The organism is Ramlibacter sp. JJN2-2R, assembly GCF_057747835.1.
In genome coordinates, this window is record NZ_CM173226.1 from 1,709,518 (window position 1) to 1,820,038 (window position 110,521).

Below are 110,521 nucleotides of genomic sequence, written 5' to 3' on the forward strand. Positions count from 1 at the left end.
CCACCCCCGCCCTGGCCAGGCGCTGGCGCACGCGCGCGAGCAGCCGCAGCCACGGGTCCTGGCGGGTGCGCTCCCAGCGCGCCCAGGCCGCGCCCAGCAGGGCCACCGCCACCACCAGGCCGAGCAGCACGACGCTCAGGTCCTGCCAGCTCGGCGAGCGGAAGCCGAGGTTGCGCAGCAGGTCGAGCTGCTTGCTCTGCGTGTAGTTCAGCACCCACTGGTTCCAGCCGTTGTTCACCGCGTCCCAGCCTTGCCGCAGCTGCGCCAGCAGCCCGGGGCTGACGTTGCCCAGCGCGGTGGCGAACGCGCCCTGCGGCGCGCGTAGGCGCGTGAGCGCGCCGGTGCGCGCGGGCGCCACCGCCGACGTGGGGTCCACGCGCACCCAGCCGCGGCCGGCCAGCCACACCTCGGCCCAGGCATGCGCGTCGCTGTGGCGCACCACCCAGTACCCGTCGACCGGGTTGAGCTCGCCGCCCTGGTAGCCGGTGACGATGCGCGCCGGGATGTCCATGCCGCGCATCAGCACCACGAACGCCGAGGCGATGTGCTCGCAGAACCCCTGCTTGCGGTCGAACCAGAACTCGTCGGCCGTGTGCTCGCCGTACAGGCCGGGGTCGAGCGTGTAGACGTAGCCGCCGGTGCGCAGGCGATCGAGCGCGGCCTGCACCAGCGCCGGCTTGTCGGCCGCGCCGCCCGGCGCGCTGCGCATCATCTCGGTGGCCAGCTGCAGCGTGCGCGGGTTGTAGCCGGGCGGCAGCTCGCGGTACTGCGGCGGCACGAACGCCGAGCGGCCCGCCACGCCGGCGCGGTAGTCGACGTGGCTCACCGCCGAGTAGCGCAGCAGGTCGGTGGTGGGCTGGCCGGCGAACCACTGGAGTTCGCCGCCCGTGAAGGCCTGCAGGCCGGGGGCCGTGGGCGGCGCGCTGGCCGCGTCGAGCACCAGCAGCCAGGGCCGGTTGTTCGGCTCCAGCGTCACCGTGTAGCGCACTTCGGGGCCGCGCACCTGCAGGCCGGTGGGCGGCAGCAGGGCCGCGGCCTGCGGGCCGAGCCGCGGCAGCAGCGGGCGCCACTCGCGGCCGTCGAAGGTGGAGAGCACCGGGCCGCGGAAATACAGGTCGTTCGGCAGCGGCACCTGGCCCTCGAACCGCACGCGCATCGCGATGCCTTCCTCCAGCGCCAGCTGCGCCACCGTGCCGACCTGCATGGTCGACGACAGGCCGCTGCGCCCGGTCATGCCGTCGGCCGGGATGCCCCACAGCGGCGCCAGGCGCGGGAACAGCATGAACAGCACGGCCATGATCGGCGCGCCGAGCAGCGCCATCCAGCCCGCGGTGCGCGCCGCCTGCGCCAGCGGCGGCCGGCCCACCGGCATGTGGGCATTGACCAGCGCTGTGAGCAGGCCGAGCAGCCCCACCAGCATCGCGCCCGCGGTCAGCAGCGACTGCGAGAAGAAGAAGTTGGTGAGCATGGTGAAGAAGCCGAGGAAGAACACCACGAAGGCGTCCCGCCGCGCGCGCAGCTCCAGCGTCTTGAGCGCCAGCAGCACCACGATGAGCGTCACGCCCGCGTCGCGGCCGAGCAGGGTGCGGTGCGACAGGAAGGTCGCCACCAGCGTGACCGCGAGCAGGCCGAACAGCCATCGCGCGCCCGGCAGCGGCGCGCCGCGCAGCGCGAGCGCCCCGCGCCACGCCAGGATGGTGGCGGTCAGCGCCGTGCACCACCAGGGCAGGCGCGTGACCTGCGGCAGCACCACCCAGCCGATGACGGCCAGCAGGAACAGCGTGTCGCGCGCATCGCGCGGCAGCGACCGCAGGCGCTCGAGCGGCGTGCGGCCGGCTGCCGGCCGGTCCGGCCCGGAGGCGGTGGCGGCGTTCAGCACAGCGCGAGCGCCTCCAGGCAGCGGCGCTTGTGCGCCTCGCCGGCGTCCGGGGCGATCGACTGGCCCGGCAGCCGCAGGCCGTAATCGAGCCCCAGCCGGTCGGCCTGCAGCACCCAGGCGGTGAGGCGGGCCAGGCGCGCCTCGGCGTCGACCGGCCCGGCCTGCGCGAAGTCCAGCCACAGCTCGCGCCGCTGCGCCTGCTGGGTGTCGCGGCTGACCAGTTCGTCGGCCTTGGCGGCCTTCTTCCAGACCACCAGCTTCATCGGGTCGCCGCGCCGGTAGGCGCGCACGCCGTCGAATTCGCCCGCGTTGTGCACGCGCGCCATGCCGGTCGTGCCCGAGCGGGGCTCGCCTTCGGGCAGCGGCGGCGGCAGGCCCTCGGGCGCGGGGTAGACCAGCACCTGGGCCGCGGGGCGCCACACGGTCCACACGCGGAAGGTGCCCAGCGGGAACCGCGTCTCGGCGGTGAGCGGCGGCACGCGGTGCAGCCCGCGGCGCGGCGGCTGGAAGGCGACCGAGACCGTGGCGCTGCCCTGGCCGGGCACGTCGGTCCAGGCCCAGCGATCGTCCAGCGTCTCGTCCAGCACGGCCAGCCCGATGCCGTAGCGCGTGGCCGCCCGCTCGTTGGTGAGCACGATGCGCAGCGGCGCGTTGCTGCCGGCGAACACCGGCTCGGGCGGCGCCAGCGTCAGCGTCAGGCCGCGCAGGGTGGCGTGGCACACGTGCATGCCGACGACCGCGCTGCCGGCCAGCAGGAACGTGAGCAGGTAGCCCAGGTTGAGCTGGTAGTTGATCGAGGCGACCAGCAGCACCAGCAGCGTGGCAGCCAGCATCAGCCCGGGCCGCGTGGGCAGGATGTAGACGTTGCGCTGCGTGAGCGTGAGCGTGTCCGCCAGCGGCAGCCGGGCCTGCCACCAGGCACGGAAGCGCCCGCGCGCGAAGGCGATCGGGTTCCAGGCGCGGACCGTCGTGGAGCCGGCTTCGCCGGGCCACGGGTGGCGCCCCTGCGAGGGGGAGGCGCCGGAGGCGCTTCGGGGCTGGGCCATTACGGCAGCGGCACGGCCTCCACCATGGCCCGCACCTGCTCGATCGGCCCGCGGCCGGCGTCGGCCACCGGGACCAGCCGGTGGGCGATGGTCTGGGCCAGGATGGCCTGCACGTCGTCGGGCGCCACGTAGTCGCGGCCCGAGAGCAGCGCCTGCGCCTTGGCGGCGCGCACGAGCGCGATGCCCGCGCGCGGCGACAGTCCCTGCAGGAACCAGCGGCCCGAGCGGGTGGCGGCCACCAGGTCCTGTACGTAGTTCAGGAGCGGATCGGCCGTGTGCACCGCCAGCACCTGCCGCTGCAGCGCGTCGAGGTCGGCCGGCGAGAGCATGTTGCCCAGCGAGGCGACCATGTCGCGCCGGTCGGCGCCGGCCAGCAGCTGGCGCTCGGCCGCGCGGTCGGGGTAGCCCAGCGAGATGCGCATCAGGAAGCGGTCGAGCTGCGATTCGGGCAGGGCGAAGGTGCCCAGCTGGTCGTGCGGGTTCTGGGTGGCGATGACGAAGAAGGGCGCGGGCAGCGCGCGCGTCTCGCCCTCGACCGTGACCTGCTTTTCCTCCATCGCCTCCAGCAGCGCGCTCTGCGTCTTCGGGCTGGCGCGGTTGATCTCGTCGGCCAGCAGCACCTGGGCAAAGATGGGGCCGGGGTGGAAGACGAAGGCCTCCTTGCCGCGCTCGTAGATGGACACGCCCGACAGGTCGCTGGGCATCAGGTCGGCCGTGAACTGCACGCGCGAGAAGTGCAGCCCGAACGAGCGGGCCAGCGCGTGGGCCAGGGTGGTCTTGCCCACGCCCGGCACGTCCTCGATCAGCAGGTGGCCCCCGGCGAGCAGGCAGGCCACGCAGTCCCGCACCTGGCCGGGCTTGCCCACGATCACCGTGTTAAGCTGGTCCAGCAACGCCTTGAGTTTCTGTTGGGCTTCCATCAGGGCATGACGTTATCCGAATTTCCGTCCCCCGAACGATGAGTGCGACCAAGACCGGGTATTTCACCCATCCAGCGTGCCGCCGCCACGAGATGGGGCCGGGCCACCCCGAGTGTCCCCAGCGGCTGGATGCGATCGAGGACCGGCTCCTCGTGACCGGCGTCGCCGACGCGCTGGAGCGGCGCGAGGCGCGCGAGGCCAGCACCGAGGAGATCGAGCTGGCCCACGACCGGATGCACGTGGCCGCCATGCGCGGGCTGCGCGAGGAACTCGCCGAGCAGATCGCCGCGGGCGGCTACAAGTACAGCCACATCGACCCCGACACGGCCATGTGCCAGGACAGCTGGGAGGCGGCCGTGCGGGCGGTGGGCGCCGTGCTGGGCGCCACCGACGCCGTCATGGCCGGCGAGCTGGAGAACGCCTTCTGTGCCGTGCGCCCGCCGGGACATCACGCCACGCGCGGCAAGGCGATGGGTTTCTGCATCTTCAACAGCGTGGCCACCGGCGCCCGCTATGCGCTGGACCGCTACGGCCTGCAGCGGGTGGCCGTCGTCGACTTCGACGTGCACCACGGCAACGGCACCGAGGACATCCTGGCCGGCGACGACCGGGTGCTGATGGTGGGGCTGTTCCAGCATCCGTTCTATCCGTACACCGGCACGCCGCCGCTGGCGTCCAACATGGTCAACATCCCGGTGCCCGCCTACACCAAGGGCATGGACATCCGCGAGATGGTCGACGCGGCCTGGCTGCCGCGGCTGGAGGCGTTCCGGCCCGAGATGATCTTCATCAGCGCCGGCTTCGACGCCCACCGCGAGGACGACCTCGGCCAGCTGGGCATGGTCGAGAGCGACTACGCCTGGATCACCGGCAAGCTCAAGGACATCGCGCGGCGGCACGCCAAGGGCCGCATCGTCTCCAGCCTGGAGGGCGGATACAACCTCGACGCGCTCGGGCGCAGCGTCGAGGCCCACCTGCGCGTGCTCGCGGACCTGTGAACGGCGCCCGCCGGAAAGACCTGCCATGACCGACACCACCGCCCCCGTGATCGAGAGCCGCGACGCCCGCGGCGTGGTCACGCTGACGATGAACCGTCCCGCCAGCTTCAATGCGCTGGGCGAGGAGATGCTGGGCGCGCTGCAGGCCGCGCTGGACCGGGTGGCCGACGACGCCACGGCGCGCGCGGTGGTCATCGCCGCCAACGGCAAGGCGTTCTGCCCGGGCCACAACCTGAAGGAAATGATCGCCCGGCCCGAGCTGGCCTACTACCAGCAGCTGTTCGCCCAGTGCAGCCGGATGATGCTGGCGATCCAGAAGCTGCCGGTGCCGGTCATCGCCCGCGTGCACGGCATCGCCACCGCGGCAGGCTGCCAGCTGGTGGCCCAGTGCGACCTGGCCGTCGCCTCCACCGAGGCGAGGTTCGCGGTCAGCGGCGTCAACTTCGGCCTCTTCTGCGCCACGCCCAGCGTGCCCCTGCTGCGCAACATCGCGCCCAAGCAGGCGATGGAGATGCTGGTCACGGGCGACTTCATCACCGCGCAGCAAGCGCTCGAGCGCGGCCTGGTGAACCGGGTGGCCGCGCCCGAGCAGCTGGACGCGCAGGTCGAGTCGCTGCTGGCCAGCATCCTGGCCAAGCCGCGCCAGGCGCTGGCGATCGGCAAGGAGCTGTTCTACCGCCAGCGCGAGCTGGGCATCGAGGCGGCCTACCAGCTGGCCAGCCAGACGATGGCGGTGAACATGATGGATGCCTGCGCCCAGGAGGGCGTCACGGCATTCACCGAGAAGCGCAAGCCCCACTGGGCCTGACCGCGCGATGAACGCGATCGACAACCTGGTCCAGGATCTGGGCCATCCGGGGATGCCTGTCGAACTCGGCGTGCTGTTGGGCTGCCTGGCGATGGCCTTCGGCATCTGCTGGGCGATCGGCCGCAAGCACCGCGCCGAGTCCGTCTGGTTCGGCCGCGTCATCGTCGACGGCCTGCTGTTCCCGCTGCTGGCGCTGGCCTTCACCTATGCCTCGCTGCGCGCGGTCCAGCCCTACCAGCACGTGGTGCTGCTGCGGCTGGCGGTGCCGGTGCTGGTCTCGCTGGCGGGCATCCGCTTCATCGCCCGCGTGCTGACGGTCGCCTTCCCGGCGTCGGCCCTGGCGCGCCTGATGGAGCGCCTGTTCTCCTGGATCGCCTGGCTGGCGGCGGTGCTGTGGGTGCTGGGCGTGCTGCCCGCGGTGCGGGCGGACATGGACAACATCGTGTTCGCGTTCGGCAAGTCGCACGTGAGCCTGCTGAACATGGTGGACGGCGCGCTGTCCGCCGGCGTGGTGCTGATGGCGGCGCTGTGGCTGTCGGCGGTGCTGGAAAAGCAGGTGCTGCGCCAGCACGTGCACGACCTGTCGCTGCGCAAGGTGGCGGCCAACGCCATCCGGGCGACGCTGCTGCTCGTGGGCGTGCTGTTCGCGCTGTCGATCGCCGGCGTGGACCTGACGGCGCTGTCGGTGCTGGGCGGCGCGCTGGGCGTGGGCCTGGGCTTCGGCCTGCAGAAGCTGGCGGCCAACTACGTCAGCGGCTTCGTCATCCTGTTCGAGCGCAGCCTGCGCATCGGCGACGTGGTGCGCGTGGACGGCTTCGAGGGCGAGGTGGTGGACATCAAGACCCGCTACACGCTGATCCGCGCGCTCAACGGGCGCGAGTCGATCGTCCCGAACGAGAAGCTGATCACCGAGCGGATCGAGAACCTGTCGCTGGCGGACCCGCGGGTGCTGCTGTCGACCGAGGTGGCCGTGGGCTACGACAGCGACGTCGACCTGGTGCAGAAGGTGCTGGTCGACGCCGCGCTGTCCGCCGCGCGGGTGCTGGCCGATCCGGCGCCCGGCGCCCGGCTGGCCAAGTTCGGCGCCGACGGGCTGGAGTTCAGCCTGTTCTTCTGGATCGCCGATCCCGGCAACGGGCAGTCGAACGTGCGCTCGGAGGTCAACCTGGCCGTGCTGCGCGGCCTGCGCGCCGCGGGCATCGAGATCCCGTTCCCGCAGCGCGTGGTGCGCGTGCTGTCGGCCGCGGCGCCCTGAGCGCGGCCGCGGCCCTCACGCGTTCATCAGCGAGGGCAGCCACAGGCTCAGCTGCGGGAAGGCGATCAGCAGCGCCAGCATCACGATCAGCACCAGCACGAAGGGCCAGCAGCCGCGGAAGATCGTGCCCAGGCCGACGCCGGGCAGCAGCGAGTTGAGCACGAACAGGTTCATGCCCACCGGGGGCGAGATCAGGCCGATCTGCACGATCATCACGATCAGCACGCCGAACCAGACCGGATCGAACCCGAGGCCGGTGACGATGGGGAAGAACAGCGGGATGGTCAGCAGCACCATCGTCAGTTCCTCCATCACCGTGCCCAGCAGCACGTAGATGCCCATCATCGCCACCACGATCATCACGGGAGACAGGCCCAGGTGCGTGATCCAGTCCTTCAGGTCGCCGGGCATGGTCGTGAAGTTCACGAAGTTGGCGAACAGGGTGGCCGCGATCAGCAGCGTGAACAGCATGGCGGTGGTGCGCGCCGATTCGACCAGCACCTCGAACAGGCTGCGCCAGGTCAGGCGCCGGCGCCCCAGCGCGAACAGGAAGGCGCCGGCGGCGCCGAAGCCGGCACCCTCGGTGGCGGTGAAGAAGCCGCCATAGATGCCGCCCAGCACCACCACGACCAGCACCGCCACGCCCCAGATGCCGCGCAGCGCCTGCCAGCGCTCGGGCCAGGTGGCGCGCACCCCGGGCGGCGCGTGCTCGGGGTCGCGCGAGGTCATCACCACGATGGCCAGCATCAGCAGGGCGGCGGTGAGCAGCCCGGGAATGACGCCGGCGGCGAACAGCTTGCCGATCGAGGTCTCGGTGATGATCCCGTAGATCACCATGATGGTGGACGGCGGGATCATGATGCCCAGGGTGCCGCCCGAGGCCATGACGCCGGCGGACAGCGCGTCGCTGTAACCGAGCTTGCGCATCGAGGGATAGGCCACCTTGCTCATGGTGGCGGCCGTCGCGATGGAGGAGCCGCAGATGGCGCCGAAGCCGGCGCACGCGGCCACCGTGGCATGCGCGAGCCCGCCGCGCACGTGGCCGACGAAGGCGTAGGCGGCCTGGAACAGCTCGTGCGCGAGGCCGGCGCGGGCGACGAAGTTGCCCATCAGGATGAACAGCGGGATCACCGACAGCGTGTAGGCGAAGCCGGTCTCGTAGACCACCTGGGCGGTGCTGGCGAGCGCGGGGTCGAAGCCGCGCGTGAGCCAGATGCCGGCGAAGCCCACCAGGCCCATGGCGAAGGCGAGCGGCACGCGGATGAGGGCCAGGCCGAAGATGGCCGCGAATCCGAGCAGGGCTTCGATCACAGCGCCACCCCTTCGCCTTCGGCCCGCTCGACGGGCGCCTGGCCGAGCATGGCCAGGTGCACGATGCCGGTGAGCGCGCACAGCACGCCCATGCCGTAGATGAAGGGCGCCTTCAGGATCTTCAGCTGCGCGGTCGTCTCGCCGTTCTCCAGGAACTGGCCGCCGGTGCGCCACATCAGCCACGACAGCGCCAGCAGCACCGCCGCGCACAGCAGGTGCACCACGGTGGCCTGGGCGCGGCGCAGCCACAGCGGCAGGTAGGGGTCCAGGGAGTCGAACTCGACGTGCTCGCCGCGCCCGGACACCAGGGGCAGGGCGCCGAAGATCACGACCACCATCAGCAGCTCGGTGAGCTCCAGCGAGCCCGGGATCGAGTTGCTGGCGAACTTGCGGCCCAGGACGTCGAAGAAGGTGAGCGCCATGATGGCGAACAGCGCGATGCCGGACAGCAGTCCGCACAGCAGCTCGAGGATCTTTTTCATGGGGGGGAACTTCCGTCAGGCGCCCGGGCGGCCGGGTGCCTCGCAACACGAGGCGGCACCCCGCGGGAGGTGCCGCCTTCCTGCCAGGGGCGATGCGGTTACTTGGACGCCTTGGCGATCTCGGCGCGGAACTCGGCGAGCACCTTGGCCGCGTCCTTCAGTCCCTTGCCCTGGGCGTCCTGCGCCCACTTCTGCTCCAGCGGCTGCGTCCTGGCCTTCACGTCGCCGACGAACTTGGTGTCGGCCTTGGTGATCTGCACGTTGTTGGCCTGCATCAGGGCGTAGGCGCGGCGGTCGGCCTTGTCCCAGTGGCGGCCCAGGATGCGCGCGGCCACCTCGCCGGAGACCGCGTCGACGGCCTTCTTCTCGTCGGCCGTGAGCTTGTCGTACTTGCCCTGGTTCATCATCATGACGAAGCTGGTGTTGTACATGCCGCCGGGGAAGGTGGTGGCGTACTTGATCAGCTTGTCGATCTTGAACGACTCGCTCGACTCGGCCGGCAGCAGCGTGCCGTCCATGACGCCGCTGGACAGCAGCTCGTAGTTGTCGGTGGCGGGCTTGAGCGTGGCGTTCATGCCCAGCGCCTTGGTCACGTCGTTGACGATGCCGCCGCCCACGCGCCACTTCAGGCCCTGCAGGTCCTCCAGCTTCGTCACCGGCTTCTTGGTGTTCATCAGCATGCCGGGGCCGTGCGTGAACAGGGCGATGACGTGCACGCCCTGGTGCTCCTTCATGAACTCGGGATGCCTGCGTGCCACCCGGTCGTAGGCCACCGAGATCGGCTCGGACGAATCGCCCAGGAACGGGAACTCGGCCATCTGCGTCAGCACGAAGCGCCCCGGCGTGTAGCCGTGCACGGTGAACGAGATGTCGGCCAGGCCGTTCTTCACCGCATCGTAGGTGCCGGGCGGGTTGGCCACGGCGCGCGGCAGGATGTTGCACTTCATCTTGCCGGAGGTGTTCTTCTCCAGCAGGTCGCACCATTCCTTCTGCGCCAGCGACAGGGCGTGCGTGGGCTGCAGCCAGCTGGAGGCGGTCAGCACGGTCTGCGCGGAGGCGGGGGCGCAGGCGAGGGCGGCGACGACGGCGGCCCCCGACAGAAGCATGCGTTTCATGGGCGAGGCTCCTTGTTTCTCGGGTGGCGCCACTGTAAGTCGCAGGCTCTTGCGCCACGGTCCAGACTTACCCGCACCGTGGCGTTCGAGCGCGCGCGAACTGTCGCGCCACCGACAAACCCGGGGCCCTGCGACCGGGGGCGCGACCCTATAATCGAAAAAGCGAACGGTCGTTCTTTTTTCTCGAGCCCAACCGGGGATCGCGACTTAGAATTTCCCGTTTACGTCAACGTCAATCTGCGCAAGCACGCAAGGAGCGCCTCGCATGAAGGTCCTGGTCCCCGTCAAACGGGTGGTCGACTACAACGTGAAGGTCCGGGTCAAGTCGGACAACACGGGTGTGGACATCGCCAATGTGAAGATGAGCATGAACCCGTTCGACGAGATCGCCGTGGAAGAGGCGGTCCGCCTGAAGGAAAAGGGCATCGTCACCGAGGTGATCGCCGTCTCCTGCGGCGTGCAGCAGTGCCAGGAGACCCTGCGCACCGCCATGGCGATCGGCGCCGACCGCGCCATCCTCGTGCAGACCGACGAGGAGCTGCAGCCGCTGGCCGTGGCCAAGCTGCTCAAGGCGCTGGTGGACAAGGAGCAGCCCGGCCTGGTGATCCTGGGCAAGCAGGCGATCGACGACGACGCCAACCAGACCGGCCAGATGCTGGCCGCGCTGGCCGACATGCCGCAGGCCACCTTCGCCTCCAAGGTCGAGGTCGCCGACGGCAAGGCCCAGGTCACGCGCGAGGTCGACGGCGGCCTGGAGACGCTGTCGATCACGCTGCCGGCGGTGGTCACCACCGACCTGCGCCTGAACGAGCCGCGCTACGTGACGCTGCCCAACATCATGAAGGCGAAGAAGAAGCAGCTGGACACCGTGACGCCCGCGGACCTGGGCGTGGACGTGGCACCGCGCCTGAAGACGCTGAAGGTGGCCGAGCCCGCCAGGCGTGGCGCCGGCGTGAAGGTGCCCGACGTGGCCACGCTGGTGCAGAAACTCAAGACCGAAGCGAAGGTGATCTGAACATGACGGCTCTTGTCATCGCCGAACACGACAACGCGTCCATCAAGGGCGCCACCCTGAACACCGTCACGGCCGCCGCCGCCTGCGGTGGCGACGTCCACGTGCTGGTGGCCGGCCACAACGCGGCCGGCGCTGCCCAGGCCGCCGCGCAGATCGCGGGCGTGGCCAAGGTGATCCATGCCGACGGCGAGCAGCTCGCCCACGGCCTGGCCGAGAACGTGGCCGCGCAGGTGCTGGCCATCGCGTCGAACTACAGCCACATCCTGTTCCCGGCCACCGCCGGCGGCAAGAACGTCGCGCCGCGCGTGGCGGCCAAGCTGGACGTCGCGCAGGTCAGCGACATCACCAAGGTCGACAGCCCCGACACGTTCGAGCGCCCGATCTATGCCGGCAACGCCATCGCCATCGTGCAGAGCCAGGATGCGGTGAAGGTGATCACGGTGCGCACTACCGGCTTCGACCCCGCCGCGGCCACCGGCGGCAGCGCCGCGGTCGAGACGGTCGCCGCCGCGGCCGACAGCGGCAAGAGCCGCTTCGTCGGCCAGGAGATCGCCAAGAGCGACCGGCCCGAACTGACCGCCGCCAAGGTCATCGTCTCCGGCGGCCGCGCGCTCGGCTCGGCCGAGAAGTTCAACGAGGTGATGACGCCCCTGGCCGACAAGCTGGGCGCCGCCCTGGGCGCCAGCCGCGCCGCGGTCGATGCGGGCTATGCGCCCAACGACTGGCAGGTGGGCCAGACCGGCAAGATCGTCGCGCCGCAGCTGTACATCGCCGCCGGCATCTCGGGCGCCATCCAGCACCTGGCCGGCATGAAGGACTCCAAGGTCATCGTCGCGATCAACAAGGATCCCGAGGCCCCGATCTTCAGCGTGGCCGACTACGGCCTCGAGGCCGACCTGTTCCAGGCCGTGCCCGAGCTGGTCAAGGCCCTGTAAGCCACCCGTTCCACTGTTCCAAGGCGTCGCGTGCGACGCCTTTTTCTCATCCGTTGGAGCCGACCATGAGCTACCGCGCCCCCCTCAAGGACATGCTGTTCGACATCCGCCATCTCGCCGGCATCGACGAGATCGCGAAGATTCCCGGCTTCGAGGAAGCCGGCTACGAGACCGCGCAGGCGGTGCTGCAGGAGTGCGCGAAGTTCAACGAGGAAGTCGTCGCGCCGCTGAACGTGCCCGGCGACCGCAACCCGTCCAGCTGGGACAACGGCAAGGTCACCACCACGCCCGGCTTCTCGCAGGCGTACCGCCAGTACAGCGAGGGCGGCTGGCAGGGCCTGCAGCATCCCACCGACTTCGGCGGCCAGGGCCTGCCCAAGACCATCGGCGCCGCCTGCGGCGAGATGCTCAACTCGGCCAACCTCAGCTTCGCGCTGTGCCCGCTGCTGACCGACGGCGCCATCGAGGCGCTGCTGACGGCCGGCTCCGACGAGCTCAAGGCCACCTACCTGGAAAAGCTGGTGACCGGCGAGTGGACCGGCACCATGAACCTCACCGAGCCGCAGGCCGGCAGCGACCTGGCGCTGGTGCGCACCCGCGCCGAGCCGCAGCCCGACGGCACGTACCGGATCTTCGGCACCAAGATCTTCATCACCTACGGCGAGCACGACATGGCGGACAACATCGTCCACCTGGTGCTGGCGCGCGTGACCGGCGCCCCCGAAGGGGTCAAGGGCATCAGCCTGTTCGTGGTGCCCAAGGTCCTGGTCAACCCGGACGGCAGCCTGGGCGCGCGCAACGACGTGCATTGCGTGAGCATCGAGCACAAGATGGGCATCAAGGCCTCGCCGACCGCGGTGCTGCAGTACGGCGACCACGGCGGCGCGGTGGGCTACCTGGTCGGCCAGGAGAACCGCGGCCTCGAATACATGTTCATCATGATGAACGCGGCCCGCTACGCCGTCGGCGTGCAGGGCATCGCGGTGGCCGAGCGCGCGTACCAGAAGGCGGTGGCCTATGCGCGCGAGCGCGTGCAGTCGCGCCCGGTGGACGGCTCGATCGGCGCCAGCGCGCCCATCATCCACCACCCCGACGTCAAGCGCATGCTGATGACGATGCGCGCCTACGTCGAGGGCTGCCGCGCGATGGCCAGCGTGGCCGCCGCGGCGTACGACGCCGCGCACCACCATCCGGACGCGCAGGTGCGCCAGCAGAACCAGGCCTTCTATGAATTCATGGTGCCGCTGGTCAAGGGCTACAGCACCGAGATGAGCCTGGAAGTGACCTCGCTGGGCGTGCAGGTGCACGGCGGCATGGGCTTCATCGAGGAGACCGGCGCGGCGCAGTACTACCGCGACGCCAAGATCCTGACCATCTACGAGGGCACGACCGCCATCCAGGCCAACGACCTGGTGGGCCGCAAGACCGCGCGCGACGGCGGCCGGACCGCGCGCGCCGTCGCCGCGCAGGTCGAGACGACCGAGGCCGAGCTGGCCCGGCGCGACAGCGTCGCGGCGCGCGCCGTGCTCAAGCGCCTCACGGCCGCCCGCCAGGCATTCCTGGACGTGGTGGACTTCATCGCCGGCCAGGCCAAGGCCAGCCCGAATGCCGTCTTCGCCGGCTCGGTGCCGTACCTCATGCTCGCGGGCAACCTGGTGGCCGGCTGGCAGCTGGCCCGGTCGCTGCTGGTGGCCGAGGAACTGGCCGCCAAGGGCGAGGACCGCGCGTTCATGGAGGCCAAGGTGGCCACCGCGCGCTTCTACGCCGAGCACCTGCTGTCCAAGGCGCCCGGCATGCGCGACGCCATCGTCGAGGGCGCCGACAGCGTGACGGGCCTGCCGCTCGAGGCCTTCTGAGCGCCGCTGTCGCCGTCCCGACAGGGGCGGCCCGCCCGGGCCGCCCAGAATCTGCCCGACCACCTTCCGGAGCCGCCATGTCCAAGCTTCCCGCCGTCCTGCGCAACCTCTCGCTGCCGGTCATCGGCTCGCCGCTGTTCATCATCAGCAACCCCAAGCTCGTGATCGCGCAGTGCAAGGCCGGCATCGTGGGCGCGATGCCCGCGCTCAACGCCCGCCCGGCCTCGCAGCTGGACGAGTGGCTGGCCGAGATCACCGAGGCGCTGGCGGCGCACGACCGGGCGCACCCCGACCGCCCCGCCGCGCCGTTCGCCATCAACCAGATCGTGCACAAGAGCAACGACCGGCTCGAGCACGACATGGAGATGGTGGTGAAGTACCGGGTGCCGATCGTCATCACCTCGCTGGGCGCGCGCACCGACGTCAACGACGCGATCCACTCGTACGGCGGCGTCGTGCTGCACGACATCATCAACAACATGTTCGCGCACAAGGCGATCGACAAGGGCGCCGACGGCCTGATCGCGGTGGCGGCGGGCGCCGGCGGCCACGCGGGCATCAAGAGCCCGTTCGCGCTGATCCAGGAGATCCGTGAGTGGTTCGACGGCCCGCTCGCGCTCTCCGGTTCGATCGCCACCGGCGGCGCCGTGCTCGCCGCGCAGGCGATGGGCGCCGACTTCGCGTACATCGGCTCGGCCTTCATCGCCACCCACGAGGCGCGCGCCTCGGACGCGTACAAGCAGGCGATCGTCGAGGGCACGAGCGACGACATCGTCTACTCGAGCCTGTTCACCGGCGTGCACGGCAACTACCTCAAGCCCTCGATCCGCGCGGCCGGGCTCGATCCGGACAACCTGCCCGAGAGCGACCCGAGCGCGATGAACTTTGCCGGCGGCGAGGGCAGCAAGTCCAAGGCCTGGAAGGACATCTGGGGCTGCGGCCAGGGCATCGGGGCCGTGCACGAGGTCACCAGCGCCGCGGCCATGGTCGAGCGCCTCAGGCGCGAGTACGCGCAGGCCAGGCAGCGCGTCTGCGGCTGAACGCGGCCTTCAGCGCGGCGTGTTCGCCGCGTAGCTGAGCACGCTGGCGCGTCCCCAGAACACGCGGTACATGAAAATCGTGTAGCCGACGATCGCCGGCAGCGTGATCGCCACGCCGACGAAGATCACCACCAGCGACTCGTGGGCGCTGGCGGCCTGCCACACCGTGAGGCGGTCGATGACGATGAAGGGGAACAGGCTGTAGGCCAGCCCCAGGAACGCCATCACGAAGATCAGCACGGTGCTGGCGAAGACGATCCAGCCGTAGCCGGCGGCCACGACCTGCGGCCGCCGGGCCACGTGCCAGGCCGCATAGAACGCGGCCGCGCAGGCCACGGGGATCGGCAGCAGCCCGATCAGCTGCGGCATCGCGAACCAGCGGTCGAACACGGTCTGGCTCACCAGCGGCGTGGCCAGCGAGATGCCGACCAGCGCCAGCCCCATCGGCCAGAGCACCTTGCGCGCCCAGCGCACGGCCTTGGCCTGCAGCTCGTCCCAGGTCTTCATGATCAGCCAGCCCGCGCCCAGCATCGCGTAGGCGGTGGGCAGGGTCAGCGCGATTCCGGCCGCGAAGGCGAGCGACCAGGGGCCGTGGTCGAAGCCGGTGAGGTAGCTGCCCAGCATCCAGCCCTGCGCCATGGCCGCCATCAGCGAGCCGGCGGCGAACAGTGCGTTCCACATGCCCTTGCGCGCCGCGCGGGCCTTGACGCGGAAGTCGAACGACACGCCGCGCAGGATCAGCCCGACCAGCATCACCGCCACCGGCAGGTACAGGTGCGTCAGCACCAGCCCGTGCGCCTTCGGGAAGGCGACCAGCAGCACGCCGATGCCCAGCACCAGCCAGGTCTCGTTGGCGTCCCAGAACGGGCCGATCGAGGAGACCATGACGTCCTTCTCGTCGTCGCTCGCGAACGGCAGCAGGATGCCCACGCCCAGGTCGTAGCCGTCGAGGACGACGTAGGCCAGCAGCGACAGGCCCATCACGCCCATGAAGATGAGGGGCAGCACGGTGGTCCAGGTCAGGTCCATCGCGGGCTTCTCAGGCGGGGCCGCCCACCGGCATCGCGGCCTTGGGGCTTTGCGGGGTGTCGGGCGTGGGCATGGCGGGGTGCGTGCTCATGTACATCAGCACCAGCACGTACGCGGCCAGCAGGAACACGTACACCGCCAGGTAGGCCAGCAGCGTGGACAGCACCATCGCGGGCGGGTGGTCGGCCACCACGTCGGCGCTGCGCAGCAGGCCATAGACGACGAAGGGCTGGCGGCCGATCTCCGTCACCCACCAGCCGGCCAGCGTGGCCACCCAGCCGGAGAACGTCATGCCCGCCAGCACGCGCAACTGCCAGCGCGAGAAGGGCTGCGCGGCGGTGGCGGCGCGGCGCCGCCAGAGGGTGAAGGCCGCCCACCAGGCCACCGCGAGCATCAGCAGGCCCATGCCGACCATGACGCGGAAGCTCCAGAACACCGGCGCGACGGGCGGGTGCGCGTCCGGGAATGCGTCCAGCCCCTTCAGCTCCGCGTCCAGGTCGTGCGCCAGGATCAGGCTGGCCAGCTTGGGCACGGTGATGGCGTAGTCGGTGCGGCCTTCCTTCTCGTTGGGCAGCCCGAACAGCGTGAGCGGGGCGCTCTTCTCGGTGTGCCAGATGCCCTCGATCGCGGCGATCTTGGCCGGCTGGTGGTGCAAGGTGTTGAGCCCGTGCATGTCGCCGGCCAGGATCTGCAGCGGCACCGCGATGGCGGCGACCACGATCGCGGTGCGCATCGCCTTGGCGCTGCCGCCGTTGTCGGCGCGGCGCAGGAACTGCCAGGCCGACAGGCCCGCGACCAGGAACGACGCCGTGATGGTCGAGGCCAGCAGCTTGTGCGCGAGCCGGTAGGGGAAGGAGGGATTGAAGACGATCGCGAGCCAGCTGTCCGCATGCAGCACGCCGTCGACCACGCGAAAGCCGGTGGGCGTCTGCATCCACGAGTTCAGGCTCAGGATCCAGAACGCGGACAGCGTGGTGCCGGCCGCCACCATCAGCGAGGCGACCAGGTGCACGCGCTCGGACACGCGGCCGCGGCCGAACAGCATGATCCCGAGGAACGTCGCCTCCAGGAAGAAGGCGGTGAGCACCTCGTAGGCGAGCAGCGGGCCGGCGATGTTGCCGGCGCGGGTCATGAAGCCGGGCCAGTTGGTGCCGAACTGGAAGCTCATGGTGATGCCCGACACCACCCCCAGCGCGAAGGTGAGGGCGAACACCTTGGTCCAGAGGTAGTAGGCCTCCTCCCAGTGCTGCGCCTCGATGCGGTCGTGCGCCGCGCTGTTGCGCAGGCGGAAGTACACGAGGAACCAGGCCAGCGCGATGTTGATGGTGGGAAAGAGGATGTGGAAGCTGATGTTGGCGGCGAACTGCATCCGCGACAGCACGAAGGTGTCCAGGTGGGCCTGCAGCAGCATGCAGGCATTGTGGTCCCGGACGGGGGAATCGGGGGGGCCGGGGCGCCTCAGCGGATGGCGGCCATCACGTCCCAGTCCGCCTCGGGGCTGTAGCTGCCGTAGAGCATGAAAAACTGGCCGGGCCGCGCGCCGGTCACGTCCAGCGACTCGTCCGCGCCCAGCGCGGTGGTGGGGAAGTCGACCTGGGCGATCGCCGCGGGCGCCGCCACCGGCGCCCCAGCCGCATCGAAGCGCTGGGCCGACACGACCCGCCGGCTCAGGCCGGTGCCCGCGTCCTGGGTCACGGACCAGGTGACCACGAGCCCACCGTCGAGGGTCGAGGCCACGCGGGGCGTGAAGGGCCGGTCGATCGGCCCCGTGGGCACCGCCTGCCGACCGAGCGACACCCCCGCGGCGTCGAACCGCTCCAGCCACAGCGTCGCCAGGAGCGACCCTGTCGGCCCGGTGCCGAAGGACACCCAGGCGAGGGCCAGTTTTCCGTCGGCCAGCGTGGCGAGCGAAGGCGAGCGCATCTCCGCGCCCGACGCGACGGTGATGGCGGGGCGGGCGAGCGCTCCGTCGGGGCCGAACAGGCCCAGCATGAGCCGGCTGCCCGCCGGCGCGCTCACGGCCCAGGCGGCGGCGAACCCCGGCCCGAGCGGCGACGCCACGATGCCCAGGACATGGGTCAGGGCGTCGTCCGGCGATTCGTTCACCGGCAGCGCCGGCGCCACGGGGGCGCCCTGGGCGGTGAACAGTTGCACTTCGCCGAGATCCGTGCCGCGCGGCGCTGCGAGTGCGTCGAACGCGACCACGAGCCGGCCATCGGCCAGGCCGGTGGGGCGGGCGACGAACCGGGACTGGCTGGTCGAGAGGGGTGCGGCCGGCGCGCGGGCGGTGCCATCGGCGTTGAACAGCTGCAGCCAGCCCCGGCGCTCCAGGCCGGCCGCTTCCGTCCATGTCACCGCGAAGCCGCCGTCCGCGAGCGCCGCCACGCCGGGCAGGCTCGCCGATGCGGCGACGACCGCTTCCACGCCGACCGGCCGGGCGTCGGCGCCGAAGCGCTGCAGCCGCACTTCGTTGGCGATGGCGGTGCCCGTCCAGTGCGTCCACGCCACGACGAAGCCGCCGCCGGCCAGGCGCGCGATGCGCGCGCCGTCCTGGCGGCCCGCGAAGGTGCTGTTGACGCGGAAGTCGGCGCGTTCCAGCGGGGCCACGGTGCCGCTGCCCGACGCCGGCGCGCCGCCCCCGGGCGATGTCGGTGAGGTGGGTGAGGTGGGTGACGTGGGCGACGTGGGCGACGTGGGACTGGTGCCGGTGCCGCCACCGCTCGCGACGGCGTCAGCGACGCCGCCATCGCCGCCGCCGCACGCGACCAAGGCCAGTGCGATGGCGACCGCGACCGTGGCGCTGCTGGATCGGGACGGCCGGCAAGGTGTGGTCGTGAGGCTCATGGGACCCTCCGGTGATCGACTGCCGTCCATGGTCGACCCCGGTGGCCGTCCCTGCGATTTCAGGCTGTGTGCGCCGTGTAAGAGACGTGAACTGTTCCCCGGCTGAGCGGCACGAGCGGGATGCCGCTTTACGTCCGGCCGTGGACTGGATAAAAATACAGTGCATGGACAGCCACTACATCCCGGTCGAGGCGATCAAGGGCCGCGGCGCCGCCACGCGCCATCCGCACCGGTTCGAGCGCGATGCGCGCGAAGGCTTCGACGACGGCTGGGAGCCCGACCCGGACGCGCCGGCGCCGCTGGCGCCGCGGACCGAGGTGACCTGGGAGACGCCCCGCTCGGTCATCAGCACCAACGACTCGCCGGACATCTACTTCGACCGCGGCCTGAACCCCTACCGCGGGTGCGAGCACGGCTGCATCTACTGCTATGCGCGGCCGACGCACAGCTACCTGAACCTGTCGCCGGGGCTGGACTTTGAGACCAGGATCATCGCCAAGCGCGACGTGGCCGGCGTGCTGCGGCGCGAGCTGGCGAAGAAGGGGTACGTGCCGGGCATGCTCGCCATCGGCACGGCCACCGACTGCTACCAGCCAGTCGAGCGCGAGCTGCGGCTCACGCGGTCGGTGCTCGAGGTGCTGCGCGACACCGCGCACCCGTTTTCGCTGGTCACCAAGTCGAGCGGCGTCGAGCGCGACCTGGACATCATCGCGCCGATGGCGCGCGACCGGCTGGCGGCCGTGTACGTGACGATCACCACGCTCGACGCGGGCCTCACGCGCCAGCTCGAACCCCGCGCGGCCTCGCCGCAGCGGCGGCTGCGCGTGCTGCGCACGCTGGCCGAAGCGGGCGTGCCCTGCGGCGTGAGCCTGGCGCCGCAGATCCCGTTCCTCACCGACGACCTGGAGCAGGTGCTGGAAGCGGCCTGGGACGCCGGCGCGCGAAGCGCCTTCTACCACGTGCTTCGGCTGCCCTGGGAGGTCAGCCCGCTGTTCCGCCAGTGGCTGGAGCTGCACTATCCGCAGCGCGCCGAGCGCGTCATGGCGCGCATCCACGACATGCGCGGCGGCAAGGACTACGACGCCGACTTCGCCACGCGCATGAAGGGCAGCGGCCCGTGGGCCGAGTTGATCGGGCAGCGTTTCCGCAAGGCGGCGTCGCGCCTGGGCTTCAACCGCGAGCGGTTCGAGTTCGACCTGTCGAAGTTCCGGCCGCCCGCGCTGGACGGCCAGGCCAGCCTGTTCTGAACGTCAGGCGGCCTGCAGCAACGGCAGCAGCATCAGCGCGCCGCCGGCCACGGTGGCGCCCAACGCCATGCCGGCGAGGTTGGCGCGCAGCTGGGTCGGCCCGGCCAGGCGGCGCAGCTGCGCGTTCCACAGCCACAGCATCGGGAGCAGGCCCAGCAGCGCCAGCAGGGTGGGGACCTGCCAGCTGAAGAAGCTGGCCCAGGTGGGAAGCGCCAGGTGCAGGCGTTGGCCTTCCATGGCTGACGCGAGGGTGAGGTCCTGCGTCCAGGCGCCGGCGGCGACCAGGGCGCCGGCCAGCAGCAGCAGGGTGGCCATGCCCTTGAAGGTGCGGCGCCAGCCGAACAGGCTGAGCAGGAAGGCGGCCACCCCGGCCAGCGCGGCGCCGAGCACCACGGTCAGCTGCAGTTGCTCGCGCGCGGCGGCCAGCGCATGCCAGAACCAGGGATTGCACGCGAATCCGATCCACAGGCTGGTCGCCAGCACGGCCCAGCCCGGGTGCATGGCCACCCGCGTCTCGCCCGGCGAGAGGATGGAGTGGTACCCGGTGGATCGGAACAGCCGCAGGGACATCGCTTAATTTTGAGGCAGTCCCGGCCGGCGGCCTAGTGATGTGTGGCGCGGGTGGTACACGGATGGGTCGGCCCCCTGCCAGAACTGACACCTGCGCCGCGCCAGGAAGAAGAAAGGGCGGGAAATCCCGCCCTCTCGTTCATGCGCTGAAGAAGTTCTTCAGCTTGTCCGCCCAGCCTTCCTCGCTGGGCGAGTGCTTGGAGCCGCCTTTCTTCAGCGAGTCGTCCAGCTCGCGCAGCAGCTTGCGCTGGTGCTCGGTGAGCTTGACGGGCGTCTCCACCGCGATGTGGCAGTACAGGTCGCCCGGGTAGCTGGCCCGCACGCCCTTGATGCCCTTGCCGCGCAGGCGGAACTGCTTGCCGGCCTGCGTGCCCTCGGGGATGTCGATGGCCGCCTTGCCCGCGAGCGTGGGCACCTCGATCTCGCCGCCCAGCGCAGCGCGGGTGAACGAGATCGGCACCACGCAGTGCAGGTCGTCGCCGTCGCGCTCGAAGATCGGGTGCTTCTTCAGCCGGATCTCGATGTACAGGTCGCCCGGCGGCCCGCCGTTGGTGCCCGGCTCGCCGTTGCCGGCGCTGCGGATGCGCATGCCGTCGTCGATGCCCGCCGGGATCTTCACTTCCAGCGTCTTCTGCTTCTTGACCTTGCCCTGGCCGTGGCAGGTGGCGCATGGCTCGGGAATGATCTTGCCGCTGCCGCGGCACGTGGGGCAGGTCTGCTGCACCGAGAAGAAGCCCTGGCGCATCTGCACCACGCCCTGGCCGTGGCAGGTGCCGCACTGCTTGGCCTGGGTGCCGGGCTTGGCGCCGCTGCCGTGGCAGGTGTCGCACTGGTCCCAGGTCGGGATGCGGATCTGGGCCTCCTTGCCGGCGGCCGCCTCCTCCAGCGTGACCTCCATCGCGTACGACAGGTCGCTGCCGCGGAACACCTGGCGCCCGCCGCCCGCGCGGCCGCCGCGTCCCTGGCCGCCGAAGATGTCGCCGAAGATGTCGCCGAACGCCTCGGCAAAGCCGCCGAAGCCTTCCGCGCCGGCGCCCATGCCGCCGCGCATGTTCGGGTCCACGCCCGCATGGCCATACTGGTCGTAGGCGGCGCGCTTGTCGGCGTCCGAGAGCATCTCGTACGCCTCCTTGGCCTCCTTGAACTTGGCTTCCGCGTCCTTGGCCGCATCCCCCTGGTTGCGGTCAGGGTGGAACTTCATCGCGAGCTTGCGATAAGCCTTCTTGATCTCTTCCTCGGAGGCGTTCTTCGGCACGCCGAGGACGTCGTAGTAATCGCGTTTGGTGGCCATCGTGTCTCTGGTTGTGCCGGGGAAGCGCCGGTGCTTCTAGCACGATCGCCGCGTCGACCGGACCCGAAGGTCCGTGTCGAACGCGGCGAGCTGAACCGGCGCGAAGCGTCCTGCGATCAGCCCTTCTTCACTTCCTTGACTTCGGCGTCCACGACATTGTCGTCGGCGGCCGCCTTGGGCTCGGCACCGGCCTCGGCGCCGGCCGCGCCGCCGGCGGCCTGCGCGGCCTGGTTCGCCTGCATGTCGGCGTACATCTTCTCGCCCAGCTTCTGGCTGGCGGCCATCAGCGCGTTGGTCTTGTCCTCGATCTGCGACTTGTCCTCGCCCTTCAAGGCTTCCTCGACCTCCTTGATCGCGGCCTCGATCTTGTCCTTCTCGCCGGCCTCGAGCTTGTCGCCGTACTCGGTCAGGCTCTTGCGCACGCTGTGCACCAGCGCCTCGCCCTGGTTGCGGGCCTGCACGATCTCGAGCTTCTTCTTGTCCTCGGCGGCGTTGAGCTCGGCGTCCTTCACCATCTTCTGGATCTCCTCCTCGGACAGGCCCGAGTTGGCCTTGATGGTGATCTTGTTCTCCTTGCCCGTGCCCTTGTCCTTGGCGCTCACGTGCAGGATGCCGTTGGCGTCGATGTCGAAGGTCACCTCGATCTGGGGCAGGCCGCGCGGTGCCGGCGGGATGCCTTCCAGGTTGAACTCGCCCAGCAGCTTGTTGCCGGTGGCCATCTCGCGCTCGCCCTGGAACACCTTGATCGTCACGGCCGGCTGGTTGTCGTCGGCGGTCGAGAAGGTCTGGGCGAACTTGGTCGGGATGGTCGTGTTCTTGGCGATCATCTTGGTCATCACGCCCCCCAGCGTCTCGATGCCCAGCGACAGCGGGGTCACGTCCAGCAGCAGCACGTCCTTGCGGTCGCCGCCCAGCACCTGGCCCTGGATGGCCGCGCCCACGGCGACGGCTTCGTCGGGGTTGACGTCCTTGCGCGGGTCCTTGCCGAAGAACTCGCGGACCTTCTCCTGCACCTTGGGCATGCGGGTCATGCCGCCCACCAGGATCACGTCATGGATGTCGCCCACGCTCACGCCGGCGTCCTTGATGGCCGTGCGGCACGGCGCGATGGTGCGCTCGATCAGGTCCTCGACCAGCGCTTCCAGCTTGGAGCGGGTCAGCTTGATGTTCAGGTGCTTGGGACCGCTGGCATCGGCCGTGATGTACGGCAGGTTGATGTCGGTCTGGGCGCTGTTGGACAGCTCGATCTTGGCCTTCTCGGCGGCTTCCTTCAGGCGCTGCAGCGCGAGCACGTCCTTGGACAGGTCGACGCCTTGCTCCTTCTTGAACTCGCCGATGATGTAGTCGATGATGCGCTGGTCGAAGTCCTCGCCGCCGAGGAACGTGTCGCCGTTGGTGGACAGCACCTCGAACTGCTTCTCGCCGTCGACGTCGGCGATCTCGATGATCGAGATGTCGAACGTGCCGCCGCCCAGGTCGTAGACGGCGATCTTGCGGTCACCCTTTTCCTGCTTGTCCAGGCCGAAGGCCAGCGCGGCCGCGGTCGGCTCGTTGATGATGCGCTTGACTTCCAGGCCGGCGATGCGGCCGGCGTCCTTGGTGGCCTGGCGCTGCGCGTCGTTGAAGTACGCGGGCACCGTGATCACGGCCTCGGTGACCGGCTCGCCCAGGTAGTCCTCGGCGGTCTTCTTCATCTTGCGCAGCACCTCGGCGCTGACCTGCGGGGGCGCCATCTTCTTGCCGCGCACTTCCACCCACGCGTCGCCGTTGTCGGCCTTGGCGATGGTGTAGGGCATCAGGTTGATGTCCTTCTGGACTTCCTTTTCCTCGAACTTGCGGCCGATCAGGCGCTTGACCGCGTAGAGGGTGTTGCGCGGGTTCGTGACCGCCTGGCGCTTGGCCGAGGCGCCCACGAGGATTTCGCCGTCCTCCTGGTAGGCCACGATGGACGGCGTGGTGCGCGCGCCCTCGCTGTTCTCGATGACCTTGGGCGTGTTGCCCTCCATGATGGCCACGCACGAGTTGGTGGTGCCCAGGTCGATGCCGATGATCTTGCCCATTGCTTTCTCTCCTATTTGCTTGGGGCCGCCGGGGCCCTGATTCGTTGCTGCGTAGTTGTGGATAACTCGGGATGTTTCAAGCCGGGGTCACTGCGGCGCGGCCACCGTGACCAGCGCGGGCCGCAGCACGCGTTCGGCGATCAGGTAGCCCTTCTGCAGGACCGTCACCACGGTGTTGGCCTCCTGGCCGGGCGCCGGGACCATCGAGATGGCTTGGTGCTGGTGGGGGTCGAACCGGGCGCCCGTCGCCGGGGCGATCTCCACCACCTTGTTGCGCTCGAGCGCGGACTTGAGCTGCCGCAGCGTGGCTTCGGCGCCCTCGCGGATCTGCTCGGGGGTGGCGTCCTGGATGGCCAGGCCGGCCTCCAGGCTGTCGGCCACCGGCAGCAGGCTCTCGGCGAAGCTCTCGATGGCGAACTTGCGCGCCTTGGACATCTCCTCGTCGGCGCGGCGGCGGGTGTTCTGCACCTCGGCCTGCGCCCGCAGGAAGGTCTCGGTCAGCTCGGCATTCTTGGCGCGCAGCTGCTCCAGCTCGGCCATCGCGGCGGTCAGGTCGGCCTCGTTGGCCGCGGCGGCGGCCTCGCGTTCTTCCGGGCTGGCGTCCGTGGGCCCGGGGGCCCCGTCCAGCGTCGGTTCGATCTTCGTCGTGTCGTCGTTCATGCTTGGATTTGGGTTGGGGAGCGCGAAAAACTGCGGTGCACCTTGGGGCAGCGTAGTGCTTTTCAAGGCGGCAAAAAGGCGTTCCGGCCAAAAAAATGCTGAGCCAGCCCGGACGGGCTACCCGGCCCAGCGCGACAGCGCGCCGGATGGGTTGGGCGGGACCCCGTACAGTGGCGGCTCACGCAACTCCGGAGGTCGCCATGGCCCGCCAGTGGATCAGTTCGGGATCGCGCTTCGAGCAGGAGATCGGCTATTCGCGCGCCGTGGTCGACGGCGACTGGGTGTTCGTCTCCGGCACCACCGGCTACGACTACCAGGCCGGCACGCTGGCGGCCGACGTCGTCGGCCAGTGCGAGCAGGCGATGCGCAACATCCAGGCCGCGCTGCACGAGGCGGGCGCCTTCTGGGCCGACGTCGTGCGCGTCACCTATGTCCTGCCCGACCGGGGCGATTTCGAGAAGTGCTGGCCGACGCTGCGCAGGTACCTGGGCGACGCCCGGCCCGCCGCGATGATGATCCAGGCCGGCCTGCTCGAACCCGCGATGAAGATCGAGATCGAGGTGACCGCGCGCAAGCGCAGCTGAGTGCGACTGTCAGCTTGTCACGGCGGGCTCGGCCCGCCATCGAGCGCGGTGCTGGTCATGGCCGCGGGCCTGGATGCCGGGTCGAGCCCGGCATGACGACTCTCTGAAGCGCCGTCCGGCCCCCAGCCTGTCATTGCGGGCTCGACCCGCAATCCAGTCCGGTGCCAGTCATGCCGCCGGCCATGGCCGCGGGCCTGGATGCCGGGTCAAGCCCGGCATGACGACTCTCGGGGGAAACACGCCCGACCCGTAGCCTGTCATTGCGGGCTCGACCCGCAATCCAGTCCGGTGCCAGTCATGGCCGCGGGCCTGGATGCCGGGTCGAGCCCGGCATGACGACTCTCGGGGAAACACGTCCGGCCCGCAGCCTGTCATTGCGGGCTCGACCCGCCATCCAGTCCCGGTGCTTGCCCACGCCGGAGTCTGCCTTCACGCCCTGCAGGCGCGCAGACGGCAACCGACACGGGCCAGACCGGCCGCCTGCGTCAGTGCGCGTCGAGCAGTTCGACGTCGAACTTCAGCGTCGCGTTGGGCGGGATCACGCCGCCGGCGCCGCGCGCGCCGTAGCCGAGTTCGGGCGGGATGACCAGGGTGCGCTTGCCGCCCACCTTCATGCCGGCCACGCCTTCGTCCCAGCCCTTGATCACCATGCCGGCGCCGAGCGAGAAGGCGAACGGGTCGTTGCGGTCGCGGCTGGAGTCGAACTTCGCGCCCTGCTGGCCGTTGTTGAACAGCCAGCCGGTGTAGTGCACATGCACGTGCTGGCCGGGGCGCGCCTCGGCGCCGGTGCCGGGCGTGGTGTCTTCGTACTGCAGGCCGGAGGGGGTGGTGATCATCGGATTCCTTTGGGTGGGAGCGGCCGCTCAGCCGAGCAGGCCGCGACGTGCGAGGTCGCGCATCAGGGCGCCGGCGCCGTAGGTCCACGGCGCGATGCGGTCGCTGGTGCTGACGCGGTTGGCGAGTGTACCGAGCAGCGGCGTGCGGACCGTAACAAGGTCTCCCACCTCATGCGTGAAGCCCTCGCCCGGACCGCGGCGGTCCTGCGTCGGCGCGAACATGGTGCCCAGGAACAGCACGAAGCCGTCGGGATACTGGTGGTTGGCGCCGCACGACTGCGCCACCAGGTCCAGCGGGTCGCGGCTGATCATCGACAGCGAGCTCGAGCCCCGCATCACGAAGCCGTCGGCCCCGCGCACTTCCATCGCCAGGTCGCAGCGGCGCACGTCGTCGATGCCGAACCGGCCGTCGAACAGGCGGATCAGCGGCCCGATCGCGCAACTGCCGTTGTTGTCCTTGGCCTTGCCGAGCAGCAGCGCGCTGCGGCCCTCGAAGTCGCGCAGGTTGACGTCGTTGCCGAGCGTGGCGCCCTTGACCTGCCCGCGGCTGTCGACCGCCAGCACGATCTCGGGTTCGGGATTGTTCCAGTCGCTCCTGGGATGCAGGCCGATTTCTGCCCCGGTGCCCACGGCGCTCATGGGCTGCGACTTGGTGAACACCTCGGCGTCCGGGCCGATGCCCACTTCGAGGTACTGCGACCACAGGCCCTGCGCGATCAGCACGTCCTTCAGCTTCATCGCCTCGGGCGACCCGGGCCGCACGGCCGACAGGTTCTCGCCGATCACGGCGACCACGGCCTGGCGCACCGCCTCGGCCTTGGACGCATCGCCGCGGGCCTGCTCCTCGATCACGCGCTCGAGCATCGAGGCCACGAAGGTGACGCCCGCGGCCTTGATCGCCTGCAGGTCGCAGGGCGCGAGCAGCCAGGGCAGGTGGGGCGCGCGCACGTCGAACGCGCTGTTGGCGAGCACGGCCGCCGTGTCGGCCAGCCGGGGCGCATCGAACGCGCGCACCGCCGCTGCGGGGTCGGGCAGCTCGAGCAGGTGGCTCATGGTGGGCGCCAGGCGCGACAGGTCGGTCACGGCCTCGGGCGTGACGCGCACGAGGACTGCGCCTTGTCCTTCGATCCAGGCGCGGCCGACCAGCACGGCCTGGTCGGCGTCCTCGGGCAGGGTGGTGGCGGGGGCGAGGGCTTGGTGGAGATCGTTCATGGGGTGGGAGCTTGCTTCTTCTTGCCCTGCGCCGCCACCCAGCGGGCCGCGAACGCGGGCAGGTCTGACAGGCGCTTGAGCAGGTCCGCGCCGGCGGGCGTCACGCAGTAGCCGTCCTGGCCGTGGCCGAGCAGGCCGGCTTCGCGCAATTCCTTGAGGCGGGTGTTGAGGGTGTTGGGCGTGATGCGGCCGACGCTGTCCTGCAGCAGGCGGAAGGTCTGCGGATGCCCATCGCGCAGGGCCCACAGCACGCGCATGGCGTAGCGCGCCTCCAGCAGCGCCATCAGCTGCTGCATCGCGGCGTGGCTGTCCTTGGAACTCATCGTTGTTCTGACTCCTCCTCGCCGGTCCGTCCCTCGTGGCGGGAGGCGCAGTTTACGCAGCGGTCGCTACAAGAACAATAGCGTAGTTCCCCGGGGGCGGACAACGTGCGGGTAGCATCGGGCGCATGTGTTCGAACTACGTGCCGGTGAGCCGGCGCGATCGCCTGCTGACGTTCTTCGGCGTCGAACGCGACCGCGACGACGAGCCGGTGGACACCTGGCCGCTCGGCCTGGCGCCCTTCATCCGGCTGGCGCAGGACGGCTCGGGCTTCGAACGGGTGGTGGACGACGGCATCTTCGGGCTGCTGCCGCATTTCGCCACCGAGATCGGGTTCGGGCGGCGCACCTACAACGCGCGCAGCGAGACCGTGCACCAGCTCCCGAGCTTTCGCGAGGCATGGAGCCGGGGCTGGCGCTGCGTGATCCCGTGCGAGGCGATCTACGAGCCCAACTGGGAAAGCGGCGAGTGCGTGCGCTGGGCGATCTACCAGGAAGGGTTCGTGCCGTTCGGCGTCGCCGGCATCTACCGCCCCTGGCGGCATCCGGACGGGCGTGACGTGTTCAGCTTCGCGATGCTGACCGTCAACGCCGACGACCACCCGCTGATGAAGCGCTTCCACCGGCCCGAGGACGAGAAGCGCATGGTGGTGATCCTCGACCCCGAGGACTACGGCAACTGGCTCACGTGCCGGGTGCAGGAGGCGCCCGCGTATTTCCGCCGCTGGGACAAGCCGCTGGTGGCCGAGGCCTCGCCGCTGCCGCCGCGCGCGCCCCGCGCGGGCAGCGTGCGAACCAGCCGTCCGCCCGGACCGCAGACCGGCAGCCTGTTCTGAACCGGGCCGGGCGCTTCCGCGCAGGCGGGCGCTGGCTGGCTAGAACTTCATCGGCTGCGTCTTCTCGAAGCCGCCGTGGTCGCTCTTCTGGAAATCGGCGTCGCGCTGGCCGAGGAGCCGCTCGAGGTCGGCCTTGGCGTCGGCGCTGGACTGCTGCTTGCCGATGCGGGTGGGGCCGCTGATCACGTCGGCGGTGCCGCCGTCCGGCTCGGGCGGCGCGGGCGAGGTGATGGCGCTCAGGTCCGGCGGCGCGGACGTCCAGCTGCCCGGGTGGGGCAGGGGCGGGCAGTCGGCGTCTTCCTTGAGCTCGAACTGCCACGACACGCCCATCAGCCAGCGGTCGCACAGCGGGTCGAGCACGCCGATGCGGCGGACCAGGTTCTGCTGCAGCGCCACCGAGTGCAGCATCAGGCGTGGATCCCACTGCAGCACGACCAGGCGCACGTGCACGCCGGGCTCGCGGCTGGGCGCCGCCATGGTGAGCGGCTCCACGCGCAGCCAGCCGGCCGGAATCCCGTTGTGCTGGAGCGTGTCGCGGCCGGCCACGCGCACCAGTTCCTTGCGCACGGATTGCGGCGAGCTGGCCGAGCCCCTGGTGGACGGCGCGTGGGTCTGGCTGGGGCGGCCCGCGCGGGCTGTCTGCTGCGCCGGCGGCTTGGCCGCGGGGCGGCCCAACAGGCGATCCAAGAAGCTCATTGCGTCCTCCGCGCCGCGCGGGCGTGTTCGTTGTTCTGGTTGCGCTCCCGCGCGGAGTATGAGGCCGGCTGGGCTTGGTGAAAAGCCTGTCGCGCCAAAGACACAGGCCCCTGCGCGCGCAGCGGCAGGAGTTCACCGATCTGGGCCTCGCGCACCCCCGCTCCTAGAATTCCCGGCACTGCCGGACGCCGCGGTGGCCGTCGGCCGCCGGTCCAGGAGGGTCCCACCATGAACGCCCAGCCTTCGCTTGCCCTGCTCCGAATCCGCGCGGCCGCCACCCTGCTGGCGCTGGCCGGCATCGCGGGCGCTGCCGGCGCCGCGGGTGGCGCCGAGCCCACCGACGTCTTCGCCGCCGGCGGCGAGGTGCGCACCGGCGGCCAGGTCACCGGCGACTTCAGCGCCGCCGGCGGCAAGGTGAAGGTCGACCAGCCGGTGGCCGGCAACGTGATGCTGGCGGGCGGTTCGGTGGAAGTGCGTTCGCCCGTGCGCGACCGCCTGCGCGTCGCGGGCGGCGAGGTGGTGATCGACAGCCAGGTCGGCCGCGACGTGCTCGCCGCGGGTGGCACGGTCACCGTTGCCTCCGGCGCCGTGATCGGCGGCTCGGCGCGCCTGTACGGCGGGGACGTCACGGTCGACGGCCGCATCGACGGCAACCTGCGCGCGGGCACCTCGCACCTGCGGATCAACGGCGAGGTGCGCGGCGACGTCGATGCGCGCGCCGCCTCGGTGGAACTCGGTCCGTCGGCCCGCATCGGCGGCGCACTGCGCTACTCGTCGGCCGCCGAATTGAAGCGGGCCGAGGGCGCCGTGATCGGCGGCGCGATCGTGCGCGACAGCCGCGAGGGCCGCACGGTGCGTGAGCGCAGCTGGAAGTTCAACGGCCCGGGCCGCGGCTTCAGCGTCGTCACCTTCCTCATGGTGCTGGGCGCCGCGGCCCTGTTCCTGCTGGCGGTGCCCAGGTTCGGCCCGCGCGCGGCCGAGCGCGTCGCGACGGCGCCCGCCGCCTCGTTCGGGCTCGGGCTGGTGACGATGATCGGCGTGCCCGTCGTGGCGCTGCTCCTGTGCATCACGCTGATCGGGCTGCCGCTGGGCATCCCGCTGTTCGCGGCCTATCCGGTCGTGCTGCTGCTCGGCCTGGTGGTCGGCGTGCTGTTCGTCGCGCATCGCCTGCCCGGCTTGCTGAAGAAGGCCGAACCCGCCAGCTACGGCAGCCGCATCGGCTGGTTCGCGCTCGCGCTGGCGCTCGTGCTGGTGGTGGCCATGGTCCCGTTCATCGGCGCGCTGGTGCTGGCCTTCCTCGCGCTCGCCGGGCTGGGCGCCTTCGTGGCCGAGCTGCCGCGCCGCCGCGCGGGCGGCGACGGCGGCCCGCCCGTGCCGCAGCCGCGGCCCGCACCGGCGCACTGAGCGGCCCGCGGCCGGTCGCCGCAGAGCCCCACGGGGCGGCGCATTGCTGCCATGCTTGCGGCATGCCCGCCTTCCAGCCCGTCATCACCAGCCTGCTGGACAACGACCTCTACAAGTTCACGATGTGGCAGGCGATGCTGCATCGGTTCCCGCAGACTACCGCCGAGTACGAGTTCGTCTGCCGCGACGAGCCCCAGTTCCCGCTGGCCGACCTGCTGGAGGAGGTCGAAGCGCAGCTGGACCACCTGTGCACGCTGCGTTTCGCCGAGGACGAGCTCGCCTACCTGGGCGGGCTGCGCTTCATCAAGAGCGACTTCGTCGACTTCCTGCGCCTGTTCCAGTTCCAGCGCCGCTTCGTGCGCGCGTGGGCCGAGGACGGCCGGCTGCGCATCCGGGCCAGCGGCCCGCAGGTGCACGTGATGGACTTCGAGATCCACGTGCTGGCCATCGTCAACGAGCTGTACTTCCGCCGCGTCGAGCACGCCCGCGCGCTGGAGACGGGGCGCGAGCGCCTGCAGGTCAAGATCGACCAGCTGCGCGCGGTGGACGTGGCGCCGGCGCGCGCGCATCCGCTGGAGATCTTCGACTTCGGGGTTCGGCGGCGCTTTTCCGGCGCCTGGCAGCGCGAAGTCGTCACCACGCTGCGCGACGAGGTGCCCGAGTTCTTCAAGGGCACCTCCAACGTGCTGCTCGCGCGCGACCTGGGGCTGGTGCCGATCGGCACGATGGCGCACGAGTACATGCAGACCTTCCAGGCCCTGGGCGTGCGGCTGCGCGACTTCCAGCGCGCGGCGCTGGAGGGGTGGGTGCAGGAGTACCGCGGCGACCTGGGCATCGCGCTCACCGACACGGTGGGCATGGACGCCTTCCTGGCCGACTTCGACCTCTATTTCGCCAAGCTGTTCGACGGCCTGCGCCACGACTCGGGCGACCCGATCGCCTGGGGCGAGAAGGCGATCGCGCACTACGAGAAGCTGCGTATCGACCCGCACACCAAGCGGCTGGTGTTCTCCGACTCGCTCGACGTGCCCAAGGTGCTGCGCGTCTATGACGCGTTCGCCGACCGGGCGCTGACCGGCTTCGGCATCGGCACCAACCTCACCAACGACGTGGGCTGCACGCCGATCAACATCGTGATGAAGCTGGTGCAGGCCAACGGCCAGTCGGTGGCCAAGCTGTCGGACTCGCCCGGCAAGACGCTCAGCACCGACGAGACCTTCCTGGCCTACCTGCGCCAGGTGTTCAACGTGCGGCGGTGAGGGCTGCTTCGCGGCCGGTGACGTCGAAGCCCTCGACGAAGATGCCGGTGACCTGGCCTTCCATGTCGCGGATCGGCTGGTAGACGAAGTCGAGCACGCGCTCGCTGGCGGTGCCGTCCTCGCGCGGCAGCATGGCGCGGTTGCCGAAGGCCGTGTAGGCCTTGCCGCTGCGGTACACCTCGTCCAGCAGCGCCAGGTAGCCCTGCTCGGCCACCTCCGGCAGCACCTCGGCGACCGGGCGACCGACGATGGCGCGATGGCCCACCAGGCGCGAGTAGGCCGGGTTCATCAGCTCGAACCGGTGCTCCGGCCCCGACAGCAGCGCCATGAACGACGGCGCCTGCTCGAACAGCTGCGCGAACTGCTGCCGCTGGTGCTCGATGCGGCGCGCGGCCTGCACCGCCTGCGTGGTCTCGGTGCACACGACGAGAACGCCGCCCACGCCGGTGGGCGCGAGCGGGTCGTCGATGGGCACGTAGCTGTAGGTCCAGTAGACGTCTTCCTTGACGCCGTTGCGGGTGATCGGCACCAGCGCGTTCTCGTGCCAGGTGGCGCCGCGCCCGCTCATCACCTGCTCGATCTGCGGGCCGATGATGTGCCAGATCTCGTCCCAGCAGGTGCGGCCTTCCTGGCCGAGCGCGCTGGGGTGGCGCTCGTAGCCGATGGAAGGCCGGTAGGCGTCGTTGTAGAACTGGATCAGCCGCGGGCCCCACCAGATGAACATCGGGTGGCCCGAGCTGAGCATCAGCCGCACGGCGGTCTTGAGCGTCTGCGGCCAGCCCTCCGGCGGCCCCAGCGTGGACAGCCGCCAGTCGCGGGTGCGGATGCGCGCGCCCATCTCGCCACCCCCCTTGAGGAAGGCGAGGCGCGGATCGGCGCGCTGCAATTCCATCGCGTCAGTCCGCCTGCATCTGTGCGGCCTTGGCGATCGGGCCCAGGCGGGCCTTCTCGGCGGCGAGGAACTTGCGGAAGTCCTCGCGGCTGCCGCCCTGCGGCTCGATGCCCTGCGGCTCCAGCCGCGCGCGCAGCTCGCCCGACTTGAGCGCCTTGTTCACCGCGGCGTTGAGCTTGTCCAGGATCTCGTCTGGCGTCCCCTTGGGCGCGAACAGCCCGCTCCAGTGGCCGATCACCAGGTCCTTGAAGCCCTGCTCCTCGGCGGTGGGCACGTCCTTCATGGCGGTGACGCGGCGGCTCCAGGTGGAGGCGATCGGGCGCAGCTTGCCGCCGTTAATCTGCGGCAGCACGACGGGGCTGCCCTCGGAGGTGGCGTCGACCTGCTTGCCGATGACGGCGACCACGCCCTCCGAGCCGCTCTTGTACGGGATCGCCTCGAGCTTCGCGTCGGCCTTGTACTTGAGCATGGCGGCCACGAAGTGCGGCGTGCTGCCGGTGCCGGCGGTGGAGAAGGTCAGGCCCTTGCCCTGCTTGGAGGTCGCGACCAGGTCCTTGAGGTCCTTGATGGGCGAGTCCGGCGGCACCACGATGACCGAGGGGCTGACGGCCATCAGCACCACGGGCACCAGGTCCTCTTCCTTGTACGGCATGTTCTTCTTGATCATCGCGTTGGTGATCACGCCGGCCGCCGGGGCGAGGAAGGTGTACCCGTCCGGCGCCGACTTGGCGACGATCTCGGCGCCCAGCACCGAGCCGGCCCCCGGCTTGTTGTCCACGATGATGGGCTGGCCCAGCTCCCTGGAGGCCGCCTCGGCCACGTAGCGCGCGACGAGGTCGTTGGCACCGCCGGGGCCGAACGGCACGACGAAGTGGATCGGCTTGGAGGGCCACGCGTCGGCGGCGTGGCCGGCGGACGCTGCCGCGGCGAGCAGGGTGGCCGCGAACAGGCGGGAAACCTTGGAGTTCATCTTCGGGGGCACTTCAAACGGCGGAACCCCTCATCCTAGCCACCAGGCTGTCAAACCGCTGTCGGTGCATGCCCGTACAGCCAAAGTCCCGCGCGCCCGAGGCGCCCGGCAGGCTCCCAACGTGCAGCGTGTTCTCGCGCGTGGGCGCGCCGGGGGCTCGCGATCCAGCTCGACCGTGGACATGGAGCGTGGGCGCCGCGCCACGCCGCTGAAATGTTCCGTCACACGGCTCACGCCTCATCGCGAATGGCTGAGCTTGGTTGCACTTTCGCGGCGCGCCGCGCTTCAGGGGCGTCAGCATGTGGCTCATCCATTTGCCGGGAGGAGAGAGCCTGCCATGACCGACGTCCAACGCCTGCTGCTGATCGCTTCGATCGCCGCGCTGCCCTGTGCCGCCGCGGCCGCGGAAGAGATCCAGTACCCGACCCGCATCCCCGGGCCGGCCCCGGCGCAGCCGGTCTACAAGTGCGGCAACGGCGCCTACTCGCAGGCGCCCTGCGCGGGCGGCCGCGAGCTCGGGCAGGCACGCGTCACGCGCACGTTCGATCGCAACACGCCGCCGCCGCAGGACCGCGCGCGCCAGATCGCCCGCGCCGTGCTGCCGGCCGAGACGCGCGAGAAGTGCGGCGCGATCGAATCGCACATCCGCCAGGGCGAAGCCCGCCTGCGCAGCAAGGGCGCGCCGCCGACCGAGGCGGAGGAGGGCGACCTGGCCATCCTGCGCGTGCAGTTCCGCGAGCTGCACTGTTGACGGCGCGCGGCCGCACGGCCGCGGCGCCTCAGTGCTGGACGACGGTGCCCTTGCCGACGGCGGTCGCGCCCACCAGCAGGTGGACCACCGTGCCGGGCGCGAGTTCGCCGCGGGCGGCGTCCGGTCGCAGCAGCTGCAGCGGCAGCGTCCGTGGCTCGCCTTGCGCCAGCCACTGCGCAACGGGCTCGTCCGAGCGTACGGTGAACCCGGCCTGGCCGGCCAGCAGGGTGCCGCGCCGTTCGCCGGGCGGCAGCGTCGCCAGCCAGCCGGGCGGCAGCGGCACCGGCGCGATGTCCACCAGCAGGTGCGGGCGGAACTCGCCCGGCTCGAAACTTGGCCCGGCCGGCCCGGCCGGCCCGCGGCGCGGCAGCTTGCCCACCAGCCAGGCGATCAGGTTGCCGACCGCGGGCAGCCACATCACCAGCAGCAGCGTGCCGACGTCGTGCAGCGTGGAGCGGGGCACGGCGACGTACCGCAGCACGGCGCCCAGGACGGCCAGGCCCAGCATGACGGCCATGGCCAGGCGCCGGCGTGAAGGAGTGGCGACAACGGGCATCCCCGATTGTGACCACGGCGTGGGCCGCCCCCGGCTGCGCTAGAGTTGGGATTGCTCCGCGCCCCAGCCAGTTTCCGGCGTGCCGGACGCGCGATGTTCTCCCTTCGACCCCGCAACCTCAATCAAGCCCTCGCCCGCCTGCTGGCCGCGGTGATCGTCCCGCTGCTGCTCGGCACGCTGGGCGTTCTCGCGCTGCAGGCGCGGCAGGAGCACCAGCTGGCGCGCACGCGCCTGGCGGCCCTGGCGCAGACGCTGCTGCTGGCCTCCGACGCCGAGTTCGAGCGCGCGCGCGCGCAACTTGACGTGCTGGCGGCGGCGCCGCTCCTGGACGCCGGGCGCTGGGACGCGATGCACGGCTTCGCCGGTGAAGTCGCGCGCCGGGCGCCGGGCAGCGTGATCCTCCTGGTCGGACCCGGCGGCGACCCCGTGTTCAACACCGGTGCGCCGTACGGGCAGCCGCTGCCGAACCTGTGGCAGCTGGCCGACAGCCGGCGCGACATCGACTGGAACGGCCGCCTGCTGCCCATGTCGTCGGGCGACCTGTCGCGCCGCGTCTTCCAGACCGGCAGGACGCAGTACAGCGACCTGTACTACGGGCTGCAGATCGCGCGCCCCGTGCTCGCCGTGTCCACGCCGGTGCTGCGCGACGGCCGGCCAAAGTACGCGCTGATCCTGTCGTTCTCGTCCGCGCGGGTGCAGGACCGCATCCTGTCGACGGTCACCGCGCCCGGCGTGCGCGCGCTGCTGCTCGATCGCACCGGCCGGGTGGTCGCCTCCAACGCCGCGGCGTCCAGGCGCGTGGGCGACACCGCCAACCCGATCGAGGTCGAGCCGGGGGCCACGCGCGGCTTCTACCGGGTGGTGTCCGGCGACGGAGTCACGGTGGTGGGTGCCTACGCGGTGTCCAGCCGCACGGGCTACATGGTCCGCGTGTCGCAGCCGGATGCCCAGACCTTCGTGCCGACCGGCATGGCGTCGATCGCGTGGCTGGCGCTGCTGATCCTGGCCGCCCTCGCCAGCGTGGTGCTGGCGAGCCTGTACAGCCGCCGGCTCGCGCGGCCCCTGCGCGAGCTGGGCGACGACGTGCACGCGGGCCGCGCGCCGCCGGCGGAGCGGCGATCGGGCATCGCCGAGCTCGACCTGCTGGCGCAGGCGCTGCGCGACGGCGCGCAGGCCGAACGCCAGCGCGCCGAGGAACAGACGCTGCGCACCGTGGCGCAGAACCAGGAGGCGCTGCTGCGGCAGGCCGACCGGCAGAAGGACGAATTCCTGGCCACGCTGGCGCACGAACTGCGCAACCCGCTGGCGCCGATCCGCACCGCCGCCGAACTGATCCGCCTGCGCGCGCCGGCCGATCCCGTGGTGGCCCGCGCGCGCGACACCATCGAGCGCCAGGTGCTGCACCTGTCGCGCCTGGTGGACGACCTGCTGGACGTCTCGCGCATCACGCTCGGGCGCATCCAGCTGCGCCACGAGACGCTGCACCTGGGCGAGATCGCGGCCGCCGCGACCGAATCGGTGGCCGAGGCCGCGGCGCGCGGCGGGCTGGTCGTGGTGGAGGACATCGCCGAGCCCGCGCCCTTCGTGCGCGGCGATGCCACGCGGCTGGCGCAGTGCGTGGTCAACGTGTTGAACAACGCGGTGAAGTTCACGCCGCCCGGCGGCCGCGTGCACGTGCGGGTGGCGCGCGAGGGCGCGTGGGCGGTGGTCGAGGTGCGCGACTCCGGCGTCGGCATCACGGCCGACAACCTGCAGCGCATCTTCGACCTGTTCGTGCAGGAGCGGCACAGCGGCCACCAGGGCAACGTGGGCCTGGGCATCGGCCTGGCGCTGACGCGCCGGCTGCTGGACCTGCATGGCGGCACCATCCGCGCCAGCAGCGCCGGCCTGGGCCAGGGCAGCACCTTCCGGCTGGAGCTGCCCGCGGTCGAAGCGCCGACGGGTGTGCCGGCCCAGCCGCAACCCGGGCCCGCCGGCACCGCCGGCCAGCCGCAGGGCGGCGCGCGCATCCTGGTGGTGGACGACAACATCGATGCGGCCACCACGCTCGCCGAGCTGCTGGGCATGAGCGGCTATGCGGTGGCCGTGGCCCACGACGGCGCCACGGCCCTGCAGGCCGCCGCCGCCCAGCACCCCGACGCGGTGCTGCTGGACATCGGCCTGCCCGACATGGACGGCTACGAGGTGTGCCGGCGCATCCGCGCCGACGCCGGCCTGGCGCGCCAGCCGCTGCTGGTCGCGGTGACGGGCTGGGGCCAGCGCAGCGACCAGGAGGCGGCCACCGCGGCCGGCTTCGACGCCCACATGACCAAGCCGGTGGAGCTGGAGCCGCTGCTGGAGCTGCTGCGCCAGCGGCTGCCGCGCGGCTGACGGCCGGTCAGGCCGCGCGCCGCAATGGCAGCGTGAAGCGGCAGCGCGGGTAGGCCGCGCAGCCCCAGAACCCGGTGCCGCGCCTGCGCGTGCTGCGCTCGACCATCTTCAGGCCGCAGCTGGCGCACGTCGGGCGCCAGTACTCGCCCTCATAGGCGTGCTGCAGCAGCGCCTGCTGCTGGGTGGGCGTGCGGGTGGCGATCAGCGCCAGCAGGCCCAGGGCGTCCAGCGTGTGGATGCCATTCTTGCGCGCGAAGAGCGACGCCTCCTCGGTGAAGGTGGACGACGTGGCGAAGGTCGCCCGCGCCAGCTTGTGCGAGGTCATCACGCCCAGCAGCTCGCGGATCTCCTTCACGCCGACCTGCTTGCCGAGCCAATGCTTGCACTGGACGATCGCCACCGGGGCGCCCTGCGCGTTGTGCGAGTGCAGCCAGATGTCCACGCCGCCGTCGGCGCCGTGCGACTGCGTGCGCGACTCGAAGCCGGCCTGCGAGAACAGCTGCGCGCACAGCGTCTCGAAGCGCTTCCACTCGATGTCGTCGAAGACCTGGCGGGTCCAGCGGGTGGCCGGCGGGCGCTGGCCGCGATGCGGCGTGAGCTCGGACTCCGCCGGCTCGGTGTGCACGACGCTGCGCGCGAAGTCGGTGGAGACGGGAAACCAGGTGGGCTCGCCCGCCTTGCGGTCGGCCGCGGCGGCGTTGGGCTTGAGGAAGTGGCCGAGGAAGGACAGCAGGATGCCCAGTCCGACCACGTACGGCAGCGGCTGGCGCAACCCGGCGGCGACAGCCCGCAGGGCGGGGCTGGAGGCGCCGCCCAGCACCAGCGAGACGACGAGAAACACGGCGCCCAGCGCTGCTAGGCCGATGCCCGTGCGCAGGAAGTGGCCGGAAATGTGCCCCTGCGGCGACTTGCGTGCCATGACGCCTCCCTCTCTTGTGCGCCCAGTCTAGGGCCGAGGCCGACGCGTTCCCAAGGAACTAATGCGCACATCGGCCGCGCATGCGGGCCGGGGGGGGCGGGTCAGCCGGCGTCGCCGGCGTCGTCCAGCACGCGCACCTTCACGCTGCGGCCCTTCACCTTGCCGGCGTTCAGCCGCGCGGCGGCCTGCGGCGCGATGCCGCGCTCCACCGCCACATAGGTGGAGAACTCGTTGACGTCGATCTTGCCGACCTGCTCGCGCGTGTAGCCCAGGTCCTTGGTCAGCGCCCCCAGCACGTCCCCGGGGCGGATCTTCTCCTTGCGCCCGCCCTGGATGTGCAGCGTGGCCATCGGCGGCACCAGCGGCCCGCCCGTGCCGGGCGTGAGTTCGGCCAGCGGGTGCCAGGCGCTCTCCTGGCCCTGCAGCTGCTCGATGCGGCCGACCGCGCCCATCTCGTCCAGGCTGGCCAGGTGCAGCGCCAGCCCGCTCTCGCCCGCGCGGCCGGTGCGGCCGATGCGGTGGATGTGCACCTCGGGGTCGGGCGTCACGTCGACGTTGAGCACGCAGGCCAGGTTGGCGATGTCGAGCCCGCGCGCGGCCACGTCGGTGGCCACCAGCACCGAGCAGCTGCGATTGGCAAAGCGCACCAGCACCTGGTCGCGCTCGCGCTGCTCCAGCTCGCCGAACAGCGCCAGCGCCGAGATGCCCTGGGCCTGCAGCGCCGCCGCCACCTCGCGGCAGCGCGCCTTGGTGTTGCAGAAGGCCAGCGTGCCGGCCGGCCGGAAGTGGTCCAGCAGCTTGCTGACGGCGGCGATGCGCTCGCTGTCCTTGACCTCGTACCAGCGCTGCTCGATCACGCCGCCGGCGTGCTGGGCCTCGACCTTCACGGTGATCGGCTCGCGCAGGAACTGCGCCGCCAGCTTGGCGATGCCCTCGGGATAGGTGGCCGAGAACAGCAGCGTCTGGCGCTGCGCGGGGCACTGCTTCGCCACCTTGGCGATGTCGTCGAAGAAGCCCATGTCCAGCATGCGGTCGGCCTCGTCGAGCACCAGCGTGTTGAGCGCGTCGAGCTGCAGGCTGCCGCGATCGAGGTGGTCCATCACGCGGCCGGGCGTGCCCACCACGATGTGCGCGCCGTGCTCCAGCGTGGCCACCTGGCCGCGCAGCGGCACGCCGCCGCAGAGGGTGACGACCTTGATGTTGTCGTCGGCGCGGGCCAGGCGCCGCACCTCGGCCGTCACCTGGTCGGCCAGCTCGCGCGTGGGGCACAGCACCAGCGACTGGACGGCGAAGCGGCGGGGGTTGAGGTTGGCCAGCAGCGTGAGCGCGAAGGCGGCGGTCTTGCCGCTGCCGGTCTTGGCCTGCGCGATCAGGTCCTTGCCCAGCAGGGCGGGCGGCAGCGCGGCCGCCTGGATCGGCGTCATCTCGAGGTAGCCGAGACGCTGCAGGTTCGCGAGGGTGGCGGGGGAGAGGGGAAGCGTGTCGAACGCGGGGGAGGCAGGCATGCGGCGATCATTCCACAGCCTGTCCCCCTCGCGCCGTGCCGGGCTGGACCCGGCATCCGATCCTGTCGCCGGCAGAGGCTACTTGTTCTTCAGCTTGCCCTTGGGCATCACCGTCGTCGTCGGCGGGACGGGGCGGTCGGACGAGGAGGACGACTCCTTCAGGGGCGTGCTGTCCTTCTTCGGCTTCTTCGCCATCTTGTTGCTACGTTGGTCGCCTTTGGCCATGGAAATTTCCTCCTGCGGTGCGAGAAATGTACCGCGCCGGCGCACGGCGCCGCACACGCTCCGATTCCCGCGATCGCCGCGGCATCCCCTGTTCGGGTAATGGGTCGCTCCGGTGTTTGCATGCATCCTCCCGGCGGCCACGGCTGTAGTGGCGAACAACATTGGAGAAGACATGCGACTGCGATCGAATTGGGGCGTTTCGGTTCGGGTCCTCGTGGTGGCCGCTGCGGCCGCTCTGGCGGCGTGTGGCGGCGGCGGTGGAGGTGATCCGACCACCGTGGCCGAGACGGGAGCCACCGACACGACCGGCGGCACGGGCAGTACCGGAAGCACCGGGGGGACCGGAGGCACCGGCAACACGGGAGGCACCGGCGGCACCGGAAGCACGGACACCACCCCGGTGGGCATCGCGCTGATCGGCCAGCAGGCCATCAACCCGGAGCAGATCACCCTGTCCGGCAACGGCACGCAGGCCTTCTTCGTCGGGCGTGACGACTCCATCTGGGCCGACAAGCTCTGGGTGACCGACGGCACCATCTCCGGCACGCGGCTGGTTCGCGACATGAACCCCGCCGGGCAGGGCGAGATCATGACCATCACGCCGTTCGCCAACGGAGTGCTCTTCGTGGGCTCGGATGGATCGACGAGCCGCGGCCTCTGGTTCTCCGACGGCACCGACGCCGGCACCCGGCTGGTGAAGGACATCGCCACCAGCACGGCCGAGAACATGGTCATGCTGGGCGTGTTCGGCGGCCGCCTGTACTTCACCGCCAACGACGGCACCGGCCGCGAGCTGTGGACCAGCGACGGCACGACCGCCGGCACCTACATGGTGGCGAACATCAACACCAACCCGTCGACGACCAATCCGAATGCGGACACCACCGTGGTGCGGCCGACGTGGTTCAACGGCAAGCTGTACTTCTATGCGTGGTATTACGAGCCGAACACCTTCACGGCGTACGCGCAGCTGTATGCGACCACCGGCGCGCCGGGCAACCTGGCCAAGCTGACGAGCAACACGTTTTCGGACAGCACGCTGCTCGACTACGACATGATCGTCTACAAGGACCGCCTGTATTTCAGCTGGCATTCGCAAGCCGCCGGCCGTGAACTGTGGAGCACCGACGGGACGATCGGCGGCACCCAGCCGTTCCGCGACATCGTCCCCGGCACGGGCTCGAGCTGGCCGTCCCACTTCCACCTGGCCGGCGACAAGCTGCTGTTCTGGGCCTACGAGCCGGCGGGCAGCGGGTCCCACAAGTCCCTGTGGTCCACCGACGGCACGTCGGCCGGCACGCAGGTGGTGAGCAAGGTCGACGTGGACGCGGGCATCGGGTCGATGGTCCTGATGAACGGCCGCTGGTACTTCCCGGGGCGCGCGCACACCACGAACAAGTACACCTTGTGGTCCACCGACGGCACCACGGCAGGCACCGGCGAAGTCAGCGCCGCGGTCACGCCCGACGGCTGGTGGTTCGAGCGCAAGGCGGTCGTGGTCGGCAGCCGCCTGGTGTTCCAGGGCACGGACGGCGTCAACGGCTTCGAACCCTGGGCGACCGATGGCACGTCGGCGGGCACCGTGATGCTGAAGAACATCAACCCCACCTCGGGCAGCTACACGGCGACCGTGGGCGCGGGCTGGCTGGCCGTGCGCAACGGCAAGGCCGTCTTCATCGCGGCGCCGGCAGCCAACGACTTCCAGCTGTGGGAGACCGATGGCACGGTGGCCGGCACGGTCATGGTCACGCCCAGCGGCGCGACGACGACCACGAACCCCGTGGGGCAGGACGGCTTCAGCTCCAAGGTGCCCAACCCGGTGCCGGTGCTGGTCAACGGAACGCTGGTGTTCCGGGGGCAGTACACGACGGCTGACGGAAGGCTCTGGAAGATGTGATGGGGGAGGCCGCTGCCGCGGCGATGGCGCGGCGGCGGCCTGGTCGCAGGCGGCAGGCGCGTTGGCGGCCTGCTCTGGCGGCCGCGACTTCACCGACCGACCCGACGCGCCTCGTCATGCCGGGCTCGACCCGGCATCCGGTCCGGTCGCCTGATGAGGCGACATGTTCTTGAGCTTGCGCAGGCAGCAAGGCCCCATGACAGCGCGCGCCAGCGGATGACCATCGGCCCGCACCTACACACAGCCCGGCCAGGCCCGCTAGCTTGAGGGAAGCGGCGCGCCGTCCCTGGCGCGCCCGCAACCACTTGCCGGGAGACCCACCATGGCCCAGGACGCCATTGCCTTGCTCGAAGCCGACCACCAGCGCGTGGAGGCCCTGTTCCGCGATTTCAAGTCGGCCGGCGGCAACCCCGCGGCCAAGCTCGACATCGCGCAGACCATCTGCATGGAACTGACCCTGCATGCGATGGTGGAGGAGGAAATCTTCTACCCCGCGTTCGCGCAGGCCACCGGCGACGAGAAGCTGGTGGAGCAGGCGCGCAGCGAGCACCAGCAGGTCAAGGAGCTGATCGCCAAGGTGCCCCAGGCCGAGAACCTCGACGGCGCCATGGAAGTGATCATGCGGCACGTTCTGGCGCACGTGGAGGAGGAGCGCCGGAACATCTTCGCGAAGGCGAAGGCGTCAGGGATGGAACTGGCGACGCTGGGCGGGCGGATTCAGACGAGGCGGGCGGAGGTGGCGACGGCGGTGCAGGAGGCCTGAACTTGCCACGCAGCGGCCCGTCGAGCGCCCGTGATTCCCGTCTATTTCGCCCAGCTGTCCTTCAAACCCGTCACCCGGTTGAAGACGGGCTTGCCCGGCGCGTGCTCGACACGATCCGCCACGAAGTACCCATGCCTCTCGAACTGGAACTTGTCATCCGCCTTGGCCGCTGACAGCGACGGCTCCACATACGCCGTCACCACCTTCAGCGACTCCGGATTGATCTCCTCCAGGAAGTCCTTCTCCCCCGTCCCCGGCTGCGGCACCGAGAACAGGCGGTCGTAGAGGCGCACTTCCGCGGCCAGGCCGTCGGCCACGCCGACCCAGGTGATGTTGCCCTTGACCTTCACGGCATCGGCGCCGGGCGTGCCGCTCTTGGTGTCCGGCACCAGCTTGGCGCGCACCAGCGTCACGTTGCCGTTCGCGTCCCTGTCCGCGCCGACGCACTCGACCACGTAGCCGTACTTCATGCGCACCTTGTTGCCCGGGAACAGGCGGAAGAAGCCCTTGGGCGGCGTCTCCTCGTAGTCGGTGCGCTCGATCCACAGCTCCTTGCCGAACATGAAGGTGCGGCGGCCGCGGCTGTCGTCGTGGGGGTGCACGGGCGCGGAGCAGGGCTCCAGGTGGCCGGCGCCCATCACCTCGTCCCAGTTCTCGATCACCAGCTTCACCGGCTCCAGCACCGCCATCGCGCGGGCGGCCTTGGGGTCCAGGTCGTCGCGCAGGGCGATCTCCAGCGTGCTGTAGTCGATCCAGCTGTCGGCCTTGGTCACGCCGATGCGCTCGGCGAACAGCTGCAGCGCCTCGGGCGTGTAGCCGCGCCGGCGCAGGCCCACGATGGTGGGCATGCGCGGGTCGTCCCAGCCGCTCACGTGCCTGTCGTCCACCAGCTGCTTGAGCTTGCGCTTGCTGGTGACCACGTAGGTGAGGTTCAGGCGCGCGAACTCGTACTGGCGCGGATGCGGCTTGTTGATCAGGCCGCCCTCGGCCAGGCGGTCCAGCAGCCAGTCGTAGAACGGCCGCTGGTCCTCGAACTCCAGCGTGCAGATGCTGTGGGTGATGTTCTCCAGCGCGTCCTCGATCGGATGCGCATAGGTGTACATCGGGTAGATGCACCACTTGTCGCCGGTGTTGTGGTGGTGCGCGTGCTTGATGCGATAGAGGGCCGGGTCCCGCAGGTTGATGTTGGGGCTGGCCATGTCGATCTTGGCCCGCAGCACCGCGGTGCCGTCGGCCAGCTTGCCGTCGCGCATCTCGCGGAAGCGGTACAGGTTCTCGTCGACGGAGCGGGTGCGGTACGGGCTGTCGGTGCCCGGGCGCGAGAAGTCGCCGCGGTTGGCGCGCATCTCCTCGGGCGACTGTTCGTCCACGTAGGCCAGGTCGGCGCCGATCAGGTATTCGGCGGCGCGGTACATGAAGTCGAAGTAGTCGCTGGCCTGGTACAGGTGGCTGGTGCCGTGGGCCTCCCAGCCGAACCCGAGCCAGTGCACGGCGTCCTTGATGCCTTCGACGTACTCGGTCTCTTCCTTCTCGGGGTTGGTGTCGTCGAAGCGCAGGTGGCAGATGCCGCCGTAGTCGCGCGCCAGCCCGAAATTCAGGCAGATGCTCTTGGCATGGCCCACGTGCAGGTAGCCGTTGGGCTCCGGCGGGAAGCGGGTGCGGATCTTGGCGGGGTCGGGCTGGCCGGACTGTTGCGTGGCCGCATCACCGGGATGGCCGGCCCATTTGCGGGCCGCATACGTGCCTCGCTCCAGGTCGCGTTCGACGATCTGGCGCAGGAAATTGCTGGGTTTGGCCGTGTCCTTGTCGGCGCTCGGGGTGGTCATATCCAACGGATTCTAGGTGCCGCTTCCCGCGTCCGCCGGCAATGGCTGAGTTACTTCCGGCAACGGAACTGACGCTTGGTGGTCAGCCGTGGCCGTGGTTGAGCGTTAAATCAGCACGGTGGCGTGTCGTTTGCGCCCCTGAATGAACAACAGGAGTTTTCAGATGCAGTTCAGCCGTTCCATCTTCGCCGCAGCGTTCCTGGGCGCGGCCGCGTTGGCCGCCGGCGCCGCACATGCGGGCGGCAACAACGTCTATTGGTCCCTGGGCGTCAACGCCGCCCCGGGCGTGGCCGTCGGTGTGAGCAACGCGCCGCCGGTCTATGTGCAGCCGGCCCCGGTCACCGTCTACACGGTGCCCCAGGTCGTGTACACGCCGCCCCAGGTGGTTTACCCCGCCGGCGCGTACTACGTGCAGCCCGCGCCGGTCTACCAGTCGGGCTGGGTGCCCCCGGGCCACCGCAAGCACCACCACCACAAGCATTGGGATTGATCGACCAGACCGTGTGCCGTTGACTAGGGAACTCTTCTCCAGGTTCTCTCCAAGCTCCCCCCGGCAAGTGCTTCGGCGCTTCCGGGGGTTTTTTTGCCTGTCGTCCGGCCCCGGTGCCCGCCATCGCGGCCGGTGCTTGGCGTCGGGGCCCCGTTGTCTGTCATTGCGGGCTCGACCCGCAATCCAGTCCCGCTGTTGGAACCGGCAACGCCCGCCCGGTAACCCGCTACCGCTCCTCCCACCCCCGCCCGTCCTCGTCCACCTCGGGCGGAAAGGTGGGCCGCAGCAGCTTCTGCTGCTCGAGCTGGTCGCGCAGATGCGGTCGGATGCTCTCCAGCCCGTACCCGCTGCGCCCGCGCCGCGGCGACCAGGCGGCGGCGCGCTGGGCCTTGCGAGCGGCGTCGCTGGGGCCGTCGCGCTTGCGCTCGGGATCGCGGTTGGTGCGGGGGTCGTTTCGGGACATCGTGTGAACGCCGGGTTGTCCCCGGCTGGTGGCCACACCGTAACCCGCGCACCGCCCCCGTCCTGACCGAGCGCATCAGAAGCGCCGGTAGGAGGGACCTTACTCCCCGCGTTCCTCCTACACATCGATGCACGAAGGCCCACAGGCCCAGCGCGCGCACGGCCGAGGGCGTTGTGGGACGCGCTCGGTGCGAATGCGAAAACGGCCGGGCAAAAAAAGAGCCCCCAGGCTTGGGGCCTGGGGGCAACATGCCAGTCGCGGGACGGAGGGCCGGACCAGCTCACCCCGGAGGAGGAGGGGACTCAGAGGAGTCGGGGTGATTGGCCGCCAGTAAACCGCATGGCATCCAGCGTGCCTGTAGGACGACGCCGCATTCCTTGTCGGCACGTGGCGCGACCATTCACCTGGCGCGCGGGGCCAGCCCATCCGCCCGCATGCCGGAGGTCGGCGCGCACCTACCGTCCCGCTCGCGTGCCACTGACTGCGCCCGGCCGTCGCGCTGCCTACGCTGCCCGGATGGCAAAGACCGTGGGCGACCAGATCCTGGAGCGCCTGCACGCCTGGGGCGTGCGGCGCGTGTTCGGCTATCCCGGGGACGGGATCAACGGGCTGATCGGCGCCTTCGGGCGCGCCGGCGACCGGCTGCAGTTCGTGCAGGCGCGGCACGAGGAGCTGGCCGCCTTCATGGCCTGCGCCCATGCGAAGTTCACCGGCGAGGTGGGCGTGTGCATGGCCACCTCGGGGCCGGGCGCCATCCACCTGCTCAATGGCCTGTACGACGCCAAGGCCGACCACCAGCCGGTGGTGGCCATCGTCGGGCAACAGGCCCGCACCGCGCTCGGCGGCGACTACCAGCAGGAGGTGGACCTGCCCTCGCTCTTCAAGGACGTGGCGCACGAATACGTGCAGCTGGCCACCGTGCCGGGCCAGGTGCGCCATCTGGTCGACCGCGCGGTGCGCATCGCGCGCGACCAGCGCACCGTCACCTGCGTGATCGTGCCGCTCGACGTGCAGGAGGAGGAGGCCGTCGACACGCCGCCGCGCGAGCACGGCACCGTGCACAGCGGCATCGGCATGACGGCCGAGCGCAGCGTGCCCGGCGCGGCCGCGCTGCAGGCCGCCGCGGACATCCTCAATGCCGGCAGCAAGGTGGCGATCCTCGCCGGCGCCGGGGCGCTGCACGCGGGCCACGAACTGGTCGAGGTGGCCGACCGCCTGGGCGCCGGCATCGCCAAGGCGCTGCTGGGCAAGGCCGCGGTGCCCGACGACCTGCCCTTCGTCACCGGCGCGGTCGGCCTGCTGGGCACGCAGCCGAGCTGGGAGCTGATGGACGAGTGCGACACCCTGCTGATGGTCGGCTCGAGCTTCCCGTACTCGGAGTTCCTGCCCAAGGAAGGCCAGGCCAAGGCGGTGCAGATCGACCTGGACAACCGGCGGCTCGGCCTGCGCTACCCGATGGACGTCAACCTGGTGGGCGACAGCAAGCTCACCCTGCAGGCGCTGCTGCCGCTGCTGCGGGCCAAGGAGGATCGCGCCTGGCGCCAGCGCATCGAAGGCAGCGTCGCCAAGTGGTGGCAGGTGATGGAGCAGCGCGCGATGACCGATGCGCGGCCCATCAATCCGCAGCGCGTGTTCTGGGAGCTGTCGCCGCTGCTGCCCGACGATGCCATCGTGTGCTGCGACTCCGGCAGCGTGGCCGCCTGGTACGCGCGCGACCTGCGCTTTCGCGGCGGGATGATGGGGTCGGTCTCGGGCGGCCTGGCGTCCATGGGCTGCGCGCTGCCGTATGCGCTGGCGGCCAAGCTGGCGCATCCCAAGCGGCCGGTGGTCGCGCTGCTGGGCGATGGCGCGATGCAGATGGTGGGGCTGAACGCGCTGATCACCGTGGCCGACCGCTGGCGCCAGTGGGACGACCCGCGCCTGGTCGTCATGGTGCTGAACAACGGCGACCTGAACATGGTCACCTGGGAGCAGCGCGGCAGCGCGGGCGATCCGCGCTTCGACGCCTCGCAGCTGCTGCCGGCGTTCCCGTACGCCGACTACGCGCGGATGCTGGGCCTGCGCGGCATCCGCATCGACCGGCCCGAGCAGGTGGCGCTGGCCTGGGAGGAGGCGCTGTCGTCCGACCGGCCGATCGTGCTGGACATGGTGGTCGACGCCAACGTGCCGCCGATCCCGCCGCACGTGAGCGGCAAGCAGGCCAAGTCGTACTTCTCGGCCCTGTGGAAAGGCGACCCGGAGGCGCTGTCGGTGCTCAAGAAGACCGCCCGCGAATGGTGGGCCGGCGTGCGGGGCTGAGAGCGCCCAGCTTCGTCATCCCGGCGCGCCGTTCGCGCCGTTCGCGCCGTTCGCCCAACCCCCTCGCTGTCATCCCGGCGCAGGCCGGGATCCAGGCGCGCGCAGTGCGCGCCCCCGACTCACATCGCCTTGAACAGGTGCGCGTAGAGCCGGCTGACCGGCAGTCGCTCCGGCCGACCGCGCAGCGACAGGTGCAGCTTGCCGGCCTCGTCGCGCGTGACCGTCTCGATGGCCGCCGCGCGCACCACGGTGCCGCGGTGCACCTGCCAGAACTGCTGCGCATCCAGCTGCGGCAGCAGGTCCTTCAGCGGCGTGCGGATCAGGTACTCGTGGCCCGCCAGCAGCACGCGCACGTACTTGTCGGCGGCCTCGAACACCAGCACGTCGGCGACCGGCACCATCCGGATGCTGTTGCCCACGCTGGCCTGGATCACCTGCAGCGGCGCGCCGGCGCGCGGCGCGGCGGCGAGCAGGTGCCGCAGCTGGTCGACCGCCTGGTCCAGGCCCGCCGCGCCGCCGCCGCGCCGCGCCAGCACGTCGCGCAGCTTGGCCACGGTGCGGGCCAGCCGCGCCGGCTGCACGGGCTTGAGCACGTAGTCGACCGCCTGCGTCTCGAAGGCCTGCACCGCGTACTGGTCGTACGCCGTGACGAACGCCAGCGCGGGGAAGGGCGAGTCGGCCGGCCACGCGTCCGCGAGTTCCGCCGCCGCTTCCAGCCCGCCCTGGCCGGGCATGCGGATGTCGAAGAACAGCACGTCGGGCCGCCGGGCCAGCGCCTGCACGACGGCGGAGGCGCCGTCGCCCACTGTCGCGACGATCCGCAGCTCCGGCCAGGCCTGCGCCAGCTCGGCCTGCAGGGCCTGCGCGAGCAGCGGCTCGTCTTCGGCGATGAGCGCGGTGGGGGCGGTCGGGGCGGTCATGGGCGCTCCTGCGGCAGGTGGATGGTGACGCGGGTGCCGTGCGGCTGCGCGGGCTCCAGCTGCAGCGAGGCGGCGGGCCCGTACAGCGTGCGGATTCGCTCGCGCACCTGCGCCAGCCCGAAGCCGGAACCGCCGGCGCTCCCGCCCGGGCCGACGCCGGTGTCGGTCACCTCGAGCAGCAGGCCGCCGTCGTGGTCGCGCGCCGAGACGACCAGTCGGCCGCCGGCCACCTGCGGCTCCAGGCCGTGCTTGATCGCGTTCTCCACCAGCGGCTGCAGCAGCAGCGTGGGCACGCGGCGCTGCGCAAGCGCGTCGGGCAGCTGCAGCTCGTACGCGAGCCGCGGGCCCATGCGTACCGCCATCAGCGCCAGGTAGTCGTGCAGCCGGTCGAACTCCTGCTGCAGCGGGTGCGTGGTGGCGCGCGACGCATCCAGCGTGGCGCGCAGGTACGCGATCATGTGGTCCAGCATCACCTGCGCGCGCGCGGGCTCGACGCCGATCAGCGCCCGCAGGTTGGCCAGCGTGTTGAACAGCATGTGCGGCTCCAGCTGCGTCTCCAGCAGCTTCAGCCGCGCCTCGTCGGCGTGGCGCCGTGCCTCGCCGACCTTGCGCTCGAGGTACGCGCTGCGGTTGCGGCTGTAGAAGTAGTAGATCGCGACCGCCGACGCGGCGATCGTGATGAGGATCGAGTTGCGCAATTCGTGCGGCGGGTGCAGCCGCAGGCCGGGCGGCACCAGGTCGAGCGCGCGGGCGATCCGGTCGCCCAGCGCGTTGCCGGCGAACCAGCCGAACACGATGCCGCCGCCCACCAGCAGCACGGCCTGCAGCCCGGTGGGCCAGCCCGTCTCGCGCGCCGACGGCAGCACCTCGCGCCCGAGGTCGATGGCGCCCCAGATGAGCAGCGAGATGCACAGCGAGTACACGGCCGGCGGCCCGAACGGGCGCTCCGGCTCGAAGCCCACCTGCAGCGCGGCGATCGCGAGCCCGAAGGCGATGGCCTGCAGCGTGTGCTGCAGCTTCTCGACCCAGTCGATCCGCATCGGGGCCTCAGCCGCCGCGCTCGCGGCGCAGCTTCTCGCGCTCGCGCTCGACCAGCCGCTCGCGCAGGCGGCTGCCGCCCCCGAGCACGAACACGCTGATGCCGTGCAGCGCCAGGCCCAGCCCCCACCCGAGCAGCGGGAAGGGCGACCAGGGCCGCGGGCCGAAGGCGCGGTCGGAGATGAGCCAGAGGAAACCGTTCACGAGCACGAAGATCGACGCGTGCGCGTAGAAGCCCAGCTTGGCCCCGGCGCGCTTGCGCGCGAGGCGATCGATGTCGTCGGGGTCCAGGGGCGTGGGCATGGCGCGACGATTCTAGGCGGCGCTCACCAGGGATCGCGCCGTGCCAGCAGGCGGGCGCGTTCGTGGCGCACCAGGCGCTCCATCAGCCCGCCGCCGGCCAACAGCAGCACGCCCAGACCGTGCACCGCCAGTCCGAAGCCCCAGCCCAGCAGGCCGCCGAAGTGGAACGGGCGGCCGCCGGACCAGGCGAGGGTGGCGAGGAACAGGTTCACGAGCACGAAGATGGTGGCGTGCACGATCCAGCCCAGGCGGGCGCCGGCGCGGCGGCGCGCTAGGCGCTCGAGCTCGGGGTCGGTGGTGAAGGCGACGGTGGCCATGGCGGTTCTCCTTGCGGACGCTGGGATCAGGCGACGGCGGGGGCGGTGGCCGGGGCCAGCGCCAGCTTCCACAGGCGGGCGGCGCGGCCGGCGAACAGGCCGTTGAAGACGCCGTAGACGGCGGCGACGGCGAGCACGAAGCCGGCGTCGTGCACGCGCTGCGGCGCCAGCGCCAGCTCCACGCCGACGGACCACTTGACCAGGAAGATGCCCGTGATCATCAGCAGCGGCAGCACGCTGCCGGCCACGAGGAAGGTGCGGCGCGCGGGGTCGTAGCTGGCGCGGGCGGTGCCGGGCAGGAAGGCGGCGGTGACCGCGGCGGCGACCCCGATCCACACCGACAGCACCTGCATGAACACGAACGAGGCCGAGAAGGCGCTCACCATGCCCCAGGCGGAGAAGGCGGCCATGCCGACCGGCACCAGGGCGACGCGGGTGGCGCCGACGGTGCGCGCGCGCAACTGGCTCAGGCCCAGGGTGAGCAGGCCGGCGAAAAGGCCCCAGACCCAGGCCGGGGTGCCGCGCACGATGGCGCCCAGGGCTTGGGGATGGTGGACGAGCAGTTGGTACAGCATGGTGGACTCCAGGAGGGAGGGGACGGGCAGGGTGGCCAGGCTGCCCCAGAGCAGCTGGCCGAGGAAGCGGCCGGGCAGCAGCGTGAAGGCGCCGGCGAGGAGGCAGGCGCCGATGTACAGGCTGCGCATGGTCTTGCGGTGGGTGGCGATGTCGCCGCGCGCCAGCGCCCGGAACGCCTGCACCAGGCTGCCCAGCACGAACGGCACCAGCAGGTGGATCGGCGTGTAGCCGGCGATGTTGGGCAGGTGGGTGTCGCGGATGAACAGGGCCGAGACGGCCGCGATGACCATCAACGTGACCCAGGCGTAGCCGAAGGCGCGGTGCAGGCGCGGGCGCTGCTGCCGGCCCTGGCGGGCCCACAGCGCGACCGGCCCGGTCGCGAGCGCGCCCAGCGCGGCGGTCATGTGGATGGCGATGGTGGGGGTCAGCTGCATGGCGGTCTCCGGTGCGATGGGGCGGACTGTGCCGGGCGGGTGGGCGCGCCGCCATGCGGTGGAGACGGAATCGCCGGGCGGGGGAGCGAAACGCGAAGTTCCGGGCGTGAAATGAGGCTTGTCATTACGGGCTCGACCCGCAATCCATCCCCAGGCTTGTCATTGCGGGCTTGACCCGCGATCCACGATCTGCACGGGCTCCTGGATTCCGGCTTTCGCCGGAATGACAGGAGACGTTTTCCGGCCTTTCGCCGAAAGGACAGGAAATGGATTCCGACCTCGCGCCGGAATGCCAGACCATGCGAGTCATCCATGGCACCATGGCACCACGACAAGGAGACACTGCCCATGCTCGACCGACAGGCCCAGGCGCTGCTGCGCCTGATCCAGGAAAAGAACATCCCGCCCACGCACACGCTGCCGCACCAGCAGGCCCGCGAGTTCTACCGGGTGCGCCGGGCCGTGACGCAGCCGGAGCCGGCCGAGGTGGCCGAGTTGCGTGAGCTGCAGGCCGCCGGCCCGGCCGGCGACATTGCGCTTCGGCTGTACCGGCCGCGCGGCAGCCAGGCCGGGCAGGTCCTGCCGGTGCTCGTCTACTTCCATGGCGGCGGCTGGGTGATCGGCGACCTGGAGACGCACGACGTGCTCTGCCGCGAGCTGGCCAACGGCGCCGCCTGCGCGGTGGTTGCGGTCGACTACCGCCTCGGGCCGGAGCACCGCTTCCCCGCCGCGGTGGACGACGCGGTGGCCGCCACGCGCTGGGTGCACGCCCATGCCGCGAGCCTGGGCCTGGACGGAACGCGGCTGGCGGTCGGCGGCGACAGCGCCGGCGGCAACCTGGCGGCGGTGGTGGCGCTCACGGCCCGCGATGCCGGCGACCTGCCGATCCGCTTCCAGCTGCTGATCTATCCGGCCACCGACCAGCGCCACGACGTGTATCCGTCACGCGCGTCCAACGGCCAGGGCTACCTGCTGGAGAAGGCGACGATGGACTGGTTCCACGACCACTACATCGACGACGCGCGGCACGACCTGGACTGGCGCGCCTCGCCCATGCTCCATCCGGACCATTCGGGCCTGCCGCCGGCGTTCGTGCTCACCGCCGGTTACGACCCGCTGCGCGACGAAGGAATCGCGTATGCGCAGAAGCTCAACGAGGCGGGAGGCCGGGCCAGCCTGGTGAGTTTCGAACGCCAGATCCACGGCTTCATCACCATGGGCAAGGTCATCGACGAGGCCAACACGGCCGTGCGCCTGTGCGCGGCCGAATTGCGGCGCGCCATCGCAGGCTGAGGTCAGCTGCCGCACCTCAGCCACGGCGATAATCCGCCCTTTGCTGTACAGGGGGGAGAGCGCGTGGATGTCGTCCTGCTGGCCAAGGCCGCGATCATGGGGGTGGTGGAAGGGCTCACCGAGTTCCTGCCCATCTCCAGCACCGGCCACCTGATCCTCGCGGGCGCGCTGCTGGGGTTCGACGACGAGAAGGCCAAGGTCTTCGACATCGCCATCCAGACCGGCGCGATCCTGGCGGTGCTGATCGTGTACTGGCAGAAGATCCGCAGCACGGTCGTCGCGCTGCCCACCCAGCGCCAGGCGCAGCGCTTCGCGCTCAACGTGCTGATCGCCTTCCTGCCCGCGGTCGTGCTCGGGCTGGTGTTCGGCAAGGCCATCAAGGCGCACCTGTTCAATGCCGGCGTGGTCGCCACCACCTTCATCCTGGGCGGCCTGGTCATCCTGTGGGCCGAGCGGCGGCAGCAGGGCACGGTGCGCATCCAGGAAGTCGACGAGATGACGCCGTGGGACGCGCTCAAGGTCGGGCTGGTGCAGTGCCTGGCGATGATCCCGGGCACCAGCCGCAGCGGCGCCACCATCATCGGCGGCATGCTGCTGGGCCTGTCGCGCAAGGCGGCGACCGATTTCTCGTTCTACTTGGCCATCCCGACGCTGATCGGGGCGGGCGCGTACAGCCTCTACAAGGAGCGCGCCCTGCTGTCGGCGGCCGACCTGCCGCTGTTCATGGTCGGGCTGGTGCTGTCGTTCCTGAGCGCGTGGGCCTGCGTGCGCTGGCTGCTGCGCTACATCTCCAGCCACAGCTTCACGCCGTTCGCCTGGTACCGCATCGCCTTCGGCATCGTGGTGTTCCTCACGGCCTGGATGGGCTGGGTCGACTGGCGCGACTGAAACCGGCGCCATCCCGGGCGACGGATGGGTCTTGCGGGTCCTGTCCTACCCCGGACATGGGCGGCAACCCGACAAGTTCTCGCGGTGCGGCAGTGCACCATTGCGCTTCAGGCGGCCTTCGGGCGGCCAAGGCTCATTCATGGAACAGCAGGAACCAGGTCAAGGCGACCGGAGCGCGCAGGACGGCGCCTCCCCGCCGCAGCAGCAGGCGCAGCAGCCGCAGGCCCCCCGTGTCGACGGCACCTGGGGGCAGGGCGCCGCGACCGCGCTCGAGTCCCTGCGCCGCCGCAACTATCGGGGCCGCCGCCAGCCGGCGGACGGCCGTCCCTCCTCGGAGTGAACGCGTTCGCATGATGTGAAAGACCAAGGGCTGCCGCGGCAGCCCTTGTCGTTGGCGGGTCGACCCGCGCGGTCAGCGTCCGAGCTCGCGCCGTCGCAGCGGGCGCCATTCGTCCTGCGGCTGCGCGAGGCGGTCGACCACGATCCGCAGCACCTGCGGGTGCGTGACCATCCCCAGGTGGCTCGCACCGACCTCCACGCTCTCCGAGCGCGCGGTGCGGCGCTCGATGCATCCGCGCCAGGCCACGACGCCGTCCGTCTTGCTGTAGATCGAGGTGGTGGGCACCGGCGGCGTGGCGCGCAGGCGCGCCTGCATCGCGGGCGTGAGCGCCGAGGTGTCGCCATTGAGCATGGTGAAAACGGTCTCGGCATGGGTCGAGCCGCGCATCGAGGCGAACGGCGTGCCCAGCGTGATCACCTGCCGCACCGCATCGGGCGCCCGCTTGGCCAGCTCCCGCGCATAGATGCCGCCCAGGCTCCAGCCCACCAGGCTCACCTTGGTGCCGGCCTGGTCGTGGTGGCGGCGCACGTCCTCCTCCAGCCCGGACAGCCACTCGTCGAACTCGCCTTCAGGGCCCGTGTTGACGCCGCGCCCCCAGCAATGGGCCGAGAAGCCGGAGTCGTTGATGTAGCGCCGCAGGTGCGAGGTGGTGAAGGGCGCGCCCCCGAGGCCGGGGAAGACGATCACCGGATGGCCGTCGCCGACCGGTTGCGCGCTGGCGCCGAACTTGGCGGCACAGAAGTCGAACACCGCGCGCACCGGTTCCATCGCGAGAAGCGACAGGGGCGGCGCCTGGTAGGGGTTCTGGAGCGAGGCAGTGGAAGGCATGGTTCCACTGTGCGCCCGGAGCCCATCCGGGGGCTGTGGGGCGTCGTTGCGCGCCTGTGTAGGACCCTCGCGGCGACGGGGCGGCGCATCGTCCTTCGGTCAACCCCTGACCGGGGCGCCGAAGGCCTCGTCGATCACGGCGGCCACGCGCTGCGCCGACTGGCCGACCAGGTCCAGGTGCCCGCCCGGCAACTCGGCCAGGCGCAGGCCGGGACCGCTCACATGGCGCCAAGCCGGCAGCGGATCGATGCGGCCGGGCAGCCGGTCGCGGGCCCGCACGAACACGATCGGCCCGGTGTAGGGCAGCGGCCGGTAGGCGGCCATGGCTTCGGAAAGGGCGTCGAACACGCGTTCCTGCGCGGGCGGCAGGCCCATGCCCGCGCTCGGCCGCAGCGGCTGCTCCCAGCCCAGCGCCACGCGCAGGTCGTGCACGGCCCGCCTGGTCCGGATGCGTGCGTACGTGCCCATCTCGGCCGGCGCCGCGTGGGCCAGCCGCCGGCCGGCATCGACCGTGCGCTGCGCGGTGCGCCGCAGCCACCCCACCTCCGGGCGTTCCACGTAGGGATCGAGCAGGACCAGCTGTTCCACCGCTTCGCCGCGGGCGGCGAGCCGGCGCGCCATCTCATACGCGACCAGCCCGCCGAACGAGAAGCCGCACAGCGCATAGGGCCCCGCGGGCTGCACGGTCCGCAGGTCGGACAGGTAGGCCTCGGCGATGGCTTCGACCTGGCGCTGCGGCGGCTGCGCGTCGTCCAGGCCGTGCGCCAGAAAGCCCCAGATCGGGCGAGAGGTGCGCAGCGATTGCACGACCCGCCAGCACTCCATCACCGTGCCGCTCAGGCCGTGCACGAGGAACACCGGCCGGCCGTCGCCTTCGCGCATGCGAACGAGCGTGGGCGAGGGCGCCGGGCCGTGCGATTCGATCAGCGCGGCCAGGCGCCGCACCGTCGGCGCTTCCAGCAGCGCCGACAGTGGCAGTGCGCAGCCGGTCGTCTCCTGCACCGCGCGCAGCAGGCGAGCGCCGAGGAGCGAGTTGCCGCCCAGCGCGAAGAAGTTGTCGTCGGCGCCCAGCGCCAGGCCGAAATGGCGCTCCCAGAGGAGCCGCAACTGCTCCACCAGGGTGCCGGCGGCGGTCGGCGGGACGGCGGTTGGGGCCGGCTCGCGCAGGGCGGCGTGGCCGCGGATCGCCTCGAGCGACTCGGGATTGCGCAGGGCGCCCAGGTTCTCCACCGCCTGGCCATGCACCGCCGCGCGCGCGGCGGCCGCGGACACCTTGCCGCTGTGCGTGAGCGGCAGGGCCGGCACGTCCAGCAGCAGGTCCGGCACGTGCGCCGTCGACAACTGGTCGGCGACCTGGCGCCGCAGGCGGGCCGCCAGCTCCGCATCCAGCACCTTGCCGGGGGCGAGCACCAGCAGCGCCAGGATCCGCGGCTCGCCGACCCGGCGTTCGACCACCATGGCTTCGGTGATGCCGGGCGTGGCGGCCAGGATGCGCTCGACTTCGCCCGGCCAGAACTTGGTGCCGCGCACGTTGACCAGCCCGTCGGCGCGGCCGTGCAGCCGCGCACCGCCGGCGGCCGAGAACTCGATCAGGTCGCCGTGCGTCCAGACGCCGGGGTTCTGCGCGAAATAGGCCGCATGGAACCGCTGGCCGTCGGTGTCGCCGAAGAAGCCGAGCGGCCGCGAGGGAAACGGGTTGGTGCACACCAGGTGGCCGATCCCGGTTGCCTGCCGGCCGTCCTGCCAGGCCTGCACGTCCAGCCCGAGGCTGCGGCACTGCGCCTCGCCCGGAAGCACGGGCAGGTCCGGATGGCCGAGCACGAAGCAGCCGATGATGTCGGTGCCGCCCGAGATGGACTGCACCGGCACGGCCTTGGCCTGGCGGGTGACCCAGTGGAACTGCGCGTCGTGCAGCACGGCGCCGGTGGACAACACCGCGCGCAGGGCGTCCAGGCCGAACCGCGCGGGCACCACGCCGGCCTCCTCGCACATGCGCAGGTAGCCCGGGCTGGTGCCGAACACGGTGACCTGCTCGCGCGCCACCAGCTTCCACAAGCGGTCGACGCTGTCGATCGGGCCGTCGTAGGTGACGATCTCCACGCCCGAGGCCAGCGCCGACAGCTGCCAGTTCCACATCATCCAGCCGCAGCTGGTGTGGAAGTAGAGCCGGTCGCCCGGCCGCAGGTCGGTGTGCAGCCGGTGCTCCTTGACGTGCTCGAGCAGCGTGCCGCCCGCGCCATGCACGATGCACTTGGGCCGCCCGGTCGTGCCGGAGGAGAACATCACGAACAGCGGGTGGTTGAACGGTCGCCGCGTCCATGCGAACGCCGCGGGATCGGGCGCGAGCAGGTCGTCGAACGCGTGCTGCGTGGGCGCGGCGTCGGCGGGCAGCGCGCCCTCGTCCATCCGCACCACCGCCTGCAACGAGGGCAGCTGGCGGGCGAGCGCCGCCACCTTCTCGTCCAGGGGCATGCCGGTGTCGAAGGGTTGCGGCGCCAGGTGCGCCGCCAGGACGCGGGGCTCCAGCGGGCCGAAGCGGTCCAGCAGCGCCTGCACGCCCATGTCGGGCGCCGCGGTCGAGAGCGTCGCACCGAGCGCGGTGACCGCCAGCGCGAGCGCGATGGCACGGGCGTCGTTGCGCAGCACGGCGACGACCCGCTCGCCCGGCCCGACGCCCAGCCTGGCCAGGCCCTGCGCCAGCCGCGCGACCTGCTCGCGCAGTTCGCCGCGCGTGAGCGTGCGCCGGCTGCCGTCGGCATGGCACTCGCGCACCGCCGGCGCATCGGCGCCGGCGACCGACAGGCTCAGCAGGCTGTCGGCGTAATTGAGTTCGAGGCCGGGGAAGAAGACGGCATGTTCCGGATCGTCACCGATGCACACCGGCTCGGCGTCGCCCGCGATCCCCAGCGGGCCGCGGCACCACCGCAGCATCGCCAGCCAGAACGCGCGGTACTCGGTGGCGGACCACGCATGCAGGTCCGTCCAGCCGGTGAAGCGGCGCTGCGCCACGTCCTCCAGCGACTTGCCGAAGGCAGCCAGCTGGGAAGGGCGCGCAGCGTCCCGGCCAATCCAGATGCCCTCGTCGCCGCGCCCGTTGCCACAGGGCGTCGCGGGAACAGTCGACTGCATTCCCATGCAGGCCAGTGTAGGAACGCCGGCCGCGCGTGCGCTTGCGGAAACGCAAGTGGACTAGGTCGGGAACAACTTCAGCCGCAAAACGTTTCCAGCGAACGCAGCGCGGCCTCGATGGCCGCCGCGGTGGCCAGCGGCTTTTCCATCGGGAACAGGTGGCTGCCGTCGAGCATCATCATCCGCCCCTGCGTCACCTTCTGCGTCATCGACAGGCCCACCTGGCGCAGCTCCTCGGACTGGCAGCCGCCGATGAAGGCGGCCGGGCTGCGCAGCGGGTGGCGGCGCAGCACGCGCTCCATGTTGTCTGGCAGCGTGTTGTAGATGGCGGTCTCGACCTCGCGGTCGAAGCTCAGCATGCGCTCGCCGTCCACGTCATGCGTGCAAAGGTTCACGTAGTCGTGCAGCACCTGCTCGTCCCACTGCGCGAACGCCTTCTTGTGGCGGAAATGCTCGAATGCCGCCTCGCGCGTCGGCCAGCGGTTCTTGCGCTGGCGGCTGATGCGCCCCGGCGAGATCGACCCGACCAGCTGGGTGCGCTTGGCGGCGCCGAGCGCATGCGCCTTCCAGCCGCCCAGCAGGGGCGAGTCGAGCATCAGCACACCGCGCGCGAGCTCGGGATGGCGCGCCGCGCACAGGATGCTCAGGAAGCCGCCCAGCGAATGGCCGACGAAGAATGCCGGCTCGCCGGCCTGCACCACCTCGCGCTCGGCGAACTCGTGCAGCTGCTCCAGCAGGTGCGGCCAGTTGTTGGTGACCGGGTGGCGCTCGTCGTGGCCGAACTTGTCCACGGCCTTGACGATGAAGCCGCGCGAGCGCAGCTGCTTGAAGAGCACCGTGTAGGTGGCAGCGGGAAAGCTGTTGGCGTGGGAAAAGACGATGAGGGACATGGAGGCGCGAACGAACGCGACGGCGGCCGGGCACCGCCGCGCCCGGCGGTCAGATCAGCTTTTCTTCCGGCCGCGTGATCTTCCTCAGCGGCAGGTGCGGCGACAGCTCGGTCTTGAGCGGCGTGTCGGTGTGGGCGTCGTCCCAGACCGGGTCCTCCAGGCTGTCGAACACCTCGCGCAGCTTCTGTCCCCAACTCGTGTGCAGCATCCTGTAGTACGGGTTGTTGTGGTCCAGGCAGGCGAGCTTGTCGGTCTGGAAGCGGTCGACCTCGTACACGCACAGGTCCAGCGGCGGGCCGACCGACAGGTTGGACTTCATCGTCGAATCCATGGACACCAGCGCGCACTTGGCGGCCTCGTCCAGCGGCGTCTCGGGCGTGATCACGCGGTCGAGCACCGGCTTGCCGTACTTGGACTCGCCGATCTGGAAGTAGGGCGTCTCGCAGGTGGCTTCGATGAAGTTGCCGGCCGAATAGACCTGGAACAGGCGCATGCCCTCGCCCCGGATCTGGCCGCCGAAGAGCAGCGAGATGTTGAAGTCGACCCCGGAGGCCTTGAGCGCGTCGGCATCCCGGTCGTACACGCGGCGCACGGTCTGGCCGAGCACGCGCGCAGCGTCGAACATGCTGCGGGCGTTCCAGATCGTGATGGGGTCGCCCCCCTCCTGGTCCTTGAGGTGCTCGACCTGCAGGATCTCGCGCACGGACTGCGAGATCGACAGGTTGCCGGCCGTCAGCAGCACCATGAAGCGGTCGTTCGGCCGCTCGTACACGATCATCTTGCGGAACGTGCTGATGTGGTCGACCCCGGCGTTGGTGCGCGAGTCGGACAGGAACACCAGGCCCGCATTGAGCTTGATGCCGACGCAATAGGTCATGGGGCGATCCTCGAAACGGTTGTCATGGCGGCGTGGAGCCTTCCCTTGTCGTGGCGGGCACCGGCCTCACCCTCGTCATTGCGGGCTTGAGCTGTCCCCGGCATTGCGGGCTTGGCCCTTCCCCTCGTCATTGCGGGCTCGACCCGCAATCCAGTGCGGTGCCCGTTCGCGCGCCGCCTGGATTGCAGCTTGCGCCGGAATGACAAGCCATCGAAGTGCTCATCCGCCCAGCTTCTTCTTCAGCGCGTACAGCGCATCCAGCGCGTCGCGCGGGCTCATCGTATCCGGGTCGAGCGCCGACAGGGCGGATTCGACTGCGCTCGGTGCGGGCGCGGCCGTCTCGGGCGGCGGCGCGAACAGGTCGACCTGCTCGCGCGCCAGCGTCTGCTGCGTCTCCAGCGCGGCCAGCGCGTGCCGCGCATGGTTGACCACGGCGGCCGGCATGCCCGCCAGGCGCGCCACCTGGATGCCGTAGCTGCGGCTGGCCGGCCCGGGCTGGATCTCGTGCAGGAACACGATGTCGCTGCCCGACTCGGTGGCGCTCACGTGCACGTTCACCGCCGCGTGGTGCCGGGCCGGGAACTCCGTCAGCTCGAAGTAGTGGGTGGCGAAGAGCGTGAAGGCCTGCGTCTTGTCGTGCAGGTGGGCGGCGATGCCCGACGCCAGCGCCAGGCCGTCGAAGGTGGAGGTGCCGCGGCCGATCTCGTCCATCAGCACCAGGCTCTGCGGCGTGGCGGCGTGCAGGATCTGTGCGGCCTCGGTCATCTCCAGCATGAAGGTCGACTGCGCGTTGGCCAGGTCGTCGGCGGCGCCGATGCGGGTGTGGATGGCATCCATCGGCCCCAGCCGGCAGGCGGTGGCGGGCACGTACGAGCCCATCGCCGCCAGCAGGCAGACCAGCGCGACCTGGCGCATGTAGGTGCTCTTGCCGCCCATGTTGGGGCCGGTGATCACCTGCATGCGCTGCCTGGGCCCGAGCCGGGTGTCGTTGGCGATGAAGGCGCCGCCCGAGGTTTCGGCCAGGCGCGCCTCCACCACCGGGTGGCGGCCCTGCGTGATCTCGATGCCCGGCTCGCGGATGAACTGCGGGCGGCACCAGCCGAGCGTCAGCGAGCGCTCGGCGAGCGCGCACAGCGCATCCAGCGAGGCGAGCGCGCGGGCCAGGCGGCCGAGCGCCGGCACGTGCGGCTGCAGCGCGTCGAGCAGCTGCTCGTAGAGCCACTTCTCGCGCGCCAGCGCCCGCTCCTGGGCCGACAGCGCCTTGTCCTCGAACGCCTTGAGCTCCGGCGTGATGAAGCGCTCGGCGTTCTTGAGCGTCTGGCGGCGACGGTAGTCGTCCGGCACCTTGTCCAGCTGGCCCTGCGTGACCTCGATGTAGAAGCCGTGCACGCGGTTGAACTGCACCTTGAGGTTGGCGATGCCGGTGCGCTCGCGCTCGCGCGCTTCCAGCTGCAGCAGGAAGCCGTCGGCGTTCTGCTGGATCGCGCGCAGCTCGTCGAGCTCGGCGTCGTGACCGGTGGCGATCACGCCGCCGTCGCGCACGAGGGCCGCGGGCTCGTCCATCAGGGCGCGCGCGAGCAGGTCGGCGCAGCCCGCCGGCGGCTGCAGGTCCTGGCGCAACTGCGCCAGCAGCGGCAGCGCCGGCTCGACGGCGGCGGCCAGCCCGCGGGCCTTGTCCAGCGACTGGCGCAGGCCGACCAGTTCACGCGGGCGCACCTGGCGCAGCGCGGTGCGCGCGGTGATGCGCTCGACGTCGCTGGTGCCCTTGAGCTCCTCGCGCAGGCGGCGCCAGGCGCCGGCGCGCAGCGCCTCGATGGCGTCCAGGCGCTGGGTGGCCTGCGTGCGGTCGCGCCGCGGCTCGAGCAGCCAGCACTTGAGCATGCGGCTGCCCATGCCCGTCATGCAGGTGTCCAGCAGCGAGAACAGGGTGGGCGCGTCCTCGCCGCGCAGGGTCTGCACCAGCTCGAGGTTGCGCCGGGTGGTGATCGGCAGGTCGATCAGCTCGTCGTCGCGCTGCACCTGCAGGCTGTGCACGTGCGAGAGCGCGCGGCCCTGGGTGTGCTCGGCGTACGCGAGCAGCGCCGCGGCGGCCGCGTGCGCCTGCACCAGCTCGTCGGCGCCCCACGCGGCGAGGGTGGCGGCATTGAGCTGCTCGAGCAGCTTGCGCAGCCCCAGGCCGGCGTCGAACTGGAAGGCGGGTCGCTCGGTCAGCGAGACGGAGCCGGAAAAGCGCAGCGCCCGCAGCCGCTGGCCGAACGCTTCCGTGACGTCGGCGCTGTGCAGCAGCTCGCTGGGCGCGATGCGCGCGATCCACGCCTCCAGCTCGTCGCCCGCGCACTCGGCCAGCTGCAGCGCCCCCTGCGTGACGCTCAGCCAGGCCAGGCCGCAGCGGTGGCGCGAGCCCTGGTGCACCGCGAGCAGCACGGCCTCGGCCTTGTCCGCCAGCAGTTCGGTGTCGGTGAGCGTGCCGGGCGTGACCACGCGCACCACCTTGCGTTCGACCGGGCCCTTGCTGGTGGCCACGTCGCCGACCTGCTCGCAGATCGCCACCGATTCGCCCTGGCGGATCAGGCGCGCGAGGTAGCTCTCGACCGAATGGAAGGGCACGCCGGCCATCACCACCGGCTGGCCGGCGGAGTTGCCGCGCCGGGTGAGGGTGATGTCCAGCAGGCGGGCGGCCTTCTCGGCGTCGCCGAAGAACAGCTCGTAGAAGTCGCCCATGCGGTAGAACACCAGCGTCTGCGGGTGCTGCGCCTTGATGGCGAGGTACTGCGCCATCATCGGCGTGTGCCCGCTCAGGTCGGGCGTCTCGGAGGCGGCAGGACTGCTCATGAGGGAGCCGATTATCGGGGTTGGCTCCGCTGCGCCCGGCGCGCCGCCGATGCGGTGCCGATCCGCCCGCCGCATCGCTGCCGGATCGCCGCGGCAAGGCTGTGCCAGCGGATCACAACGGGCATCGCGCGCGTCCTACAGGGGCGGCGCGCCGCGCTTGCCACAGTGGCCTGCAACGACGCAGCGCAGGGAGGCGTGAATGTCAGGCAAGAAGGGCGAGTTCGTGGTGGTGCCGGCGCACCAGCTCGGCTACCTCAAGACCATCTGCAGCGCGGCCAGCCGGGCCGCCGCCCGGGCCCAGGAAGCGGCTTCGGCCGCGCGCCTGGACCTGGCCGACGCCGTGGCCGGCGGGCTGCAGCCGTCGCAGCTGCAGCACACGTGGCGGCTGCACCGCGAGGCGATCCAGAAGATGAACATCGTGCTGTTCTTCGGCCAGCTGTACGTGGCGGCGTTCCGCCGCCACTCGCCCCAGGGCCCCGCGCTGGCCTGGGACGACAAGCGCTGACCCGTCAGCCCCCGGCCTGCGGCGCGCCCGGGCGTTCGCCCAGGTTGATCTGCCGCTGGTTCGGCAGGTACTGCGGATAGTCGCGCGCGAGCAGCGTGAACAGCGCCTCGCGGACCTTGCACCCCAGATCGAACGCCGGCCCCGACGCGCGCGCCGACACCAGCGCCCGCAGCTTCATGCTGTGTTCGGTGGCGTCCACGACCACCAGCTGCGCGGTGCGCCCGTCCCACTCGGGCGCGGCCTGCACCACCCGCTGCAGTTCGGCGCGCAGCGGCTCCAGCGGGGTGCTGAAGTCCACGTGCAGGTAGACCGGCTGGTGGATCTGCGAGCTGGTGCGCGTCCAGTTCTGGAACGGGTTCTCGATGAACCACTGCAGCGGGATGATCATGCGGCGCTCGTCCCAGATGCGCAGCACCACGTAGGTGCCCGTGATCTCCTCGACCCGGCCCCATTCGTTGTTGACGATCAGCACGTCGTCCAGCCGGATGGGCTGCGCCAGCGCCAGCTGCAGCCCGGCGATCAGGTTGCTGAACACCGGCCGCGCCGCCAGGCCGCCGACGATGCCCAGCACGCCTGCCGAGGCCAGCAGGCTGGCGCCGACCTGGCGCGCGCCAGGGAACGTCATGAGCATCATCGAGATGCCGGCGATCAGCACGACCACCTGCCCCGTGCGGGCCAGCACGCGCGCCTGGGTGTGGATGCGGCGGGCCTGGATGTTGTCCTCGACGTCGACCCGGTGCTGCGAGGTGACGCCCTGGCGCAGGCCGCGCAGGATGGCCGACACCAGCCAGGTGACCGCCGCGATCAGCAGCAGGCCGTTGACGTGGCGCACGCCGCCGATGGTGCGCAGCTGGTCGTCGGCCAGGCTCCAGACCGCCTGCAGGGCGAACAGGGGCAGCACCGCGCCGGCCGGCTGCCGGGCCGCCGTGAGCATGGCGTTGAGGATGGGCGCGCCGCGCGTGGCCCGGCGCAGCACCGCGCCGACGATGGCGTGGGTGATGAGCGCCGCCACCACCGCCGCCAGCGCGAGCGCCGCGGTGGCCGTCCAGGGATCCTGCTGCAGCAGCTCGGCCAGGACGCCCGTCACGCCTGTCACGCCCGTCACGCCCGCCATGTCAGCGAGCGGGCTCCGCGCCACCGGCGCCCTGCGAGTCCTGTGCGGCCTGCTGGTCGCCGGTGTCGCCGGTGTCGCGTGCGTCGCGCGTCTCGGCCGTGGGCGTGGTCTCCGGCGGCACCAGCTCCGGCGCCTGCCGCACCGACGCCTTCTCGCCGGCGCTGGCGAACTTGCTGTACTTGGAGAGCATGCCCACCAGCTGGCCGTACACGCGCGGGTTGCCCGCGACGCATTCCTTCTGCTCCAGGAAGTCGGACTCGCCCGTGAAGTTGCCGATCAGGCCGCCCGCCTCGGTGACGAGCAGCGAGCCGGCGGCCACGTCCCAGGGCGACAGGCCGGTCTCGAAGAAGCCGTCGGTGAAGCCGGCGGCGACGTAGGCCAGGTCGAGCGCGGCGGCGCCGGGGCGGCGCAGGCCCGCGGTGCGCTGCATCACCTCGGACATCATGCGCAGGTACAGGTTGAAGTTGTCGCCGGGGCGGAACGGAAAGCCGGTGGAGACCAGGCACTGGCGCAGGTCGGTGCGCTTGGACACGCGGATGCGCCGCTCGTTGAGGTAGGCGCCGCGGCCGCGCGTGGCGGTGAACAGGTCGTTGCGGGTGGGGTCGTAGATCACCGCCTGCTCCACGCGGCCCTTGACCGCCAGCGCGATGCTGACGCAATAGACCGGGAAGCCGTGGATGAAGTTGGTGGTGCCGTCCAGGGGATCGATGATCCAGACGAAATCGGAGCCCTGCTTGCCATGGGTCTGGCCGGATTCCTCGGCCCAGATCGCGTGGTCGGGGTAGGCGGTGAGCAGCGTCTCGATGACGGCGGCTTCGCTCGCGTGGTCGATCTCGGTGACGAAATCGTTGACCTGCTTTTGCGACACGCGCACGGCTTCGACGTCGAGCGCGGCCCGGTTGATGATGGCGCCTGCGGCGCGGGCGGCCTTGATGGCCACGTTGAGCATGGGGTGCAGGTTGGACGGCATGGATTGTCTGGACTTGGCGGGCCGCCGATGGAGCGGCCCGGGAGGTTCGAAGATCGGCGCCCCGCGGGGCGCTGCCGGGCCCGGCGATGCAGGCGGCGACAATGCCCCCGATTCTACCGGGGGAAGCTTGAAGACGCGGTTCATCCTGATCGGCACCAGCCATGCGGGCAACGTCGGCGCGGTCGCGCGCGCGATGAAGGTGATGGGCTTCGACGACCTGGTGCTGGTGGCCCCGCGCTGGCCCGATGTGCTCGCGCGGCAGGAGGCGATCGACCGGGCCAGCGGCGCCACCGACGTGCTGGCGCGCGCGCGCACCGTGGCCACGCTGGACGAGGCGCTGGAGGGCGTGCAGGTGCTGTGCGCCACCGCCATGACGCCGCGCGACTTCGGCCCGCCCACCGCCACGCCGCGCGAGCACCTGCCGGGCCTGGCCGGCCGCGCGCAGGGCGTCGCCTTCCTGTTCGGATCCGAGCGCTACGGCATGCGCAACGAGGACGTCTACCGCTGCCACGTGGCGCTGACGATCCCCACCGCGCCCGACTACGGCTCGCTCAACCTGGCCGCCGCGGTGCAGCTGGTGGCCTACGAGTGGCGGCTGGCGCTGGGCGGCTATGGCGTCACGCCGTCGGCGCCGGCGGCGGTGCCGGCCGATGCGCAGGCGGTGGCCGGCATGCTGGCGCACTGGGAGCAGGCGCTGGTGGACATCGGCTTCCTCGATCCGGCCGCGCCCAAGAAGCTGATGCCGCGCCTGCACCAGATGTTCAACCGCGCGCAACCGACCCCCGAGGAAATCCACATCCTGCGTGGTGTCGCCAAGGCCATGTCGCAGGCGGCGGCCAAGGGCAAGCCTTAGACTGGCGCGCCCGACAGCCCAACCCGGAAGTCATGTTCGACCGGCTCCGCTCCGACATCCAGTGCATCCTCGACCGCGACCCCGCCGCGCGCGGCACGTGGGAGGTGGTCACCTGCTATCCCGGCCTGCACGCCCTGGTGCTGCACCGGCTGGCGCACTGGTGCTGGGGCCATGGCCTGCGCTGGCCGGGTCGCCTGGTCTCGCAGTTCTCGCGCTGGCTGACCGGCATCGAGATCCACCCGGGCGCGACGATCGGCGAGGGCGTGTTCATCGACCACGGCATGGGCGTCGTCATCGGCGAGACGGCCGAGATCGGCGACGGCTGCACCATCTACCAGGGCGTCACGCTTGGGGGCACCTCGCTCACGCGCGGCGCCAAGCGGCATCCCACGCTCGGGCGCAACGTCGTCGTCGGCGCCGGCGCCAAGGTGCTGGGCGGCTTCACGGTCGGCGACGGGGCGGCCATCGGCTCCAACGCCGTCGTCACCAAGCCGGTGCCCGCGGGCGCCACCGCGGTGGGCATCCCTGCGCGCATCATCCGCGCCGAGGACCGCGGCAGCGACCGGGCCTTCGCCGCCTACGGCCTCACGCAGGCGGGCGATCCGGTGTCCGAAGCGATGCGCGGCCTGTTCGACAGCGCGTCGTCGCACGAGCACCAGATCATGCAGCTGTGGCAGGCGATCGAGCGGCTGCAGCTGGAGCAGGCCGAGAAGGCGCCGGCCGGGGACTGAGGCCGGGTCCGGGCTGCGGTCCGCGGCCTGCGGCGAGTTGCGCTCAGGCGCGCAGCGCCGCTTCCAGCACGGCGCCGGCGCGCAGGCACAGTGCCTCTTCGCCGATCGGCGCGACCACCTGCACGCCCATGGGCCAGCCGTTCACGCCGGTGGCGCCGGGCACGCTCAGGCACGGCACGTGCAGCAGGGTCCAGACGCGGTTGAAGGTCGAGGCGCCGGTGGAGCCGAAGCCCTCGGGCGCCTCGTCGGGCGCGCTGGGCGTGAGCAGCACGTCGATGCCGTCGAACAGCTGGTGCAGCGCGCGCCGCGCCGCGTGCGCCGTCGCGTGGCCGGCCTCGTACGCCGCGTCGTCCACGCGCCGGGCGTCGCGCAGGTAGTCGCGCAGGATGGGCGACAAGCGGTCGGCGTGGAACTCGAATTCGTCGGCCAGCGCCCGTGTGGCTTCCCAGCCCTGCACGGCGTCGTGGGCGCGGAACACGTCGCCGATCCAGTCGGGCAGCACCGCGTCCTTCACCAGCACGCCCGTCGCCTCCAGCTTGCGCTTGGCCGCCTCCAGCGCCTTGCGCGCGCTGGCCGACAGCTCGCCCCAGGGATGGGACCAGGCGATGCCGAACACCGGCGTGCCGGCGCCGGGGGTGCGTGCCGCCCAGGGGCGGCCGCTGATCGCCTGTGACCACTCGGCCATCTGCGCCACCGTGGACGTGAACAGGCCCACCGTGTCGAGCGACCACGAGAACGGCTTCAGGCCCGCGGTGGGCAGGGCGCCGAAGCTGGGCTTGAAGCCCACCACGCCGCAATACGAGGCCGGCCGGATCACCGAGCCGCCGGTCTGCGTGCCCACGGCCAGCGGCACCAGCGCCGCGGCGACCGCGGCGGCGGAGCCCGCCGAGGAGCCGCCCGGCGTGCGGCCGGGCGCATTCGGGTTGAGCGTCGGCGTCGGGTTCAGGAACGCGAATTCGGTCGTGCTGGTCTTGCCGACCACCGTGCCGCCGGCGCGCCGGATCGCCTGCACGATGGCGGCGTCCACGCGCGGCTGGTGCCCCGCGTAAAGGGGCGAGCCGTACGCCGTCGGCAGGCCCGCGGTGTCGAAGATGTCCTTGACGCCCACCGGCAGGCCCTGCAGCGCGCCGCCGTGGGCCAGGGCCCGATCGAGCTCGCGCGCCGCGCCTTGCGCGTCGTGCACCGCGACGAACGACCCCAGGTCGCCGTCGTGCGCGGCGATGCCCGCGAGCGTGCGCTCGACGCGCTCGCGCGGGCTCATGCCGCGCGCGGCGGACGGATCGCCGACTTGGGGCGGAAGGCCTTGCACACCTCGTCGTTCGTCTCGAGGTAGGGCCCGCCGATCAGGTCGATGCAATACGGCACGGCGGCGAAGATGCCGGGCACCACGGACTGGCCGTTGGCGTCCTTCAGGCCCTCCAGCGTCTCCTGGATCGACTTGGGCTGGCCGGGCAGGTTGATGACCAGCGCCTGGCCGCGGATCACCGCCACCTGCCGCGACAGGATCGCCGTCGGCACGAACTTCAGGCTGATCTGGCGCATCTGCTCGCCGAAGCCGGGCATCTCGCGGTCGGCGATGGCGAGCGTGGCCTCGGGCGTGACGTCGCGCGGGGCCGGCCCCGTGCCGCCGGTGGTGAGCACGAGCGCGCAGCCGGCCCGGTCGACCAGCTCCACCAGCGCGGCGCCGATGCGGTCCTTCTCGTCGGGGATGAGGCGCGGCTCGAACGTGATGGGGTTCTTCAGCGCGCGCGCGAGCCAGTCCTTCAGCGCCGGCAGGCCCTTGTCCTCGTACACGCCGGAGGAGGCGCGGTCGCTGATGGAGACGATGCCGATGCGCACCGGATCGAACGGGGTGTCACTCATGCTGCAGCTTCTCCTTGACCAGCTGGAAGATGTCGCGGTACGCGCGCCCGTGGCGCGGCGCCAGCCCCTGCGAGATTTCGGCCTGGCTGGGGTGGTGGTCCTTGCGCGCCTGGCGGATCAGGGCGCGCAGCTGCTGGCTGTCGGTGTCCGGGTGGGCGCTGATCCACTCGCCGAAGGCCTCCTCGCGCGCGATCAGGTCGTCGCGCCACCGCTCGGCCTCGTGCAGCGCCAGGCTGTCGGCGGCGGAGCCCTGGCGCTGCTCGTCCAGGGCCGCGCGCACCGCGGCGAGCGCTTCCTCGTCCAGGCCGCGCATCAGCTTGCCGACGTACTGCATCTGCCGGCGCTTGCCCTCGAAGTTGGTGATGCGGCGCGCCTCCTCGAGCGCGTCGACCAGCTTGTCGGGCAGCTGCAGGCGCTCGAACAGCGCGCTGCGAAGCGTCATGAGCTGTTCGCCCAGCTTCTGCAGCTCGGTGCTCTCGCGCTTGAGCTCGGTCTTGCTGTTGTCCTGGAAGTGCTTCAGTTCGGCCTTGAGCTGCAGGTCCAGTTCGCTGCCTTCGGCGACGAACTGGCCGCGCACGAAGTAGCCTTTTTTTGGTTTGCGTGACATGGTGGGAAAGGGCAGGCGCGGCCCGGCTGCGCGGGTGGCCGCAAGTATCATAGCCCCGCCATGACACAAGCTTCCTCCCGTGCCGCGAACGGCTTTTCGTACAGCCGAGACACCTTCGAACAACTCGTCGACCGGGCGCTCCTGCATGCGAGGAAGCTGGGCGCCACCGACGCGGGCGCCGAGGCGTCCGAGGGCTGCGGCCTGTCGGTGTCGGTGCGCAAGGGCGAGCTGGAGAACGTCGAGCGCAACCGCGACAAGTCGCTGGGCGTGACCGTCTACATCGGGCGCCGGCGCGGCAACGCCAGCACCTCCGACTTCTCCGAGGCAGCCATCGAGCAGACGGTGCAGGCCGCCTACGACATCGCGCGCTTCACCGCCGAAGACCCGGTGGCCGGCCTGCCCGATGCCGACGACATCGCGCGGCCCGACGAGCAGCCCGACCTGGACCTGTTCCACCCGTGGGCCATCGACAGCGAGGAAGCCGCGCGCATCGCGCTCGCCTGCGAGGCGGCCGCCTTCGCCACCGACAAGCGCATCACCAACAGCGAAGGCGCGGGCGTCTCCGCGCAGCAGAGCCACTTCTTCAGCGCGCACACGCACGGCTTTCGCGGCGGCTATGCCAGCTCGCGCCACTCGGTGTCGGTGGCGCCGATCGCCGGGCGCGGCGAGGACATGCAGCGCGACGCCTGGTACACCTCGATGCGCTCGCCCAAGGAGCTCGCGGGCCCCGAGGCGGTGGGGCGCTACGCCGCCGAGCGGGCGCTCTCGCGGCTGAAGGCGCGCAAGATCACCACGCGCGAGTGCCCGGTGCTGTTCGAGTCGCCGCTGGCGGCGGGTCTGCTGGGCGGGTTCGTGCAGGCCACCAGCGGCGGATCGCTGTACCGCCGCAGCAGCTTCCTGGTCGATTCGCTGGGCAAGCAGGTCTTCCCGGACCACGTCGACGTGCTGGAGGATCCGCACACCCGGCGCGGCAAGGGCAGTGCGCCGTTCGACGAGGAGGGCGTGCGCACCAAGGCGCGCAAGGTGGTCGACGCCGGCCGGGTGGAGGGCTACTTCCTGTCCAGCTACTCGGCGCGCAAGCTCGGCATGAAGACCACCGGCAACGCCGGCGGCTCGCACAACCTCACGCTCACCTCGCGGCTGACGCAGCCGCAGGACGACCTGCCCGGGATGCTGCGCAAGCTGGGCACCGGGCTGTTCGTCATCGAGCTGATGGGGCAGGGCGTGAACTACGTCACCGGCGACTACTCGCGCGGCGCGAGCGGCTTCTGGGTCGAGAACGGCGAGATCGCCTACCCGGTGCAGGAGATCACCATCGCCGGCAACCTCAAGGACATGCTGCTCGGCATCCAGGCCGTGGGCGCCGATGCCTACAACTATGGCGCCAAGACGGTCGGCTCGGTCCTGATCGACCGGATGAAGGTGGCCGGTTCGTAGGCCCGCGGCGCCGCGCCGGCCATCCCGGCGCGCGTCTGTTGTCATTGCGGGCTTGACCCGCAATCCAGTCCGACTCGCCTCAGCCGGCCGGCACGACGGTCCGGGCCTGGATGCCGGGTCAAGCCCGGCATGACAGTCTGTGGGGCTGATCTCGGATGCCGGCTCACGCCGGGCATGACGCGTCTCTTGTCATTGCGGGCTCGACCCGCAATCCAGTCCGGCCGACATCGCCGGGCCGGCACCACGGTCCGGGCCTGGATGCCGGGTCGAGCCCGGCATGACACTCTTGGGGCCTGGATGCCGGGTCGAGCCCGGCATGACAGCCTAAGAGCTGGATGCCAGCTCACCCCCGAAGCCCGCCTCAGCCCGCCAGCGCCGCCTTCACCGCGGCCGACACCTGGCCCATCTCGGCCTTGCCGGCCAGGCGCTGCTTGGCGGCGCCCATGACCTTGCCCATGTCGCCGGGGCCCTTGGCGCCCAGCTCGGCCACGATGGCCTTCACCTCGGCGGCGACCTCGTCGGCGGACAGGCGCGCGGGCAGGTAGGCCTGCAGCACCTGGATCTCGGCGGCTTCCTTGTCGGCCAGGTCCTGGCGGGCGGCCTTCTGGAACGCCTCGATGCTGTCCTTGCGCTGCTTGATGAGCTTGTCGACGATGCCCACGATGGCGGTGTCGTCCAGCTCGATGCGCTCGTCCACTTCCTTCTGCTTCATCGCGGCGGTCAGCAGCCGGATGGTGCCCAGGCGCTCGGTCTCCTTGGCGCGCATGGCGGCCTTCATGTCCTCGTTGATGCGTTCCTTCAGCGGCATGGCGTTCTCCAGGTGGGAATGAAAAAAGCCTGCGCGAGCGTCCCCGGGCAGGCTTGGCGGCGGCCGCTGCGTGCGGCGCCTTCGAGTCGGTGCGTGGCGGCCGACCCCGAAGCTCAGTAGAGCTTCTTGGGCAGCTGCATGCTGCGCACGCGCTTGTAGTGGCGCTTGACCGCGGCGGCCTTCTTGCGCTTGCGCTCGGCGGTGGGCTTTTCGTAGAACTCGCGGGCGCGCAGTTCCGTCAGCAGGCCGAGCTTCTCGATGGTGCGCTTGAAGCGGCGCAGGGCCACGTCGAAGGGCTCATTCTCTTTAACGCGAATCGTCGTCATGAATCCAGTGATCTAACGGTGCCGCAAGAAGATCGGGCTTGCGGCGGGGGTTCCCCGACTAGGAATTGATCAGGCCGTCGGGGTTTGCCGGCAGTGAGCCCGCGATTATAGCCTCAAGGGCATCCGGGGCAAGCAGCCCCTGCCGGCGACCCCCGGTGCGCCCCCGCCGGACCGGCTACCGCCCGGCCGCCAGCCCCTGGGCGCAGGCCCAGCCGCTGGCCCAGGCCCACTGGAAGTTGTAGCCGCCCAGCCAGCCGGTCACGTCGACCACCTCGCCGATGAAGTACAGGCCGGGCTGGCGCGACTCCATGGTCTGCGAGGACAGCTCGCGGGTGTCCACGCCCCCGGCCGTGACCTCGGCCTTGCGCCAGCCCTCGGTGCCGGTGGGCACCAGCTCCCAGCGGGCGAGCTGCTGCGCCAGCACGGCCAGCGCCTTGTCCGCGGCTTCGTTCACCGGCCGCTGCAGCGCGGGGACCGCCTGCACCCAGGCATCGGCCAGCCGCTCGGGCACGAAGGCGGCCAGTTCGTTGGCCACCAGCTTGCGCGAGCGCTGCTTGGCCTGCGCCAGGGCGGCGGCCAGGTCGACGCCGGGCGCCAGGTCGACGCGGATCGGCGTGCCCGGCTGCCAGTAGCTGGAGATCTGCAGCACCGCCGGCCCGGACAGCCCACGGTGGGTGAACAGCAGGTCCTCGTCGAACGCCATCGCCGCCTTCTTCTCGCCGGTGGCGATGCGCACGGGCAGGGCCAGGCCGGCCAGCTGCGCATAGGGCGCCCAGCCTTCGCTCTCGAAGGTGAGGGGGACCAGCGCGGGGCGGGGCGCGACCACCTTCAGGCCGAACTGCTGCGCGAGCCGGTGGCCGAAGTCGGTGGCGCCGATCTTGGGGATCGACAGGCCGCCGGTGGCGACCACCAGGCGCGGCGCGCGCACGGGGCCCCGGTCGGTGTCGAGCTCGTAGAGGCCGCCGGACCAGCGCACGCCCTGCACCCGGCACGGCTGCCAGCGCTCGACGCCGCCGGCGCCGCATTCGGCCAGCAGCATCCGGATGAAGTCTTCCGAGCTGCGGTCGCCGAACAGCTGGCCCTTGTGCTTCTCGTGGAAGCCGATCCCGTGCCGCCGTACCAGCTCGATGAAGTCCAGGGCCGTGTAGCGCGACAGCGCCGAGCGGCAGAAGTTCGGGTTGTCGCCCAGGAAGTGCTTGTGCGGGGCGCGCGGGTCGAGGTCGCGGTTGGTGAAGTTGCAGCGGCCGCCGCCGGAGATGCGGATCTTCTCCGCCACCTTGGGGGCATGGTCCAGCAGCAGCACCTTGAGGCCGAGCTGGCCGGCGACGCCGGCGCAGAACAGCCCGGCCGCGCCTGCGCCGACGACCACCGCATCGAAATCCTGGGGGGAGGCGCTCATGGGTCGCGCAGTGTAGCTGCCGGGGCCGGTGCGGCCGGGCCGGTCCGCCCGGCCCCCGCCTGGCCCCGGTTTTCCGCATCCCGTCGGGGCCGGCGGCAGTTCGTCGCATCCCGCTCGCCCGGCGCGGGGCCGCTCCGTAGAGTCGCGACGCGCTGGTCGAGCAGGCCCGCCACGCACCGAGCTGGTGCCTGGTGGCCGCATAATCCGGCCCCGTCGGGCCGATGAGTTGCTGCATCGGCCCTTTGCATTGGAGGGTAAGAACAACATGAAGCGGATCGTTTTGATGTGGGCGCTGGTCGCCTGCGGGCTGTTGCTGGCCGGCTGCGGCCGCCAGGCCGATGCCAAGGCCGGCCCGAAGGACGCCGGCCCGCTGCTGGTCGGGCCGGAGGACGTGCTGGTGCTGCGCCCCGGCGCGCTGGTCTCGGGACCGCTGGTCACCGGCACGCTGCAGCCCGAAAAGCGCGCCGACCTGCGCGCCGAGGTCTCGGCCGTCGTGACCGCCGTGCTCAAGGACAACGGCGACGCCGTGCGCAAGGGCGAGTTGCTGGTGCGCCTGGACGACACCTCGATCCGCGACGCGCTGGTGTCGGCCCAGGAGGCCGAGCGCGCCGCCGGCCAGGCCTTCGACCAGGCCCAGCGCCAGCTGCAGCGCCTGTCGACGCTGCGCGCCTCGGGCATGGCCTCGGCGCAGGCGCTGGAGGACGCCGAGATCCGCCGCAACACCACCCAGAGCGACCTGGCCTCGGCCCGCGCGCGCGCCGTGCAGGCGCGCCAGCAGCTGCAGCGCACCGAGGTGCGGGCGCCGTTCGACGGCATCGTGACCGACCGCAAGCTGTCGGTGGGCGACACCGCGCAGGTCGGCAAGGAACTGCTCAAGGTGATGGACCCGCGCACCGTGCGCCTGGAGGGCCTGGTGTCCTCCGACGCCATCCAGTCGGTCGAGCGCGGCCAGGCGGTCACGTTCCGCGTCAACGGCTTCGGCGAGCGCGAGTTCGCCGGCACCGTGCGGCTGGTCAGCCCCGCCGCCAACCCCACCACCCGCCAGGTCGAGGTGCTGGTCGATGTCCACGACGCGCAGCCGCGCATGGCCGGCCTCTATGCGCAGGGCCGCATCGCCACCGCCAGCGGGACCGCGCTGATGGTCTCGCCCGGCACGCTGGTGCGCGCGGGCGACAACGCCTGGGCCTGGCGCATCCGCGACGGCAGGCTGCAGAAGGTGGCCGTGACGCTGGGCGAGCGCGACCCGCGCAGCGGCGACTATGTGGTGCGCGGCGGCCTGGCCGCCGGCGACCGCCTGCTGCGCAGCCCGCTGGCCACGCTCAAGGAAGGCCAGGCGGTGCAGGAGCCGCAGGCCGGCGTCGCGGCGGCCGCCGCATCCAGCCCGGTGCGCTGACCATGTTCCTCTCCGACTTCAGCATCCGCCGGCCCCTGGTCACGGTGGTCGTCATCCTCATGCTCATGGCGCTGGGCGTGCTGGCGCTCAAGAAGCTGCGCGTCAACGAGATCCCCGACGTCGAGCAGCCCGTGCTGGTGGTGCAGATCGCCTATCCGGGCGCCTCGCCCGAGACGGTGGAGCGCGAGATCATCAACCGCCTCGAGCGCGCGATGCAGGGCATCTCGGGCATCTACGAGGTGCGCTCCACCGCCCGCGACGGCAGCGCCGTGATCGTGCTGATCTTCAACTTCAGCAAGAACATGATCGAGGCCGCCGACGACGTGCGCAACGCGATCTCCACCGTGCGCTACAAGCTGCCGGTCGAGATGCGCGAGCCGGTCATCCGCCGGCAGGACCCGAGCGCGCAGCCGGTGATCGAGCTGGCGCTGTCGTCCACGTCGCAGCCGCACGCCGCGATCTCGCGCCTGGCCGAGGACGACCTGGCCGAGCGCCTGCGCGCGGTCGACGGCGTCGCGGTCGTCAACGTCACCGGCTCGCTCAAGCGCGAGCTGAGCGTGCTGCTGCATGCGGACCGCCTGCGCGAATACGGCATCTCGGTGGCCGAGGTGGTGGACGCGCTGCGCAGCCAGAACGCCAACGCGCCGGTGGGCCGCGTGGTCGGGCCGCTGAAGGACCAGAGCATCCGGCTGGTCGGGCGCATCGAGTCGCCGGCCGAATTCCAGCAGGTGATCGTGCGCCGCCGCGGCAACGAGGTCGTGCGCCTGGGCCAGCTGGCCGACACGGTGGACGGCTTCGCCGAGCGCGAGAGCATGAGCCTGCGCAACGGCAGCCCCAACGTGCTGATGTCCGTCACCCGCTCGCGCGAGGCCAGCACGGTGGCCGTGGCCGCGCGGGTGCGCAAGCTGGTGAAGGAGGTCGCGCCCACCCTGCCGGCCGGAACGAAGCTGGAGATCGTCAGCGACGGCGGCGAGGACGCCCAGGCCAACCTGAACAACGTGATCGAGGCGCTGGTGCTGGGCGCCATGCTCACCGTGGCCGTGGTCTACGTGTTCCTCAACTCGTGGCGCTCGACCCTGATCACGGCCCTGAGCCTGCCGACCTCGGCGATCACGGCGTTCATCGCCGTGTGGCTGTGCGGCTTCACGCTGAACATGATGACGCTGCTGGGGCTGTCGCTGGCGATCGGCGTGCTGATCGACGACGCGATCGTGGTGCGCGAGAACATCGTGCGCCACCTGGAGCGCGGCGCCGACCGCCTCACCGCCGCCAGCGTCGGCACGGCGGAGATCGGGCTGGCCGTGGCCGCCACCACCTTCTCCATCGTTGCCATCTTCCTGCCGGTGGTGTTCATGCCGGGCGTGGCGGGCGAGTGGTTCCGGCCGTTCGCGCTGACCGTGGCCTGCTCGGTGCTGGTGAGCCTGCTGGTGTCGTTCACGCTCGACCCGATGATCTCGGCCTACTGGGGCGACCCGCCGGCGCACGAGCGCGGGCCGCGCAGCCGCCTGGGCCACGCGCTGGAGCGCTTCAATGCCTGGTTCGACCACCAGGCCGACCGCTACGGCCGCGTGATCGCCTGGGCGCTCAGGCACCGGCGCTGGATGGCGGCGGCCGCCGTGGCCAGCTTCGCCGCGGCGCTGGGGCTGCACGCGGGCTTCGGCGGTTCGAGCTTCCTGCCGGTGCAGGACGTCGGCGTGATCGCCGTCGAGGTGCGCACCCCGGCCAGCGCGAGCCTGGAGTACGCGCGCCTGAAGGTGGAGAAGGCGGCCGAACTGGCGCGCACGCTGCCGGAGGTCAAGGCCACCAACAGCCAGATCAACGCCGGCGGCGGCCGCGTGTTCGTCGACCTGGGCAAGCGCAAGACGCGCAAGCGCTCGGCGTCCGAGGTGGCGGTCGACCTGCGCCAGCTGGTGGCGCGGCTGGCCGGCGCCGAGTACGTCGTGATGGACGACCTGAACAACGGCGTGCGCAAGCCGGTGCAGATCCAGTTCTACGGCCAGGACGCGCGCACGCTGCTGGAGATCACCAACGCGTACATGGAGCGCCTGCGCCAGGTCAAGGGCGCGGTGGACGTCGGCCTGTCGGAGCTGCCGCCCAAGGACGAACTGCGGGTGGAGCTCGATCGCGGCCTGGCCAACCAGCTGGGCATCTCGGTCAACGACGCCGCGCAGGCGTTGCGCGTGGCCTTCGCCGGCGTCGAAGTCGGCGACTGGGTCGACCCGGGCGGCGAGGCGCGCGACGTGGCGGTGCGGCTGCACAAGGACGACCGCGTGGACGCCGAGAACCTGGAGCGCCTGCCGGTGGCGGTGGGCAGCAGCAGCCTGGTGGTGCCGCTCAACCAGATCGCCCGCGTCACCATGGGCGCGGCGCCGGCGCAGATCCAGCACCTGGACAGCCGCCGCATGATCGCGGTGTCGGCCAACGTCGAGGGCCGCGCGTCCGGCGACGTGACCAAGGACGCCATCGCCCTGGCGCAGCAGACCAACTTCCCGCCCGGCTACGGCGTGATGCTGGGCGGCTCGGGCAAGGACCAGCAGGAGGTGTTCGGCGCCATGACCACCGCCCTGGCGATGGGCGTGGGCCTGATGTACCTGATCCTGGTGATGCAGTTCGGCTCGTTCACCGCCCCGATCGGCGTGATGCTGTCGCTGCCGCTCAGCCTGGTGGGCGTGGTGCTGGCCCTGCTGGCCACGCACACGACGCTCAACCTCATGAGCTTCATCGGCGTGATCATGCTGATGGGCCTGGTGGCCAAGAACGCCATCCTGCTGCTGGACGCGACGCGCGCGCGCGAGGCGGCCGGCGAGGACCGCGAGACCGCGCTGATGGCCGCCGGCCGCGCGCGGCTGCGCCCGATCCTGATGACGACCTTCGCGCTGATCGCCGGCATGTTGCCGGTGGCCATCGGCTCGGGCGAGGGCGGCGAGTTCTACCGGCCGCTGGCCATCGCCATCATCGGCGGCACCACGACCTCCACGCTGCTCACGCTGCTGGTGGTGCCGGCGTTCTACGACTCGATCGAGATCGCGCGCGACCGGCTGGTGGCCAAGTTCCGCCGCCGAAGCGCCACCGGCAACTCTGCCTGGGCGGGCGTTCTCACCGGCGTCGAGGCCCTGCTGACGCTGCTGATGGTGCGGCCGTTGTACCGCGGCCTGCGCCGGCTGCGGCGCGGGCGCCAGGCCGCCGCCGCCTGAGGAGCAACGCGGCCGGGGTTCAGCCGAAGCGAGCGTTGGCGGGCGGCGCGGCGAGGGCCGCCATGCCGCGCACCACGTTGCCGACCACGATCACGGCGGGGCTGCCCAGCCCCTCGCGCTCGATCGTGGCCGCCAGGCCCGCGAGCGTGGCCACGGCATGGCGCTGCTGCGGCAGGCTGGCGTGCTGCACGATCGCCACCGGCGTGTCGCCGGGCAGCGCCGTGAGCAGCTGCTGCTGGATGTGCGCCGCTCCGCTCACCCCCATGTAGACCACCAGCGTCAGCCGCGCCTGGTGCACCGCCTGCGCGAGTGCCTGCCAGTCGGGCGCCTGGCCCCCGCGCTGCGCGTGGCCGGTGACGAACACGACGCCGCTGGCATGGTCGCGGTGCGTGAGCGGCACGCCCAGGCCGGAGACGGCCGCCAGCCCGGCGGTGATGCCGTTCACCACCTCGACGTGGATGCCGGCGGCGCGCAGGTGCTCCACCTCCTCGCCGCCGCGGCCGAAGATGAACGGGTCGCCGCCCTTCAGGCGCACGACGCGCTCGCCCTCGCGCGCGGCCAGCACCATCAGGCGTTCGATGAAGGCCTGCGGCGTGCTCTTGCAGCCGCCGCGCTTGCCCACGTGGACGATGCGCGCGCCGGCGGGCGCGAGCGCGACGATCTCGGGATTGACCAGGTCGTCCACGAGCACGACGGTGGCGGCCCGGATGGCCTTGACGGCCTTGACGGTGAGCAATTCGGGGTCGCCCGGCCCGGCGCCGACCAGCGTGACCTGTCCCTGTGACTGCATCGTGTTCTCCCTGCTCATGGCTCCTGCGCCAATCGCAAGATGTGTTCCACCTGCAGCGCGATCGATGCCGGCAGCGGCCGGCGCTCGTCGAGCACGTCGCGGATGTAGGCGGCCGTCTCGTCCGCGTCGGTGCCTTGCGGCCAGCCCGGCAGGTCGGGCAGCGTTCCGCGCCGGCCGCCTTCCAGCAGCAGGCGGCGGCCGGCCACGAAGCCTTCCATCTGCGGCAGCCGGCGCGCATCGGCCACGGCCTCGCCCTCGGTGCCGCGCAGCAGCAGGGCCGTCTCGCCCATCAGCTCGAACACCGCGCCCATCGACGCAGCGTACTCCGGGTGCGTGTAGCTGCCCACCAGCACCGCCGGCCCGTCGACCGGATGCATGAGCTTGACGAGGCTGTGCGCCGAGTTGCGCAGGCCGACCACGCGCCGCACGTCCAGCAGGCGCTTGAGGCCCGGATGCAGCAGTTCCGTCGGCACGTACGCGGCCTGCCCGGGCGCGATCGGCGCGATGCGCTCCTGCGCCGCGATGCCCAGCCGGCCGAGCACCTCGGTCACGAACACGCGGCTGCTCTCGGTGGCCGTGCCGTGCACCAGCACCGGCAGGCCGCGGCGCGCCAGCAGCAGCGCGAGCAGGGGGGTCAACACCGGCAGGCGGCGGGCGCCGTTGTAGCTCGGGAGCACCACGACGGGGCGGGCGCCCGCCGGCACCTTGTGCAGGCGCGCATGCGTGGCGTCGAGGAAGCCGGCCATCTCCTGCGGCGTCTCGCCCTTGATGCGCATGGCCAGGCAGAACGCCCCCAGCTCCAGGTCGGTGACGCCGCCATCGAGCAGCTGCCCGAACAGGTCGGCCGCCTGCGCGCGGTCGAGTGCTCGCGCGCCCTGCGAGCCGCGGCCGATCTCCTTGAGGTAGTGGCTGATCCCCACGGGGTGGATTGTCCCAGAGGGCTCATGACCGGCGGTTGGATCGTTATGCCATTTCGCCGCGGCGCCGGCGCGCGCGGCCGACCCCGGATTGGGGCGCGGCGCACGGTCTTCGTGCATCACCGCGCGCTTCAGCGCGCCGCGGCGGGCAGCACCTCGGCCAGCGCCAGGACGTTGTGCGCGACGTCGACCAGGCGGCGCTTCTGGTTCATCGCCATCTGGCGCAGCGCCTTGTACGCCTCGTCCTCGGTCATCTGCCGGTGCGCCATCAGCAGGCCCTTGGCGCGTTCGACCACCTTGCGCTCGTTGAGGGTGGCGCGCACGGCGTCCAGTTCGTCGGTCACGGCCTGCAGCCGGCGCGACTGCTCCTGCACCATGGCGAACAGCGACCGCTCCAGGTGCGGGCCGAAGGCGGCCGGCGTGGCGGCGCTGGTGGCCGCCCGCGCCGACAGGGCGTCGAGCGTGGCGCGCTGGTCCTGCAGCTCGGCGCGGGCGCGGGCGATGCGCTGCTCGCACAGCTGGCGAAGGTGGGCGGCGAGCAGGTCTTCCACCGCCTTCATCTCGTCGATGCGGCGCGTGCACCAGTCGTACCACGCGTGGCTCAGCCCGATGTCGAGTTCGCCCCGCACGGTGGTGCCCACGCGGCGCAGGCGCTCCACCTCGGCCACCACGACCGGGTCGCGCGTGGCCTGGTCGGCGCGCAGCAGCTGCGGATCGGCGTGGTCGGTGAAGACCTGGAAGCAGCCTTGCTGCGTGTCGACCAGGTGCCGCCAGTGCTGCTGGCCGGCGCCGTCGATGTAGCCGGCGGCGAACACCCGCGCGCCCAGCGCGCGCTCCTGGCCCGCGAATTCCTTGCCTTGCATGAAGTGGAACATCGCGACCAGCGCGCGCGAGACCTGCGGGTCGGTGGCGTTGTCCGCCGCCTCGAAGACGACGGTCAAGAGGCCGGCGATGAGCTTGGCGAAGGCAGTCGTCGCCTCGCTGGCGGTGGGCGACTGGCGCGCGATGCGGGCCCGCAGCGCCGGCAGGCCTTCGAGCGTGTGCAGCACCACCGCCACCCGGCTGAACAGGCGCGAGCCGTTGCGGGCCTGGCACGACTCGGTGTCCAGCCGGTCGAGTTGCGCGCGCACGGCGGCCTCGGCCCGGTCGCATTCGGCGATCTGCTGCGCCCGCTGCGCCGTGAACTGCGCGCCGTGCGAGCCAAGGTAGATGCTGGAGATGCCGCGTTCGCGCTGCAGCGCGTGGATGAACAAGGCGATGGCGCCGACGAGCTCGCCGGTCTGCGCGAGCTGCTCGAGCTCGGCGATCTCGCACTGGCGCGCGGCGAGCAGGAAGTGGACACCAGACTTCATCGAGGGACTCTGAGCAACTCCCGTGCCGACCCGGTGGCGCTGGCTACACTCGCCGCATGCTGGTCCTGGGCATCGAATCCTCCTGCGACGAGACGGGCGTGGCCCTGGTGGAGGCGGGCGGCGGCGCCGTCCCGCGCCTGCTCGCGCACGCGCTGCACAGCCAGGTGCGCATGCACGAGGCCTATGGCGGCGTGGTGCCGGAGCTGGCCAGCCGCGACCACATCCGGCGGGTGCTGCCCCTCACGCGCCAGGTGCTGGCCGAGGCCGGCCGCGAGCTCGCCCAGGTGGACACCGTGGCCTTCACCCGCGGGCCTGGCCTGGCCGGGGCGCTGCTGGTGGGGGCGGGCGTGGCCTGCGCGCTGGGCGCGGCGCTGGGCAAGCCGGTGCTGGGCGTGCACCACCTCGAAGGCCACCTGCTGTCGCCGTTCCTCAGCGTCGATCCGCCGGCGTTCCCGTTCGTGGCCCTGCTGGTCTCGGGCGGGCACACGCAGCTGATGCGGGTGGACGGCGTGGCGCAGTACGAGCTCCTGGGCGAGACGATCGACGACGCGGCGGGCGAGGCGTTCGACAAGAGCGCCAAGCTGATGGGGCTGGGGTATCCCGGCGGGCCGGCGCTGTCGAGGCTGGCGCAGCAGGGCGACCCGAAAGCGTTCGCGCTGCCGCGGCCACTGCTGCACAGCGGCGACCTGGATTTCTCCTTCGCGGGCCTGAAGACGGCGGTGCTCACGCAGGTGCGCAAGCTCGGGGACGAGCTGGCGCCGCGCAAGGCGGACCTGGCCGCGTCGACCGAGGCGGCGATCGTCGAAGTGCTGGTGAAGAAGTCGCTGGCCGCGCTCCAGGACACGGGCCTCAAGCGCCTGGTGGTGGCCGGCGGCGTGGGCGCCAACCGGCTGCTGCGCGAGCAGCTGAATGCGGCCTGCGCCAAGCGGGGGGTGCGCGTGCACTATCCGGAGCTGGCGCTGTGCACGGACAACGGCGCGATGATCGCGATGGCGGCCGCCATGCGCCTGGAGGCTGGCGTGCAATCGGCCAGCCGCTCCTACGCCTTCGACGTCAAGCCGCGCTGGCCGCTGGCGGAGCTGTCGGTCGGCTGAACCCTTCGTGCGCTGGGGTGGCGTTCGGGCCTTGGAGGCTGGCGCTGGGACACGGCTCGTTCGGCGTTCGTGCGCGGCGGCAGGGGGCTGCCTGCGGGGGCATCGGAGCGAGCGTCAGCGAAGCGGAGACAAAAGGGGATGAGGCCCTGCTAGGCGCCGCCTGCCGCGCACCCCGGAAGCCAACGCACCCCGGAATCCCGAGCCCCGGAATCCCTCGCACCCGGCAGCCAACCCGCCTCCAGCCCAAGACAGGATGACGCCCAGAAAAAAGCCCGCGGTCGGCTCCGCGGGCTTGGCAAACGGTCTTGGGCGGCCTTACTGGACGGCGATCTGCTTGGCGTTGCTCACCGGCTGCTTCTTGCCCAGCGTGAGCGTCAGCACGCCGTTCTCCAGCTTGGCCGTGGTGGCGTCGACGTCGATTTCCTGCGGCAGCTCCCAGGCGGCCTTGTAGCGGCGCTTGGCTTCGGGCTTGGTCTCGATGCGAACGACGGGCCCCTCGATCTGGATCGCCAGGTCCTCGCGGGCGATGCCCGGCAGGTCCAGCGTCACGGTCCAGGCTTTGTCGTCCTGGGCGAGCTGCAGGCCCTGGGCGGTGCCGGGGCCGTAGAAGGCGTCGTTGACGAAGCGCTCGAAGCTGCGGTCGAACGAACGGAAGGCGGGCGCGGTGGCGCGGGTGCGAACGACGGGTGCGAAGAACATGACAAAGCTCCTTTCAAGCTCTCTCTTAAACTGCGCGGCTTTCATCGATTGCCGCCTGCACCAAGTTGTGCGCGGGCGGCGCATTTTTCAAGAGACGACTAGGGCATGAAAAAACAGCGAAGGCTGGTCTTGAAATCCGCGGCGGCAACGCTATTTGCTCCCGCCCTCGGGCGGGCGCAGCCGGCCGGCGCGCCGGTGCGGCTGGCCATGGTGGAGGCGCTGTCCGGCGCCTTCGCCAACACCGGCGAGGCGGTGTTCCGCAACCTGCTGTGGGCGGTCGAGCGGGTCAACCAGCGCGGGGGCGTGCGCCTCCCGGGCGGCGCCCGCCCGCTGGCGGTGGACCGCTACGACAGCAAGGGCCAGACCGAGGAGGCGCTGGCCGCGATGCGCTCGGCCATCGACGACGGCTCGCACTTCATCCTGCAGGGCAACTCCTCGGCGATCGCCTCCGCGCTGGTCGAGGCGGTCAACAAGCACAACGAGCGCGACACCGCGCGCCGCGTGCTCTACCTCAACTATTCCGCCGTCGACCCGGCGCTCACCAACGAGCGCTGCAGCTTCTGGCACTTCCGCTTCGACGCCCACGCCGACATGCGCATGGCGGCCCTGATGGCCGTGCTGCGCGAGGACAAGGCGGTGCGCAGCGCCTACCTCATCGGCCAGGACTACAGCTTCGGCCAGGCCGTGCTGCGCGAGGCGCGGCGCCAGCTGGGGCAGCTTCGCCCGGACGTGCAGATCGTCGGCGACGAGCTGCATCCGCTGGGCCGGGTGAAGGATTTCGCGCCCTATGCCGCCAAGATCAAGGCCAGTGGCGCCAGCGCGGTGATCACGGGCAACTGGGGCAACGACCTCACGCTGCTGGTCAAGGCGGCGCGCGACGCCGGCTTCGAGGGCAAGTTCTACACCTTCTACGGCAACGCGCTGGGGGCGCCGGCGGCGATCGGCGACGCGGGCGTGGGCCGCGTGGTCGCCGTGGCCGACTGGCTGCCCAACCTGCCCACCGCCCAGAGCGAGGCCTTCTACAAGTCGTTCCGCCAGCGCTTCCCGCGCCCGCAGGACGACTACGTGCACATGCGCATGCAGCTGATGGTCGAGGCGCTGGCGCAGTCGATCGAGAAGGCCGGCAGCGTGGCGGCCCTGCCGGTGGCCACCGCGCTGGAGCGCGCCAGCGTCAGCCTCGCGGGGCAGGCGGGCAGCATGCGGGCGCTGGACCACCAGTTCCAGCAGACCCTGGTCGTGGGCCAGATGGACAAGCTGGGCGCGCCGGGTGTCAAGTTCGACGTCGAGGGCTCGGGCTACGGCTTCCGCGTCGTGCGCGTGCTCGGCGCTGCGCAGGCCGAGCTGCCCTCCTCGTGCAAGATGCAGCGTCCCACCGCCACCTGAAGCAGCCACCATGCGCCAAGCCATCCTGAACCTCGAGGAATCCAAGATCCGCGAAGTCGCCAACGCCGGCATCGGCCGCGACGACGTGCTGGCCTTCTGGTTCGGCGAGAGCGACGAGGTCACGCCGGAGTTCATCCGCCGCGCGGCGATCGAGTCGATCGAGAAGGGCGAGACGTTCTACGCGCACAACCTGGGCCTGCCCGAGCTGCGCGACGCCGTCGCCGCCTACACCTCGCGCCTGCACGGCCCGGTCTCGCGCGACCGCATCGCCATCACCTCCGGCGGCGTGAACGCGCTGATGCTGGCGGTGCAGATGCTGGTCGATGCCGGCGACGAGGTGGTGGCCGTCACGCCCGTCTGGCCCAACCTCACGGCCCAGCCGCTGATCATGGGCGGGCGCCTGCGCCGCGTGTCGCTGCGCCCGTCGCAGGGCGCCTGGAAGCTCGACCTGCAGGCGCTGCTGGACGCCGTGACGCCCGCCACCCGGCTGCTGATCGTCAATGCGCCCAACAACCCGACCGGCTGGACGCTCACGCGCGCCGAGCAGCAGGCCATCCTCGAGCACTGCCGCCGCACGGGCACCTGGATCCTCGCCGACGAGGTGTACGAGCGCCTGTACTACGGCGAGTCCGCCAATGCCTGCGCCCCCAGCTTCCTGGACGTCGCGGCGCCCGAGGACCGGCTGGTGGTGGCGCACAGCTTCTCCAAGAGCTTCCTGATGACCGGCTGGCGGCTCGGCTGGCTGGTGATGCCGCCCGAGATGACCCACCCGATGGGCAAGCTCATCGAGTTCAACACCTCCTGTGCGAGCGTGTTCACCCAGCGCGCCGCCGTCGCGGCCGTGCAGGGCACCGGCGAGGTGACCCCGCGCGTCGTGGCCCACCTGAAGGCCTGTCGCGACCGGTTGGTGCCGCAGCTGCAGGCCCTGCCGCGGGTCGAGCTGGCGCTGCCGCAGGGCGGCATGTACGCCTTCTTCAAGCTCGACGGGTTCGGCGACTCGCTCGACCTGGCCAAGCGGCTGGTGGCCGAGGCCGGGCTGGGCATCGCGCCGGGCAACGCGTTCGCGCCGGAGGCGCAGGGCTGGCTGCGCTGGTGCTTCGCGTCCAAGGACCTGGCTCGGCTGGACGAGGGTGTGCGGCGGCTGCAGGGGTGGCTGGCCAGCCGCTGAGCTTGGGGAGCAGGCCGCAGGGGGCAGCGCGCCTGCGTTCCGGGCTTGGATGGGCAGCGCGCTGGCGTGCCTGACTTGGATTGGGCAGCGCGGGCGTTCCGGACTTGGAGGGGGCCGCGCGCGGGCGTTCCGGACCAGGGTGGGGGCGGGCGCCTGCGCGAATGTCCCCCGTCGCGGCTGGCGCCGCTTCCTCCTCCTTGATTTCGCGCAGGCGCCCACCCCCACCCCGGTCCTGCCCCGCGGGCCCACCGGGCCCCGCAGGGCTCCGCCGGCTGGCCGACCAGCCGGCCCGCCGGTTCGGCAAGGCGTGGGGCAGGGCTTGGGCCGAGGGGCACTTCGTCGGGCGAAATCAAGGAGGAGCGAGCGGCGCCAGCCGCGGCGGGGGACATTCGCGCGACGGAGTGCCCCTCGGCCCGAGCCCGGCACAAGAGGCACCCAGCCCCAGCCCCAGCCCGGCACAAGAGGCACCCAGCCCCAGCCCCAGCCCGGCACAAGAGGCACCCAGCCCCAGCCCCAGCCCGGCACACGAGGCATCCAGCCCGGCCCGGCACATGAGGCCCGGGGCCGCGATGACGGAGGGCGCGGTGGTACAATCCCCCGGTTCTGCACCCCGCAGAGCGCACGTTGGGGCCCTTCCAGCCGCAACGCAAGTCAAACCTCCAACACAAGGAAATCCAGATGACCGCCCTCAACAAGGCCGAGATCGTCGCTGCGCACGCGCGCGGCACCGGCGACACCGGCAGCCCCGAAGTCCAGGTCGCCCTGCTGACCGCCCGGATCAACGAGCTGACCCCGCACTTCAAGACCCACGCCAAGGACCACCACGGCCGCCGTGGCCTGCTGCGCATGGTCAACCGCCGCAAGAGCCTGCTGGCGTACCTGAAGGACAACGATGCCGAGCGCTACACGGCGCTGATCGGCAAGCTGGGCCTGCGCAAGTAAGCAGGTCGCAACGGATCGCACGGCGCCTGGGTTGGCTTGAAGGCTGGCTCAGGCGCTTTGCACATCGGAGACCCCGGACCCGGATACGCGCTGTGTCATTCCACCAACGGCCGAGCGGCCGCTGATGGAATGGCATCGTGTTCGGCTCCCGTCTCTTCAATCACGAGAGAGAGAACGCACATGACCATCTTCAACAAAGTCACCAAGACCTTCCAGTGGGGCCAGCACACGGTCACCATGGAAACGGGCGAGATCGCACGCCAGGCCAGCGGCGCCGTCGTCGTGAACATCGACGACACCGTGGTGCTGGCCACCGTGGTGGCGTCCAAGACCGCCAAGCCGGGCCAGGACTTCTTCCCGCTGACGGTCGACTACATCGAGAAGACCTACGCCGCCGGCAAGATCCCCGGCAGCTTCTTCAAGCGCGAAGCCAAGCCCTCCGAGCTGGAGACGCTGACCTCCCGCCTGATCGACCGCCCGATCCGCCCGCTGTTCCCCGAGGGCTTCTTCAACGAAGTGCACGTGGTCATCCACACGCTGTCGCTGAACCCCGAGGTGGACGCCGACATCGCCGCCATGATCGCCACCAGCGCCGCGCTGGCCGTCTCCGGCATCCCGTTCGCCGGCCCGATCGGCGCCGCGCGCGTGGGCTACATCAACGGCGAATACGTGCTGAATCCGGGCCAGACCCAGCGCAAGGAATCGCTGATGGACCTGGTGGTCGCCGGCACCGAGGCCGCCGTCCTGATGGTCGAGTCCGAGGCGCAGCAGCTGCCCGAGGAAATCATGCTGGGCGCCGTGGTGTTCGGCCACGACCAGGGCAAGATCGCCATCAATGCCATCCACGAGCTCGTGCGCGAGGCCGGCAAGCCGGTGTGGGACTGGCAGCCGCCCGCCAAGGACGAGTCGTTCATCGCCCGGGTCACCCAGCTGGCCGAGGAGAAGCTGCGCGCTGCCTACCAGATCCGCAGCAAGCAGGCCCGCACCCAGGCCCTGCGCGAGGCCAACGCCGCCGTGCATGCCGGCCTGAAGGAGCAGGGCGTCGAGTTCGACCCGATCAAGGTCGACGACCTGCTGTTCACCATCGAGGCGGGCCTGGTTCGCGGCCAGATCCTGGCCGGGGAGCCGCGCATCGACGGCCGCGACACGCGCACCGTGCGCCCGATCGAGATCCGCACCGGCGTGCTGCCGCGCACCCACGGCTCGGCGCTGTTCACCCGCGGCGAGACGCAGGCCCTGGTGGTCACCACCCTGGGCACCGAGCGCGACGCCCAGCGCATCGACGCGCTGGCCGGCGAGTTCGAGGACCGCTTCCTGTTCCACTACAACATGCCTCCCTTCGCCACCGGTGAAGTGGGCCGCATGGGCTCGACCAAGCGCCGCGAGGTCGGCCATGGCCGCCTGGCCAAGCGCGCGCTGATCGCGTGCCTGCCGGCCAAGGACGAGTTCCCGTACACCATCCGCGTGGTGTCGGAGATCACCGAGTCGAACGGCTCCTCGTCGATGGCTTCCGTCTGCGGCGGCTGCCTGGCGATGATGGACGCCGGCGTGCCGATGAAGGCCCACGTGGCCGGCATCGCGATGGGCCTGATCAAGGAAGGCAACCGCTTCGCGGTGCTGACCGACATCCTGGGCGACGAGGACCACCTCGGCGACATGGACTTCAAGGTCGCGGGCACCACCAACGGCATCACGGCCCTGCAGATGGACATCAAGATCCAGGGCATCACCAAGGAAATCATGCAGGTCGCCCTGGCCCAGGCCAAGGAAGCGCGCATGCACATCCTGGGCAAGATGCAGGACGCGATGGGCGCGGCCAAGACCGACGTGTCCACCTTCGCCCCGCGCCTGTACACGATGAAGATCAACCCGGAGAAGATCCGCGACGTGATCGGCAAGGGCGGCGCCACCATCCGCGCGCTGACCGACGAGACCGGCACCACGATCGACATCGCCGAGGACGGCACCATCACCATCGCCTCGACCGACGCCGGCAAGGCCGAGGAGGCCAAGAAGCGCATCGAGCAGATCACCGCGGAAGTGGAGATCGGCAAGGTCTACGAAGGCCCGATCACCAAGCTGCTGGACTTCGGCGCGCTGGTCAATTTGCTGCCCGGCAAGGACGGCCTGCTGCACATCAGCCAGATCGCCCACGAGCGCGTGGAGAAGGTCAGCGACTACCTGAGCGAAGGCCAGGTCGTGCGCGTCAAGGTCCTGGAGACCGACGACAAGGGCCGCGTCAAGCTGTCCATGAAGGCGCTGCTCGACCGTCCGGAAGGCATGCCCGAGGAGCAGCCGCGCGAGCGCCGCGATCGTGGCGACCGTCCGCCGCGCGGTGAGTACCGCGGGGATCGTGGCGACCGCGGCGACCGCGGCGACCGTGGGGACCGCGGCGAGCGCGCCGAACGAGGCGATCGCCCGCCGCGCGGCGAGGGCGGTGACCGCCCGGCACCCGCCGGCGACGCCCAGCCGCAATCCACGCTGACCGATCCGCAGGAGTAAGGGCAACGCCCACGTTGTCATGCCGGCCTCGCGCCGGCGTCCAGCGACGGTGCCGACATCGGCGCCGGGCCTGGATGGCGGGTCGAGCCCGCCATGGCAGCCCCGCTGAAGGAGCCACCCCATGAAAGCCGTCGAAATCACCAGCTACGGCGCCCCCGAGGTGCTGCGCCTGGGCGAGCGCCCGGACCCCGCGCCCGGCGCGGGCGAGGTGCTCATTCGCGTCGCGGCCAGCGGCGTGAACCGCCCCGACGTGCTGCAGCGCACCGGCAACTACCCGGTGCCGCCCGGCGCGTCCGACATCCCCGGCCTCGAGGTCGCGGGCGAGATCGTCGCCGGCGACGCGCAGGCGATGGCGGCCGCCGGCCTGAAGGTGGGCGACCGCGTCTGCGCGCTGGTGGCCGGCGGCGGCTACGCGCAGCTGTGCGTCGCGCCGGTCGGCCAGTGCCTGCCGGTGCCCACGGGCCTCTCGGACATCGAGGCCGCCTCGCTGCCCGAGACGTTCTTCACCGTCTGGAGCAACGTGTTCGACCGCGGCCGGCTGCAGCCGGGCGAGTCGTTCCTGGTCCAGGGCGGCACCAGCGGCATCGGCGTGACCGCGATCCAGATGGCCAAGGCCATGGGCGCCGGCAAGGTCATCGCCACCGCGGGCAGCGACGAGAAGTGCCAGGCCTGCCTGCAGCTCGGCGCCGACCACGCCATCAACTACAAGACCCAGGATTTCGCCGAGGAGGCCAAGCGCCTGACCGGCGGCAACGGCGTGGACGTGATCCTGGACATGGTCGCCGGCAGCTACGTCGACCGCGAGGTGAAGAGCCTGGCCGAGGACGGCCGCCTGGTGATCATCGCCGTGCAGGGCGGCACCAAGAGCGAATTCAACGCCGGCCTGGTGCTGCGCCGCCGGCTGGTGATCACCGGCTCGACGCTGCGTCCGCGCCCGGTGCCCTTCAAGGCCGCGATCGCCGCGGCGCTGAAGCAGCACGTGTGGCCCCTGCTGGAGGCCGGGCGCATCAAGCCGGTGCTGCACAGCACTTTCGCGGCCGCCGATGCGGCCAAGGCGCACGCGCTGATGGAATCGAACCAGCACGTCGGCAAGATCGTGCTGGCCTGGTGAGCCACGAGACGATGACAACCAAGAAGAAACTGATCGCCGGCAACTGGAAGATGAACGGCAGCATCGCTGCCAACGATGCGCTCGTGCGCGCCGTGGTCGCCGGCATGAAGGACGCCGCGTGCACCGTGGCCGTTTGCGTGCCCGCGCCGTACCTGGCGCAGCTGCAGCTGCTGCGCCACGGCTCGGCGCTCGAGCTGGGCGCGCAGGACGTGTCCAGCCACGAGCAGGGCGCCTACACCGGCGAGGTGTCGGCCCCGATGCTCAAGGAGTTCGGCGTGCGCTACGCGATCGTCGGCCACTCCGAGCGGCGCCAGTACCACGGCGAGGCCGACCAGCTGGTGGCCGACAAGGCCAAGGCCGCGCTCGCGCACGGCATCACGCCCATCGTCTGCGTCGGCGAGACGCTCGCCGAGCGCGAGGCCGGGCAGACCGAGGACGTCGTCAAGCGCCAGCTGGCGGCCGTGATCCACACCAACGGCCACTGCATCAGCGAGATCGTGGTGGCCTACGAGCCCGTCTGGGCCATCGGCACCGGCAGGACGGCGACGCCGGAGCAGGCCCAGCAGGTGCACGCCGTGCTGCGCGCGCAGCTCAGGGCCGCGACGCCGCAGGCCGACCGCGTGGCCATCCTCTATGGCGGCAGCATGAACGCGGGCAACGCCGCGAGCCTGCTGGCGCAGCCCGACATCGACGGCGGCCTGATCGGCGGCGCCTCGCTCAAGGCGCCTGACTTCCTGCAGATCATCGCGGCGGCCCGCTGAAGGCCGGCCCGCCACCCACAATCCGGAGATTCCAACCAACATGAACGCGCTTCTCACCCTCCTCCTGGCGGCCCAGATCCTGGCCGCGCTGGGCATGATCGGCCTCATCCTCATCCAGCACGGCAAGGGTGCCGACATGGGTGCGGCATTCGGCAGCGGCAGCTCGGGCAGCCTGTTCGGCGCCAGCGGCAGCGCGAACTTCCTCTCGCGCACCACCGCCGTGCTGGCCACGGTCTTCTTCATCTGCACGCTCGCGCTGGCGTACTTCGGCAACTACCGCGCGCCCGAATCGGGCAGCGTGCTCGACCGCACGGTCGTGGTGCCGGCGCCGGCCGCTTCCGGCCCCGCCGCGCAGATCCCCTCGACCGGCGCGCCCGCCGCCGCGGCGAGCGGTGCCGCTTCGGCGGCGGTGGTGCCGGCCGTGCCGGCGACGCCCGCCTCCGGCGCGGCGCAGATTCCGGCCAAGTAAGCCCATCCAATCGGCACGCCGTCAGGGGAAGCGTGCCGGTTTCGGAGTAAACTCCAAGGCTGCCCGGAAAGCCAACAATAAAAGCGCCTCATGCCTGTCCGGGCAAAGCAAAACCAGCCGTCGTGGTGAAATTGGTAGACACGCTATCTTGAGGGGGTAGTGGCGAAAGCTGTGCGAGTTCGAGTCTCGCCGACGGCACCAGGACAAAAGAGCCGCGGGCAGCGCCCCGCGGCTCCAAGCGACAGAGCCCTCAGATGAACCTTGACCAGTACCTCCCAGTCCTCCTGTTCATTCTGGTAGGCATCGGGGTCGGGGTTCTCCCCCAGGTGCTGGGCTACGTGTTCGCGGGCGCGGCGGGCTTCAACAAGCCCGATGCCGCCAAGAACTCTCCGTACGAGTGCGGCTTCGAGGCGTTCGAGGACGCGCGCATGAAGTTCGACGTGCGCTACTACCTCGTGGCCATCCTGTTCATCCTGTTCGACCTGGAGATCGCGTTCCTCTTCCCGTGGGCGGTGGCGCTCAAGGAGATCGGGCCCGTGGGCTTCTGGGCGATGATGGTTTTCCTCGGGATCCTGGTGGTCGGTTTCGTCTACGAGTGGAAAAAAGGCGCGCTCGACTGGGAATGACATCCCGCTCGCGCCAGGGACTCACAAGCAATGGCTAACGAAGGCATTCTCGACAAGGGCGTCGTCACGACGACCGTGGACAGCGTCATCAACTGGGCCAAGACCGGCTCGCTGTGGCCGATGACGTTCGGCCTGGCGTGCTGCGCCGTGGAGATGATGCACGCGGGCGCGGCCCGCTACGACATCGACCGGTTCGGCATGCTGTTCCGGCCCAGTCCGCGCCAGTCCGACCTGATGATCGTGGCCGGCACGCTGTGCAACAAGATGGCGCCGGCGCTGCGCAAGGTGTACGACCAGATGCCCGAGCCGCGCTGGGTGCTCTCCATGGGCACCTGCGCCAACGGCGGCGGTTACTACCACTACAGCTATTCGGTGGTGCGCGGCTGCGACCGCATCGTGCCGGTGGACGTCTACGTGCCCGGCTGCCCGCCGACGGCCGAGGCGCTCCTGTACGGGATCATCCAGCTGCAGCAGAAGATCCGCCGCACCCAGACCATCGCCCGCGCCTGACGCCATGACCGCAAATACTTCCTTCGCGGTCGATCCCGCGGCGCTGCAAGCGACCCTGACCGAGGCCCTGGGCGCGCTGGCCAGGCGCGTGGACCTGCGCCTGGGCGAGGTCACCGTCACCGTCTCGCCCGACAACTACCTGGCCGCCGCGCAGGTGCTGCGCGACCACGCCGGCTGCCGCTTCGAGCAGCTGCTCGACCTGTGCGGCGTCGACTACTCGGACTACCGCAACGGCGGCTGGGACGGCCCGCGCTACGCCGTGGTGTCGCACTTCCTGTCCGTCAGCCTGAACCAGCGGGTGCGCCTGCGCGTGTTCTGCGCCGACGACGACCTGCCCGAGGTGGAGTCGCTCACCGGCCTGTGGAGCTCGGCCAACTGGTTCGAGCGCGAAGCGTTCGACCTGTACGGCATCGTGTTCCTGAACCACCAGGACCTGCGCCGCATCCTGACCGACTACGGCTTCATCGGCCACCCGTTCCGCAAGGACTTCCCGGTGTCGGGCCACGTGGAGATGCGCTACGACCCCGAGCGCCAGCGCGTGATCTACCAGCCGGTGACCATCGAGCCGCGCGAGATCACGCCCCGCATCATCCGCGAGGAGCACTACGGCGGCATCCAGGCGGGCAGGGGACTGGACAACCATGGCTGAGATCAAGAACTACACGCTGAACTTCGGTCCGCAGCACCCGGCCGCGCACGGTGTGCTGCGCCTGGTGCTGGAGCTCGATGGCGAGGTGATCCAGCGCGCCGACCCGCACATCGGCCTGCTGCACCGCGCCACCGAGAAGCTGGCCGAGACCCGCACCTACATCCAGACGCTCCCGTACATGGACCGCCTGGACTACGTCTCGATGATGTGCAACGAGCACGCCTACTGCCTGGCCGTCGAGAAGCTGATGGGCATCGAGGTCCCGATTCGCGCGCAGTACATCCGCGTCATGTTCGCCGAGATCACGCGCCTGCTGAACCACCTGCTGTGGCTCGGCGCGCACGGCCTCGACTGCGGCGCGATGAACATGCTGATCTACTGCTTCCGCGAGCGGGAGGACCTGTTCGACATGTACGAGGCGGTCTCCGGCGCGCGCATGCACGCGGCGTACTTCCGCCCGGGCGGCGTCTACCGCGACCTGCCGGACTCCATGCCGCAGTACAAGGCCAGCAAGGTGCGCAACGAGCGCGCCATCCGGCAGATGAACGAGAACCGCCAGGGCTCGCTGCTGGACTTCATCGAGGCCTTCACCCAGCGCTTTCCCGGCTACGTCGACGAGTACGAGACCCTGCTCACCGACAACCGCATCTGGAAGCAGCGCACGGTGGGCATCGGCGTGGTCACGCCCGAGCGCGCGCTCAACCTCGGTTTCACCGGCCCCATGCTGCGCGGCTCGGGCATCGCCTGGGACCTGCGCAAGACGCAGCCGTACGAGGTCTACGACAAGATGGACTTCGACATCCCGCTGGGCAAGACCGGCGACTGCTACGACCGCTACCTGGTGCGCGTGCAGGAGATGCGCGAGGCCAACAAGATCATCAAACAGTGCGTGGACTGGCTGCGCGTGAACCCCGGCCCGGTGATCACCGACAACCACAAGGTGGCCCCGCCCGACCGCGAGTCGATGAAGGCCAACATGGAGGAGCTGATCCACCACTTCAAGCTGTTCTCCGAAGGCTTCCGCGTCCCCGAGGGCGAGGCGTATGCCGCGGTGGAGCACCCGAAGGGCGAGTTTGGCATCTACATCGTCAGCGACGGCGCCAACAAGCCGTACCGGCTGAAGATCCGGGCGCCCGGGTTCCCGCACCTGGCCGCCCTCGACGAGATGGGCAAGGGCCACATGATCGCGGATGCCGTCGCCATCATCGGCACGATGGACATCGTGTTCGGAGAGATCGATCGATGATCACTGAAAGCACCAAGGCCCGCTTCGACCGCGAAGTGGCCAAGTACCCCGCGGACCAGAAGCAGTCCGCCGTCATGGCCTGCCTGGCCATCGTGCAGCAGGAGCAGGGCTTCGTCAGCAAGGAGGCCGAGAAGGAAGTGGCCGAGTACCTCGGCATGGCGCCGATCGCGGTGCACGAGGTCACGACCTTCTACAACATGTACAACCAGGCGCCGGTCGGCAAGTACAAGCTGAACGTGTGCACCAACCTGCCGTGCCAGTTGCGCGACGGCGCCAAGGCGCTGCACCACCTGGAGCAGCGGCTGGGCATCCGGATGGGCGAGACCACGGCCGACGGCCTGTTCACGCTGCAGCAAAGCGAGTGCCTGGGCGCCTGCGCCGACTCGCCCGTGATGCTGGTCAACGACCGCACCATGTGCAGTTTCATGAGCAACGACAAGCTCGACCAGCTGATCGACGGCCTGAAGGGGGCGCAAGGATGAACGCCTCCCAAGTGCTGCAGCAGTTCCAGGCCACCGGCGTCCAGACCTGCTTCCACGACCGCCACATCAACCCGCAGATCTATGCGGGCCTGGACGGCACCAACTGGCGCCTGAAGGACTACGAGGCGCGCGACGGCTACAAGGCGCTGCGCAAGATCCTGTCCGAGGGCCTCACGCAGGACCAGGTGATCGCCACCGTCAAGGAATCGGCGCTGCGCGGCCGCGGCGGCGCGGGCTTTCCCACGGGCCTGAAGTGGAGCTTCATGCCCCGCCAGTTCCCGGGCCAGAAGTACCTGGTGTGCAACTCGGACGAGGGCGAGCCGGGCACGTGCAAGGACCGCGACATCCTGCACTACAACCCGCACATCGTCATCGAGGGGATGATCATCGCCGGCTTCGCGATGGGCATCACCGTGGGCTACAACTACATCCACGGCGAGATCTTCCAGACCTACGAGCGCTTCGAGGAGGCGCTGGAAGAGGCCCGCGCGGCCGGCTACCTGGGCGACAACATCCTGGGCACGAACTTCTCGTTCCAGCTGCACGCGCACCACGGCTTCGGCGCCTACATCTGCGGCGAGGAAACCGCGCTGATCGAATCGCTGGAAGGCAAGAAGGGCCAGCCGCGCTTCAAGCCGCCGTTCCCGGCCAGCTTCGGCGTGTACGGCAAGCCGACCACGATCAACAACACCGAGACCTTCGCGGCGGTGCCCTGGATCATCCGCAACGGCGGCCAGGCCTACCTCGAATGCGGCAAGCCCAACAACGGCGGCACCAAGATCTTCTCGGTCTCGGGCGACGTGGAGCTGCCCGGCAACTACGAGATCCCGCTGGGCACCCCGTTCAGCAAGCTGCTGGAGCTGTGCGGCGGCGTGCGCGGCGGCAAGAAGCTCAAGGCCGTGATCCCCGGCGGCTCGTCGGCGCCGGTGCTGCCGGCCGACATCATGATGCAGTGCACGATGGACTACGACTCCATCGCCAAGGCCGGCTCGATGCTGGGCTCGGGCGCCGTGATCGTGATGGACGAGACGCGCGACATGGTCGAAAGCCTGCTGCGCCTGTCGTACTTCTACATGCACGAGTCCTGCGGCCAGTGCACGCCGTGCCGCGAGGGCACCGGCTGGCTGTGGCGCGTGGTCGACCGCATCCAGAACGGCCACGGCAAGCCGGCCGACATCGAGCTGCTCAACTCGGTGGCCGACAACATCCAGGGCCGCACCATCTGCGCGCTCGGCGACGCGGCGGCGATGCCGGTGCGCGCCATGATCAAGCACTTCAAGCACGAGTTCGAGGCCAAGATCGCGCGGTCGGACGCGACGGTCGACCAGGCGAGGGACGTGGTCCCGGCAGGAGCCAGGGCTTGAATCCGACTCGCGTTAACTCGGGCGCAGTCGCCGCGACGGCTGTCGCGGCCCCCACCCCGGCCCTCCCCCGGAACGGGAGGGCGAGAACGGACTCGCTCCGCTCGTGGAATCAGGATTGTCATGGCTGAAATCACACTGGACGGACAGAAGGTCGAGATCGCCGACGGCAGCATGGTGATGCATGCGGCCGAGAAGGCGGGGACCTACATTCCGCATTTCTGCTACCACAAGAAGCTGTCCATCGCGGCCAACTGCCGCATGTGCCTGGTGGACGTGGAGAAGGCGCCCAAGCCGATGCCGGCCTGCGCCACGCCGGTCACCAACGGCATGATCGTGCGCACGCGCAGCGACAAGGCCATCAAGGCGCAGCAGTCCGTGATGGAGTTCCTCCTCATCAACCATCCGCTGGACTGCCCGATCTGCGACCAGGGCGGCGAATGCCAGCTGCAGGACCTGGCCGTGGGCTACGGCGCCTCCGCCTCGCGCTACGAGGAGGAAAAGCGCGTCGTGCTGCACAAGGACGTCGGCCCGCTGATCTCCATGGAGGAGATGAGCCGCTGCATCCACTGCACCCGCTGCGTGCGCTTCGGCCAGGAAGTGGCCGGCGTCATGGAGCTGGGCATGATCCACCGCGGCGAGCACTCCGAGATCACCACGGTGCTGGGCGACACGGTCGACTCCGAGGTGTCGGGCAACATGATCGACCTGTGCCCGGTCGGCGCGCTCACCAGCAAGCCGTTCCGCTACAGCGCCCGCAACTGGGAGCTGTCGCGCCGCAAGTCGGTCAGCCCGCACGATTCGACCGGCGCCAACCTGATCGTCCAGATCAAGAACAACCGCGTGATGCGCGTGCTGCCGCTGGAGAACGAGGCCGTCAACGAGTGCTGGCTCGCCGACCGCGACCGCTTCTCCTACGAGGCCCTGAACGGCGACGAGCGCCTCACCTCGCCCATGCTCAAGCAGGGCGGCGAGTGGAAGCAGGTCGACTGGCAGACCGCGCTCGAGTACGTGGCCAACGGCCTCAGGCAGATCAAGGCCGACCACGGCGCCGCCAGCATCGGCGCGCTGGTCAGCCCGCACAGCACCGTCGAGGAACTGTTCCTGGCCGGCCAGCTGGTGCGCGGCCTGGGCTCGGAGAACATCGACTACCGCCTGCGCAACGCGCAGTTCACGCCGTTCGAGGGCGTGCGCTGGCTGGGCACCAGCATCGCCTCCCTGGGCGAGCTGCAGTCGGCCCTGGTGGTGGGCTCCAACCTGCGCAAGGACCATCCGCTGTTCGCGCTGCGCATCCGCGCCGCGACCCGCAAGGGCGCGCGGGTCTCGCGCATCCACGACGTGGCGCACGACTGGGCGATGCCCCTGGCGTCGTCGGTCACCGTGCCGGCCGGCCAGTGGGCCCAGGCGCTGGCCGACATCGCCACCGCCATCGCCGGCGAGAAGGGCACCAGCGCGCCCGCGCAGGGCACCGCCACCGACGCCGCCAAGGCCATCGCCGCCTCGCTGCTGGCCGGCGAGCGCAAGGCCATCCTGCTGGGCAACGCCGCCGCCCACCACGCCAACGCCGCCTCGCTGCTGGCGCTGGCGCAGTGGATCGGCGAGGCCACCGGCGCGACGGTCGGCTACCTGACCGAAGCCGCCAACACGGTGGGCGCGCAGCTCGTCAACGCGCTGCCGGGGCAGGGCGGCCGCAACGCCGCCGAGATGCTGTCCGGCGGGCTGCAGGCCGCCATCCTGCTGAACACCGAGCCGCAGTTCGATGCCGCCGACGGCGCCCGCGCCGCCGAGGCGCTCTCGCGCGCCGGCATGGTCGTCACGCTCAGCCCGTTCAAGGCCAACCTCGCGTTCAGCGACGTGCTGCTGCCGATCGCCCCCTGGACCGAGACGCCCGGCACCTTCGTCAACGCCGAAGGCCGCGTGCAGTCGTTCCATGCCGTCGTCAAGACGCTCGGCGAGGCGCGCCCGGCCTGGAAGGTGCTGCGCGTGCTGGGCAACATGCTGGGCCTGCCGGGCTTCGACTGGGAGTCGGCGCAGGACGTGCTGGCTGCCGCGCGCGGCCAGGCCGACGCCGGCCAAGCGATGGTGCAGGGCGGCAAGCTGTCCAACCGCACCGCGGCCAGGGCGGACCTGTCGGTGCAGGCCGGCACGCCGGCCAGCGCCGCCATCTACCAGCTCGACTCCGTCGTGCGCCGCGCGCCCTCGCTGCAGCTCACGGCCGACGGCCAGGCCGCGCTGCCGGCCGCCGCACGCGCCGCTTCCGCGGCCCGCGAGGAGGTGCCGGCATGATCGATTCCATCTACGGCTTCGGCAACGGCCTGATCGCCGCCCCCTGGTGGACGGTTGCCGGCTGGCCGGTGATCTGGACCCTGATCAAGATCGTGGTGGTGGTGGCGCCCCTGATGGGCGCGGTGGCCTACCTGACGCTGTGGGAGCGCAAGGCCATCGGCTTCACGCAGCTGCGCCCCGGCCCCAACCGCATCGGCCCGCTCGGGCTGCTGCAGCCGATCGCCGACGCGTTCAAGCTGCTCACCAAGGAGATCATCCTCCCGACGGTGGCCAACAAGGGCCTGTTCCTGCTCGGCCCGATCATGACCATCATGCCGGCGCTGGCCGCATGGGCCGTGATCCCCTTCGGCCCCGAGACGGCGCTGGCCAACATCAACGCCGGCCTGCTGTTCCTGATGGCGATCACCTCGCTCGAGGTCTACGGCGTCATCATCGCCGGCTGGGCGTCCAACTCGAAGTACGCCTTCCTGGGCGCGCTGCGCGCGTCGGCGCAGATGGTCAGCTACGAGATCGCGATGGGCTTCGCCCTCGTGGTGGTGCTGATGGTCACCGGCAGCCTGAACATGACCGACGTCGTCATGGGCCAGGCCAAGGGCCAGTTCGCCGCCATGGGCCTGAACCTGCTGTCGTGGAACTGGCTGCCGCTGCTGCCCATCTTCCTCGTCTACTTCATCTCGGGCCTGGCCGAGACCAACCGCCACCCGTTCGACGTGGTCGAAGGCGAGTCGGAGATCGTCGCCGGGCACATGATCGAGTACTCGGGCATGAGCTTCGCCATGTTCTTCCTGGCCGAGTACGCCAACATGTGGCTGGTCTCGATCCTGGCCGTGATCATGTTCCTGGGCGGCTGGCTGCCCCCGTTCGAGTTCCTGTCGTTCATCCCCGGCTGGATTTGGCTGGGCCTCAAGACCTTCGTGGTCGTGACCATGTTCCTGTGGGTGCGCTCCACGTTCCCGCGCTACCGGTACGACCAGATCATGCGCCTGGGCTGGAAGATCTTCATCCCGGTCACGCTGGTCTGGCTGGTCGTCGTGGGCGCCTGGATGCAGACCCCATTCAATATCTGGAAGTAGAGCCATGGCAACCGAAACCCTGCCGCGGCAGCAGTCGGCCTTCTCGCTGAAGGACTTCCTCTCCAGCTTCATGCTGGTGGAGCTGTTCAAGGGCCTGCGCATCACGGGCAAGTATTTCTGGGCCCGCAAGATCACCGTGCAGTTCCCGGAGGAGAAGACGCCGCTGTCGCCGCGCTTTCGCGGCCTGCACGCGCTGCGCCGCTATCCCAACGGCGAGGAGCGCTGCATCGCCTGCAAGCTGTGCGAGGCCGTGTGCCCCGCGCTGGCGATCACCATCGAGTCCGACCAGCGCGCCGACGGCACCCGCCGCACCACGCGCTACGACATCGACCTGACCAAGTGCATCTTCTGCGGCTTCTGCGAGGAGAGCTGCCCGGTCGATTCGATCGTCGAGACCCACATCCTCGAGTACCACGGCGAAAAGCGCGGCGACCTGTACTACACCAAGGACATGCTGCTGGCCGTGGGCGACCGCTACGAGGCCGAGATCGCCGCCAACAAGGCCGCCGACGCCAAGTACCGCTAACGGCGCCATCACGACAACAACCATGGACATCAAGGCTGGCTTCTTCTACCTGTTCTCGGCGGTGCTGCTGTTCGCGGCCTTCCGGGTCATCACGGCGCGCAACCCCGTGTACGCGGCGCTGTACCTGGTGCTCGCGTTCTTCCAGGCCGCCGCGGTCTGGATGCTGCTGAAGGCGGAGTTCCTCGCCATCTCGCTGGTGCTGGTGTACGTGGGCGCGGTGATGGTGCTGTTCCTCTTCGTCGTGATGATGCTGGACATCAACGTCGACAGCCTGCGGGCCGGCTTCTGGAAGCACTTCCCGCTGGCCGCCTCGGTCGGCGCGCTGATCGCGCTGGAGATGGCCGGCGTGCTGATGGGGGGCTTCCGCCCCGCCGAGCCCGCCAACGGCCCGGCCGCGGTGCAGGCCGCGCAGGCCGGCGCCGCCGCGGTGCAGGTGTCCAACACCAAGGAGCTGGGCAAGCTGCTGTACACGCAGTACCTGTACCCGCTGGAGATCGCGGCCGTGCTGCTGCTGGTGGCCATCGTCGCCGCCATCGCGCTCACGCTGCGCCAGCGCAAGGACAGCAAGCACATGGATCCGGGCCAGCAGGTGCGCGTGCGCGCCCGCGACCGCCTGCAGATCATCAAGATGCCGCCGACGGTCGCCGCGCCGCAGCCGGAGCCGGCGGTCGCCGCCGCTGCCGTTGAAGGGAGCAAGGCATGAGCCTGACACTGGGTCACTTCCTGTCGCTCGGCGCGATCCTGTTCGCGCTGTCCGTGGTGGGCATCTTCCTGAACCGCCGCAACCTGATCGTGCTGCTGATGGCCATCGAGCTGATGCTGCTGGCGGTCAACATGAACTTCGTGGCGTTCTCCTACTACCTGGGCGACATGCACGGCCAGGTGTTCGTGTTCTTCATCCTCACCGTGGCCGCCGCCGAGTCGGCGATCGGCCTGGCCATCCTGGTGCTGCTGTTCCGCAACAAGTCGAACATCAACGTCGAAGAACTCAACGCGCTCAAGGGCTGACCACAAGAATGAGAAGACTGTGTCGTTGCGGGCTCGCACCGCAATCCAGTGGCGGGCGCGGACGTGCACAGCCGCTGGATGCCGGACCGGGTCCGGCGTGACACGCTAGGAAAAAGAAACATGAGCCAGACACTCTCAGCTTCGGCCCTGCTCGCCGTTCCGCTGGCCCCGCTCGCCGGAGCCGCGCTGGCCGGCATCCTGGGCACCTCCTTCGGGGGCAACCGCATCGGCCGCACGCTGTCGCACACCTTCACCATCCTGGGGGTGTTCGTCGCCTTCGTGATCTCGGCGCTGACGCTCAAGAGCGTGGCGCTGGACGGCGCGCGCTTCAACCAGACCATCTACGAATGGATGGTGGTGGGCGGGCTGAAGATGGAAGTGGGCTTCCTGGTCGACGGCCTCACGGCCATGATGATGTGCGTGGTGACCTTCGTGTCGCTGATGGTGCACATCTACACCATCGGGTACATGGAGGAGGACGACGGCTACAACCGCTTCTTCGCCTACATCTCGCTGTTCACCTTCTCGATGCTCATGCTGGTCATGAGCAACAACTTCCTGCAGCTGTTCTTCGGCTGGGAGGCGGTGGGCCTGGTGTCGTACCTGCTGATCGGCTTCTGGTTCAACAAGCCCAGCGCCATCTTCGCCAACATGAAGGCGTTCCTGGTCAACCGGGTCGGCGACTTCGGCTTCATCCTGGGCATCGGCCTGATCGCCGCGTACGCCGGCACCCTCAGCTACGCCGAGACCTTCGCCAAGGCCGGGGAGTTCGCCAAGCTCACGTTCCCGGGCACCGACTGGATGCTGGTCACCGTCACCTGCATCTGCCTGTTCATCGGCGCGATGGGCAAGAGCGCGCAGTTCCCGCTGCACGTGTGGCTGCCCGACTCGATGGAAGGCCCGACCCCGATCTCGGCGCTGATCCACGCCGCCACGATGGTGACGGCCGGCATCTTCATGGTGGCGCGCATGTCGCCGCTGTTCGAGCTGTCCGACACCGCGCTGTCGTTCATCCTGGTGATCGGCGCGATCACGGCCCTGTTCATGGGCTTCCTGGGCATCATCCAGAACGACATCAAGCGCGTCGTCGCGTACTCCACGCTGTCCCAGCTGGGCTACATGACGGTGGCGCTGGGCGCCTCGGCCTACTCGGTCGCCGTGTTCCACCTGATGACGCACGCCTTCTTCAAGGCGCTGCTGTTCCTGGCGGCGGGCTCGGTGATCATGGGCGTGCACCACAACCAGGACATCCGCTGGATGGGCGGCCTGCGCAAGTACATGCCGATCACCTGGATCACCTCGCTGCTCGGCTCGCTGGCCCTGATCGGCACGCCGCTGTTCGCCGGCTTCTATTCCAAGGACTCGATCATCGAGGCGGTGCACCTGTCCAAGCTGCCGGGCGCCGGCTTCGCCTACTTCGCGGTCATGGCCGGCGTGTTCGTCACGGCGTTCTACTCGTTCCGGATGTACTTCCTGGTCTTCCACGGCAAGGAGCGGTTCGACCAGGTGCCGGCCCACGAGCACGACCCCGCCGAGGAACCGGACCCGCACCACCACCAGGACGAGCACCACGCGCCGCACGAGTCGCCGTGGGTGGTGACCGCGCCGCTGCTGCTGCTGGCGTTCCCCTCGGTCGTCATCGGCTTCCTGGCGATCGGTCCGATGCTGTACGGCGACTTCTTCAAGGACGCGATCTTCGTGAACCTCGAGCGGCATCCCGCGCTGGAGGAGATGGCCAGGGAATTCCATGGCCCGGTGGCGATGGCGCTGCACGGCCTGACCTCGCCCGTGTTCTGGCTGGCCGCGGCCGGCGTGGCGCTGGCGTACTACCTGTACATGATCAACACGGCGCTGCCCGCGCGCATCCAGGCGATGGTGCGGCCGCTGTACACCATCCTGGACCACAAGTACTACATGGACTGGTTCAACGAGAACGTGCTGGCGCGCGCGGCGCGCGGGCTGGGCATGGGGCTGTGGAAGGGCGGCGACCAGGCGGTGATCGACGGTGCGCTCGTCAACGGCAGCGCGCACCTGGTGGGCTGGTTCGCCGGCGTCACCCGGCGCCTGCAGTCCGGGTACATCTACCACTATGCGCTGGCCATGATCGTCGGCGTGTTCGTGCTGATGACGTGGTTCGTCTGGCTGGGCCGATAAGGAGAAGAAGAACGTGGGTGTGTTGAGCCTTGCCATCTGGACGCCGATCGCTTTCGGCATCGCGCTGCTCGCGCTGGGGCGCGACGAGCACGCGCGCGCGGTGCGGTGGATCGCGCTGGTGGGCGCCGTCATCAGCTTCCTGGTCACGCTGCCGCTGTACGCGTCGTTCCAGCTCGGGACGGCCGCCATGCAGTTCGTCGAGAAGGCGCCCTGGATCGAGCGCTTCAATGTCCACTACCACCTGGGCATCGACGGCATCTCGTTCTGGTTCGTGCTGCTGACGGCGTTCATCACCGTCATCGTGGTCATCTCCGCCTGGGAGGTGATCACCGAGCGCGTGAACCAGTACATGGGCGCGTTCCTGATCCTCTCGGGGCTGATGATCGGCGTGTTCACCGCGCTGGACGCGATGCTGTTCTACGTCTTCTTCGAGGCGACGCTGATCCCGATGTACCTGATCATCGGCATCTGGGGCGGCCCGAGGAAGATCTATGCCGCCTTCAAGTTCTTCCTGTACACGCTGCTCGGCTCGCTGCTGATGCTGATCGGGCTGATCTACCTGTACGGCAAGTCCGGCGGCAGCTTCGACATCCTCACCTGGCACCAGCTGCCGCTGCCCGGCACGGTGCAGACGCTGCTGTTCTTCGCCTTCTTCGCCGCCTTCGCGGTGAAGGTGCCGATGTGGCCGGTGCACACCTGGCTGCCCGACGTGCACGTGGAGGCGCCCACCGGCGGCTCCGCGGTGCTGGCGGCCATCATGCTGAAGCTGGGGGCGTACGGCTTCCTGCGCTTTTCCATGCCGATCGCGCCGGACGCCGCGCGCGAGTGGGCCTGGTTCATCATCGCGCTGTCGCTCATCGCCGTGATCTACGTGGGCCTGGTCGCGATGGTGCAGCAGGACATGAAGAAGCTGGTGGCCTATTCGTCCGTGGCCCACATGGGCTTCGTGACCCTGGGCTTCTTCATCTTCAACCCGCTGGGCGTGGCCGGGGGCCTGGTGCAGATGATCGCGCACGGCTTCGTGTCGGGCGCGATGTTCCTGTGCATCGGCGTGCTGTACGACCGGGTGCACTCGCGCGAGATCGCCAGCTACGGCGGGGTGGTCAACACCATGCCCAACTTCTCGGCCTTCGCGCTGCTGTTCGCCATGGCCAACTGCGGCCTGCCCGCCACCGCCGGCTTCGTCGGCGAGTGGATGGTCATCCTGGGCACGGTCAAGGCCAACTTCTGGCTCGGCCTGCTGGCCGCCACCGCGCTGATCTGGGGCGCCGCCTACACCCTGTGGATGTACAAGCGCGTGTACCTCGGCCCCGTCGCCAACGACGACGTGCGCCAGCTCACCGACATCAACGCGCGCGAGTTCCTGATGCTGGGCCTGCTGGCCATCGCCGTGCTGTACATGGGCATCCACCCCAAGCCGTTCACCGACGTGATGGACGCGTCGGTCACCAACTTCCTGAAGCAAGTGGCTGCTTCGAAACTGCAATAGAGGCACGACCGACATGCTGGACAAATCGAGCCTGATCGTCGTCTCGCCGGAGATCGTGCTGCTGGTGATGGCATGCGTCATCGCCCTGGTGGACCTCGGCGTCAAGACCCGCCTGCGCGGCCTGACCTACTGGCTGACGCTGGGCACCCTGGCCGTGGTGGCCTGGCTCAGCGCCGACTTCGCCGTGCGCGGCGACACCGTCTATGCCTTCGGCCGGATGGTGGTGAGCGACCCGATGGGCAATTGGCTCAAGTGCTTCGCCACCATCGCGCTGATGGTGACCCTCGTCTATGGCCGCCCGTACGCCGCCGACCGCGACATGCTGCGCGGCGGCGAGATGTTCACGCTGTCGATGTTCGCGCTGCTGGGCATGTTCGTCATGATCTCGGGCAGCAACTTCCTGCTGATCTACCTCGGCCTGGAAGTGATGACGCTGTGCAGCTACGCGCTGGTGGCCCTGCGCCGCGACAACGAGGTCGCCACCGAGGCGGCGATGAAGTACTTCGTGCTGGGCGCCATGGCCTCGGGCTTCCTGCTGTACGGCATCTCCATGCTGTACGGCGCCACCGGCTCGCTGGACATCAACGAGGTGTTCCGCGTCATCGCCAGCGGCCGCGTCAAGCACCAGGTGCTGGTGTTCGGCCTGGTGTTCATCGTCGCCGGCCTGGGCTTCAAGCTGGGCGCCGCGCCGTTCCACATGTGGATCCCGGACGTCTACCAAGGCGCGCCGACCGCCATCACCCTGATGATCGGCTCGGCCCCCGAGCTGGCCGCCTTCGGCATCGCCATCCGCCTGCTGGTGGAAGGGATGATCCCGCTGGCCCTCGACTGGCAGCAGATGCTGATGCTGCTGGCGGTGGCCTCGCTGCTGGTGGGCAACCTGGCCGCCATCGCGCAGACCAACCTCAAGCGCATGCTGGCCTACTCGACCATCGCGCAGATGGGCTTCGTGGTGCTGGGCCTGGCCGCCGGCGTGGTCAACGGCAACACCGCCAATGCGCAGTACGCGTACAGCGCCTCGATGTTCTACATCGTGACCTACGTGCTGACCACGCTGGGCGCCTTCGGCATCATCCTGCTGCTGGCGCGCGAGGGCTTCGAGAGCGACGAGATCGCCGACCTGGCCGGCCTGAACCAGCGCAGCCCGCTGTACGCCGGCATCATGGCCATCTGCATGTTCTCGCTGGCCGGCGTGCCGCCGCTGGTGGGCTTCTATGCCAAGCTGGCGGTGCTGCAGTCGCTGGTGGCTTCCAACAACGCGCTGTACATCGGCCTGGCCGTGTTCGCGGTGGTGATGTCGCTGATCGGCGCGTTCTACTACCTGCGCGTGGTCAAGGTGATGTACTTCGACTCGCCCATCACCGCCACCACCGTCTCGGCCCCGGCCGACGTGCGCGCGGTGCTGTCGATCAACGGCGCGCTGGTGCTGATCCTGGGCATCGTGCCCGGCGGCCTGATGACCCTGTGCGCGCAGGCGATCGTCAAGACGCTGGCGACCTGACGGCCATGGGCGCCCCCATGCCCCGCGCGGCGTCCCGTCGCTGCGCCGCGAGCTCGCGCAGGCGGCTGCGCGGCCCGTCGGCCGCCTGACCGCGCATGTCGCAGACCGCATCCATCTGGCTGGTGATCGTGGCGGCCCTCATGGCCGCCAACCTGCCGTTCCTGCTCGACCGCCACGTCATGGCGGTCTACCCGCTCAAGGCGTCCAAGCCGCTGCCCGTGCGCGTGGCCGAGCTGGTCGGCTTCTACTTCATCGTCGGCGGCCTCGGGCTGGCGCTGGAGAACCGGCTCGGGCAGATCGCGCCGCAGGGCTGGGAGTTCTACGCCGTCACCGGCGCGCTGTTCCTCACCCTGGCGTTCCCCGGCTTCGTCTGGCGCTACCTGCTCAAGCGCCGCCGATGAAGCAGCCGGACGCCCACCTCGTCGAGCACACCGTCGCGCGCGAGGAGCTGCTGCGCGGCAATTTCCTGCACGTGGTGCGCGAGCAGGTCGCGCTGCCCGACGGCGGTGGGGCCACGCGCGAGTTCGTGCTCCACCCCGGCGCCGTGGCCATCATCCCGCTGCTGGACGACGGCCGCGTGGTGCTGGAGCGCCAGTGGCGCCATCCGCTGCGCCAGGTGTTCATCGAATTCCCGGCCGGCAAGATCGACCCCGGCGAGGACCGGCTGCTGTGCGCGCAGCGCGAGCTGCGCGAGGAGACCGGCTACAGCGCCCGCGAGTGGGCCCGCGCCGGCATCCTGCACCCGCTGATCGCCTATTCCAACGAGTTCATCGAGGTCTGGTTCGCCCGCGGCCTCACGCTGGGCCAGCGCAGCCTGGACGCGGGGGAGTTCCTCGACGTGGTCGCCGCCACGCCGGCCGAACTGCTGGAGTGGTGCCGCACCGGAAAGGTGACGGATGCCAAGACCCTCATGGGCGCGCTCTGGCTGCAGAACGTCCTTGCGGGCCAGTGGCAGCTGGACTGGCGTTCATAATCCGGGCCCATGAACCCCCACGCTCGCGGCTTCGTGTGGTCGCTGCCCGCCGAGGCGGCGGCGCCGTCCAGGGGCGGCCCGTCGGCGCCATGAAAGTCCTGAACCTCCAGTGCGCCCACCAGCACGTGTTCGAAGGCTGGTTCGGCTCGGACGATGAGTTCCAGGGCCAGCTCGCGCGGGGCCTGCTCGACTGCCCGATGTGCGGCGACACCGCCATCACCAAGCTGCCCTCGGCCCCGCGCCTGAACCTGCGCGCCCCGCGCGAAGCCGCGGCGCCGGCGCCCGCCGCCGGCGGCAAGACCGATGTCGTGGCGGCGCCCGACGTGGCGCTGCAGCGCGCGTGGCTGAAGATGGTGCGCCACGTCATGGCGAACACCGAGGACGTCGGCGAGCGCTTCGCCGAGGAAGCCCGCCGCATCCACTACGGCGAGGCCGAGGAGCGCGGCATCCGCGGGCAGGCGTCGCCCGAGGAGACCGAGGCGCTGCTCGACGAGGGCATCGGCGTGCTGCCGCTGCCCGTGCCCAAGGCCCTGAAGGGGCCGGTGCAGTAGGCACGTCGGCCGCTCAGAGCTGCGCGCGCACGTAGCGGAACTCCTGCGTCAGCCCGCCGTAGCCATAGGCTTCGGCGCGCACGTCCTGCACGTGGATGTAGCTCTCCTCGTGCAGGTCCGGCAGCAGGCGGCCGAAGGCCGCGAACACCTCCCGCACGTACTGCGCCTTCTCGTCCTTGGTGTTGGTGCCGTCCACCACCTTGATGTCGAAATAGAAGCTGCTCTTGCCCTGCGCCGCCAGCGTGGCGCCGCCCACCACCCAGTGCCGCGGATCCACGTAGTCGATGGCGACGGCCGTCAGCTCGCGCTTCTTGCGCAGGATGCGGGTCGTGTGTTCCAGCAGCATCTCGCTGATGGATTGCGTCATCTCCGCGCTCGGGCGGGCGCTGACCTTGACGTTCAGGATGGGCATGGCGGGTTCCTTCTCCAAGTGATTAGCGATGCAACTATCGGGGCCAAAAAAAAGCGCTCACTTCAGGGCGGAGCACACCGCCCGCACCTTGCCGACGGTCTCGGCAAAGCTGTCCTTGCCCACCTGCTGCTGGATGCGCCGCGTGACGGCGCCGCTTGCCGCGTTGAGCGCCTCTTGCAGCGCCAGGCCGTGCTGGGTGGGATACACCTGCCAGTGCCGGCCGTCGTGGTCGGCGCCGCGCCGCTCCAGCAGTCCGAGCGCCTGCAGGCCGTCGATCAGGCGCGTGGCCGTTGGCCGCGAGATGGTCAGCTCACGGGCGATCTCGTGCTGCGACAGGCCCGGGCGCGCCAGCACCAGCCGCAGCAGGAAGCCCTGCGAAGGCGTCACGCCCAGCGGCTTGAACGCCTGGGTCCACTCGCGCTCGACCACGCGCGCCAGCGAGGCGGTGTTGAAGTAAAGGCAGTGGTCGAACATGGGCGCGACTCTAGCGGCAATTGATTAGCCATGCAACTACCTTGGAATGTCCGGCGCGGGGCTCACTCCAGGAACTGAAGCGCGGCCAGCCGCGCATAGACGCCGCCGGCGGCAACCAGCTGCTCGTGCCGGCCCTGCTCGACGATGCGGCCGCGGTCCATCACCACGATGCGGTCGGCCTGCTGCACGGTCGCCAGGCGGTGCGCGATGACCAGGGTGGTGCGGTCGCGCATCGCGGACACCAGCGCCGCCTGCACCATGCGCTCGCTCTCGGCATCCAGGGCGCTGGTGGCCTCGTCCAGCAGCAGCAGCGGCGGGTTCTTCAGGATCGCGCGCGCGATCGCGATGCGCTGGCGCTGGCCGCCGGACAGGCGCACCCCGCGCTCGCCCAGGAACGTGCGGTAGCCCTCGGGCAGGGCCTCGATGAACTCGTGCGCATACGCTGCTTTCGCGGCCCGCACGACGTCGTCGTCGCTCGCGCCGGGGCGTCCGTAGCGGATGTTCTCCAGCGCCGAGGCCGAGAAGACCACGGGGTCCTGCGCCACCAGCGCGATGCGCGAGCGCAGCTCGTGCAGCGCGCGCTCGCGCACCGGCACGCCGTCCACCAGGATGCGCCCCTCGGCCGGGTCATAGAACCGCAGCAGCAGCGAGAAGACGGTGGACTTGCCCGCGCCGCTGGGCCCCACCAGGGCGACCGTCTCGCCGGCCGCGACGTCCAGCGTGAAGTCCTGCAGGGCCGGCGTGCGCGGGCGGGACGGGTAGTGGAAGCGCACGTCCTCCAACCGCACGCTGCTGCCCGCCAGCGGCGCCGGCACCGCGGTGGGTTGGGGCGGCGAGGCCACGGGCGAGCGGCTGGCCAGCAGCTCCATCAGCCGCTCGGTCGCGCCGGCGGCGCGCAGCAGGTCGCCGTAGACCTCGCCCAGCACGGCCACCGCGCCGGCGAAGATGATCACGTACAGCGCCGCCTGCCCGAGCTGGCCGGCCGTGATCTCGCCCGCCGTCACGGCCTGCGCGCCGCGGTACAGGCCCCACAGCATCAGGGCCGCGTTGGCGATGATGATGAAGCCCACCAGCACGGCCCGCGCCCGGGTCCGGCGCACCCCGGTGCGGAAGGCGTCGTCGGTGGCGTCGGCGAACCGCCGCGCCTCGCGCGCCTCGCCCGTGTAGCTCTGCACGACCGGGATCGCATTGAGCACCTCGGCCGCGATGGCGCTGGAATCGGCCACGCGGTCCTGGCTGGCGCGCGAGAGCTTGCGCACGCGCCGCCCGAACGTCATCGCGGGCAGCACCACCAGCAGCACGGCGGCGAGCACCAGGGCCATCACGTAGGGGTGGGTGAAGACGAGCATGGCGAGCGCGCCCAGGCCCATGAAGACGTTGCGCAGGCCCAGCGAGAAGGACGAGCCCACCACCGTCTGCACCAGCGTGGTGTCGGTCGTCAGGCGCGACAGCACCTCGCCCGTCTGCGTGGTCTCGAAGAACTCGGGACTCTGCCCGATCACGTGGCCGTAGACGGCGCTGCGCAGGTCGGCGGTGACGCGCTCGCCGAGCCAGCTGACGGTGTAGAAGCGCGCGGCCGAGAACAGGCCCAGCGCGACCGCCACGGCGAAGAGTTGCAGGAAATGCCCGCGCAGCGCGACCAGCCGCTCGCCGTGGCCGGCCGCCAGCAGGCCCTGGTCGATCAGGCCGCGCAGGGCGATCGGGAACACCAGCGTCGCGCCGGCGGCCAGCACCAGGAACAGCCCGGCGAGCGCGATGCGGCCGCGGTAAGGCCGCAGGAAGGGCAGCAGCCCGGACAGCGACTGGGGCGAGCCCTTGGCGGGCGGGACATCGGACATGGCGGGCAGTGTAGCGAAGCTTGCCCGGACAAAGGCAGCCTTGACAATGGTTGTCTAGGCAAGTAATAATCCAGCCCCATGGACGACGCCACCGCCTCCAAGCCCGCGCGCCCGGCACGGCGCCGGCCCGAGGCCGCCGGGTTCTACAGCCCGGACACCTACCGCCCCGACGACAGCGTGGCCTACCTCATGCGCCGGCTGATCAACAGCTTCGCATCGGAGGTGGAGCACGAACTCGATCCGCGCGGCCTGACGAACGCGCAATGGGTGCCGCTCTACAAGCTGTCCCTGCGCCGCGGTGGCACCGCCGCCGAACTGGCGCGCGAGTGCCAGCTCGACGCCGGCGCGATGACGCGCATGCTGGACCGGCTGGAGGCCAAGGGGCTGCTGCGGCGCGTGCGCTCGTGCGAGGACCGCCGGGTGGTGAACCTGGAGTTGACCGACGAGGGCCGGCACGCGGCCGGCCAGATCCCGCAGACGCTGTGCAAGGTGCTCAACACGCACCTGCGCGGCTTCAGCCGGGACGAAGTGGAGCTGCTGCGCTCGCTGCTCCTGCGCATGCTCGAGAACGGGCAGGCACTGCAACAACAACGAGAGAACCCCACCGATGCAAGCAAGCCGTAACCTGCCCCGCCTGGCCGCCGTGATGAGCGCGGCGATCCTCGCGGGCTGCGCCAGCTATTCCGGGATCGAATCGCAGGCCACGCTGCGCTCCGGGGCCGACGTCGGCCTCGCCACGCCCGCGGCCGCCGCGGCACCCGTGCCGGCCGTCGCGCCGCAGTGGTGGAAGGACTTCGGCGACACCCAGCTCGACCAGCTGGTCGACCGCGCGCTGGAGGGCAACCCCAACCTGCGCATCGCGCAGGCGCGCCTGGC

General features: G+C 70.7%; 103 protein-coding genes, 1 tRNA gene and 1 pseudogene (2 of these 105 running past the window's edge). 55 read left to right on the forward strand and 50 right to left on the reverse strand.

The genetic code is table 11. From position 1 onward, the window contains the following. The 3 genes in view from AC3ANR_RS08490 to AC3ANR_RS08500 are tightly spaced (each overlapping or abutting the next) and all read right to left on the reverse strand, a layout consistent with a single transcriptional unit that may run on beyond the window. On the reverse strand, window positions 1–1,876 hold the 5' portion of the coding sequence (locus tag AC3ANR_RS08490) for a transglutaminase TgpA family protein (protein WP_488291777.1). Its footprint begins 194 nt before the window's first position; only the first 1,876 of its 2,070 coding nucleotides appear in the window; the start codon lies at window positions 1,874–1,876; its stop codon lies beyond the left edge, outside the window. Beyond that, on the reverse strand, window positions 1,873–2,925 hold the full coding sequence (locus AC3ANR_RS08495) for a DUF58 domain-containing protein (protein WP_488291438.1): 1,053 nt from the start codon (window positions 2,923–2,925) through the stop codon (window positions 1,873–1,875). The genes AC3ANR_RS08490 and AC3ANR_RS08495 overlap by 4 nt, the downstream gene beginning before the upstream one ends. After that, window positions 2,925–3,845: an AAA family ATPase gene (locus AC3ANR_RS08500; protein WP_488291439.1), complete on the reverse strand. Its 921-nt coding sequence runs from the start codon at window positions 3,843–3,845 to the stop codon at window positions 2,925–2,927. The genes AC3ANR_RS08495 and AC3ANR_RS08500 overlap by 1 nt, the downstream gene beginning before the upstream one ends. 38 nt (window positions 3,846–3,883) lie before the next feature. Here AC3ANR_RS08500 and AC3ANR_RS08505 point away from each other — a divergent pair, with 38 nt between their 5' ends. From AC3ANR_RS08505 to AC3ANR_RS08515, 3 genes are read left to right on the forward strand one after another with little or no spacing between them, the layout of a single operon-like run. Beyond that, window positions 3,884–4,843, forward strand: a complete 960-nt coding sequence (locus AC3ANR_RS08505; protein WP_488291440.1) for a histone deacetylase family protein — start codon at window positions 3,884–3,886, stop codon at window positions 4,841–4,843. A gap of 25 nt (window positions 4,844–4,868) precedes the next feature. After that, on the forward strand, window positions 4,869–5,651 hold the full coding sequence (locus AC3ANR_RS08510; RefSeq protein ID WP_488291441.1) for an enoyl-CoA hydratase: 783 nt from the start codon (window positions 4,869–4,871) through the stop codon (window positions 5,649–5,651). Window positions 5,652–5,658: 7 nt separating this feature from the next. Further along, the gene (locus AC3ANR_RS08515) at window positions 5,659–6,906 is read left to right on the forward strand and encodes a mechanosensitive ion channel family protein (RefSeq protein ID WP_488291442.1); all 1,248 of its coding nucleotides are present in this window, start codon (window positions 5,659–5,661) and stop codon (window positions 6,904–6,906) included. A gap of 15 nt (window positions 6,907–6,921) precedes the next feature. On the opposite strand, the gene AC3ANR_RS08520 is transcribed toward AC3ANR_RS08515, so the two are convergent. From AC3ANR_RS08520 to AC3ANR_RS08530, 3 genes are all read right to left on the reverse strand, one after another. Then, on the reverse strand, window positions 6,922–8,217 hold the full coding sequence (locus AC3ANR_RS08520; RefSeq protein ID WP_488291443.1) for a TRAP transporter large permease: 1,296 nt from the start codon (window positions 8,215–8,217) through the stop codon (window positions 6,922–6,924). After that, window positions 8,214–8,699 carry a TRAP transporter small permease gene (locus AC3ANR_RS08525; protein ID WP_488291444.1) on the reverse strand — a complete coding sequence of 162 codons (486 nt, stop codon included), beginning with the start codon at window positions 8,697–8,699 and terminating at the stop codon, window positions 8,214–8,216. The genes AC3ANR_RS08520 and AC3ANR_RS08525 overlap by 4 nt, the downstream gene beginning before the upstream one ends. A gap of 98 nt (window positions 8,700–8,797) precedes the next feature. Further along, window positions 8,798–9,814 (reverse strand): TRAP transporter substrate-binding protein, encoded by a 1,017-nt coding sequence (locus AC3ANR_RS08530; protein WP_488291445.1) that lies wholly within the window; start codon window positions 9,812–9,814, stop codon window positions 8,798–8,800. A 265-nt stretch (window positions 9,815–10,079) separates the two neighbouring features. Here AC3ANR_RS08530 and AC3ANR_RS08535 point away from each other — a divergent pair, with 265 nt between their 5' ends. The 4 genes from AC3ANR_RS08535 (at window position 10,080) to AC3ANR_RS08550 (ending at window position 14,660) form a co-directional block, all read left to right on the forward strand. After that, entirely contained in the window at window positions 10,080–10,829 is a 750-nt protein-coding gene (locus tag AC3ANR_RS08535; protein ID WP_488291446.1) for an electron transfer flavoprotein subunit beta/FixA family protein, read from the forward strand. A gap of 2 nt (window positions 10,830–10,831) precedes the next feature. Continuing rightward, window positions 10,832–11,764: an electron transfer flavoprotein subunit alpha/FixB family protein gene (locus AC3ANR_RS08540; RefSeq protein WP_488291447.1), complete on the forward strand. Its 933-nt coding sequence runs from the start codon at window positions 10,832–10,834 to the stop codon at window positions 11,762–11,764. 65 nt (window positions 11,765–11,829) lie between these two features. Continuing rightward, a complete protein-coding gene (locus AC3ANR_RS08545; RefSeq protein WP_488291448.1) occupies window positions 11,830–13,620 on the forward strand; it encodes an acyl-CoA dehydrogenase in 1,791 nt (596 codons plus the stop codon). Window positions 13,621–13,697: 77 nt separating this feature from the next. Then, on the forward strand, window positions 13,698–14,660 hold the full coding sequence (locus tag AC3ANR_RS08550; protein WP_488291449.1) for an NAD(P)H-dependent flavin oxidoreductase: 963 nt from the start codon (window positions 13,698–13,700) through the stop codon (window positions 14,658–14,660). A 9-nt stretch (window positions 14,661–14,669) separates the two neighbouring features. On the opposite strand, the gene AC3ANR_RS08555 is transcribed toward AC3ANR_RS08550, so the two are convergent. The 3 genes from AC3ANR_RS08555 to AC3ANR_RS08565 are packed head-to-tail and all read right to left on the reverse strand — an operon-like array spanning window position 14,670 to window position 18,296. Then, entirely contained in the window at window positions 14,670–15,689 is a 1,020-nt protein-coding gene (locus AC3ANR_RS08555) for a cytochrome d ubiquinol oxidase subunit II (RefSeq protein ID WP_488291450.1), read from the reverse strand. A gap of 10 nt (window positions 15,690–15,699) precedes the next feature. After that, a complete protein-coding gene (locus AC3ANR_RS08560; RefSeq protein WP_488291451.1) occupies window positions 15,700–17,100 on the reverse strand; it encodes a cytochrome ubiquinol oxidase subunit I in 1,401 nt (466 codons plus the stop codon). A 47-nt stretch (window positions 17,101–17,147) separates the two neighbouring features. Continuing rightward, on the reverse strand, window positions 17,148–18,296 hold the full coding sequence (locus AC3ANR_RS08565) for a hypothetical protein (RefSeq protein ID WP_488291452.1): 1,149 nt from the start codon (window positions 18,294–18,296) through the stop codon (window positions 17,148–17,150). 401 nt (window positions 18,297–18,697) lie between these two features. On the opposite strand from AC3ANR_RS08565, the gene AC3ANR_RS08570 reads away from it, so the two are divergent. Continuing rightward, window positions 18,698–19,780: a PA0069 family radical SAM protein gene (locus AC3ANR_RS08570; protein ID WP_488291453.1), complete on the forward strand. Its 1,083-nt coding sequence runs from the start codon at window positions 18,698–18,700 to the stop codon at window positions 19,778–19,780. A gap of 3 nt (window positions 19,781–19,783) precedes the next feature. Here the strand turns inward: AC3ANR_RS08570 and AC3ANR_RS08575 are convergent, their stop codons facing one another. The 4 genes from AC3ANR_RS08575 to grpE form a co-directional block, all read right to left on the reverse strand. Continuing rightward, window positions 19,784–20,350 carry a phosphoethanolamine transferase domain-containing protein gene (locus AC3ANR_RS08575; protein ID WP_488291454.1) on the reverse strand — a complete coding sequence of 189 codons (567 nt, stop codon included), beginning with the start codon at window positions 20,348–20,350 and terminating at the stop codon, window positions 19,784–19,786. Between the two features lie 139 nt (window positions 20,351–20,489). Then, window positions 20,490–21,641, reverse strand: coding sequence for a molecular chaperone DnaJ (gene dnaJ, locus AC3ANR_RS08580; RefSeq protein ID WP_488291455.1), 1,152 nt, complete (start codon window positions 21,639–21,641; stop codon window positions 20,490–20,492). Window positions 21,642–21,757: 116 nt separating this feature from the next. After that, window positions 21,758–23,701: a molecular chaperone DnaK gene (gene dnaK, locus AC3ANR_RS08585; RefSeq protein ID WP_488291456.1), complete on the reverse strand. Its 1,944-nt coding sequence runs from the start codon at window positions 23,699–23,701 to the stop codon at window positions 21,758–21,760. An 87-nt stretch (window positions 23,702–23,788) separates the two neighbouring features. Next, the gene (gene grpE, locus AC3ANR_RS08590) at window positions 23,789–24,361 is read right to left on the reverse strand and encodes a nucleotide exchange factor GrpE (protein WP_488291457.1); all 573 of its coding nucleotides are present in this window, start codon (window positions 24,359–24,361) and stop codon (window positions 23,789–23,791) included. Window positions 24,362–24,561: 200 nt separating this feature from the next. On the opposite strand from grpE, the gene AC3ANR_RS08595 reads away from it, so the two are divergent. Next, window positions 24,562–24,945, forward strand: a complete 384-nt coding sequence (locus AC3ANR_RS08595) for a RidA family protein (RefSeq protein WP_488291458.1) — start codon at window positions 24,562–24,564, stop codon at window positions 24,943–24,945. 485 nt (window positions 24,946–25,430) lie between these two features. On the opposite strand, the gene AC3ANR_RS08600 is transcribed toward AC3ANR_RS08595, so the two are convergent. Genes AC3ANR_RS08600 through AC3ANR_RS08610 form a run of 3 tightly spaced genes read right to left on the reverse strand, consistent with a single transcriptional unit; the run spans window position 25,431 to window position 27,316 of the window. Beyond that, window positions 25,431–25,781, reverse strand: coding sequence for an FKBP-type peptidyl-prolyl cis-trans isomerase (locus AC3ANR_RS08600; protein WP_488291459.1), 351 nt, complete (start codon window positions 25,779–25,781; stop codon window positions 25,431–25,433). A gap of 27 nt (window positions 25,782–25,808) precedes the next feature. Then, window positions 25,809–26,993: a fumarylacetoacetate hydrolase family protein gene (locus AC3ANR_RS08605; RefSeq protein ID WP_488291460.1), complete on the reverse strand. Its 1,185-nt coding sequence runs from the start codon at window positions 26,991–26,993 to the stop codon at window positions 25,809–25,811. Next, window positions 26,990–27,316, reverse strand: coding sequence for a winged helix-turn-helix transcriptional regulator (locus AC3ANR_RS08610; protein WP_488291461.1), 327 nt, complete (start codon window positions 27,314–27,316; stop codon window positions 26,990–26,992). Before AC3ANR_RS08610 ends, AC3ANR_RS08605 begins: the two co-directional genes overlap by 4 nt. Before the next feature lie 125 nt (window positions 27,317–27,441). Between AC3ANR_RS08610 and AC3ANR_RS08615 the strand changes: the two genes are divergently transcribed. Next, entirely contained in the window at window positions 27,442–28,149 is a 708-nt protein-coding gene (locus AC3ANR_RS08615) for an SOS response-associated peptidase (protein ID WP_488291462.1), read from the forward strand. A 39-nt stretch (window positions 28,150–28,188) separates the two neighbouring features. On the opposite strand, the gene AC3ANR_RS08620 is transcribed toward AC3ANR_RS08615, so the two are convergent. Further along, window positions 28,189–28,845, reverse strand: a complete 657-nt coding sequence (locus tag AC3ANR_RS08620; protein WP_488291463.1) for a hypothetical protein — start codon at window positions 28,843–28,845, stop codon at window positions 28,189–28,191. A 228-nt stretch (window positions 28,846–29,073) separates the two neighbouring features. Here AC3ANR_RS08620 and AC3ANR_RS08625 point away from each other — a divergent pair, with 228 nt between their 5' ends. Then, a complete protein-coding gene (locus AC3ANR_RS08625) occupies window positions 29,074–30,249 on the forward strand; it encodes a bactofilin family protein (protein WP_488291464.1) in 1,176 nt (391 codons plus the stop codon). Window positions 30,250–30,311: 62 nt separating this feature from the next. Beyond that, a complete protein-coding gene (gene pncB / locus AC3ANR_RS08630) occupies window positions 30,312–31,508 on the forward strand; it encodes a nicotinate phosphoribosyltransferase (protein WP_488291465.1) in 1,197 nt (398 codons plus the stop codon). Here pncB and AC3ANR_RS08635 read toward each other — a convergent pair. Together AC3ANR_RS08635 and AC3ANR_RS08640 are read right to left on the reverse strand one after the other, a co-directional pair. After that, window positions 31,492–32,400: a PAS domain-containing protein gene (locus tag AC3ANR_RS08635; RefSeq protein ID WP_488291466.1), complete on the reverse strand. Its 909-nt coding sequence runs from the start codon at window positions 32,398–32,400 to the stop codon at window positions 31,492–31,494. The two genes, pncB and AC3ANR_RS08635, sit on opposite strands and share 17 nt — an antisense overlap. Before the next feature lie 4 nt (window positions 32,401–32,404). Next, the gene (locus AC3ANR_RS08640) at window positions 32,405–33,370 is read right to left on the reverse strand and encodes a tripartite tricarboxylate transporter substrate binding protein (RefSeq protein ID WP_488291467.1); all 966 of its coding nucleotides are present in this window, start codon (window positions 33,368–33,370) and stop codon (window positions 32,405–32,407) included. Window positions 33,371–33,707: 337 nt separating this feature from the next. Here AC3ANR_RS08640 and AC3ANR_RS08645 point away from each other — a divergent pair, with 337 nt between their 5' ends. Beyond that, window positions 33,708–34,121 (forward strand): hypothetical protein, encoded by a 414-nt coding sequence (locus AC3ANR_RS08645; RefSeq protein WP_488291468.1) that lies wholly within the window; start codon window positions 33,708–33,710, stop codon window positions 34,119–34,121. A gap of 28 nt (window positions 34,122–34,149) precedes the next feature. Here AC3ANR_RS08645 and AC3ANR_RS08650 read toward each other — a convergent pair whose 3' ends face one another. Continuing rightward, window positions 34,150–34,677 carry a hypothetical protein gene (locus tag AC3ANR_RS08650; RefSeq protein WP_488291469.1) on the reverse strand — a complete coding sequence of 176 codons (528 nt, stop codon included), beginning with the start codon at window positions 34,675–34,677 and terminating at the stop codon, window positions 34,150–34,152. Window positions 34,678–34,770: 93 nt separating this feature from the next. Here AC3ANR_RS08650 and AC3ANR_RS08655 point away from each other — a divergent pair, with 93 nt between their 5' ends. Continuing rightward, window positions 34,771–37,047: a hybrid sensor histidine kinase/response regulator gene (locus tag AC3ANR_RS08655; protein ID WP_488291470.1), complete on the forward strand. Its 2,277-nt coding sequence runs from the start codon at window positions 34,771–34,773 to the stop codon at window positions 37,045–37,047. A gap of 7 nt (window positions 37,048–37,054) precedes the next feature. On the opposite strand, the gene AC3ANR_RS08660 is transcribed toward AC3ANR_RS08655, so the two are convergent. Together AC3ANR_RS08660 and dbpA are read right to left on the reverse strand one after the other, a co-directional pair. Next, window positions 37,055–37,966, reverse strand: a complete 912-nt coding sequence (locus tag AC3ANR_RS08660; protein ID WP_488291471.1) for a restriction endonuclease — start codon at window positions 37,964–37,966, stop codon at window positions 37,055–37,057. A 101-nt stretch (window positions 37,967–38,067) separates the two neighbouring features. Then, window positions 38,068–39,471, reverse strand: coding sequence for an ATP-dependent RNA helicase DbpA (gene dbpA, locus AC3ANR_RS08665; protein WP_488291472.1), 1,404 nt, complete (start codon window positions 39,469–39,471; stop codon window positions 38,068–38,070). Between the two features lie 502 nt (window positions 39,472–39,973). Here dbpA and AC3ANR_RS08670 point away from each other — a divergent pair. Both AC3ANR_RS08670 and AC3ANR_RS08675 read left to right on the forward strand, forming a co-directional pair. Next, window positions 39,974–41,593: a hypothetical protein gene (locus AC3ANR_RS08670; protein ID WP_488291473.1), complete on the forward strand. Its 1,620-nt coding sequence runs from the start codon at window positions 39,974–39,976 to the stop codon at window positions 41,591–41,593. 322 nt (window positions 41,594–41,915) lie between these two features. Further along, complete coding sequence (locus AC3ANR_RS08675) at window positions 41,916–42,356, forward strand: hemerythrin domain-containing protein (protein WP_488291474.1); 441 nt, start codon at window positions 41,916–41,918, stop codon at window positions 42,354–42,356. A gap of 41 nt (window positions 42,357–42,397) precedes the next feature. On the opposite strand, the gene AC3ANR_RS08680 is transcribed toward AC3ANR_RS08675, so the two are convergent. Next, complete coding sequence (locus tag AC3ANR_RS08680) at window positions 42,398–44,182, reverse strand: glutamine--tRNA ligase/YqeY domain fusion protein (protein WP_488291475.1); 1,785 nt, start codon at window positions 44,180–44,182, stop codon at window positions 42,398–42,400. A 163-nt stretch (window positions 44,183–44,345) separates the two neighbouring features. Between AC3ANR_RS08680 and AC3ANR_RS08685 the strand changes: the two genes are divergently transcribed. Continuing rightward, window positions 44,346–44,672, forward strand: coding sequence for a hypothetical protein (locus tag AC3ANR_RS08685; RefSeq protein ID WP_488291476.1), 327 nt, complete (start codon window positions 44,346–44,348; stop codon window positions 44,670–44,672). A gap of 226 nt (window positions 44,673–44,898) precedes the next feature. Here the strand turns inward: AC3ANR_RS08685 and AC3ANR_RS08690 are convergent, their stop codons facing one another. After that, window positions 44,899–45,135 carry a hypothetical protein gene (locus tag AC3ANR_RS08690; protein ID WP_488291477.1) on the reverse strand — a complete coding sequence of 79 codons (237 nt, stop codon included), beginning with the start codon at window positions 45,133–45,135 and terminating at the stop codon, window positions 44,899–44,901. 516 nt (window positions 45,136–45,651) lie between these two features. On the opposite strand from AC3ANR_RS08690, the gene AC3ANR_RS08695 reads away from it, so the two are divergent. After that, window positions 45,652–47,433, forward strand: a complete 1,782-nt coding sequence (locus tag AC3ANR_RS08695; RefSeq protein ID WP_488291478.1) for a thiamine pyrophosphate-requiring protein — start codon at window positions 45,652–45,654, stop codon at window positions 47,431–47,433. 119 nt (window positions 47,434–47,552) lie between these two features. Here AC3ANR_RS08695 and AC3ANR_RS08700 read toward each other — a convergent pair whose 3' ends face one another. From AC3ANR_RS08700 to AC3ANR_RS08725, 6 genes and pseudogenes are all read right to left on the reverse strand, one after another. Beyond that, window positions 47,553–48,353 carry a LytR/AlgR family response regulator transcription factor gene (locus tag AC3ANR_RS08700; protein ID WP_488291479.1) on the reverse strand — a complete coding sequence of 267 codons (801 nt, stop codon included), beginning with the start codon at window positions 48,351–48,353 and terminating at the stop codon, window positions 47,553–47,555. Then, entirely contained in the window at window positions 48,350–49,393 is a 1,044-nt protein-coding gene (locus AC3ANR_RS08705) for a sensor histidine kinase (protein ID WP_488291480.1), read from the reverse strand. The genes AC3ANR_RS08700 and AC3ANR_RS08705 overlap by 4 nt, the downstream gene beginning before the upstream one ends. 7 nt (window positions 49,394–49,400) lie before the next feature. After that, entirely contained in the window at window positions 49,401–49,694 is a 294-nt protein-coding gene (locus tag AC3ANR_RS08710; RefSeq protein WP_488291481.1) for a 2TM domain-containing protein, read from the reverse strand. A 23-nt stretch (window positions 49,695–49,717) separates the two neighbouring features. After that, complete coding sequence (locus tag AC3ANR_RS08715) at window positions 49,718–50,011, reverse strand: 2TM domain-containing protein (RefSeq protein ID WP_488291482.1); 294 nt, start codon at window positions 50,009–50,011, stop codon at window positions 49,718–49,720. Window positions 50,012–50,037: 26 nt separating this feature from the next. Beyond that, window positions 50,038–50,586, reverse strand: a complete 549-nt coding sequence (locus AC3ANR_RS08720) for a DUF6622 family protein (RefSeq protein WP_488291778.1) — start codon at window positions 50,584–50,586, stop codon at window positions 50,038–50,040. Window positions 50,587–50,622: 36 nt separating this feature from the next. Beyond that, window positions 50,623–51,021 (reverse strand): annotated as a pseudogene (locus AC3ANR_RS08725) (DUF2306 domain-containing protein); the annotation flags it as partial. 348 nt (window positions 51,022–51,369) lie between these two features. Here AC3ANR_RS08725 and AC3ANR_RS08730 point away from each other — a divergent pair. From AC3ANR_RS08730 to AC3ANR_RS08740, 3 genes are all read left to right on the forward strand, one after another. Next, complete coding sequence (locus AC3ANR_RS08730) at window positions 51,370–52,314, forward strand: alpha/beta hydrolase (protein ID WP_488291483.1); 945 nt, start codon at window positions 51,370–51,372, stop codon at window positions 52,312–52,314. Between the two features lie 63 nt (window positions 52,315–52,377). Next, on the forward strand, window positions 52,378–53,202 hold the full coding sequence (locus AC3ANR_RS08735) for an undecaprenyl-diphosphate phosphatase (RefSeq protein ID WP_488291484.1): 825 nt from the start codon (window positions 52,378–52,380) through the stop codon (window positions 53,200–53,202). Window positions 53,203–53,341: 139 nt separating this feature from the next. Next, on the forward strand, window positions 53,342–53,542 hold the full coding sequence (locus tag AC3ANR_RS08740; protein ID WP_488291485.1) for a hypothetical protein: 201 nt from the start codon (window positions 53,342–53,344) through the stop codon (window positions 53,540–53,542). Window positions 53,543–53,614: 72 nt separating this feature from the next. On the opposite strand, the gene AC3ANR_RS08745 is transcribed toward AC3ANR_RS08740, so the two are convergent. From AC3ANR_RS08745 to mutS, 5 genes are all read right to left on the reverse strand, one after another. Further along, window positions 53,615–54,370: a hypothetical protein gene (locus tag AC3ANR_RS08745; RefSeq protein WP_488291486.1), complete on the reverse strand. Its 756-nt coding sequence runs from the start codon at window positions 54,368–54,370 to the stop codon at window positions 53,615–53,617. Window positions 54,371–54,469: 99 nt separating this feature from the next. Beyond that, a complete protein-coding gene (locus tag AC3ANR_RS08750; RefSeq protein ID WP_488291487.1) occupies window positions 54,470–57,499 on the reverse strand; it encodes an acetoacetate--CoA ligase in 3,030 nt (1,009 codons plus the stop codon). Window positions 57,500–57,576: 77 nt separating this feature from the next. Continuing rightward, window positions 57,577–58,389, reverse strand: a complete 813-nt coding sequence (locus AC3ANR_RS08755) for an alpha/beta hydrolase (protein ID WP_488291488.1) — start codon at window positions 58,387–58,389, stop codon at window positions 57,577–57,579. Between the two features lie 49 nt (window positions 58,390–58,438). Beyond that, a complete protein-coding gene (locus tag AC3ANR_RS08760) occupies window positions 58,439–59,266 on the reverse strand; it encodes a proteasome-type protease (protein WP_488291489.1) in 828 nt (275 codons plus the stop codon). Window positions 59,267–59,485: 219 nt separating this feature from the next. Continuing rightward, window positions 59,486–62,098 carry a DNA mismatch repair protein MutS gene (gene mutS, locus AC3ANR_RS08765; RefSeq protein ID WP_488291490.1) on the reverse strand — a complete coding sequence of 871 codons (2,613 nt, stop codon included), beginning with the start codon at window positions 62,096–62,098 and terminating at the stop codon, window positions 59,486–59,488. A gap of 199 nt (window positions 62,099–62,297) precedes the next feature. Between mutS and AC3ANR_RS08770 the strand changes: the two genes are divergently transcribed. Further along, the gene (locus tag AC3ANR_RS08770; protein ID WP_488291491.1) at window positions 62,298–62,603 is read left to right on the forward strand and encodes a hypothetical protein; all 306 of its coding nucleotides are present in this window, start codon (window positions 62,298–62,300) and stop codon (window positions 62,601–62,603) included. A 4-nt stretch (window positions 62,604–62,607) separates the two neighbouring features. On the opposite strand, the gene AC3ANR_RS08775 is transcribed toward AC3ANR_RS08770, so the two are convergent. Both AC3ANR_RS08775 and AC3ANR_RS08780 read right to left on the reverse strand, forming a co-directional pair. After that, complete coding sequence (locus AC3ANR_RS08775; protein ID WP_488291492.1) at window positions 62,608–63,708, reverse strand: mechanosensitive ion channel family protein; 1,101 nt, start codon at window positions 63,706–63,708, stop codon at window positions 62,608–62,610. A gap of 10 nt (window positions 63,709–63,718) precedes the next feature. Next, window positions 63,719–64,687 (reverse strand): inositol monophosphatase family protein, encoded by a 969-nt coding sequence (locus AC3ANR_RS08780; protein ID WP_488291493.1) that lies wholly within the window; start codon window positions 64,685–64,687, stop codon window positions 63,719–63,721. Between the two features lie 127 nt (window positions 64,688–64,814). Here AC3ANR_RS08780 and AC3ANR_RS08785 point away from each other — a divergent pair, with 127 nt between their 5' ends. Further along, window positions 64,815–65,540, forward strand: coding sequence for an RNA methyltransferase (locus tag AC3ANR_RS08785; protein WP_488291494.1), 726 nt, complete (start codon window positions 64,815–64,817; stop codon window positions 65,538–65,540). Between the two features lie 32 nt (window positions 65,541–65,572). After that, window positions 65,573–66,271 (forward strand): serine O-acetyltransferase, encoded by a 699-nt coding sequence (gene cysE, locus AC3ANR_RS08790; RefSeq protein WP_488291495.1) that lies wholly within the window; start codon window positions 65,573–65,575, stop codon window positions 66,269–66,271. 43 nt (window positions 66,272–66,314) lie between these two features. On the opposite strand, the gene AC3ANR_RS08795 is transcribed toward cysE, so the two are convergent. Genes AC3ANR_RS08795 through yjgA form a run of 3 tightly spaced genes read right to left on the reverse strand, consistent with a single transcriptional unit; the run spans window position 66,315 to window position 68,741 of the window. Continuing rightward, a complete protein-coding gene (locus AC3ANR_RS08795; RefSeq protein ID WP_488291496.1) occupies window positions 66,315–67,532 on the reverse strand; it encodes an amidase in 1,218 nt (405 codons plus the stop codon). After that, entirely contained in the window at window positions 67,529–68,134 is a 606-nt protein-coding gene (gene mog, locus AC3ANR_RS08800) for a molybdopterin adenylyltransferase (protein WP_488291497.1), read from the reverse strand. The genes AC3ANR_RS08795 and mog overlap by 4 nt, the downstream gene beginning before the upstream one ends. Continuing rightward, window positions 68,127–68,741, reverse strand: a complete 615-nt coding sequence (gene yjgA / locus AC3ANR_RS08805; protein WP_488291498.1) for a ribosome biogenesis factor YjgA — start codon at window positions 68,739–68,741, stop codon at window positions 68,127–68,129. The genes mog and yjgA overlap by 8 nt, the downstream gene beginning before the upstream one ends. 60 nt (window positions 68,742–68,801) lie before the next feature. Between yjgA and pmbA the strand changes: the two genes are divergently transcribed. Then, window positions 68,802–70,178: a metalloprotease PmbA gene (pmbA, locus tag AC3ANR_RS08810; RefSeq protein ID WP_488291499.1), complete on the forward strand. Its 1,377-nt coding sequence runs from the start codon at window positions 68,802–68,804 to the stop codon at window positions 70,176–70,178. A 361-nt stretch (window positions 70,179–70,539) separates the two neighbouring features. On the opposite strand, the gene AC3ANR_RS08815 is transcribed toward pmbA, so the two are convergent. The 3 genes from AC3ANR_RS08815 to AC3ANR_RS08825 form a co-directional block, all read right to left on the reverse strand. Then, window positions 70,540–70,986 (reverse strand): GatB/YqeY domain-containing protein, encoded by a 447-nt coding sequence (locus AC3ANR_RS08815; protein WP_488291500.1) that lies wholly within the window; start codon window positions 70,984–70,986, stop codon window positions 70,540–70,542. Window positions 70,987–71,099: 113 nt separating this feature from the next. Further along, complete coding sequence (gene rpsU / locus AC3ANR_RS08820; protein WP_012346814.1) at window positions 71,100–71,312, reverse strand: 30S ribosomal protein S21; 213 nt, start codon at window positions 71,310–71,312, stop codon at window positions 71,100–71,102. A gap of 175 nt (window positions 71,313–71,487) precedes the next feature. Next, window positions 71,488–72,711: a BaiN/RdsA family NAD(P)/FAD-dependent oxidoreductase gene (locus AC3ANR_RS08825; RefSeq protein ID WP_488291501.1), complete on the reverse strand. Its 1,224-nt coding sequence runs from the start codon at window positions 72,709–72,711 to the stop codon at window positions 71,488–71,490. 265 nt (window positions 72,712–72,976) lie between these two features. On the opposite strand from AC3ANR_RS08825, the gene AC3ANR_RS08830 reads away from it, so the two are divergent. Together AC3ANR_RS08830 and AC3ANR_RS08835 are read left to right on the forward strand one after the other, a co-directional pair. Then, window positions 72,977–74,104, forward strand: a complete 1,128-nt coding sequence (locus AC3ANR_RS08830; RefSeq protein ID WP_488291502.1) for an efflux RND transporter periplasmic adaptor subunit — start codon at window positions 72,977–72,979, stop codon at window positions 74,102–74,104. Between the two features lie 2 nt (window positions 74,105–74,106). Next, window positions 74,107–77,298, forward strand: a complete 3,192-nt coding sequence (locus AC3ANR_RS08835) for an efflux RND transporter permease subunit (RefSeq protein ID WP_488291503.1) — start codon at window positions 74,107–74,109, stop codon at window positions 77,296–77,298. Between the two features lie 19 nt (window positions 77,299–77,317). Here the strand turns inward: AC3ANR_RS08835 and cobA are convergent, their stop codons facing one another. From cobA to AC3ANR_RS08850, 3 genes are all read right to left on the reverse strand, one after another. Then, complete coding sequence (cobA, locus tag AC3ANR_RS08840; protein ID WP_488291504.1) at window positions 77,318–78,106, reverse strand: uroporphyrinogen-III C-methyltransferase; 789 nt, start codon at window positions 78,104–78,106, stop codon at window positions 77,318–77,320. Further along, complete coding sequence (gene ybiB, locus AC3ANR_RS08845) at window positions 78,103–79,008, reverse strand: DNA-binding protein YbiB (RefSeq protein ID WP_488291505.1); 906 nt, start codon at window positions 79,006–79,008, stop codon at window positions 78,103–78,105. The genes cobA and ybiB overlap by 4 nt, the downstream gene beginning before the upstream one ends. A gap of 128 nt (window positions 79,009–79,136) precedes the next feature. Continuing rightward, the gene (locus tag AC3ANR_RS08850; RefSeq protein ID WP_488291506.1) at window positions 79,137–80,357 is read right to left on the reverse strand and encodes a nitrate- and nitrite sensing domain-containing protein; all 1,221 of its coding nucleotides are present in this window, start codon (window positions 80,355–80,357) and stop codon (window positions 79,137–79,139) included. A gap of 56 nt (window positions 80,358–80,413) precedes the next feature. Here AC3ANR_RS08850 and tsaD point away from each other — a divergent pair, with 56 nt between their 5' ends. After that, window positions 80,414–81,451 (forward strand): tRNA (adenosine(37)-N6)-threonylcarbamoyltransferase complex transferase subunit TsaD, encoded by a 1,038-nt coding sequence (tsaD, locus tag AC3ANR_RS08855; protein ID WP_488291507.1) that lies wholly within the window; start codon window positions 80,414–80,416, stop codon window positions 81,449–81,451. A 315-nt stretch (window positions 81,452–81,766) separates the two neighbouring features. Here tsaD and AC3ANR_RS08860 read toward each other — a convergent pair whose 3' ends face one another. After that, entirely contained in the window at window positions 81,767–82,150 is a 384-nt protein-coding gene (locus tag AC3ANR_RS08860; RefSeq protein WP_488291508.1) for an Hsp20/alpha crystallin family protein, read from the reverse strand. A 105-nt stretch (window positions 82,151–82,255) separates the two neighbouring features. Here AC3ANR_RS08860 and AC3ANR_RS08865 point away from each other — a divergent pair, with 105 nt between their 5' ends. The 25 genes from AC3ANR_RS08865 to AC3ANR_RS08985 all read left to right on the forward strand — a co-directional run bounded on the left by AC3ANR_RS08865 (window position 82,256) and on the right by AC3ANR_RS08985 (window position 106,921). After that, complete coding sequence (locus tag AC3ANR_RS08865) at window positions 82,256–83,533, forward strand: branched-chain amino acid ABC transporter substrate-binding protein (protein ID WP_488291509.1); 1,278 nt, start codon at window positions 82,256–82,258, stop codon at window positions 83,531–83,533. 10 nt (window positions 83,534–83,543) lie between these two features. Continuing rightward, on the forward strand, window positions 83,544–84,701 hold the full coding sequence (locus tag AC3ANR_RS08870) for a pyridoxal phosphate-dependent aminotransferase (protein ID WP_488291510.1): 1,158 nt from the start codon (window positions 83,544–83,546) through the stop codon (window positions 84,699–84,701). A 678-nt stretch (window positions 84,702–85,379) separates the two neighbouring features. Next, window positions 85,380–85,643 (forward strand): 30S ribosomal protein S15, encoded by a 264-nt coding sequence (gene rpsO / locus AC3ANR_RS08875; RefSeq protein ID WP_488291511.1) that lies wholly within the window; start codon window positions 85,380–85,382, stop codon window positions 85,641–85,643. Between the two features lie 180 nt (window positions 85,644–85,823). Continuing rightward, window positions 85,824–88,145, forward strand: a complete 2,322-nt coding sequence (pnp, locus tag AC3ANR_RS08880) for a polyribonucleotide nucleotidyltransferase (RefSeq protein ID WP_488291512.1) — start codon at window positions 85,824–85,826, stop codon at window positions 88,143–88,145. A gap of 121 nt (window positions 88,146–88,266) precedes the next feature. Beyond that, on the forward strand, window positions 88,267–89,256 hold the full coding sequence (locus AC3ANR_RS08885; RefSeq protein WP_488291513.1) for an NAD(P)H-quinone oxidoreductase: 990 nt from the start codon (window positions 88,267–88,269) through the stop codon (window positions 89,254–89,256). 11 nt (window positions 89,257–89,267) lie between these two features. Beyond that, complete coding sequence (tpiA, locus tag AC3ANR_RS08890; RefSeq protein WP_488291514.1) at window positions 89,268–90,017, forward strand: triose-phosphate isomerase; 750 nt, start codon at window positions 89,268–89,270, stop codon at window positions 90,015–90,017. 40 nt (window positions 90,018–90,057) lie between these two features. Further along, window positions 90,058–90,486, forward strand: coding sequence for a preprotein translocase subunit SecG (secG, locus tag AC3ANR_RS08895; RefSeq protein WP_488291515.1), 429 nt, complete (start codon window positions 90,058–90,060; stop codon window positions 90,484–90,486). A 116-nt stretch (window positions 90,487–90,602) separates the two neighbouring features. Further along, window positions 90,603–90,687, forward strand: a tRNA-Leu gene (locus AC3ANR_RS08900). A gap of 53 nt (window positions 90,688–90,740) precedes the next feature. Next, entirely contained in the window at window positions 90,741–91,112 is a 372-nt protein-coding gene (locus tag AC3ANR_RS08905; protein WP_488291516.1) for an NADH-quinone oxidoreductase subunit A, read from the forward strand. A 30-nt stretch (window positions 91,113–91,142) separates the two neighbouring features. After that, window positions 91,143–91,622 (forward strand): NuoB/complex I 20 kDa subunit family protein, encoded by a 480-nt coding sequence (locus AC3ANR_RS08910; protein ID WP_027102937.1) that lies wholly within the window; start codon window positions 91,143–91,145, stop codon window positions 91,620–91,622. A gap of 4 nt (window positions 91,623–91,626) precedes the next feature. Beyond that, window positions 91,627–92,271: an NADH-quinone oxidoreductase subunit C gene (locus AC3ANR_RS08915; protein WP_488291517.1), complete on the forward strand. Its 645-nt coding sequence runs from the start codon at window positions 91,627–91,629 to the stop codon at window positions 92,269–92,271. Then, on the forward strand, window positions 92,264–93,517 hold the full coding sequence (locus tag AC3ANR_RS08920) for an NADH-quinone oxidoreductase subunit D (RefSeq protein ID WP_488291518.1): 1,254 nt from the start codon (window positions 92,264–92,266) through the stop codon (window positions 93,515–93,517). Before AC3ANR_RS08915 ends, AC3ANR_RS08920 begins: the two co-directional genes overlap by 8 nt. After that, window positions 93,514–93,999 carry an NADH-quinone oxidoreductase subunit NuoE gene (gene nuoE / locus AC3ANR_RS08925; protein WP_488291519.1) on the forward strand — a complete coding sequence of 162 codons (486 nt, stop codon included), beginning with the start codon at window positions 93,514–93,516 and terminating at the stop codon, window positions 93,997–93,999. Before AC3ANR_RS08920 ends, nuoE begins: the two co-directional genes overlap by 4 nt. Next, a complete protein-coding gene (nuoF, locus tag AC3ANR_RS08930) occupies window positions 93,996–95,363 on the forward strand; it encodes an NADH-quinone oxidoreductase subunit NuoF (RefSeq protein WP_488291520.1) in 1,368 nt (455 codons plus the stop codon). Before nuoE ends, nuoF begins: the two co-directional genes overlap by 4 nt. 120 nt (window positions 95,364–95,483) lie before the next feature. Continuing rightward, entirely contained in the window at window positions 95,484–97,646 is a 2,163-nt protein-coding gene (gene nuoG / locus AC3ANR_RS08935; protein ID WP_488291521.1) for an NADH-quinone oxidoreductase subunit NuoG, read from the forward strand. Further along, window positions 97,643–98,719 carry an NADH-quinone oxidoreductase subunit NuoH gene (gene nuoH / locus AC3ANR_RS08940; protein WP_488291522.1) on the forward strand — a complete coding sequence of 359 codons (1,077 nt, stop codon included), beginning with the start codon at window positions 97,643–97,645 and terminating at the stop codon, window positions 98,717–98,719. The genes nuoG and nuoH overlap by 4 nt, the downstream gene beginning before the upstream one ends. 4 nt (window positions 98,720–98,723) lie before the next feature. After that, window positions 98,724–99,245 (forward strand): NADH-quinone oxidoreductase subunit NuoI, encoded by a 522-nt coding sequence (gene nuoI, locus AC3ANR_RS08945; RefSeq protein ID WP_488291523.1) that lies wholly within the window; start codon window positions 98,724–98,726, stop codon window positions 99,243–99,245. Window positions 99,246–99,267: 22 nt separating this feature from the next. Further along, window positions 99,268–99,948, forward strand: coding sequence for an NADH-quinone oxidoreductase subunit J (locus AC3ANR_RS08950; RefSeq protein WP_488291524.1), 681 nt, complete (start codon window positions 99,268–99,270; stop codon window positions 99,946–99,948). Further along, entirely contained in the window at window positions 99,945–100,253 is a 309-nt protein-coding gene (gene nuoK, locus AC3ANR_RS08955; RefSeq protein ID WP_488291525.1) for an NADH-quinone oxidoreductase subunit NuoK, read from the forward strand. The genes AC3ANR_RS08950 and nuoK overlap by 4 nt, the downstream gene beginning before the upstream one ends. Window positions 100,254–100,373: 120 nt before the next feature. Beyond that, a complete protein-coding gene (gene nuoL / locus AC3ANR_RS08960) occupies window positions 100,374–102,407 on the forward strand; it encodes an NADH-quinone oxidoreductase subunit L (protein WP_488291526.1) in 2,034 nt (677 codons plus the stop codon). 13 nt (window positions 102,408–102,420) lie between these two features. Beyond that, on the forward strand, window positions 102,421–103,896 hold the full coding sequence (locus tag AC3ANR_RS08965) for an NADH-quinone oxidoreductase subunit M (RefSeq protein ID WP_488291527.1): 1,476 nt from the start codon (window positions 102,421–102,423) through the stop codon (window positions 103,894–103,896). A 13-nt stretch (window positions 103,897–103,909) separates the two neighbouring features. Then, window positions 103,910–105,397, forward strand: coding sequence for an NADH-quinone oxidoreductase subunit NuoN (nuoN, locus tag AC3ANR_RS08970; protein ID WP_488291528.1), 1,488 nt, complete (start codon window positions 103,910–103,912; stop codon window positions 105,395–105,397). Window positions 105,398–105,492: 95 nt separating this feature from the next. Beyond that, entirely contained in the window at window positions 105,493–105,798 is a 306-nt protein-coding gene (locus AC3ANR_RS08975) for a DUF2818 family protein (protein ID WP_488291529.1), read from the forward strand. After that, a complete protein-coding gene (locus AC3ANR_RS08980) occupies window positions 105,795–106,370 on the forward strand; it encodes an NUDIX domain-containing protein (protein WP_488291530.1) in 576 nt (191 codons plus the stop codon). Before AC3ANR_RS08975 ends, AC3ANR_RS08980 begins: the two co-directional genes overlap by 4 nt. Window positions 106,371–106,459: 89 nt before the next feature. Continuing rightward, complete coding sequence (locus tag AC3ANR_RS08985) at window positions 106,460–106,921, forward strand: DUF1178 family protein (protein WP_488291531.1); 462 nt, start codon at window positions 106,460–106,462, stop codon at window positions 106,919–106,921. Window positions 106,922–106,934: 13 nt separating this feature from the next. Here AC3ANR_RS08985 and AC3ANR_RS08990 read toward each other — a convergent pair whose 3' ends face one another. The 3 genes from AC3ANR_RS08990 to AC3ANR_RS09000 all read right to left on the reverse strand — a co-directional run bounded on the left by AC3ANR_RS08990 (window position 106,935) and on the right by AC3ANR_RS09000 (window position 109,645). Further along, on the reverse strand, window positions 106,935–107,333 hold the full coding sequence (locus tag AC3ANR_RS08990) for a tautomerase family protein (protein ID WP_488291532.1): 399 nt from the start codon (window positions 107,331–107,333) through the stop codon (window positions 106,935–106,937). Window positions 107,334–107,390: 57 nt separating this feature from the next. After that, entirely contained in the window at window positions 107,391–107,807 is a 417-nt protein-coding gene (locus tag AC3ANR_RS08995; protein ID WP_488291533.1) for a MarR family winged helix-turn-helix transcriptional regulator, read from the reverse strand. Window positions 107,808–107,869: 62 nt separating this feature from the next. After that, window positions 107,870–109,645, reverse strand: a complete 1,776-nt coding sequence (locus AC3ANR_RS09000; protein WP_488291534.1) for an ABC transporter transmembrane domain-containing protein — start codon at window positions 109,643–109,645, stop codon at window positions 107,870–107,872. Between the two features lie 78 nt (window positions 109,646–109,723). Between AC3ANR_RS09000 and AC3ANR_RS09005 the strand changes: the two genes are divergently transcribed. After that, the gene (locus tag AC3ANR_RS09005) at window positions 109,724–110,269 is read left to right on the forward strand and encodes a MarR family winged helix-turn-helix transcriptional regulator (RefSeq protein ID WP_488291535.1); all 546 of its coding nucleotides are present in this window, start codon (window positions 109,724–109,726) and stop codon (window positions 110,267–110,269) included. Continuing rightward, window positions 110,253–110,521, forward strand: partial view of an efflux transporter outer membrane subunit gene (locus tag AC3ANR_RS09010; RefSeq protein ID WP_488291536.1) — the 5' portion only. It continues 1,183 nt past the right edge of the window; only the first 269 of its 1,452 coding nucleotides appear in the window; its start codon is at window positions 110,253–110,255; its stop codon lies off the right edge, out of view. Before AC3ANR_RS09005 ends, AC3ANR_RS09010 begins: the two co-directional genes overlap by 17 nt.

Coding starts and splice junctions, on each gene's coding strand:
- mog (WP_488291497.1), bottom strand. CDS start 68,134: ATGAGTGACACCCCGTTCGATCCGGTGCGCATCGGCATCGTCTCCATC.
- AC3ANR_RS08600 (WP_488291459.1), bottom strand. CDS start 25,781: ATGATCACCACCCCCTCCGGCCTGCAGTACGAAGACACCACGCCCGGC.
- AC3ANR_RS08915 (WP_488291517.1), top strand. CDS start 91,627: ATGACCGCAAATACTTCCTTCGCGGTCGATCCCGCGGCGCTGCAAGCG.
- AC3ANR_RS08755 (WP_488291488.1), bottom strand. CDS start 58,389: ATGTCCCTCATCGTCTTTTCCCACGCCAACAGCTTTCCCGCTGCCACC.
- AC3ANR_RS08770 (WP_488291491.1), top strand. CDS start 62,298: ATGTCAGGCAAGAAGGGCGAGTTCGTGGTGGTGCCGGCGCACCAGCTC.
- secG (WP_488291515.1), top strand. CDS start 90,058: ATGAACGCGCTTCTCACCCTCCTCCTGGCGGCCCAGATCCTGGCCGCG.
- AC3ANR_RS08660 (WP_488291471.1), bottom strand. CDS start 37,966: ATGGCACGCAAGTCGCCGCAGGGGCACATTTCCGGCCACTTCCTGCGC.
- AC3ANR_RS08750 (WP_488291487.1), bottom strand. CDS start 57,499: ATGCAGTCGACTGTTCCCGCGACGCCCTGTGGCAACGGGCGCGGCGAC.
- AC3ANR_RS08990 (WP_488291532.1), bottom strand. CDS start 107,333: ATGCCCATCCTGAACGTCAAGGTCAGCGCCCGCCCGAGCGCGGAGATG.
- rpsO (WP_488291511.1), top strand. CDS start 85,380: ATGACCGCCCTCAACAAGGCCGAGATCGTCGCTGCGCACGCGCGCGGC.
- AC3ANR_RS08700 (WP_488291479.1), bottom strand. CDS start 48,353: ATGACCGCCCCGACCGCCCCCACCGCGCTCATCGCCGAAGACGAGCCG.
- AC3ANR_RS08705 (WP_488291480.1), bottom strand. CDS start 49,393: ATGCGGATCGACTGGGTCGAGAAGCTGCAGCACACGCTGCAGGCCATC.
- AC3ANR_RS08745 (WP_488291486.1), bottom strand. CDS start 54,370: ATGCCTTCCACTGCCTCGCTCCAGAACCCCTACCAGGCGCCGCCCCTG.
- AC3ANR_RS08920 (WP_488291518.1), top strand. CDS start 92,264: ATGGCTGAGATCAAGAACTACACGCTGAACTTCGGTCCGCAGCACCCG.
- AC3ANR_RS08655 (WP_488291470.1), top strand. CDS start 34,771: ATGTTCTCCCTTCGACCCCGCAACCTCAATCAAGCCCTCGCCCGCCTG.
- nuoI (WP_488291523.1), top strand. CDS start 98,724: ATGGCAACCGAAACCCTGCCGCGGCAGCAGTCGGCCTTCTCGCTGAAG.
- pncB (WP_488291465.1), top strand. CDS start 30,312: ATGCCCGCCTTCCAGCCCGTCATCACCAGCCTGCTGGACAACGACCTC.
- AC3ANR_RS08680 (WP_488291475.1), bottom strand. CDS start 44,182: ATGACCACCCCGAGCGCCGACAAGGACACGGCCAAACCCAGCAATTTC.
- AC3ANR_RS08870 (WP_488291510.1), top strand. CDS start 83,544: ATGCGCCAAGCCATCCTGAACCTCGAGGAATCCAAGATCCGCGAAGTC.
- AC3ANR_RS08715 (WP_488291482.1), bottom strand. CDS start 50,011: ATGGCCACCGTCGCCTTCACCACCGACCCCGAGCTCGAGCGCCTAGCG.
- AC3ANR_RS08825 (WP_488291501.1), bottom strand. CDS start 72,711: ATGAGCGCCTCCCCCCAGGATTTCGATGCGGTGGTCGTCGGCGCAGGC.
- AC3ANR_RS08625 (WP_488291464.1), top strand. CDS start 29,074: ATGAACGCCCAGCCTTCGCTTGCCCTGCTCCGAATCCGCGCGGCCGCC.
- AC3ANR_RS08730 (WP_488291483.1), top strand. CDS start 51,370: ATGCTCGACCGACAGGCCCAGGCGCTGCTGCGCCTGATCCAGGAAAAG.
- AC3ANR_RS08835 (WP_488291503.1), top strand. CDS start 74,107: ATGTTCCTCTCCGACTTCAGCATCCGCCGGCCCCTGGTCACGGTGGTC.
- mutS (WP_488291490.1), bottom strand. CDS start 62,098: ATGAGCAGTCCTGCCGCCTCCGAGACGCCCGACCTGAGCGGGCACACG.
- nuoL (WP_488291526.1), top strand. CDS start 100,374: ATGAGCCAGACACTCTCAGCTTCGGCCCTGCTCGCCGTTCCGCTGGCC.
- AC3ANR_RS08640 (WP_488291467.1), bottom strand. CDS start 33,370: ATGAACTCCAAGGTTTCCCGCCTGTTCGCGGCCACCCTGCTCGCCGCG.
- nuoK (WP_488291525.1), top strand. CDS start 99,945: ATGAGCCTGACACTGGGTCACTTCCTGTCGCTCGGCGCGATCCTGTTC.
- AC3ANR_RS08975 (WP_488291529.1), top strand. CDS start 105,493: ATGTCGCAGACCGCATCCATCTGGCTGGTGATCGTGGCGGCCCTCATG.
- pmbA (WP_488291499.1), top strand. CDS start 68,802: ATGACACAAGCTTCCTCCCGTGCCGCGAACGGCTTTTCGTACAGCCGA.
- AC3ANR_RS08555 (WP_488291450.1), bottom strand. CDS start 15,689: ATGGACCTGACCTGGACCACCGTGCTGCCCCTCATCTTCATGGGCGTG.
- AC3ANR_RS08575 (WP_488291454.1), bottom strand. CDS start 20,350: ATGTCCCTGCGGCTGTTCCGATCCACCGGGTACCACTCCATCCTCTCG.
- nuoH (WP_488291522.1), top strand. CDS start 97,643: ATGATCGATTCCATCTACGGCTTCGGCAACGGCCTGATCGCCGCCCCC.
- AC3ANR_RS08540 (WP_488291447.1), top strand. CDS start 10,832: ATGACGGCTCTTGTCATCGCCGAACACGACAACGCGTCCATCAAGGGC.
- AC3ANR_RS08815 (WP_488291500.1), bottom strand. CDS start 70,986: ATGCCGCTGAAGGAACGCATCAACGAGGACATGAAGGCCGCCATGCGC.
- AC3ANR_RS08505 (WP_488291440.1), top strand. CDS start 3,884: ATGAGTGCGACCAAGACCGGGTATTTCACCCATCCAGCGTGCCGCCGC.
- AC3ANR_RS08720 (WP_488291778.1), bottom strand. CDS start 50,586: ATGCTGTACCAACTGCTCGTCCACCATCCCCAAGCCCTGGGCGCCATC.
- dnaJ (WP_488291455.1), bottom strand. CDS start 21,641: ATGGCCACCAAACGCGATTACTACGACGTCCTCGGCGTGCCGAAGAAC.
- grpE (WP_488291457.1), bottom strand. CDS start 24,361: ATGAACGACGACACGACGAAGATCGAACCGACGCTGGACGGGGCCCCC.
- AC3ANR_RS08690 (WP_488291477.1), bottom strand. CDS start 45,135: ATGTCCCGAAACGACCCCCGCACCAACCGCGATCCCGAGCGCAAGCGC.
- AC3ANR_RS08545 (WP_488291448.1), top strand. CDS start 11,830: ATGAGCTACCGCGCCCCCCTCAAGGACATGCTGTTCGACATCCGCCAT.
- cobA (WP_488291504.1), bottom strand. CDS start 78,106: ATGAGCAGGGAGAACACGATGCAGTCACAGGGACAGGTCACGCTGGTC.
- nuoN (WP_488291528.1), top strand. CDS start 103,910: ATGCTGGACAAATCGAGCCTGATCGTCGTCTCGCCGGAGATCGTGCTG.
- AC3ANR_RS08780 (WP_488291493.1), bottom strand. CDS start 64,687: ATGCCGTCCAACCTGCACCCCATGCTCAACGTGGCCATCAAGGCCGCC.
- AC3ANR_RS08795 (WP_488291496.1), bottom strand. CDS start 67,532: ATGAGCCCGCGCGAGCGCGTCGAGCGCACGCTCGCGGGCATCGCCGCG.
- AC3ANR_RS08605 (WP_488291460.1), bottom strand. CDS start 26,993: ATGAACGATCTCCACCAAGCCCTCGCCCCCGCCACCACCCTGCCCGAG.
- AC3ANR_RS08905 (WP_488291516.1), top strand. CDS start 90,741: ATGAACCTTGACCAGTACCTCCCAGTCCTCCTGTTCATTCTGGTAGGC.
- AC3ANR_RS08500 (WP_488291439.1), bottom strand. CDS start 3,845: ATGGAAGCCCAACAGAAACTCAAGGCGTTGCTGGACCAGCTTAACACG.
- AC3ANR_RS08995 (WP_488291533.1), bottom strand. CDS start 107,807: ATGTTCGACCACTGCCTTTACTTCAACACCGCCTCGCTGGCGCGCGTG.
- AC3ANR_RS08865 (WP_488291509.1), top strand. CDS start 82,256: ATGAAAAAACAGCGAAGGCTGGTCTTGAAATCCGCGGCGGCAACGCTA.
- AC3ANR_RS08860 (WP_488291508.1), bottom strand. CDS start 82,150: ATGTTCTTCGCACCCGTCGTTCGCACCCGCGCCACCGCGCCCGCCTTC.
- AC3ANR_RS08515 (WP_488291442.1), top strand. CDS start 5,659: ATGAACGCGATCGACAACCTGGTCCAGGATCTGGGCCATCCGGGGATG.
- AC3ANR_RS09000 (WP_488291534.1), bottom strand. CDS start 109,645: ATGTCCGATGTCCCGCCCGCCAAGGGCTCGCCCCAGTCGCTGTCCGGG.
- dnaK (WP_488291456.1), bottom strand. CDS start 23,701: ATGGGCAAGATCATCGGCATCGACCTGGGCACCACCAACTCGTGCGTG.
- AC3ANR_RS08675 (WP_488291474.1), top strand. CDS start 41,916: ATGGCCCAGGACGCCATTGCCTTGCTCGAAGCCGACCACCAGCGCGTG.
- rpsU (WP_012346814.1), bottom strand. CDS start 71,312: ATGACGACGATTCGCGTTAAAGAGAATGAGCCCTTCGACGTGGCCCTG.
- yjgA (WP_488291498.1), bottom strand. CDS start 68,741: ATGTCACGCAAACCAAAAAAAGGCTACTTCGTGCGCGGCCAGTTCGTC.
- tpiA (WP_488291514.1), top strand. CDS start 89,268: ATGACAACCAAGAAGAAACTGATCGCCGGCAACTGGAAGATGAACGGC.
- AC3ANR_RS08650 (WP_488291469.1), bottom strand. CDS start 34,677: ATGCCCGTTGTCGCCACTCCTTCACGCCGGCGCCTGGCCATGGCCGTC.
- AC3ANR_RS08570 (WP_488291453.1), top strand. CDS start 18,698: ATGGACAGCCACTACATCCCGGTCGAGGCGATCAAGGGCCGCGGCGCC.
- AC3ANR_RS08560 (WP_488291451.1), bottom strand. CDS start 17,100: ATGCTGCTGCAGGCCCACCTGGACACCTTCGTGCTGTCGCGGATGCAG.
- nuoF (WP_488291520.1), top strand. CDS start 93,996: ATGAACGCCTCCCAAGTGCTGCAGCAGTTCCAGGCCACCGGCGTCCAG.
- AC3ANR_RS08620 (WP_488291463.1), bottom strand. CDS start 28,845: ATGAGCTTCTTGGATCGCCTGTTGGGCCGCCCCGCGGCCAAGCCGCCG.
- pnp (WP_488291512.1), top strand. CDS start 85,824: ATGACCATCTTCAACAAAGTCACCAAGACCTTCCAGTGGGGCCAGCAC.
- AC3ANR_RS08910 (WP_027102937.1), top strand. CDS start 91,143: ATGGCTAACGAAGGCATTCTCGACAAGGGCGTCGTCACGACGACCGTG.
- nuoE (WP_488291519.1), top strand. CDS start 93,514: ATGATCACTGAAAGCACCAAGGCCCGCTTCGACCGCGAAGTGGCCAAG.
- AC3ANR_RS08510 (WP_488291441.1), top strand. CDS start 4,869: ATGACCGACACCACCGCCCCCGTGATCGAGAGCCGCGACGCCCGCGGC.
- cysE (WP_488291495.1), top strand. CDS start 65,573: ATGTTCGACCGGCTCCGCTCCGACATCCAGTGCATCCTCGACCGCGAC.
- AC3ANR_RS08710 (WP_488291481.1), bottom strand. CDS start 49,694: ATGCCCACGCCCCTGGACCCCGACGACATCGATCGCCTCGCGCGCAAG.
- AC3ANR_RS08535 (WP_488291446.1), top strand. CDS start 10,080: ATGAAGGTCCTGGTCCCCGTCAAACGGGTGGTCGACTACAACGTGAAG.
- AC3ANR_RS08950 (WP_488291524.1), top strand. CDS start 99,268: ATGGACATCAAGGCTGGCTTCTTCTACCTGTTCTCGGCGGTGCTGCTG.
- AC3ANR_RS08885 (WP_488291513.1), top strand. CDS start 88,267: ATGAAAGCCGTCGAAATCACCAGCTACGGCGCCCCCGAGGTGCTGCGC.
- dbpA (WP_488291472.1), bottom strand. CDS start 39,471: ATGCCTGCCTCCCCCGCGTTCGACACGCTTCCCCTCTCCCCCGCCACC.
- AC3ANR_RS09005 (WP_488291535.1), top strand. CDS start 109,724: ATGGACGACGCCACCGCCTCCAAGCCCGCGCGCCCGGCACGGCGCCGG.
- AC3ANR_RS08695 (WP_488291478.1), top strand. CDS start 45,652: ATGGCAAAGACCGTGGGCGACCAGATCCTGGAGCGCCTGCACGCCTGG.
- AC3ANR_RS08495 (WP_488291438.1), bottom strand. CDS start 2,925: ATGGCCCAGCCCCGAAGCGCCTCCGGCGCCTCCCCCTCGCAGGGGCGC.
- AC3ANR_RS08980 (WP_488291530.1), top strand. CDS start 105,795: ATGAAGCAGCCGGACGCCCACCTCGTCGAGCACACCGTCGCGCGCGAG.
- AC3ANR_RS08685 (WP_488291476.1), top strand. CDS start 44,346: ATGCAGTTCAGCCGTTCCATCTTCGCCGCAGCGTTCCTGGGCGCGGCC.
- nuoG (WP_488291521.1), top strand. CDS start 95,484: ATGGCTGAAATCACACTGGACGGACAGAAGGTCGAGATCGCCGACGGC.
- AC3ANR_RS08985 (WP_488291531.1), top strand. CDS start 106,460: ATGAAAGTCCTGAACCTCCAGTGCGCCCACCAGCACGTGTTCGAAGGC.
- AC3ANR_RS08550 (WP_488291449.1), top strand. CDS start 13,698: ATGTCCAAGCTTCCCGCCGTCCTGCGCAACCTCTCGCTGCCGGTCATC.
- AC3ANR_RS08740 (WP_488291485.1), top strand. CDS start 53,342: ATGGAACAGCAGGAACCAGGTCAAGGCGACCGGAGCGCGCAGGACGGC.
- AC3ANR_RS08830 (WP_488291502.1), top strand. CDS start 72,977: ATGAAGCGGATCGTTTTGATGTGGGCGCTGGTCGCCTGCGGGCTGTTG.
- AC3ANR_RS08760 (WP_488291489.1), bottom strand. CDS start 59,266: ATGACCTATTGCGTCGGCATCAAGCTCAATGCGGGCCTGGTGTTCCTG.
- AC3ANR_RS08850 (WP_488291506.1), bottom strand. CDS start 80,357: ATGAAGTCTGGTGTCCACTTCCTGCTCGCCGCGCGCCAGTGCGAGATC.
- AC3ANR_RS08595 (WP_488291458.1), top strand. CDS start 24,562: ATGGCCCGCCAGTGGATCAGTTCGGGATCGCGCTTCGAGCAGGAGATC.
- tsaD (WP_488291507.1), top strand. CDS start 80,414: ATGCTGGTCCTGGGCATCGAATCCTCCTGCGACGAGACGGGCGTGGCC.
- AC3ANR_RS08530 (WP_488291445.1), bottom strand. CDS start 9,814: ATGAAACGCATGCTTCTGTCGGGGGCCGCCGTCGTCGCCGCCCTCGCC.
- AC3ANR_RS08645 (WP_488291468.1), top strand. CDS start 33,708: ATGACCGACGTCCAACGCCTGCTGCTGATCGCTTCGATCGCCGCGCTG.
- AC3ANR_RS08615 (WP_488291462.1), top strand. CDS start 27,442: ATGTGTTCGAACTACGTGCCGGTGAGCCGGCGCGATCGCCTGCTGACG.
- AC3ANR_RS08525 (WP_488291444.1), bottom strand. CDS start 8,699: ATGAAAAAGATCCTCGAGCTGCTGTGCGGACTGCTGTCCGGCATCGCG.
- AC3ANR_RS08635 (WP_488291466.1), bottom strand. CDS start 32,400: ATGGAATTGCAGCGCGCCGATCCGCGCCTCGCCTTCCTCAAGGGGGGT.
- AC3ANR_RS08610 (WP_488291461.1), bottom strand. CDS start 27,316: ATGAGTTCCAAGGACAGCCACGCCGCGATGCAGCAGCTGATGGCGCTG.